Annotated in this window: 98 protein-coding genes and 1 rRNA gene (1 of these 99 running past the window's edge); 36 read left to right on the top strand and 63 right to left on the bottom strand. The window is 67.2% G+C overall.

Annotated elements, in window-relative coordinates; all coding sequences use genetic code 11:
* Window positions 1–2,372: the 5' portion of an ATP-dependent helicase gene (locus tag DZG09_RS15550; RefSeq protein WP_119698668.1), read on the bottom strand. It extends 37 nt beyond the left edge of the window; the window shows 2,372 of its 2,409 coding nt (coding positions 1–2,372); it begins with the start codon at window positions 2,370–2,372; its stop codon lies beyond the left edge, outside the window.
* Between the two features lie 266 nt (window positions 2,373–2,638).
* Here DZG09_RS15550 and DZG09_RS15545 point away from each other — a divergent pair, with 266 nt between their 5' ends.
* Window positions 2,639–3,301: a GntR family transcriptional regulator gene (locus DZG09_RS15545; protein ID WP_119698667.1), complete on the top strand. Its 663-nt coding sequence runs from the start codon at window positions 2,639–2,641 to the stop codon at window positions 3,299–3,301.
* A 24-nt stretch (window positions 3,302–3,325) separates the two neighbouring features.
* Here the strand turns inward: DZG09_RS15545 and DZG09_RS15540 are convergent, their stop codons facing one another.
* Window positions 3,326–4,330, bottom strand: coding sequence for a glycerophosphodiester phosphodiesterase family protein (locus DZG09_RS15540; RefSeq protein ID WP_119698802.1), 1,005 nt, complete (start codon window positions 4,328–4,330; stop codon window positions 3,326–3,328).
* 138 nt (window positions 4,331–4,468) lie between these two features.
* On the opposite strand from DZG09_RS15540, the gene DZG09_RS15535 reads away from it, so the two are divergent.
* On the top strand, window positions 4,469–5,407 hold the full coding sequence (locus DZG09_RS15535) for a Bax inhibitor-1/YccA family protein (RefSeq protein ID WP_119698666.1): 939 nt from the start codon (window positions 4,469–4,471) through the stop codon (window positions 5,405–5,407).
* Window positions 5,408–5,504: 97 nt separating this feature from the next.
* Here the strand turns inward: DZG09_RS15535 and DZG09_RS15530 are convergent, their stop codons facing one another.
* Window positions 5,505–6,893, bottom strand: coding sequence for a glycosyltransferase (locus tag DZG09_RS15530; protein WP_119698665.1), 1,389 nt, complete (start codon window positions 6,891–6,893; stop codon window positions 5,505–5,507).
* A 447-nt stretch (window positions 6,894–7,340) separates the two neighbouring features.
* Between DZG09_RS15530 and DZG09_RS15525 the strand changes: the two genes are divergently transcribed.
* Entirely contained in the window at window positions 7,341–9,941 is a 2,601-nt protein-coding gene (locus DZG09_RS15525; RefSeq protein ID WP_119698664.1) for a helix-turn-helix transcriptional regulator, read from the top strand.
* Between the two features lie 3 nt (window positions 9,942–9,944).
* Here DZG09_RS15525 and DZG09_RS17010 read toward each other — a convergent pair whose 3' ends face one another.
* The 11 genes from DZG09_RS17010 to DZG09_RS15470 form a co-directional block, all read right to left on the bottom strand.
* Complete coding sequence (locus tag DZG09_RS17010; protein ID WP_119698663.1) at window positions 9,945–13,157, bottom strand: Ig-like domain-containing protein; 3,213 nt, start codon at window positions 13,155–13,157, stop codon at window positions 9,945–9,947.
* A gap of 194 nt (window positions 13,158–13,351) precedes the next feature.
* Entirely contained in the window at window positions 13,352–14,929 is a 1,578-nt protein-coding gene (gene guaA, locus DZG09_RS15515) for a glutamine-hydrolyzing GMP synthase (protein WP_119698662.1), read from the bottom strand.
* Window positions 14,926–15,462, bottom strand: a complete 537-nt coding sequence (locus DZG09_RS15510; protein ID WP_119698661.1) for a DUF3817 domain-containing protein — start codon at window positions 15,460–15,462, stop codon at window positions 14,926–14,928. Before DZG09_RS15510 ends, guaA begins: the two co-directional genes overlap by 4 nt.
* 167 nt (window positions 15,463–15,629) lie before the next feature.
* Window positions 15,630–16,454, bottom strand: coding sequence for an SURF1 family protein (locus DZG09_RS15505; RefSeq protein WP_420845912.1), 825 nt, complete (start codon window positions 16,452–16,454; stop codon window positions 15,630–15,632).
* 9 nt (window positions 16,455–16,463) lie between these two features.
* The gene (locus tag DZG09_RS15500) at window positions 16,464–17,579 is read right to left on the bottom strand and encodes a GuaB3 family IMP dehydrogenase-related protein (RefSeq protein WP_119698660.1); all 1,116 of its coding nucleotides are present in this window, start codon (window positions 17,577–17,579) and stop codon (window positions 16,464–16,466) included.
* Window positions 17,580–17,750: 171 nt separating this feature from the next.
* Window positions 17,751–19,253: an IMP dehydrogenase gene (gene guaB / locus DZG09_RS15495; protein ID WP_119698659.1), complete on the bottom strand. Its 1,503-nt coding sequence runs from the start codon at window positions 19,251–19,253 to the stop codon at window positions 17,751–17,753.
* Window positions 19,254–19,378: 125 nt separating this feature from the next.
* On the bottom strand, window positions 19,379–20,305 hold the full coding sequence (gene rarD, locus DZG09_RS15490; protein WP_119698658.1) for an EamA family transporter RarD: 927 nt from the start codon (window positions 20,303–20,305) through the stop codon (window positions 19,379–19,381).
* Between the two features lie 254 nt (window positions 20,306–20,559).
* Window positions 20,560–20,856, bottom strand: a complete 297-nt coding sequence (groES, locus tag DZG09_RS15485) for a co-chaperone GroES (protein WP_067242196.1) — start codon at window positions 20,854–20,856, stop codon at window positions 20,560–20,562.
* Between the two features lie 295 nt (window positions 20,857–21,151).
* A complete protein-coding gene (locus DZG09_RS15480; RefSeq protein ID WP_119698657.1) occupies window positions 21,152–22,351 on the bottom strand; it encodes an alanine racemase in 1,200 nt (399 codons plus the stop codon).
* A 31-nt stretch (window positions 22,352–22,382) separates the two neighbouring features.
* Window positions 22,383–23,549 carry an alanine racemase gene (locus DZG09_RS15475; protein ID WP_240424116.1) on the bottom strand — a complete coding sequence of 389 codons (1,167 nt, stop codon included), beginning with the start codon at window positions 23,547–23,549 and terminating at the stop codon, window positions 22,383–22,385.
* A gap of 255 nt (window positions 23,550–23,804) precedes the next feature.
* Complete coding sequence (locus tag DZG09_RS15470) at window positions 23,805–24,995, bottom strand: ROK family transcriptional regulator (protein ID WP_276116313.1); 1,191 nt, start codon at window positions 24,993–24,995, stop codon at window positions 23,805–23,807.
* 292 nt (window positions 24,996–25,287) lie between these two features.
* On the opposite strand from DZG09_RS15470, the gene DZG09_RS15465 reads away from it, so the two are divergent.
* The 7 genes from DZG09_RS15465 to DZG09_RS15435 all read left to right on the top strand — a co-directional run bounded on the left by DZG09_RS15465 (window position 25,288) and on the right by DZG09_RS15435 (window position 32,581).
* Window positions 25,288–26,412 carry a substrate-binding domain-containing protein gene (locus tag DZG09_RS15465; RefSeq protein WP_119698654.1) on the top strand — a complete coding sequence of 375 codons (1,125 nt, stop codon included), beginning with the start codon at window positions 25,288–25,290 and terminating at the stop codon, window positions 26,410–26,412.
* Between the two features lie 41 nt (window positions 26,413–26,453).
* A complete protein-coding gene (locus tag DZG09_RS15460) occupies window positions 26,454–27,404 on the top strand; it encodes an ROK family protein (protein ID WP_162893355.1) in 951 nt (316 codons plus the stop codon).
* A complete protein-coding gene (locus tag DZG09_RS15455; protein WP_119698652.1) occupies window positions 27,401–28,375 on the top strand; it encodes an ABC transporter permease in 975 nt (324 codons plus the stop codon). The genes DZG09_RS15460 and DZG09_RS15455 overlap by 4 nt, the downstream gene beginning before the upstream one ends.
* A 16-nt stretch (window positions 28,376–28,391) precedes the next feature.
* Window positions 28,392–29,147, top strand: a complete 756-nt coding sequence (locus DZG09_RS15450; RefSeq protein ID WP_119698651.1) for an ATP-binding cassette domain-containing protein — start codon at window positions 28,392–28,394, stop codon at window positions 29,145–29,147.
* A gap of 2 nt (window positions 29,148–29,149) precedes the next feature.
* A complete protein-coding gene (locus DZG09_RS15445) occupies window positions 29,150–30,205 on the top strand; it encodes an SIS domain-containing protein (protein WP_162893354.1) in 1,056 nt (351 codons plus the stop codon).
* Window positions 30,206–30,311: 106 nt separating this feature from the next.
* A complete protein-coding gene (locus DZG09_RS15440) occupies window positions 30,312–31,376 on the top strand; it encodes a phosphotriesterase family protein (RefSeq protein WP_205529205.1) in 1,065 nt (354 codons plus the stop codon).
* Between the two features lie 137 nt (window positions 31,377–31,513).
* Window positions 31,514–32,581: a hypothetical protein gene (locus DZG09_RS15435; RefSeq protein WP_162893353.1), complete on the top strand. Its 1,068-nt coding sequence runs from the start codon at window positions 31,514–31,516 to the stop codon at window positions 32,579–32,581.
* A gap of 135 nt (window positions 32,582–32,716) precedes the next feature.
* On the opposite strand, the gene DZG09_RS15430 is transcribed toward DZG09_RS15435, so the two are convergent.
* The 7 genes from DZG09_RS15430 to DZG09_RS17115 all read right to left on the bottom strand — a co-directional run bounded on the left by DZG09_RS15430 (window position 32,717) and on the right by DZG09_RS17115 (window position 39,873).
* Window positions 32,717–33,481, bottom strand: coding sequence for an HpcH/HpaI aldolase family protein (locus tag DZG09_RS15430; protein WP_119698647.1), 765 nt, complete (start codon window positions 33,479–33,481; stop codon window positions 32,717–32,719).
* The gene (locus DZG09_RS15425; protein ID WP_119698646.1) at window positions 33,474–34,301 is read right to left on the bottom strand and encodes a carbon-nitrogen hydrolase family protein; all 828 of its coding nucleotides are present in this window, start codon (window positions 34,299–34,301) and stop codon (window positions 33,474–33,476) included. Before DZG09_RS15425 ends, DZG09_RS15430 begins: the two co-directional genes overlap by 8 nt.
* Window positions 34,298–36,040, bottom strand: coding sequence for an ABC transporter ATP-binding protein (locus DZG09_RS15420; RefSeq protein WP_119698645.1), 1,743 nt, complete (start codon window positions 36,038–36,040; stop codon window positions 34,298–34,300). The genes DZG09_RS15425 and DZG09_RS15420 overlap by 4 nt, the downstream gene beginning before the upstream one ends.
* Window positions 36,037–36,831 (bottom strand): ABC transporter permease, encoded by a 795-nt coding sequence (locus tag DZG09_RS15415; RefSeq protein ID WP_162893352.1) that lies wholly within the window; start codon window positions 36,829–36,831, stop codon window positions 36,037–36,039. The genes DZG09_RS15420 and DZG09_RS15415 overlap by 4 nt, the downstream gene beginning before the upstream one ends.
* A gap of 137 nt (window positions 36,832–36,968) precedes the next feature.
* Window positions 36,969–37,922, bottom strand: coding sequence for an ABC transporter permease (locus tag DZG09_RS15410; protein WP_205529204.1), 954 nt, complete (start codon window positions 37,920–37,922; stop codon window positions 36,969–36,971).
* Window positions 37,923–37,932: 10 nt separating this feature from the next.
* The gene (locus DZG09_RS15405; protein WP_119698642.1) at window positions 37,933–39,510 is read right to left on the bottom strand and encodes an ABC transporter substrate-binding protein; all 1,578 of its coding nucleotides are present in this window, start codon (window positions 39,508–39,510) and stop codon (window positions 37,933–37,935) included.
* Window positions 39,511–39,633: 123 nt separating this feature from the next.
* The gene (locus DZG09_RS17115) at window positions 39,634–39,873 is read right to left on the bottom strand and encodes a helix-turn-helix domain-containing protein (protein ID WP_119698641.1); all 240 of its coding nucleotides are present in this window, start codon (window positions 39,871–39,873) and stop codon (window positions 39,634–39,636) included.
* Window positions 39,874–39,969: 96 nt separating this feature from the next.
* Here DZG09_RS17115 and DZG09_RS15395 point away from each other — a divergent pair, with 96 nt between their 5' ends.
* The 5 genes from DZG09_RS15395 to DZG09_RS15375 all read left to right on the top strand — a co-directional run bounded on the left by DZG09_RS15395 (window position 39,970) and on the right by DZG09_RS15375 (window position 43,481).
* Complete coding sequence (locus tag DZG09_RS15395; RefSeq protein WP_119698640.1) at window positions 39,970–40,332, top strand: helix-turn-helix domain-containing protein; 363 nt, start codon at window positions 39,970–39,972, stop codon at window positions 40,330–40,332.
* A gap of 156 nt (window positions 40,333–40,488) precedes the next feature.
* Window positions 40,489–40,851 (top strand): helix-turn-helix domain-containing protein, encoded by a 363-nt coding sequence (locus DZG09_RS15390; RefSeq protein ID WP_119698639.1) that lies wholly within the window; start codon window positions 40,489–40,491, stop codon window positions 40,849–40,851.
* A 9-nt stretch (window positions 40,852–40,860) separates the two neighbouring features.
* Entirely contained in the window at window positions 40,861–41,313 is a 453-nt protein-coding gene (locus tag DZG09_RS15385) for an ImmA/IrrE family metallo-endopeptidase (protein WP_119698638.1), read from the top strand.
* A gap of 36 nt (window positions 41,314–41,349) precedes the next feature.
* Window positions 41,350–42,543 carry a class I SAM-dependent methyltransferase gene (locus DZG09_RS15380; protein ID WP_119698637.1) on the top strand — a complete coding sequence of 398 codons (1,194 nt, stop codon included), beginning with the start codon at window positions 41,350–41,352 and terminating at the stop codon, window positions 42,541–42,543.
* Between the two features lie 5 nt (window positions 42,544–42,548).
* On the top strand, window positions 42,549–43,481 hold the full coding sequence (locus DZG09_RS15375; protein ID WP_119698636.1) for an LLM class F420-dependent oxidoreductase: 933 nt from the start codon (window positions 42,549–42,551) through the stop codon (window positions 43,479–43,481).
* Window positions 43,482–43,764: 283 nt separating this feature from the next.
* On the opposite strand, the gene DZG09_RS16935 is transcribed toward DZG09_RS15375, so the two are convergent.
* The gene (locus DZG09_RS16935; RefSeq protein ID WP_240424099.1) at window positions 43,765–44,226 is read right to left on the bottom strand and encodes a hypothetical protein; all 462 of its coding nucleotides are present in this window, start codon (window positions 44,224–44,226) and stop codon (window positions 43,765–43,767) included.
* A gap of 651 nt (window positions 44,227–44,877) precedes the next feature.
* Between DZG09_RS16935 and DZG09_RS15365 the strand changes: the two genes are divergently transcribed.
* Window positions 44,878–45,402, top strand: a complete 525-nt coding sequence (locus tag DZG09_RS15365; protein ID WP_119698635.1) for a GNAT family N-acetyltransferase — start codon at window positions 44,878–44,880, stop codon at window positions 45,400–45,402.
* Window positions 45,403–45,553: 151 nt separating this feature from the next.
* Here DZG09_RS15365 and DZG09_RS15360 read toward each other — a convergent pair whose 3' ends face one another.
* Complete coding sequence (locus DZG09_RS15360) at window positions 45,554–46,063, bottom strand: VOC family protein (protein ID WP_119698634.1); 510 nt, start codon at window positions 46,061–46,063, stop codon at window positions 45,554–45,556.
* 62 nt (window positions 46,064–46,125) lie between these two features.
* Here DZG09_RS15360 and DZG09_RS15355 point away from each other — a divergent pair, with 62 nt between their 5' ends.
* The gene (locus DZG09_RS15355) at window positions 46,126–46,911 is read left to right on the top strand and encodes an AraC family transcriptional regulator (protein ID WP_119698633.1); all 786 of its coding nucleotides are present in this window, start codon (window positions 46,126–46,128) and stop codon (window positions 46,909–46,911) included.
* On the opposite strand, the gene DZG09_RS15350 is transcribed toward DZG09_RS15355, so the two are convergent.
* Complete coding sequence (locus DZG09_RS15350; protein WP_119698632.1) at window positions 46,893–47,900, bottom strand: epimerase; 1,008 nt, start codon at window positions 47,898–47,900, stop codon at window positions 46,893–46,895. The genes DZG09_RS15355 and DZG09_RS15350 overlap by 19 nt on opposite strands.
* The gene (locus DZG09_RS15345) at window positions 47,897–48,358 is read right to left on the bottom strand and encodes a nucleoside deaminase (RefSeq protein WP_119698631.1); all 462 of its coding nucleotides are present in this window, start codon (window positions 48,356–48,358) and stop codon (window positions 47,897–47,899) included. Before DZG09_RS15345 ends, DZG09_RS15350 begins: the two co-directional genes overlap by 4 nt.
* A 96-nt stretch (window positions 48,359–48,454) precedes the next feature.
* On the opposite strand from DZG09_RS15345, the gene upp reads away from it, so the two are divergent.
* On the top strand, window positions 48,455–49,087 hold the full coding sequence (upp, locus tag DZG09_RS15340) for a uracil phosphoribosyltransferase (protein WP_119698630.1): 633 nt from the start codon (window positions 48,455–48,457) through the stop codon (window positions 49,085–49,087).
* A gap of 60 nt (window positions 49,088–49,147) precedes the next feature.
* Here upp and DZG09_RS15335 read toward each other — a convergent pair whose 3' ends face one another.
* Window positions 49,148–52,759, bottom strand: coding sequence for a TM0106 family RecB-like putative nuclease (locus DZG09_RS15335; RefSeq protein WP_240424096.1), 3,612 nt, complete (start codon window positions 52,757–52,759; stop codon window positions 49,148–49,150).
* A 171-nt stretch (window positions 52,760–52,930) separates the two neighbouring features.
* Here DZG09_RS15335 and DZG09_RS15330 point away from each other — a divergent pair, with 171 nt between their 5' ends.
* Window positions 52,931–54,985, top strand: a complete 2,055-nt coding sequence (locus DZG09_RS15330; protein WP_119698629.1) for an NAD(+) synthase — start codon at window positions 52,931–52,933, stop codon at window positions 54,983–54,985.
* A 125-nt stretch (window positions 54,986–55,110) separates the two neighbouring features.
* Here the strand turns inward: DZG09_RS15330 and DZG09_RS15325 are convergent, their stop codons facing one another.
* The 3 genes from DZG09_RS15325 to DZG09_RS15315 all read right to left on the bottom strand — a co-directional run bounded on the left by DZG09_RS15325 (window position 55,111) and on the right by DZG09_RS15315 (window position 57,680).
* Entirely contained in the window at window positions 55,111–55,617 is a 507-nt protein-coding gene (locus DZG09_RS15325) for a superantigen-like protein SSL4 (RefSeq protein WP_162893351.1), read from the bottom strand.
* 338 nt (window positions 55,618–55,955) lie between these two features.
* Window positions 55,956–56,387 carry a hypothetical protein gene (locus DZG09_RS15320; protein WP_119698627.1) on the bottom strand — a complete coding sequence of 144 codons (432 nt, stop codon included), beginning with the start codon at window positions 56,385–56,387 and terminating at the stop codon, window positions 55,956–55,958.
* Between the two features lie 111 nt (window positions 56,388–56,498).
* Complete coding sequence (locus DZG09_RS15315; protein WP_162893350.1) at window positions 56,499–57,680, bottom strand: phosphotransferase family protein; 1,182 nt, start codon at window positions 57,678–57,680, stop codon at window positions 56,499–56,501.
* Between the two features lie 124 nt (window positions 57,681–57,804).
* Here DZG09_RS15315 and DZG09_RS15310 point away from each other — a divergent pair, with 124 nt between their 5' ends.
* On the top strand, window positions 57,805–59,277 hold the full coding sequence (locus DZG09_RS15310; protein WP_119698625.1) for a sensor histidine kinase: 1,473 nt from the start codon (window positions 57,805–57,807) through the stop codon (window positions 59,275–59,277).
* Window positions 59,262–59,930, top strand: a complete 669-nt coding sequence (locus tag DZG09_RS15305) for a response regulator transcription factor (protein ID WP_119698624.1) — start codon at window positions 59,262–59,264, stop codon at window positions 59,928–59,930. Before DZG09_RS15310 ends, DZG09_RS15305 begins: the two co-directional genes overlap by 16 nt.
* A 117-nt stretch (window positions 59,931–60,047) precedes the next feature.
* Here the strand turns inward: DZG09_RS15305 and DZG09_RS15300 are convergent, their stop codons facing one another.
* The 3 genes from DZG09_RS15300 to DZG09_RS15290 form a co-directional block, all read right to left on the bottom strand.
* Window positions 60,048–60,236: a hypothetical protein gene (locus DZG09_RS15300; RefSeq protein ID WP_119698623.1), complete on the bottom strand. Its 189-nt coding sequence runs from the start codon at window positions 60,234–60,236 to the stop codon at window positions 60,048–60,050.
* Window positions 60,237–60,299: 63 nt separating this feature from the next.
* Window positions 60,300–63,647, bottom strand: a complete 3,348-nt coding sequence (locus DZG09_RS15295) for an AAA family ATPase (protein ID WP_119698622.1) — start codon at window positions 63,645–63,647, stop codon at window positions 60,300–60,302.
* On the bottom strand, window positions 63,644–64,813 hold the full coding sequence (locus tag DZG09_RS15290) for an exonuclease SbcCD subunit D (protein ID WP_119698621.1): 1,170 nt from the start codon (window positions 64,811–64,813) through the stop codon (window positions 63,644–63,646). Before DZG09_RS15290 ends, DZG09_RS15295 begins: the two co-directional genes overlap by 4 nt.
* Window positions 64,814–64,958: 145 nt before the next feature.
* On the opposite strand from DZG09_RS15290, the gene DZG09_RS15285 reads away from it, so the two are divergent.
* Window positions 64,959–65,366 (top strand): hypothetical protein, encoded by a 408-nt coding sequence (locus DZG09_RS15285; RefSeq protein WP_119698620.1) that lies wholly within the window; start codon window positions 64,959–64,961, stop codon window positions 65,364–65,366.
* 19 nt (window positions 65,367–65,385) lie between these two features.
* Window positions 65,386–65,775 (top strand): (deoxy)nucleoside triphosphate pyrophosphohydrolase, encoded by a 390-nt coding sequence (locus DZG09_RS15280; RefSeq protein WP_119698619.1) that lies wholly within the window; start codon window positions 65,386–65,388, stop codon window positions 65,773–65,775.
* A 61-nt stretch (window positions 65,776–65,836) separates the two neighbouring features.
* On the opposite strand, the gene DZG09_RS16685 is transcribed toward DZG09_RS15280, so the two are convergent.
* On the bottom strand, window positions 65,837–66,787 hold the full coding sequence (locus tag DZG09_RS16685; protein ID WP_162893348.1) for an SRA domain-containing endonuclease: 951 nt from the start codon (window positions 66,785–66,787) through the stop codon (window positions 65,837–65,839).
* A 105-nt stretch (window positions 66,788–66,892) separates the two neighbouring features.
* On the opposite strand from DZG09_RS16685, the gene DZG09_RS15275 reads away from it, so the two are divergent.
* Window positions 66,893–67,711, top strand: a complete 819-nt coding sequence (locus tag DZG09_RS15275) for an SseB family protein (protein WP_162893347.1) — start codon at window positions 66,893–66,895, stop codon at window positions 67,709–67,711.
* Window positions 67,712–67,842: 131 nt separating this feature from the next.
* On the opposite strand, the gene DZG09_RS15270 is transcribed toward DZG09_RS15275, so the two are convergent.
* The 6 genes from DZG09_RS15270 to DZG09_RS15245 form a co-directional block, all read right to left on the bottom strand.
* Complete coding sequence (locus DZG09_RS15270) at window positions 67,843–68,814, bottom strand: NAD(P)-dependent alcohol dehydrogenase (RefSeq protein WP_119698617.1); 972 nt, start codon at window positions 68,812–68,814, stop codon at window positions 67,843–67,845.
* 1 nt (window position 68,815) lies between these two features.
* The gene (locus DZG09_RS15265) at window positions 68,816–69,037 is read right to left on the bottom strand and encodes a helix-turn-helix transcriptional regulator (protein WP_119698616.1); all 222 of its coding nucleotides are present in this window, start codon (window positions 69,035–69,037) and stop codon (window positions 68,816–68,818) included.
* On the bottom strand, window positions 69,031–69,462 hold the full coding sequence (locus tag DZG09_RS16680; protein ID WP_162893346.1) for a hypothetical protein: 432 nt from the start codon (window positions 69,460–69,462) through the stop codon (window positions 69,031–69,033). The genes DZG09_RS15265 and DZG09_RS16680 overlap by 7 nt, the downstream gene beginning before the upstream one ends.
* Window positions 69,463–69,586: 124 nt before the next feature.
* Window positions 69,587–69,868 carry a GNAT family N-acetyltransferase gene (locus tag DZG09_RS15255; RefSeq protein ID WP_119698798.1) on the bottom strand — a complete coding sequence of 94 codons (282 nt, stop codon included), beginning with the start codon at window positions 69,866–69,868 and terminating at the stop codon, window positions 69,587–69,589.
* An 89-nt stretch (window positions 69,869–69,957) separates the two neighbouring features.
* Window positions 69,958–71,163: a type II toxin-antitoxin system HipA family toxin gene (locus tag DZG09_RS15250; RefSeq protein ID WP_119698615.1), complete on the bottom strand. Its 1,206-nt coding sequence runs from the start codon at window positions 71,161–71,163 to the stop codon at window positions 69,958–69,960.
* On the bottom strand, window positions 71,163–71,462 hold the full coding sequence (locus DZG09_RS15245) for a helix-turn-helix domain-containing protein (protein WP_119698614.1): 300 nt from the start codon (window positions 71,460–71,462) through the stop codon (window positions 71,163–71,165). The genes DZG09_RS15250 and DZG09_RS15245 overlap by 1 nt, the downstream gene beginning before the upstream one ends.
* Before the next feature lie 614 nt (window positions 71,463–72,076).
* Between DZG09_RS15245 and DZG09_RS15240 the strand changes: the two genes are divergently transcribed.
* The 9 genes from DZG09_RS15240 (at window position 72,077) to bcp (ending at window position 79,937) form a co-directional block, all read left to right on the top strand.
* Entirely contained in the window at window positions 72,077–72,796 is a 720-nt protein-coding gene (locus DZG09_RS15240; RefSeq protein ID WP_119698797.1) for a winged helix-turn-helix domain-containing protein, read from the top strand.
* 161 nt (window positions 72,797–72,957) lie between these two features.
* Entirely contained in the window at window positions 72,958–73,932 is a 975-nt protein-coding gene (locus tag DZG09_RS15235; protein ID WP_119698613.1) for a DNA-3-methyladenine glycosylase family protein, read from the top strand.
* Window positions 73,933–73,977: 45 nt separating this feature from the next.
* Complete coding sequence (locus tag DZG09_RS15230; protein ID WP_162893345.1) at window positions 73,978–74,172, top strand: hypothetical protein; 195 nt, start codon at window positions 73,978–73,980, stop codon at window positions 74,170–74,172.
* Window positions 74,173–74,558: 386 nt separating this feature from the next.
* Window positions 74,559–75,392, top strand: a complete 834-nt coding sequence (locus DZG09_RS15225) for an aggregation-promoting factor C-terminal-like domain-containing protein (RefSeq protein WP_119698611.1) — start codon at window positions 74,559–74,561, stop codon at window positions 75,390–75,392.
* A gap of 111 nt (window positions 75,393–75,503) precedes the next feature.
* On the top strand, window positions 75,504–76,493 hold the full coding sequence (locus tag DZG09_RS15220; protein WP_119698610.1) for an ABC transporter substrate-binding protein: 990 nt from the start codon (window positions 75,504–75,506) through the stop codon (window positions 76,491–76,493).
* A 132-nt stretch (window positions 76,494–76,625) separates the two neighbouring features.
* Window positions 76,626–77,630 (top strand): ABC transporter permease, encoded by a 1,005-nt coding sequence (locus tag DZG09_RS15215; protein WP_240424094.1) that lies wholly within the window; start codon window positions 76,626–76,628, stop codon window positions 77,628–77,630.
* Complete coding sequence (locus tag DZG09_RS15210) at window positions 77,620–78,669, top strand: iron chelate uptake ABC transporter family permease subunit (protein WP_119698608.1); 1,050 nt, start codon at window positions 77,620–77,622, stop codon at window positions 78,667–78,669. Before DZG09_RS15215 ends, DZG09_RS15210 begins: the two co-directional genes overlap by 11 nt.
* Window positions 78,666–79,427 (top strand): iron ABC transporter ATP-binding protein, encoded by a 762-nt coding sequence (locus DZG09_RS15205; RefSeq protein WP_119698607.1) that lies wholly within the window; start codon window positions 78,666–78,668, stop codon window positions 79,425–79,427. The genes DZG09_RS15210 and DZG09_RS15205 overlap by 4 nt, the downstream gene beginning before the upstream one ends.
* Window positions 79,428–79,463: 36 nt before the next feature.
* Window positions 79,464–79,937, top strand: a complete 474-nt coding sequence (gene bcp / locus DZG09_RS15200) for a thioredoxin-dependent thiol peroxidase (protein ID WP_119698606.1) — start codon at window positions 79,464–79,466, stop codon at window positions 79,935–79,937.
* A 61-nt stretch (window positions 79,938–79,998) separates the two neighbouring features.
* Here bcp and DZG09_RS15195 read toward each other — a convergent pair whose 3' ends face one another.
* The 3 genes from DZG09_RS15195 to DZG09_RS15185 form a co-directional block, all read right to left on the bottom strand.
* Window positions 79,999–80,424: a pyridoxamine 5'-phosphate oxidase family protein gene (locus DZG09_RS15195; RefSeq protein WP_119698796.1), complete on the bottom strand. Its 426-nt coding sequence runs from the start codon at window positions 80,422–80,424 to the stop codon at window positions 79,999–80,001.
* 31 nt (window positions 80,425–80,455) lie between these two features.
* On the bottom strand, window positions 80,456–81,379 hold the full coding sequence (locus DZG09_RS15190; protein WP_119698605.1) for a universal stress protein: 924 nt from the start codon (window positions 81,377–81,379) through the stop codon (window positions 80,456–80,458).
* A 175-nt stretch (window positions 81,380–81,554) separates the two neighbouring features.
* A complete protein-coding gene (locus tag DZG09_RS15185; protein ID WP_119698604.1) occupies window positions 81,555–82,346 on the bottom strand; it encodes an alpha/beta fold hydrolase in 792 nt (263 codons plus the stop codon).
* Between the two features lie 124 nt (window positions 82,347–82,470).
* Between DZG09_RS15185 and DZG09_RS15180 the strand changes: the two genes are divergently transcribed.
* Window positions 82,471–83,592: a serine hydrolase domain-containing protein gene (locus tag DZG09_RS15180; protein WP_240424092.1), complete on the top strand. Its 1,122-nt coding sequence runs from the start codon at window positions 82,471–82,473 to the stop codon at window positions 83,590–83,592.
* A 78-nt stretch (window positions 83,593–83,670) separates the two neighbouring features.
* Here DZG09_RS15180 and DZG09_RS15175 read toward each other — a convergent pair whose 3' ends face one another.
* From DZG09_RS15175 to DZG09_RS15105, 15 genes are all read right to left on the bottom strand, one after another.
* Complete coding sequence (locus DZG09_RS15175; RefSeq protein WP_119698603.1) at window positions 83,671–85,449, bottom strand: ABC transporter ATP-binding protein; 1,779 nt, start codon at window positions 85,447–85,449, stop codon at window positions 83,671–83,673.
* A 2-nt stretch (window positions 85,450–85,451) separates the two neighbouring features.
* The gene (locus DZG09_RS15170; protein ID WP_119698794.1) at window positions 85,452–86,318 is read right to left on the bottom strand and encodes an ABC transporter permease; all 867 of its coding nucleotides are present in this window, start codon (window positions 86,316–86,318) and stop codon (window positions 85,452–85,454) included.
* Window positions 86,319–86,386: 68 nt separating this feature from the next.
* Window positions 86,387–87,343 (bottom strand): ABC transporter permease, encoded by a 957-nt coding sequence (locus tag DZG09_RS15165; RefSeq protein ID WP_119698793.1) that lies wholly within the window; start codon window positions 87,341–87,343, stop codon window positions 86,387–86,389.
* On the bottom strand, window positions 87,343–88,911 hold the full coding sequence (locus DZG09_RS15160; RefSeq protein WP_240424091.1) for an ABC transporter substrate-binding protein: 1,569 nt from the start codon (window positions 88,909–88,911) through the stop codon (window positions 87,343–87,345). The genes DZG09_RS15165 and DZG09_RS15160 overlap by 1 nt, the downstream gene beginning before the upstream one ends.
* 141 nt (window positions 88,912–89,052) lie before the next feature.
* Window positions 89,053–90,129 (bottom strand): alpha/beta hydrolase fold domain-containing protein, encoded by a 1,077-nt coding sequence (locus tag DZG09_RS15155; RefSeq protein ID WP_240424090.1) that lies wholly within the window; start codon window positions 90,127–90,129, stop codon window positions 89,053–89,055.
* A gap of 38 nt (window positions 90,130–90,167) precedes the next feature.
* Complete coding sequence (locus DZG09_RS15150) at window positions 90,168–90,608, bottom strand: thioesterase family protein (protein WP_119698600.1); 441 nt, start codon at window positions 90,606–90,608, stop codon at window positions 90,168–90,170.
* Window positions 90,605–91,597 (bottom strand): 3-hydroxyacyl-CoA dehydrogenase NAD-binding domain-containing protein, encoded by a 993-nt coding sequence (locus DZG09_RS15145; RefSeq protein WP_119698792.1) that lies wholly within the window; start codon window positions 91,595–91,597, stop codon window positions 90,605–90,607. Before DZG09_RS15145 ends, DZG09_RS15150 begins: the two co-directional genes overlap by 4 nt.
* Before the next feature lie 52 nt (window positions 91,598–91,649).
* Window positions 91,650–92,534, bottom strand: coding sequence for a beta-keto acid cleavage family enzyme (locus DZG09_RS15140; protein WP_119698599.1), 885 nt, complete (start codon window positions 92,532–92,534; stop codon window positions 91,650–91,652).
* Complete coding sequence (locus tag DZG09_RS15135) at window positions 92,531–93,424, bottom strand: TetR family transcriptional regulator C-terminal domain-containing protein (protein WP_119698598.1); 894 nt, start codon at window positions 93,422–93,424, stop codon at window positions 92,531–92,533. The genes DZG09_RS15140 and DZG09_RS15135 overlap by 4 nt, the downstream gene beginning before the upstream one ends.
* A gap of 263 nt (window positions 93,425–93,687) precedes the next feature.
* A complete protein-coding gene (locus tag DZG09_RS15130; protein ID WP_119698597.1) occupies window positions 93,688–96,567 on the bottom strand; it encodes an ABC transporter permease in 2,880 nt (959 codons plus the stop codon).
* Window positions 96,567–97,292, bottom strand: coding sequence for an ABC transporter ATP-binding protein (locus DZG09_RS15125; protein WP_119698596.1), 726 nt, complete (start codon window positions 97,290–97,292; stop codon window positions 96,567–96,569). Before DZG09_RS15125 ends, DZG09_RS15130 begins: the two co-directional genes overlap by 1 nt.
* Window positions 97,289–97,873, bottom strand: coding sequence for a PadR family transcriptional regulator (locus DZG09_RS15120; RefSeq protein ID WP_119698595.1), 585 nt, complete (start codon window positions 97,871–97,873; stop codon window positions 97,289–97,291). Before DZG09_RS15120 ends, DZG09_RS15125 begins: the two co-directional genes overlap by 4 nt.
* Window positions 97,874–98,089: 216 nt before the next feature.
* A complete protein-coding gene (locus tag DZG09_RS15115) occupies window positions 98,090–98,878 on the bottom strand; it encodes an ABC transporter ATP-binding protein (RefSeq protein ID WP_119698594.1) in 789 nt (262 codons plus the stop codon).
* Window positions 98,875–99,846, bottom strand: coding sequence for a FecCD family ABC transporter permease (locus DZG09_RS15110; protein ID WP_119698791.1), 972 nt, complete (start codon window positions 99,844–99,846; stop codon window positions 98,875–98,877). Before DZG09_RS15110 ends, DZG09_RS15115 begins: the two co-directional genes overlap by 4 nt.
* A gap of 100 nt (window positions 99,847–99,946) precedes the next feature.
* Complete coding sequence (locus DZG09_RS15105; protein ID WP_119698593.1) at window positions 99,947–101,017, bottom strand: ABC transporter substrate-binding protein; 1,071 nt, start codon at window positions 101,015–101,017, stop codon at window positions 99,947–99,949.
* Window positions 101,018–101,769: 752 nt separating this feature from the next.
* On the opposite strand from DZG09_RS15105, the gene DZG09_RS15100 reads away from it, so the two are divergent.
* Entirely contained in the window at window positions 101,770–109,017 is a 7,248-nt protein-coding gene (locus DZG09_RS15100) for a DUF2341 domain-containing protein (RefSeq protein ID WP_162893344.1), read from the top strand.
* Between the two features lie 274 nt (window positions 109,018–109,291).
* Here DZG09_RS15100 and nrdF read toward each other — a convergent pair whose 3' ends face one another.
* The 4 genes from nrdF to nrdH are packed head-to-tail and all read right to left on the bottom strand — an operon-like array spanning window position 109,292 to window position 113,146.
* A complete protein-coding gene (nrdF, locus tag DZG09_RS15095) occupies window positions 109,292–110,266 on the bottom strand; it encodes a class 1b ribonucleoside-diphosphate reductase subunit beta (RefSeq protein WP_119698591.1) in 975 nt (324 codons plus the stop codon).
* Between the two features lie 36 nt (window positions 110,267–110,302).
* On the bottom strand, window positions 110,303–112,468 hold the full coding sequence (nrdE, locus tag DZG09_RS15090) for a class 1b ribonucleoside-diphosphate reductase subunit alpha (protein WP_119698590.1): 2,166 nt from the start codon (window positions 112,466–112,468) through the stop codon (window positions 110,303–110,305).
* Complete coding sequence (gene nrdI, locus DZG09_RS15085) at window positions 112,447–112,878, bottom strand: class Ib ribonucleoside-diphosphate reductase assembly flavoprotein NrdI (RefSeq protein ID WP_119698589.1); 432 nt, start codon at window positions 112,876–112,878, stop codon at window positions 112,447–112,449. Before nrdI ends, nrdE begins: the two co-directional genes overlap by 22 nt.
* A 34-nt stretch (window positions 112,879–112,912) precedes the next feature.
* On the bottom strand, window positions 112,913–113,146 hold the full coding sequence (gene nrdH, locus DZG09_RS15080) for a glutaredoxin-like protein NrdH (RefSeq protein ID WP_087055964.1): 234 nt from the start codon (window positions 113,144–113,146) through the stop codon (window positions 112,913–112,915).
* A 372-nt stretch (window positions 113,147–113,518) separates the two neighbouring features.
* Here nrdH and DZG09_RS15075 point away from each other — a divergent pair, with 372 nt between their 5' ends.
* Complete coding sequence (locus tag DZG09_RS15075) at window positions 113,519–114,682, top strand: acyl-CoA dehydrogenase family protein (protein WP_119698588.1); 1,164 nt, start codon at window positions 113,519–113,521, stop codon at window positions 114,680–114,682.
* Between the two features lie 147 nt (window positions 114,683–114,829).
* On the opposite strand, the gene DZG09_RS15070 is transcribed toward DZG09_RS15075, so the two are convergent.
* Both DZG09_RS15070 and rrf read right to left on the bottom strand, forming a co-directional pair.
* The gene (locus DZG09_RS15070) at window positions 114,830–115,102 is read right to left on the bottom strand and encodes a metal-sensing transcriptional repressor (protein WP_119698587.1); all 273 of its coding nucleotides are present in this window, start codon (window positions 115,100–115,102) and stop codon (window positions 114,830–114,832) included.
* A 102-nt stretch (window positions 115,103–115,204) separates the two neighbouring features.
* Window positions 115,205–115,321, bottom strand: a 5S ribosomal RNA gene (rrf, locus tag DZG09_RS15065).
* Window positions 115,322–115,343 lie beyond the last annotated feature (22 nt).

The following is a 115,343-nucleotide window of genomic DNA, read 5'->3' as shown; positions in this document are numbered from 1 at the left end:
TTCTTGGCACCCGCCTCGTCGAAGCGCACGTGCGCGACTCGCTTGGCGCCCTGGCCCGTGACGACGTCGACCGTGCCCTCGCCGAAGTCGTCGTGGCGCACCCTGTCGCCTGCGGCGAGCTCCATGTCGCCGTTGTCGCGCACCTTGCCCGTGACGCGGTTGGGGAACTTGTCGAGCGAGGTCGACTTCGGCTTCAGCCCGCCGCCGGGACCGAGCGGCGTGACGCCGAACCGGTCGCCGCCATTCGGCCGCCGCGCGTTCAGCGCTCGAGACTGCGTTCCGCCGCGGGAGTTGACGTCGCCAGGCGATTGGCGCCAGTCGATCAGACCGGCAGGGATCTCCTGCAGGAAACGGCTGGGCATCGCGACCGTCACCTCGCCGAACTGCGCGCGCGTCATCGCGAGGGAGAGGTACAGCGACCTGCGCGCACGGGTGATGCCGACGTAGAACAGACGCCTCTCTTCCTGCGGCCCCCCGGGTTCGCCTGCGGAGATCCGGTGCGGGATGAGATCCTCTTCGACGCCGGTGAGGAACACCGTGTCGAACTCGAGACCCTTCGCGGTATGCAGCGTCATCAGCGACACGGCTCCGGACTCGTCGTCGAGGTCATCGGTGTCTGCGACGAGGGCGACCTCCGTGAGGAAGTCGATGAGCGTGCCCTCCGGATTGTTGCGCGCGAACTCCCGTGTGACGGCGACGAACTCGTCGAGGTTCTCGACCCGTGCTTCGTCCTGCGGGTCGCGCGACGCGCGCAGCGCGTCGAGGTAGCCGCTGCTGTTCAGCAGCAGCTGCAGCCCCTCCGTCACGGAGGCAGGCGGCGGCGTCTCGCCCGACGACGGCAGCATGATCTCGCGTGCAGAGTTCAGCACATCGTCGAGGCGCGCTATCGCCTTGCGCAGCTTCGGGCCGACGCCGAGCTGCTCGGCGTGCGCGAGCGCCTCGCGGAAGGAGATGTCGTTGTCGGCTGCGAACCGGGCGATCTGCGTCTCTGTCACCGCCCCGATGCCGCGCTTGGGCTTGTTCAGGATGCGCCTGACCGCCATCTCGTCTGCCGGGTTGGCCACCGCGACGATGTAGGCCAGCGCGTCCTTGATCTCGGCACGGTCGTAGAACTTCGTACCGCCCATGATCTTGTACGGCACGGCGGAGCGGATGAAGATCTCCTCGAGGGCGCGCGACTGCGAGTTGGTGCGGTAGAACACCGCCATCTCGCTGTACTGGCGCCCCTTCAGATGCAGCGCCTCGATCTCATCCGCGACGAACTGCGCCTCGTCGTGCTGTGAGTAGCCGGTGAAGCCGACGACGGCGTCCCCCGAGCCCTCCGCGGTCCACAGCTTCTTCTCTTTGCGATCGAAGTTGTTCGAGATCACAGCGTTGGCTGCGTCGAGGATGTTCTGACTCGACCGGTAGTTCTGCTCGAGCAGAACGACCTTGGCGCCTGGGAAGTCGCGCTCGAACTCGCTGATGTTCCGGATATCCGCACCCCGGAACGCATAGATCGACTGGTCGGAGTCGCCGACGACGGTCAGCGCCGCGCCGTCGCGCTCCGGAATCAGCGCGACCGCGCCGCCCGCATCGACCTCGCTCTGCACGGGGCGGGTGAGCTCGTGGATGAGTGCGTACTGCGCGTGATTCGTGTCCTGATACTCGTCGACCAGAATGTGCCTGAACCTCCTGCGGTACACATCGGCCACATGCGGGAAGGCACGGAACAGGAACACCGTCTGCCCGATCAGATCGTCGAAGTCGAACGCGTTCGCCTTCCGCAGCTGACGCTGATAGTCGGCGAACAGCTCGACGAACACCCGCTCGGCCGGGTCTTCGCGACTCACGGTGCGGGCGTACGATTCCGCGTCGTGCAGTTCGTTCTTCAGCTTCGAGATCTTCGACTGCACGCCGGCCGGGGTGAGGCCCAGCGCGTCCGCCTCGTGCTCCTTCACGATGCGCTTGATCAGCGCGCGCGAGTCGCCCGAGTCGTAGATGGTGAAAGACTTCGTGAACCCGAACTGCTCGGCCTCACGCCGCAGGATCCGCACACACGCCGAGTGGAACGTCGAGATCCACATGCCGCGAGCGCTGTCGCCGACGAGCTGCGCCACGCGCTCGCGCATCTCCTGCGCCGCCTTGTTCGTGAACGTGATCGCGAGGATCTGGCTGGGCCAGGCCTCCCGTGCACGCAGCAGCGATGCGATGCGATGCGTGAGCACACGGGTCTTCCCCGAGCCGGCCCCCGCGACGATCAGCAGCGCGGGGCCGCGGTACTCCACCGCCTCGCGCTGCGGCGGATTGAGCCCGTCGAGCAGGAGGTCAGCCCCGGCCGGCGCACGGTCGGAGTCGGCGGGCAGGATGAGCGGCGGGGAAGCGTCTGACATGGCTCCCCAAGTCTAGATGCGGCCACGGACATCGCGACTGGGCTATTGTGCCCGCACGGCAGAAGTGTCAATATCACAGCTACCCAGAGGGTGCCCGGGGAGAATAACCACTGAACAGTGTTCACAGCTTTTTCGTAATCAAATCGAGATATGTTCAGCCCCGTGGAATACATCTCCTCGCCGGATCATCGTGTGAAATGACGCATCGGCACCACGAGGGACGAACGAATAACGTCGTGGGCGAACGCCCACGCAAGGGAACCAGCATGTCGAACAAGACCGGACCACTAGAGCAGGACAACCAGCGCCTCGCCGATGCCGTGTACGAACGCATCGGAGAGGCCATTATCGATGGTGCTCTGGAGCCTGGCTCCCGCATCCGGGATCAGGAGATCGCCGCCGACCTCGGTGTCTCACGCATGCCGGTTCGAGAGGCACTGCAGCGGCTCGAACGGATCGGCCTCGTCGAGATGTCCGCCAGCAGGTTCACTCGGATCACCGAGGTGTCCGAGCAGGACATCGAGGACTCGGTCGAGTTCCTCGGCTACCAGGCCGCCGCCGCGACGCGCATGGCGACGCGGAGGATGACCGAGGCTCAGCGCGAGCGAGCCGCGATGCTCGCACGAGGCGTCGTCGCGTCGTGCGACGGGACGAACCCGGATGACCCCGAAACCCTGCAGCCGCTGTTCCAGGCGTTCAACGCTCTCTGGTCGCACCTGGCGGTCTCCAGCGGCAATATGATGTTCTCGCGCACGTACGGCGAGGCCGGGTTCGCGCTCGAGCGCGCCTACCGCGGCCGCCGTCGGCTGACGCAGGCGCTCGATGCGATCCGGCGCGACTTCGGGAAGCTCGCCGTGGCGATCGAGGACCAGGACGTCGACGAGGCCGAGCGCCTCGTCCGCTCGCAGTTCAGGATCACCGAGAGCTGACGCACTGCTGTCGCCGCCCAGCGGTCACCGCAGGAAGAACGCCGCGCCGAGGTCGGTGTGGTCGACGAACACGCCGTCGACTCCCGCATCGCGGATGAGCGACCATTCGCCCTCGTAGTCGCCGAATGCCGCCTTGCCTCCCCCGGTCCGGAACCGCTTGGCGAGGAACGCGTTCTCCGGTCGGCACGTCCACGTGTAGACGACGAGACCGCGCGCGTGGACTGCGTCGACCAGCGCGGCTCCCGCCTGACCTGTGGCGTCCGCGCCGAGGACCATCGATTTGGCGACGCTGATGCCGTCGAATCCGGCGGCCCAGCGGTCGAGCCCCGCGGGCGCGGCGATCTCGGCGTAGGTGGGCGCGTCCGTGCCGCGTTCGATCATCATGTCGACCGGTGAGCCCGTCGCCTCGAGCAGGAACACGTACTGCGCGTCGGTCTCCTGTGCGCGCATCCGCTCGAGGACCGACGACTCGAAGGACTCGATCGTGACCGGCCGCCCCGGCCCAGGCCATCCGGATGCGCTCAGCACCGTCGCGACCAGCTCGCCCAGGTCGGTGCCGATCGAGCGGAAGTACGCGTCGTGCTTGATCTCGACGACGACGCCGATCTCCCGACCGGTGCGGCGCGCACCGTCGGCGGCGATGTCGAGCACGTCGCTCAGCCGGAGCATGGGTTCGTACCCGTCGTGTTGCGCGCTCTCCGACCGCAGCGTCGGAATCCGTTCGCGCAGGCGCAGGGTCTGCAGCTCCGCCCAGGTGAAGTCCTCGGTGAACCAGCCCGTCATGGTCTGTCCGAGGAACGACTTCGTCGTGCGGCGGTCCGCGAACTCCGGATGGCTCGCCACGTCGGTCGTGCCGGAGATCTCGTTCTCATGCCGCACGACGAGCACACCGTCTCGGGTGGCGACGACATCCGGTTCGACGGCGTCGCACCCCATGTCGATGGCGAGCTCGTAAGCGGAGCGGGAGTGCTCCGGACGGTAGCCAGAGGCGCCGCGGTGGGCGATGAGGAGCGGGCGTGCTGCTGGCATGCACACCAGAGTAGTTCTCTGCTCGCGAACGGACGCACGTTCCCCGGGATGACAGGCCACACATAGCGAAATCCGGCTATCCTGGGTATACGTCGGCGGGACGCCGCCGTCACCGACCCTTGGAGTGTGACCACAACCATGGCCAGACCCGGTTTCAACAATCCTGTCTTCCAGCCGCAGGGCGCATACGGCACGTCCCTGCAGCCGCCGGCGCAGGCCGGCTACGGGCAGCAGTCGGGCCAGTTCCCGCAGCAGGCCCAGGGCCAGCAGGCCTATCCCGGATATGCCCAGCCCGGCATGACCCCCGCACAGCAGGCCGGCATCGAAGGCGCCTACGCCGCTCCCCCGGCCGACGCCGTCGACATGGGCCGGATGACCGTCGAGGACAGCGTCATCAAGACCGTGATGCTGTTCGCCGCGATGCTCGTCACCGCAGTGATCGGCTGGATGTGGACGCTCGGCGGCGCCCTCAGCACCGCCGACGCGACGAGCATCTCGATGGTGCCGTGGATCATCGGCGCGCTAGGCGGCTTCGTGCTCGCGATGGTGAACATCTTCAAGAAGAGCCCGTCCGCGCCGCTCATCTTCGCGTACGCGCTGTTCGAGGGGCTGTTCGTCGGAGGCGTCTCCGCCTACTTCGAGTTCATCTTCCCCGGCGTCGTCATGCAGGCGACGCTCGCCACCGTCGCCGTGTTCGCCGTGACCCTCGCGCTGTTCGCCAGCGGCAAGGTGCGCGCGACGAAGAAGGCCACGAAGGTCTTCATGATCGCGATGTTCGGCTACCTCGCCTTCTCGCTGCTGAACGTCGTCCTGATGTGGACGGGTGTGAACGACAATGCGTTCGGCCTTCGCTCGATGGAGATCTTCGGAATTCCGCTCGGCGTCATCATCGGCGTGTTCGTGGTGATCATGGCGGCGTACTCGCTCGTGCTCGACTTCGACCAGATCCAGCAGGGCGTGCGCAACGGCGCCCCGCGCAAGTACGGCTGGCAGGGTGCCTTCGGCATCATGGTCACCGTCGTCTGGCTCTACGTCGAGATCCTGCGCATCGCCGCGATCTTCTCGTCCAGCGACTGACGTCATCCACCGCACGAAGGCCGCTCCCGTTTCCGGGGGCGGCCTTCGTCGTTTCCCACGAGGCGGCCGACACAATGCAGTCGATGCGGCCGTGCGATCAGCGGCGGGGCGGCGAGGCGACCGCGTGCCGGATGGCAGAGGCCAGCGCGTCCATCGCGGCATCAGTCGACCAGCGCCTCGCGGCATCCGGCGCCTCGCGCGCGAGCTTCACGCGCAGCTGCTCGTCACCCATCACGCTCCGGATGGCGCCGGCCAGCGCCCGCTCATCTCCTGACGGCACCAGCGCCCCCCCGCCTGCGGCGAGCGCGTCGGCCGGACCATACCGGATGTCGTACGTCACCACCGGGCAGCCGTGCGCGAGCGCCTCGACGATCGCCAGCCCCTGCCCCTCGAACTCGGTCGAGGTGACGAACAGCTCTGCCGCCTCGAGCACCGCACCAGGGGCGGTGGTCGCACCGCGCAGGGCGACGCGGTCACCCGCACCCGCCTCGTCGATCAGCGCCTGCAGCCGCGCGCGCTCCGGGCCGTCGCCGTAGATGTCCAGGCGCGTGCCCGGCACGTCAGCGGCGACGAAGGCCCTGATGGTGTGGTCGATCCGCTTTCCCGGTGCGAGCCGGTTCATCATCACGACCAGGCCGCTGGCGCGTTCGACCGGCGGCTCATCCGGGATCTCCACACCGTTCGGCACCGCGAGGTGGTTGTCCCCGCCGAACCGCGCGACAACGTCGTCGCGCTGCGCCGCGGTGGGCCATGCGATCGCATCGAAGCGGTGAGCCAGCGCGAACCAGCGCTCCCAGAGCGGGTTCAGCGGTGCGTCCGGCGTGAACGGCGGCTCGACGTGCATCGTATGGATCGTGTGCACGATCCGGATGCCGGGATCGCCCCAGTCCGCGATGAGCTCGCCGAGCTGGCGCGACTCGCAGATCACCACCACCGGCAGATCGGCGCCCTCACGCAGCCCGGCGACGACATGCTCGAGCCACGCGCGATACAGCCCGCCGAAGCCTGTGACGACGCCGTGCTCGCGCCCGTCGGCCTCATAGACGACGACGGGCGCGGTCGACAGATGCCATCCGGAAGGATCCGGCACGTTCGGCAGCGCCAGGAGAGGACGACCGACGGCATCCGGGATCTCGCGGTATTCCAGCTCCGTGTCGCGCTCGCCCGGCACGACGGCGGCGAGCAGCCAGGATCTGTCCGCCCCGGCATCGTCGAACAGGTTAATCAGCGCATCAGTGCCCTCGACGTCGCCGTTCCCGATCCGGGCGTCCGGAATCACGAGCTGCCCCCGCCGGGAGAACTCCGCCCGGTGTGCGGCGTGGTCGGCGGCCGTTCCGGGGTCGAAGGTCAGCAGTCGCACGCTCTGCACTCCCGCTGCGGCCATCTGCGCCGCGCGCGCCAGCGTCGCAATCGTGTAGCCGCCGTCGAGACCGGGGATCAGCCTGCTCGACAGGATCAGGTAGTGCGCATCGGGGAAGGTCGCCATCGTCAGTGCCGTCGCTTCCTTCCGCGTCTCCGCTCGTTCCGAGAAAAGGACATTCGCCCGAGAAGAGACCGGATCGGGGCGCAACGTCCTTGCCTCACTGAATCGTACCCACCTCCGGACGATGTCCTTGAATGGACTGGCAGCCCTCCTACGGTCGCGGAGGGGCTTCACGGGGCGCAGCTCACATGAGGACGACACCCCGGGCTTCCCCGTATCCGTGATGAGAACCCCGCCTCCTCATCGAGGTCGAACACAGGATTCCGGTTCCCGAGAACCGCTCAACATGCCGGAGCGTCTGTACGTACAGTGTCTGCCTCGCAATCCGGCCACGGCGCGAACGGCGTCGCCTGCGCGCTCGGCGCACCCCTATACTGACAAAATGTCCACTTCCGCGACCCAGCTCGCTGTGCGGAGGCCAACAGCGTCTCACCAGCGCCGGTCACTGCGATGACGGACCAGCGCTCGTGGGCGATCGTCGCGCGACTCGAGTTGCGCGAACGCGTGGTCGCCGCACTGCGCGCGGGGAGCAGCGCCCTGATCATCGGCGATCCCGGGGTGGGGAAGTCCGTCCTGACAGCGTCCGTCCGAGACGACCTCGACGATGGCGACTCCGGAATGGTGGTGCTGCGTGCGCCCTCGCCGATCGCGGCGACGCCTTGGCAGATCTTCGCGCCGCTGATCGGCACGCCCGCCGATCCTGGCGGCAACGCGGTGGGGCGGATCTCTGCGCTGGCCAAGGCGGCATTGGCGGAGCACTGCGGCCCTTCGACGATCCACATCGAGGACGTGCATGATCTCGATGGACCCAGTGCGGTGATCCTCGCCGAGCTCGTTCAGAACGGCGATGCCCGGCTCCTCGCCACCTGCCGGCGGATGCCGGGCCCGCCGTCCCCGCTTCGCACACTGCTCCGCGAGGATCGCCTGGCGCAGATCGACGTGCACGGCCTCGAACTCGAGGAAGTCGAGCAGCTGCTCATTCGGGTTCTCGGCGGGCCGGTGTCGCGGGACACCTCGCAGCATCTCGCGGGCGCCACTCAGGGCAATCCGCTCTACCTGCGCGAACTGGTGCGCGCGCTTCGCGAGACCGGGGCGCTCGCGTTCGCCGATGGCGCGTGGCTCTGGCGAGATCCCGAGGTCGCAGGCACGCGGGTCGTGGATCTGATCCGCGCTGAGCTCTCCGGGCTCGGGGAGGCGGAGAGGGACATCGTCGATCTGCTCGCGCTGGCCGGGCCGACGACGATCGACGTGCTCGGCGAGGTCACCACTGATGACGCCCTCGAGGCAGCGGTTCTTCGCGGCCTCGTCGTCATCGAGCCGTCGCTCCACGCGGGCGCTCCGGAGGCCAGGCTCGTCCACCCGATCCACACCGACGTGATCCGCGGGACCCTGCTCCCCGGCAGGCGGCGGGAGCTGTTCCATCGCCTTCCCGCAGCGGCCCAGGGCACGACGAATCCCGCGACGCTCTTCTCGACGGTGGACTGGGCGCTCACCTGCGGGGTGAGACCGCAGCTCGAGCCTCTGCTGGCGGCGGTGCGCGCGGCGACGATGCTCACGGACCCGAAGCTCGTCGAGCGCCTGGCCGCGGCCGCGTTGGAGCAGCTGCCGCGCGAGGACCCTCGCGTGATCGACGTGCTGCTCGCCCGCGCCGCGTCGCGACGCTATGCAGGGAAACCGGGGCGTGCACGACGGGACCTCGCGCACGCCGGCGAGATGCTCGAGCACAGGAACGGGGACGACTCGCGGCGTTCAGCGCACGCGAGGATCCTCGCCGACCTCGCACAGTACGGCGATGACGACCTGGACGGCGCTCTGAGGATCCTCGCTTCTGCAGACCTGTCGGATCGGGTCTGGGACGAGCGCCGCCGGGTCGACGTGCTCACCAGGCTCGCCTATGCCGGACGGTTCGCCGAGTGCCTCGACGAACTCGACGAGCGGGTGCGCACCACCGATGATGCGACGATGCGCGCGATCATGACGGGCTCGCTGGTCCTGGGGCTCGGGCAGTCAGGACACCTGGAGCGCGCAGTGGCTCTCGCGGACGAGTCGCTCGGCAGCTGGCGGGTGGACGCGTTCACGGCGCCATGGCTGCTCGGCGAGGTGACGGCGGCACGCTTCTTCGTGGGGATCTGGCTGGGCGACATCGAGCCGCCGCGTCGTCGGCGCATCGCGGAGCTGGACCCGTACGCGCAGCTCGACCCTGCTGTCGCGCAGCTCGGGGAAGGACGCTACAGTCTCGCTCGCGGCCGGTGGTCGAGCGCCGCCGCTCACTTCCGCGGCGCTCTCGCGCGGTACGCGGTGCGGGATCCCTCCGGCTTCACGGCGACGGCCTGGGCTGGCCTTGCCGCGGCGGCCGCGGCGCTCGGCGACGCCGCTGATGCACGGGAGGCCCTGACGCAGTTCGAACGCACCCATTCGCGGGCGTCGAAGGTCGTCACGGCCGACAACGAGGTGAACATCCTGGTCGCAGCGCTCGCGCTCGGCGAGGCTGACACCGCTGAGCGCGCCGAGGCCCTGGCGGAGCGAAGCGAGCGGGAGGGTCTGTGGTGGGGCGTCGTGCGAGCTCGCCATCTGCGGCTCGTCGCGCTTGCACGCCGAGGCTCGGATGCCGCAGGCGAGCTCCACAGCCTCGAAGCCGCCGCCCGCCGTGTGGACGGCCCCGTTCCCGCACTGCTGCTCGATCACGCTCGCGCGCTCATCGCGAGGGATCCGCTGCTCGTCGCTCGAGCCTCGGGGCGGCTGTTGGAACGTGGCGTGTGGGTGCCTGCCGAGGCCACCGCCCCTGTCGAGCTCACGAGCAGGCAACGCGAGGTCGTGGGGCTCGTCGCCGCCGGACTGACGAATCGGGAGATCGCGGACAGACTGATGCTGTCGACCCGCACCGTCGATGCGCACGTGCGGCAGGTCTTCGAGCGCGTCGGCGTGAACTCACGCGCGGCGCTGTCGGAGTGGTGGGCCGGTTCCGGACGCGGCAGCATCGGTAGTGCGGAGTCGCCGCGACGAGGTCCGGATCCGCGGCAGCTCCGGTCGCCCGCGGGCTCCATTCCATAGCCACTAGTGGATCCGCGTCCGTCGTGCCACCCCGAAGATCCCCGCGCCGATGAGGAGGAGGACTGCGGCGACGCCGCCGACTGCGGTCAGTGCGGCGCCGGTCGCCGCGAGTTCCGTGCCGCCCGGTCCCGTGCCGCCCGAACCGGCGTCATCCGAGTCGGCGCCGCCCGAGTCAGCGTCACCCGAGTCGGTGCCATTCGAGCCGTCACCGTCCGGATCCGTGTCATCTGCGGGTGGTGCCGCGACGGTGATCGTCAAGGTCTCCGATTCGGAGCCCATGATGTTCTCATCTCCGAGGTAGAGCGCCTGCACCTCGTGGCTGCCCGCGGCGAGCTCCGTCGTGGAGAGCGCGGCCGTGCCGTCTTCGAGTTCGACGGGCGTCTGCCAGTCGTCCCCGTCGACAGCGAACTGCACCTCGCCTTGAGGGACGAGCGCGCTGTTGCCGTCGACGGCGACGAGCGCCAGGAACCGGACCTCTTCGCCGTGATCCACGGTGGTCGTGGCGCCGAGCCCCGTCGTGGAACCGGCCTGTTCGATGCCGAAGGCGACGGGCTCGGATTCCGCGCCGGCGATGGTCGGGTCGACACCCGTGTAGACGGCACGCAACTCACGCTCGCCGGCCTCGAGATCATCGATCGTCAGCGTGGCCGTGCCCGTGTCGGGAACCGCGGTGTCGTCGGCCGAGGTCTCACCGTCTCCCGCCGTGTCAGGGTCGTCGATGGGCAGCGGTTCGACGGCGGCGGCGCCGAGGAGCTCGTCGTCCGCGTAGAACTCGACCTCGCCGCCGATCTCAGTGACGGCGGGATCGACGATCGCGACGTCCGTCTTCAGCGTGACGGGCTGGCCGTACACCCCGCCTTCCTCAGGGACCGTGAGGTCGAGTTCGACCTCGGCTGGCAGCGTCTCCACCGTGAACGGCTCACTGACGGACTCGTTCTGATAACCGTTGCCGGAGTACTCGGCCGTGACGACGCGCTCACCGACCGCGGGCTGGGTCAGCTCGAACGTCGCCGTGCCGTCGTCGGCGACGGCGACCGGGTCGCCCGTTTCGACGCCGTCGACGGAGAACTGCACCGTGCCGGTGTCAGGGGCGTCGCCAGGTGCGACGGTCTCCACCGTCGCCGTGACGGTCGCGTCTTGGCCGATCGAGATCACCGCATCGCCATCGAGCGTCGTACTCGAATCGGCGGGGCGCACGGTGACCCGGACGGCGTCGGTCTCGGAGTTGAAGAAGGTGCGGCCGTCGTCGATGCCTTCGTTCTCCACGACAGAAACCTCGCCCCCTGGCCCATAGATGTAGCACACCAACGGAAGCAGGCACCCCACGCGTTCGGCGAATGTGACGCTGTAGTCGGCGACACCGATCTCGTCGGCAGGGATCGAGATCTCGGCGGCGCCGTCGGTGACCTCATCCCATGCGCGTATGCTGAACGTGCCGATGAGCACCGGCTCGTCGTTGCGATACAGCAGAGCGGATCCCGCGGGTGTCACCGGCAGGTGAGGGAAGATCGTCGCAACATCGACGTGGAAGTCGATCATCTGCCCGTACACCGCCGTGGTCGATTCGACCGTCAACTCGGTCGTCGTCGACAGCGGCGTGATCTCCACGATTCCCGTCACCTCCGCGCGGTCCAGGAACTGCCCTTCGTCGGGGATGAAGGTCATGGTGTAGTCGTATCCCGTCGCCAGCATGCCGGAGAGGCCTTCGAAGGTCGCCGTGCCGTCGACGATCTCCTTCTCGACGTCGACGGTTTCACCGTCGTGCTCCGCGGACAGCTGCACGACTCCCTTCGGGTCGTCTCCCTCTCGTGTCACCGTCGCGATCAGGTCGAACGACTCCCCCGGATGTCTCGGAGATGTCGGTCCGCGCACGGAGAAGTCGACCTGGTACAGGCTGACTCCCGCTTCCCCGTGGACCCGGTCCGCCCCGGGCATCGCCGGATCGGAGGGAAGGTACTCCACCGTATAGGAGTAGACTTCGTCGTCTGCCCCTATCAGCGGGTCGATCTGAACGACCGCCCTTCCGTTCTCATCCAGTGGTGCCGTGTATTCCTCGTACGCACCTACCGACGGCATCTGCAAGATCCGGACCTTGACCGACCCGGCCGGGGTGCGCAGGTCGTTGGTCACCGCGATCGGCAGCTCGATGTCCTCGCCGAACTCCGGCCAGCGTTCCGGCTCGGTCACGATGATCTGCGACCGCGGCGGCGTCGCGTACGTGATCTCCACCCAGCCGTTGCCGCCGTCGGCGCTGTAGCTCTTCGTCCACCCCACCGGGATGAACGACCCTCCTCCGCCGCCGCCCTGGCCGGGGCCGCCGCTGGAGCCGTCGTCACCGCCGTGGCCGGGGTGCGCATAGCCTCCGCCACCGCCACCGCCTGCGGCGTTGCCCGACCACTCGTCAACGTCCGGAGACGTGCCGAAAGACCCTCTGCCGCCGGCATCGCCTGGGTCACCGGTACGCGGCTGCTCCGGCACGGCGTCAGCGATGTCCGATCCGCCACCACCATGAGAGCCTCCGGAGCCCGACCCGCTGCCGGTGCGCCCGCCGCCGCCTGCGCGCCCGCCGTGGCCGCCGGCGGTGGTCTCAGAACCCACGGTCCCTTCGCCGCCGCCACCACCACCGCCACCGGCGGCGGCGATCACCTCGCCGTTGATCAGGATGGCTGCGGCGCCGCCGCCGCCTCCGCCTCCCGCGCCATACTTGTCGCAGAACAGGTCCCCGATGCTGTCGCCGCAGTCCTCGTCCCAGTCCTCCGGGAAGCCGGCGCCATCGCCACCGGCCCCTCCGTTGCGGAAGCCGAGCCCGCCGATCCCGCCGTACTTCTCATGCTGTGCGGCCTCGCCGGCTTGCGCCGGATAGATCTTCACCTGGTCTCCGGGTTCGACCGCGATCGACCCACTGATGACGGCTCCTGCGCCGCCCCATCCGCTGCCCGCCTGCGGAAGCCCGCTGTCGTCGTCCGCGCGAACGCCCGCGTCGTTGCCGCCGCCTGCGCCGCCGACGAGCGTCACGTCGAGCTTCGACACCCCATAGGGAACCAACCAGTCGATGCCGTTCTGCCACCCGATGATGCTCCCGTCGGGAGCGTACCGGTCGGTCGTCTCCAGAATCCACGGAGGAAGGTCGATGTCGTCGTTGAGGTCAGCGGATGCCGGAGCCGATGCGATGACGAGGCTCGCGGCCGCGAGCAGGGCCGCCGTGGTCGTGGCCACCAGCTTCCTGCTGAAGGATCGTCCCGACGGACTCTGACGTGGCATAGCGCTCCCGATCACCGACTCGCGCCACGGCTGTGGCACGCTTCGACGAATGTATGCCCGGTCAACAGCACCCGCATCGGCAATCGTTGCCTAGTTTGAGTGCGTTCCTCGGGAGCCGCGCATCGAGACGAGCGCGCCGAACTGCGGAATCACTCCCACTCGATGGTCGCCGGGGGCTTGCTCGTCACGTCGAGGGTGACGCGATTGACCTCGGGCACCTCGTTCGTGATGCGGTTCGAGATCTTCGCCAGCACCTCGTACGGCAGGCGGGTCCAGTCGGCCGTCATGGCGTCCTCGCTGGAGACCGGGCGCAGCACGACGGGGTGACCGTAGGTGCGGCCGTCGCCCTGCACGCCGACGCTGCGCACGTCGGCAAGCAGCACCACGGGGCACTGCCAGATCTCCTGGTCGAGGCCCGCGGCAGTGAGCTCCTCGCGGGCGATCGCGTCGGCCTCGCGCAGCGTCTCGAGGCGGTCGCGAGTGACCTCGCCGATGATCCGGATGCCCAGGCCGGGGCCGGGGAACGGCTGGCGACCGACGATCGCCTCGGGAAGTCCCAGGTCGCGGCCGATCTGGCGCACCTCGTCCTTGAACAGCGTGCGCAGCGGCTCGATCAGTCCGAAGTCGAGGTCGTCCGGCAGGCCCCCGACGTTGTGGTGGCTCTTGATGTTCGCCGTGCCGGAACCGCCGCCGGACTCCACGACATCCGGGTACAGCGTGCCCTGCACGAGGAACTTGATCGGCTCGCCTTCGGCCTTCGCCTCATCGACCAGCTCGCGCTGGACCTTCTCGAAGGCCCGGATGAACTCGCGGCCGATGATCTTGCGCTTGGTCTCCGGGTCGGTGACGCCGGCGAGGTGACCGAGGAAGGTGTCCTCTGCGTCGACAGTGATCAGCCGCACGCCGGTGGAGGCGACGTAGTCCTGCTCCACCTGCTCGCGCTCGCCCTTGCGGAGCAGCCCGTGGTCGACGAACACGGCAGTGAGCTGGTCGCCGATGGCGCGGTGCACCAGCGCGGTGGAGACCGCGGAGTCGACGCCGCCGGACAGAGCGGAGATGACGCGAGCCGAGCTGACCTGCTCGCGGATACGGGCGACCTGCTCGTCGATGACGCTGCCGGTGTTCCAGTCGGCTGGCAGCCCGGCGACTGTGTGCAGGAAGTTCTCGATGACGCGCTGGCCGTGGTCGGAGTGCTTCACCTCGGGGTGCCACTGCACGCCGTAGAGGCACGCGTCGGCGTTGGCGAATGCGGCGACCGGGGCGCCCGCGCTCGAGGCGAGCACCTCGAAGCCCTCCGGCGCGCGCGAGACGGCGTCGCCGTGGCTCATCCACACGTTCTGCTGAGCGGGCGTGCCCGCGAGCAGCGGGTGATCGACGCCGCGGAGCGTCGCCTGGGTGGCGCCGTACTCCCGGTCACCGGTGTGCGCGACCTCGCCGCCGAGCGCCTGCGCCATCACCTGGAAGCCGTAGCAGATGCCGAGCGTCGGGATGCCGAGCTCGAAGATCGATGAGTCGAAGCTCGGGGCACCTTCGGCGTACACCGAGCTGGGACCGCCGGAGAGGATCATCGCGACCGGGTTCTTCGCTTCCACCTCGGCACGCGTGACGGTGTGCGGCACCAACTCGCTGAACACGCCGGCCTCCCGCACGCGGCGTGCGATCAGCTGCGCGTACTGCGCTCCGAAGTCGACGACCAGAACCGGTCGCTGGGCGGTGTCGGCGCTCATCCGGCGACCTCCTGGTTGGATCCGTTGCTCTTCGCCGCAAGCTTCTCCGCGACGTTCCTCTCACGCTCGGCGAGATAGGCCTTGACCTCGCGTGCGACGCGCGTCTCCATCACGAAGGACAGGAACGGCACGACGCCGCCGCCGGCGAGGGCGATGAACCGGACGAAGCCCCAGCGCATCAGGCTCCACAGCCGGAAGCACGCGAAAAGGTACACGACATAGAACCAGCCGTGCACGACGAGGATCGCGAGCGAGAGGTTCACGCCGTCGCCTGCCGACTCCATCACGCAGGCGCTTCCCGCGCCCATCGCGAGCTTCGAGTACCACTCGCAGTCGGCGCCGACCGCGACGTCGGCGAGCCAGAGGAACCCGCCGGATCCACCGGCGAACAGCTCGACGTGCAGCGGCGAGTACTTCAGCACCATCTCGGCCACGAGCAGGAGCAGGCCGACACCCGTGATGACGGAGCAGATCTGGTAGAAGCGCAGTGCCCCTCGAATCTTCGGGAAGGAAGAGAGCTTGGGTTGCGCCATGCGTCCAGTCTAATCGGCCGCTTGCTGTGCCCTCGCCGTGCTCGCTGCGCTTCTTGAGCGCTCCAGATGAGCGGCGTCCAGGTGCGTGCACTCCCAGACCGAGGAGGGAAGGCGCACCTCGAGCGCCGACCGACGAGAACGCCGGAGGGCGCGCGCCTGGGCGCCGCTCAGGCCTCGTCGGGGTCGAGGCCTTCGATCTCCTCGATCTCGCGCTGCTGGGCATCTTTGGCGAGGCGGTACCAGAGGTAGAACGCGAAGCCGGCGAAGACTGCCCACTCGACCGCGTAGAAGATGTTCAGCCAGTTGACGGGGCTCGCCACTTCGGGGGCGGGCGAGACGATCGGGTCGAGCCCGACATCGGCGATGCCGGCCTCCGGGTCGAGCGTCGCCAGGAAGGCCCGATAGGTCTGACCGGGCACCTCGCCCCACTGCCCAAGGAGAGCGGCAGGCGACATCCGAGGCATCTCGTACGGGTCGTCGCCGGTCGGCGGGGTCGGGCCCTCGTCGGAGATGATGCGGCCGGTCAGGTCGACGACGGCAGATGAGTCCGCCTCCGCCTCCAGCGCCGCGACTGCGGCATCCGCCTGTTCGCGCGATTCGGAGAAACCGATGGCGACGGCGAGTGACGAGTCGTCGGCGAGCTGCAGACGCCCGGTCACCCAGAAGCCGTCGACGTCGTCGTTGCTGCGCGAGGAGACGACGAGGAAGTCATCCGGGCTCCATGCGCCCGACACGTCGACCCTCTGGCCGACGAACTCCTCCGACAGGTACTGCGCGGGAGCCACCACGTCGCCGAGCGGCACGATCTCCTCGGTCGCGCCTGCCGCAGGCGGATCCAAGTCGACCGCGCGGGCGAGCTGCCACTGTCCGAGCCAGGCGAAGATGCCTGCGACGATGAGGCAGAAGCACAGCATCGCCAGCCAGCGCGGGCGGAGCATGACTTCCCGCAGCGTCGGCGGGAAGACGAGCTCCGGTTCGTCAGGCGTGCTCACGTCGGTTGATCAGACTCCGTACGGCGCGACGACGACCTCGACGCGCTGGAATTCCTTGAGATCGGAATAGCCCGTCGTCGCCATCGACTTGCGCAGGGCGCCGATGAGGTTCGCCGTGCCGTCCGACACGGCGGCCGGTCCGTACAGCAGCTCCTCGAGAGAGCCGCGCACGTCGACCTTGATCCGGCGGCCCCGCGGCAGCTTCTTGTGGTGAGCCTCAGGGCCCCAGTGGAAGCCCTGACCAGGCGCGTCCGTGGCGCGGGCGAGTGCGACGCCGAGCATCACGGCGTCCGCCCCCATGGCAAGCGCTTTGACGATGTCACCGGACGTCCCCACGCCGCCGTCGGCGATGACGTGCACGTAGCGCCCGCCCGACTCGTCGAGGTAGTCGCGGCGCGCGGCGGCGACGTCGGCGATCGCGGTCGCCATCGGCGCGTGGATTCCGAGCGTGGCGCGCGTGGTCGAGGCCGCTCCCCCGCCGAAGCCGACGAGCACGCCGGCCGCGCCGGTGCGCATCAGGTGCAGGGCGGCGGTGTACGTGCTGACGCCGCCGACGATCACCGGCACGTCGAGGTCGTAGATGAACTTCTTCAGGTTCAGCGGCTCGAGGTCGCTGGAGACGTGCTCGGCCGAGACGGTGGTGCCCCGGATGACGAACAGATCGACACCCGCGGCGACGACGGTCTCGTAGAACTCCTGGGTGCGCTGCGGCGTGAGCGAACCGGCGACGGTGACACCGGCAGCCCGGATCTCTTCGAGGCGCGTCGAGATGAGCTCCGCCTTGATGGGCTCCGCGTACAGCTGCTGCATGCGCGAGGTGGCCACCTCATCCGGGAGCGAAGCGATCTCGTCGAGCAGCGGCTGCGGGTCGGCGTAGCGGGTCCACAGGCCCTCGAGGTCGAGCACGCCGAGGCCGCCGATCTCGCCGAGCCGGATGGCCGTCTGCGGGCTCATCACGGAGTCCATCGGCGCACCGATCACCGGGGTGTCGAACTGGAAGGCGTCGATCGACCAGCTGGTCGAGACGTCCTCGGGGTTGCGGGTGCGCCGGGAGGGAACCACCGCGATGTCGTCGAGTGCGTACGCTCGCCGCGCCCGCTTGGCGCTGCCCAGTTCAATCTCCATGCTCACGTTCTCACCCTATCTTCTCGCCCCGAACACCACCCCGCTGCCGAGATGCGCACTTCTCGTCGAGATGCGCACATTCCGACGCCCGGATGTCGAAAAGGTGCGCATCTCGCGGACCCGACTTCGGACATCCGGACGCTCCGCACGGGGCGGGAGGATGTCGCCGGATCAGCTCCTGTAGTTCGGCGCCTCGACCATCATGGCGAGGTCGTGCGGGTGCGACTCCTTCAGGCCGGCTGGCGTGATGCGCACGAACTTGCCGCGCGCCTTCAGCTCCGACACCGAGCCGCCGCCGACGTAGAACATCGTCTGGCGCAAGCCGCCGACCAGCTGGTGCACAACCGACGAAAGCGGGCCGCGGTAGGCGACCTGCCCCTCGATGCCCTCGGCGATCAGCTTCTCGTCGCTGGGCACATCCGCCTGGAAGTAGCGGTCCTTCGAGTAGGAGGTGTTCTTGCCGCGCGTCTGCATGGCGCCCATCGAGCCCATGCCGCGGTACGCCTTGAACTGGCGGCCGTTGGCGAAGATCAGGTCGCCTGGCGACTCCTTGGTTCCGGCCAGGAGCGATCCGAGCATCACCGAGTCAGCACCGGCGACGAGCGCCTTGCCGATGTCGCCGGAGTGCTGCAGCCCGCCGTCGGCGATCACGGGAACGCCGGCGGGGATGGCGGCCTTGGCCGACTCGTAGATCGCGGTGATCTGCGGAACACCGACGCCCGCGACGATGCGCGTGGTGCAGATCGATCCCGGCCCGACGCCGACCTTGATGGCGTCGGCACCCGCATCGATGAGCGCCTGCGCACCCTCGCGGGTCGCTGCCTGCCCGCCGATCACATCGACGTGCGCCGCAGCCGGGTCCTTCTTGAGGCGCGAGATCATGTCGAGGACACCCTGGCTGTGCCCGTTCGCGGTGTCGACGACGAGCACGTCGACGCCCGCGTCGACGAGCGCCATCGCCCGCTCGTAGCCCTCGCCGAAGAAGCCGACAGCGGCTCCGGCGCGCAGCCTGCCCTCATCGTCCTTCGCGGCGAGCGGATAGTCCTCCGCCTTGTCGAAGTCCTTGACGGTGATGAGACCCTGCAGCGTGTCCGCGTCGTCGACCAGCGGGAGCTTCTCGATGCGGTGCTTCGCCAGCAGCTCCAGCACCTGCTCGCGGGAGGTGCCCACCGGCGCCGTCACGAGCGGCATCGGCGTCATCTTCTCGTGCACCTTCATGGTCGCCCACTCTGCGCGGGGCACGAATCGGGTGTCACGGTTGGTGATGATGCCGAGCAGCCTGCGGTTCTCATCGACGACGGGAAGACCGGAGACGCGGAAGTGCGCGCACAGCGCGTCGAGCTCGGCAAGCGTCGCCTCTGGCGTGACCGTGACGGGGTCGGTGATCATGCCCGACTCCGAGCGCTTGACCTGATCGACCTGCTTCGCCTGATCCTCGATGGAGATGTTGCGGTGGATGATGCCGATGCCGCCCTGGCGCGCAAGGGCGATCGCCATCGGAGCCTCCGTGACGGTATCCATCGCGGCGGAGACCACGGGGATGTTCAACGAGATCCGCTTGGTCAATCGGGTCGAGGCGTCCGCCTCAGACGGAATCACGTCAGTGTGCCCAGGCAGGAGCAGCACATCGTCATACGTCAGCCCGACGAAGCCGAAGGGATCGTGGTCAGTCATGGGCAGCACCTCTCCTGTGGAACTCGGCTCGCGTGGCTTGTGACCCGCGCCTGTTCCACATTCTAAGTCGCGCCAGCGTGCAGATATTCCGTGCGCCGAGCCGAGCTGCGGATGATCGCCTCGGCTCACACCGGTGCGACGGTCTCGTCCGTGATGTGCCGAGCCGCACGCCTCGCCCGGCGACCGCGACGGGAAGAGCGCAGGATGTCGACGATGAGCAGCGCGCACGCGACCCACACGAGCGCGAAGCCGGTGAGCCGCTCTGGCGGCATCGCCTCGCCGAGGAGGAAGACGCCGGTGATGAACTGCAGGATCGGGGCGATGAACTGCAGCATGCCCATCGCCGAGAGGGACACGCGACGTGACCCTGCGGCGAACAGCAGCAGCGGCACGGTCGTGACGGCACCAGCGCAGGTGAGGGCGATGGCGTGCCAGAGGCCGCTCACGCCGAAGGTGAGGCCCGTGGTCGCAGCGACCAGCACGAGCTGAGCGATCGCGATCGGAGTGAGCCACAGCGTCTCGAGCGCGAGCCCGCCGACGGCGTCGACCGCGGGACCGATGCGGTTCTTCACGAGGCCGTAGAACCCGAAGGACAGCGCCATCGCCAGCGAAAGCCACGGCACAGATCCGTATCCGACGACGATCACACCGACCGCGACGGCGACGACGGCGATGGCCGCCCACTGCAGCGGGCGAGGGCGCTCCCGCAGGAAGATCACCGCGAGCAGCACTGTCACGATCGGATTGATGAAGTACCCGAGGCTCGCCTGCAGCACCTGCCCACTCTGCGCCGCGATCAGGAACGCCTGCCAATTCGCATAGATGAGCAGTCCGGCCAGCACGGTCCACCAGACCAGCCGAGGGTTGCGCAGCACGACGACCAACCGGCGCCATCCGCGCGTGAAGGTGAGCAGCACGGCGCACAGTGCGAGTGACAGGATCACCCGCCAGGCGACGACCTCCCATGGGCCCGTCGGCGCGAGCAGCACGAAGTAGAGCGGAAGGAAGCCCCACAGCAGGTACGCGCTGAAGCCGTACCCAGTTCCGACCATGCGCGTACGCGCATCATCCGGGTCGCTGCTCACCGGACAAGCCTAGTCCCGCGAGGCGAGGCGGCGGTCGCAGAGGACTGCTCGCGCGCAGGACAACAGATCGCGCATTCACGAACATGTTCCGCGGGGATCGGTGTTGCTCTGCGCGCATTCTGTTCGCGAACGCGCTCAGCCCGCCGCACCGGGGCGCGGCGTCTCCCCGGAACGCGCAGAGCCCCGGACCACCAAGGCCCGGGGCTCTGAGGAACGCGGTGTCAGCGGACGACGACGGCGAGGACGTCGCGCGCCGAGAGCACCAGGTACTCGTCAGCGCCGAACTTCACCTCGGTGCCGCCGTACTTGCTGTACAGCACGCGGTCGCCGACTGCGACGTCGAGCGGAACGCGATTGCCGTTGTCGTCGATGCGGCCGGGACCGACGGCCACGACTTCGCCCTCCTGGGGCTTCTCCTTGGCGGTGTCGGGGATGACCAGACCGCTGGCGGTGGTCTGCTCTGCCTCGACCTGCTGAATGACGATGCGGTCCTCGAGCGGCTTGATGGAAACCGACACGGTGTACCTCTTCCCTGTGGTGTCAGAAGACTATAGGTTCGCACTCTCGGTGTGAGAGTGCTAACGGCAGTTTAGGACGCTCTCTGGCACTCTCGCAACGCGAGTGCCAATTTTGTTTCGCTCGACGCGGGTCGGGGGTGGCTCGTCGAGGGCTCGCGCGAGGCGGTCGTGCGCCGTATGTGCGCGCACGACCGCGCCCTCGGCAGGGTGACCGCACAGCGAGTCGGTTCGCTCATCCGTTCGACGCTGTCAAGGCGCCGAACGCGCTTGTCCATCCCCACGACGCAGCGCGTGCTCAGAGAGGGCGTCCTGACGACGTGTAGATACCCTCGACCTTGGCTTTGCCCGTGTGGATGCCCGACACGCCAGCGATGTGGCTGCGTACGTAGAAGGCTTGAGCTCGGAAACAGAACAAGGCGCTGTCACCCGGCGCAAGCGAGCGACGTTCGGTTTGCGCAAGACGACCGTAGAAGTCGATCACCTGATGGTTCTGAGCCAACGTCGCGTTGACCTTCTGAGTGACGGCGGTATCGAAATCACGGCCGACGATGGCCTGCGGCTGGTACTCGATCGACCCGATGCAGAGATACAAGCCGCCGCCGAAGCAGAAACCGAAGTCACCGTCGAGATGCGAGACCTCGGAGAGATAGAGCATCGCAGGGCGCTCAGGGAGATTCCCGAAGGCGTGATACCCACCGGTGGCGGTGAAGCCGTGCCCAGGCTCGACCTGAGTCACGCCGTGGCTTGCGAGCGTTGACATGACATTGGTCGATGTCTCGCCAGGCCCGTTGATCACGACATCAGCACGGCCCGCCTTGCGCAGCGTCTCCGCCGCCTGCTGGAGCGTGCGCAGGTTGGGCGTGGGGTGAACGGTGTGCTTCACCTTGTCGAACATCAAGGCCGGATAGCTCGTCACTCCGTTGAAATGAGCAGTTCCCAGCCCGTCGAATCGGTCGGCGATCTTCAGGATCTCGGTGACGTCGTAGCCCCCGGCATGACTTTCGACGACTTCGTCGTCCGGCCCGAATATCCGAGCAAGGAGGCCCTGGCTGTGTCCGTGGCCTCCGAACTGTGCCAGCGTCGCGTCGGCGACCTCTTGTGCTTTCCCATCGCTGAAGACAGTCCAGCTCTGAGGTTCCATCGCAGCGACTTCCTCGGCAGCGTGCTTGGGGATCTGCACCAGATGCCCGACGTTGCCCAGCGGTTGTCGCACACGATGGATCGCTCTCGCGCCTTCGAGATCGACGGCGACGAACGAGTCGACGCCGTTGTTCTTCAGGGTGCGGATCGCATCCGGGTTGCGTCCGAACTGCTTCGTCATCGCAACGACATCGAGCCCGAGTCGGTGCGCTTCTGTCGTCATCATCTTGGCGTTCTCAGCAAGGGTGTCCAAGTCGATGACATAGGTGTCAGGCGGGAGTTCTCCTGACTGATGGAGCTCGATCGCCGCACGAGCGAACGCGGGGTTCTGGGAGATCAGATTGTTGAGAAACATGGCCTCACACTGTCGTCGAGGTGGGGATGGATCAGAGTGAGAGGCCAGTAGCGGGGACGCGCGCGGCCAGGGAGGGATTGTTCGTCGAGAGCCCGGAGATCCCCATCGTGTGAGAGCGAGTCACGAACGCCTGAACACGGAACCCGAAGAGAACCGTGTCGCCGGTGGCGATACGGTTCCCCTCGAGCGGGATGGTGGCGTAATAGTCGATCGCTTCGGGTGCTGGCATCTCGACCGGGAGCTCGACGGCGTCTGCGAGCTCCCCTCCTGACGGCACGACCAACGCGTGCGTCGCAGTGCTTCCGAGCACCGGATCAACGTACAGACCACCACCGAACACATAGGCACGGTCATTGTGGATGTGGGACACCTCGCTGACATAGGTGACCGCAGGAACCTCGATCTGGTCCTCGGCCGCATGCAGCGGAGTGGTGCCGGTCAGACCATGGCCGGGTTCGACCTGCGTGGCCCCTGCCTCGGCGAGCGTCGACAGAACAGACGTCGACGTCGTTCCCGGCGCATTCACCTGCACGTCCTTGCGACCTGCGGCTCTCAGGTCTTCGAGGGCACGAGTCAGAGTGGCGAGGTTGGGCGTCGACTTCGCCTTCCCCGCCTCGGAATCGAACAGCGTTGCAGGAAACGTCACGACCCCGCCGAATTCGACACCCGCAACGGCATCCAACTGATCCGCGACCTGCTTGATACCCGAGGCCTCGAACCCTCCTTCGTGCCCGGGGTAGAAGCGGTCACCCGGGGCATGGATCCGCGCGAGCACCTTCTGCACCCTTCCCTGCTTCAGAGCCGCTCGCCCGGCTTCGACGGCTTTGTCGATGCTGAACACCGTCCAGTACTCGGGATGAAGCTCCGCGGCACGTTCCGCGCTGTGGCTGGGGATCTGAACCAGGTGCCCGACATGCCCGGCTTCAAGGCCAGCGGCATGCGCGGCGAGACAGTCATCGAGATCCACACCGACGAACCGGGTGATCCCACCCGCCGCGATCGCCAGCGCCGCATCCGGGTTCCGTCCGATCTGCTTCGTCATCGCGAACGGCGTCAGCCCCAGACGCGAGGCTTCTGCATTGAATGCGCGTGCATTCAGTGTGATCGCGTCAAGATCCAGGACGTTGGTGTTCGGCGGCACTCGCCCGTCTTGGTGGAAGGCGATTGCTTGTTGAAGAAGTGCCGGATTGCGACGCATGAGGAGATTCAGGAACATTGCAGTTCTTTCAGCTTTGTACGGTCAGGGACGGCCTTCGCGCGCGCTCGTATCGACGAAGAGCACTTCACGTTTTGATTGCAGCTTGGAACTAAATGGTGACCCACGACCCCTCTGAAGTCAACCGGCAATCTGACCCGGCTCCTCGGCACACCCCTTCGAAGCGACCGACTGGAGCCGCCTCCTCGCCCCCTGTCGCCTCTGGGCGACAGGGGGCGAGGCACTGAGATCCGTGCGCTAGGCGACTGCGTGAGGCGCCCTCGCCACAGCGACCAGACTGTCAAGATCAAGCGGTTGCGCCGTCGGCAGATCCACGAGCGCACTCTCATGGACACCGAGCTCGCGATACATTGTTCGAAGGCTCGTCACAGCAGCACCGACCGCACCCGAGAAGTTGCCCAGTTCGACAGCACGGAGCTTCGGCGCATATCGGAGACTCTGCTCGAGCGCGTCCTGATACGCGCTCAATCGAGACTCCAGTGATCTTGAGATGCCTCCACCGAGGACGATGACCTCGGGCTCGCAGGAGACCGCGATCGCGGTGAGCACCACGCGCAGAGCATGGTCGAACTCTTCCCTCAGCGACTTCGCCGAAGTCGGTTGAGCATCCGAGAAGAGGTCTGCTGGGCTCTCCAACACCACCCCAGTTTCACGAGCGCGACGCAGGAGACCCGGCCCGGTCACGAAGTGCTCGAGGTGCAAGCCGTGCGCACCGATCGGAAGCTGTCCGAACTCGCCGATGAGACCGTGCCTCCCCTGCAAGATCCATCCATCGATGGCGAGCCCTGCGCCAAGGCCCGTACCGAGAGTCAGCATGGCGGCGGTCGGCGCATCGCGAGCCGAGCCGAATCGCTGCTCCCCGAGCAACGCGAAGTTCGCGTCGTTGTCGACCTCCAACGTCATCCCGAGCTCGCGCTCGAGGACCTCCAGGAAGCGAACGTCCTCAACGTGCGGAAGGTTCGGGGCATTCGACACCACGCGGTCACCCTGCCCTACTGCACCAGGGAGCCCCAGCGAGATGTGCGCAACAGCACTCCACACACCTGCCGCCGCAGCGGCATCGATGACCTCACGCGCCAGCCATGAGGCCATCTCCTGCGAAGACAGCTGCGACGGCGTCTTCGTCTCGACCGCGATCTGCGGGGCGCCGACGAGGTCCGTCATCACGAGACGAGTATTCGACGCCCCCAGATCGATCCCCACCGCATAGGAACGTTCCGCCACCAGGTCAAGCGCCCTGGCTCGCCGCCCGCGGTTCTCCACGACGATCTCGTCGCCCTCCCGAACAATGCCCTCGTGGATCAGCTGATCTGTTGCTCGGGTCACGGTCGCGGGCGAGACTCCGGTGCGCGAAGCGATCTGCTTCCGGCTCGCAGGGCGACTGCGCAACAACTCAGCCAGAACCGCAGCACGATTCAGCTCTCGCATGTCGTGGACCATCGGACACCTCTTTCGACTCACGTTGACACCAAATGTAGTCGAGTCCATCGGGGACGCAGGGACCACCTCCACCAACCTCGCCCGATTCCCTCTTGACAGCCGGTTGATGCTTTGCTTGCATGTTGCAAACAAAGCATCATGCTGTTGCTGACGAACAGATCGCCGTCAGCGCGACGGAGAGCTTCACCATCTGCCTGGTGCGGCCCATGCCCCACCCCGAGTCATCCGATTCACCCTCCCGGTGAAGAGAATCCCCAACAAGAGAACAGGAAAACGGATCATGAGAAGCTCTCGAGCACTGGCTGTCTCCGCAACGATGGCCGCCGCCTTGGCGTTGGCGTCGTGCGACGCCGGAGGCGCGCCTTCCGACGACGTGCCGACCGACACGGTCATCGATCAGTTCGGAACCGTCACGGCGACGGAAGGCCCGAACGGCGAGCAGCCGACCCCCGCATCCGACTTGGAACTGACCGAGGAGCAGATCGCCGAGCTGGAGAACGGCGGCTACCGAGCCGCCATCGCCTGGCACGAACTCTCCAGCTGGTCGAACGCCATCCAGGCCGGCATCGAAGACGAGCTGGACCGCCTCGGGGTCGAGATCGTCTCGACGACCGATGCGAAGTTCGACGCCGCAACCCAGGCGAACCAAGTACAGACCGCCCTCTCACTGAAGCCCGACGTCATCCTCGGGCAGGCCGTCGACCCGGTCACGGCAAACGCCGTCTACCAGGACGCGGTCGATCAGAACGTGAAGCTCGTCTTCGCCGATCAGGCGCCCGACGACTACTCGTACGGGAAGGAGTATCAGTCCGTCCTCACGGATGATCTCTTCCAGATCGGCCAGCGCGCAGGCAACGCCATGTGCGATGCCGTCCCAGACGGAGGCGAGATAGCAGTCCTCTACTACGACGCGGACTTCCACGTCACCAACTTCCGCGACGCCTCGTTCCTCTCCACGATCGCAGCAGAATGCCCCGACGTGAAGATCGTCGCAAAAGAAGGGTTCAGCGACCCGAACAAGGCCGAAGAGATCGCCAATCCGCTCCTCACCAGGCACCCCGACCTCGCCGGTGTTTACACGAGCTGGGCCGTCCCCGCTCAGGGCGTCCTCTCCGCCTTGAAGAACGCGGGAAACTCGACCACCAAGATCGTCACCGTAGACCTGGACGACACCATCGCGGCAGACATGGCGGCCGACGGAAACGTCGCAGCAATCGTCGCGGACGAAGCCTACGACTACGGGCGAGCAATGGCCACCGCCGCCGCACTCGCCATCCTCGAAGAGCCGGCACCAGAATTCGCCGTCTCAGACTCAGTGTCCATCACCAAGGACAACGTGGCCGATGGATACGAGGCGTGGAACCAGGAGGTGCCTTCGGCAGTCCTCGACGCGTCGAAGCAGTGAAGAAGCCCATGACGGCCGCATATGCCCAGAATGGAGGAAGCATGCTCGATGATCATGCGCGCCTGCCGAGTTCCTCGGGATTCGTCGTCGGAATCGATCTCGGCGGCACGAAGCTCCGAGCGGGAATCGCAGACATGTCGGGAGAGATTCTTGCCGATCATGTGACCCCGACGGAACACCAGGAAGCAGGTCTCCTGGCACAGATCGTTCAGACCGTCCAAGACCTTGCCGACGCCGTCGGCGCGAACCCGTCGAGGATCGTCGCGACGGGAATCGGCGGCGCCGGTGTCCCCACCGGCGATGGGACGAGCCTGACTCTCGCTCCCAACCTCTCAGGGATCGGCATCCGACCTTTTGCCACGCGGCTTTCGGAATCGCTGTCGCATCCGGTTGTGCTCGACAACGACGTGAATGTGGCCGCGCTCGGTGAGCTCCATCACGGCGTCGGGCTGACCGCCCGCGACTTCGTCTTCGTCTCCATCGGCACCGGTATCGGCATGGGCATCATCGCCGACGGTCGGATCATCCGAGGTTCCAAGAGAGCAGCGGGCGAGATCGGCTTCCTCCCGTTCGGAACGGACCCCTTCGCGGTCGAGAATCATCGCAAGGGCCCGTTGGAAGAGGCTGTCGCCGGGGATGCGCTTGCCCGTCGATACCGCAGGGCGACGGAGCAGACCGTCGCACCTGAGGAGATCTTCGCCCGGTCCGCGGCTGGCGAAGACGCCGCGATCGAGGCGGTGGACGTCGAAGCGCGTTGGATCTCAACAGCTCTCGTGGCCGTCGCGGCAGTCCTGGATCCCGAGGTCTTCGTCCTCGGCGGCGGCATCGGATCGCGGAAGGACCTCCTCGCCCGCATCGTGAGCTGGGTGGACCGCCTCGGAGGCCGCCCACTCGATATCCGACACAGCATGCTCGGAGACCGAGCCCCTGTCGCGGGTGCGGTGCGCCTTGCACTGGACTCAATCAGCCTTTCCGAAGGAACCCCATCATGACAACCGCATCCTCATCGGCCGGTGTCCTCGCGCGTCTTCGAGGCGTGACCTGGACCAACTATGTCGTCTACATCGGATTCGCTCTCGTCTTTCTCTACTTCGCGATCACTCAGACGCAGTACTTCCTGAACCCGGCCAACCTGACGAACATCGTCATTCAGGCAGCACCGATCACCATCATGGCGATCGGGACAGTGTTCGTGCTGTCCACCGGTCAGATCGACCTCTCGATCGGGTCGACCGTTGCGCTTTCGGCTCTCTCCGCGGCCGTCGCTCTGGAAGCGACCCAGCAGTGGTGGATCGGAGCGGCCGCAGGACTCGGGGTCGGAGCCCTCGTCGGCTTCGTGAACGGTGTGTTCGTGACATGGGTGCGACTTCCGTCATTCCTCGTGACGCTTGCGACTATGGGGTTGGTCGCGGGCATCGCTCGCCAGTTGACGGATCTCCAGGCAGTGCCTGTCTCGAACGGGCCGTTCGTCTGGCTCTTCGGAGGCGGGAGTCTGCTCGGCATCCCCATCCTGCTGTGGTGGACCATCGCCGCCCTTGCTGTCGGCTGGCATCTGCTTCGCCAGCGCCGCTACGGCGCGCACGTGCTGGCCGTGGGCAATGATGCATCGGCTGCCCGAGTCAGCGGCATCAAGGTCACCAGAGTCAGGATGATGGTGCTCATCGGGAGCTCGATGACCGCAGCGCTTGCCGGGCTGCTCTACGCCGGTCGCCTCGAAAGCGCCAGATACACCCTTGGCGAGACCGATCTGATGACAGTCATCGCGGCGGCCATCGTCGGTGGCACAAGTCTCTTCGGTGGCAAGGGAACAGTCCTCGGGGCGCTCATCGGGTCTCTGCTGATGAGCATGATCAACAATGGTCTCATCCTCGCCGGTCTGAACGTGTCGCAGCAGATGATCGTGCGCGGGGTCATCATCCTGCTCGCGGTCTCCTTCTCCCTTCGCGGCAAGAAGAACAACTAGGAACGAGCGCAGAACCATGAGCATCATCACCGCAGAACCCGCCACTCCCCTCCGACTCACGGGGATCCGCAAGAAGTTCGGAGGGATCGTCGCGATCGAACAGTTCGATCTCGACGTCGGAGCAGGAGAGATCGTCGCGCTCGTGGGCGACAACGGCGCAGGCAAGTCGACCCTCATCAAGATCATCTCGGGGCTCTACCAGCCCTCGGAAGGGGAGATCTCACTCAACGGAGAGCCTGTTGTCTTCCGGGACGCGTCCGACGCCAGAGAGAAAGGCGTTGAGGTCGTGTATCAGGACCTCGCGCTGGTCCCAGAGCAGCCCGTGTACATGAACATGTTCTTGGGCAGGGAACTCACAAAAGGCCCCATCGGGATCCTCGATCGGAAGGGCATGGCGAAGCAGACCCAGGAACTGGTGGACACCCTCGACGTGCGCATTCCGTCTGCCAGGGCCACGCTCAGCGATCTCTCCGGCGGACAGCGGCAGGGCATTGCGATCTGCCGCGCGACGCACTGGGCATCCGGCATCGTGCTCCTCGATGAGCCCACTGCCGCACTCGGTGTGGCGGAGACGGCCAAGGTCGAAGAGCTCATCGTCAAGCTCAAAGAACGCGGCATGGCGGTCCTGATCGTCAGCCACAACATGGATCAGGTGTTCCGGATCGCGGATCGCGTCTCGGTGCTCCGGCGCGGCACCCAGGTCGCCACGAAGAAGCTGAGCGACACCAGCCACAACGAGGTCGTCGCGATGATCACCGGGCTCGTCTCATGACCGTGACGAAGACACCCGGTTCGCTCATGCGCGCGGAGATCGCAGAGCAGCCGGATCGATGGCTCGATCTCATCCGCACCCAGAAGGACGCCATCGACGAGGCCGCGGCTCTCATCACGGTCGAACGCCCCGAGATGCTGGTGATGATAGCCAGGGGGTCAAGTGATCACGCCGCGCGGTACGCACAGTATCTGGCCCAGCAGATGCTGGAGATTCCGGTGCAGCTATCGACTCCTGCCACGGTGACCGTCCACGGTGCCGCTCTCCGATACCCCGCCGCGGTGGCGTTGGCGATCTCTCAGTCGGGCGAATCTCCCGACCTCATCGAGACGGCCAGGTCGTGCCAGCGAGCAGGTGTATCGCTCATCACCTTCACGAACAATCCTCAGAGCGCTCTCGCGAGGCTCGGCGATGTGCAGGTCGATCTGTCTGCTGGGGTCGAGCGCTCTGTCGCAGCGACGAAGACCTACACGGCTGAGCTTCTCGCACTTCTGCTCACGCTCGCCCGAGTCGTGGGGCGCAGTTGGGAGAGCCTCACTGCCGAGGTGGACAAGGCGGTGGCGGTCGCCCGCGGCCTCGTCCGGGGCGAATGCGACGGCGGTTTGGTCGAAGGTCTGGCGACTACCAGGCGCGCGCTCATCGTCGGCCGCGGCTATTCGATGTCGAGTGCGCAGGAGAGTGCGCTCAAGCTGATGGAGACGAGCGCAATCGCCGCTTCCGGCTGGTCCGCGTCCGACGCCACGCACGGGCCGCTCGGGCAGATCGAGCCGCGAGTGCCGGTGATCGCCCTCACCTCTGTGCCAGAGGGTCGTGAGTCAGTCCAGGCGTTCGCGCTTGCCGCACACCAGCTCGGAGGCGCGGTCCACACGTTCGGGCCGGCGGTCGAGGGCCTGTCCGCGGTGGAGCCGGTGCTGACCGAGTCGCACGACGTGTGGAGTCCGCTCATCCCGCTGCTCGAGATCATCCCCATCCAGCGACTGGCTCTCAGCCTGTCGCTGTGGCTGGGTCGCGACCCGGATTCTCCGGCAGGGCTCAACAAGCTCACGAAGACGACCTAGAGGACGACTCATCAGATATGTCGAAGCAATGCCGACCTCCACCACCCAGTAGAAGGGGCACACGATGTCACATATCCAGACAGTCCGAGGGCCGATCGATCCCTCGGTGATCACTCGAATAATGCACCATGAGCATCTCCTCTCGTTGACGCCGGGGCCCTGGCTCTCAGGTGGTCGCCCTGGTGCGCACGTCGCGACAGACGAGCTGGACTTCACGGCGAACCCGGGCGACCACGACTATGCACGGGACCAGGTGAACGTCGCCGTTCGGGCGCTTTCGTCGATGCGTGAGCTCGGCGTCAACCTCGTCGTCGACTTGAGCCCGTACGGGGTCGTCGGTCGAGACGAACAGGGCGACAACGTCTCGCTGCTCGCTGAGATCTCCGAAAGGTCCGGCGTTCACATCGTTGCGGGAACCGCGGTGTACCTCGAGAAGTTCAGTCCCCAGTGGACTCGCGAGTTCACCGTCGAACAGATGACCGCGCGGTTCATCAACGACGCGAGAACAGGAATCGGGAGCACTCGCATCACCGCGGGAATCTTCGGCGAGCAGGCGACGAGCCTCGGCGAGATCACTGCGCACGAGGAGAAGTGCCTGCGTGCAGCGGCTCGTGCCGCGAAAGAGACAGGCCTCGCGCTGACGACTCACACCACACACGGCACGATGGCGCTGGAGCAGATCGCGATCATTCGGGCCGAGGGACTCCCGCTGAATCGCGTGGTGGTCGGGCATCAGGACACCCATCAGGAGACGACGAAGGGGAGCCATCTCGACTACGTGCTCTCTGTGGCCGACACGGGCGCCAATCTCGCTATCGACACCATCGGGAAGCAGACCTGGGACATCTTCACCCAGCCGGCGGAAGCTCATCCGAAGGACGGACACTTCCCGAAGGATGCGTATCACAAGTCGGATTCGACCCGAGTGGAACTGCTCCTCGAGCTGCTTCGACGGGGACATGAGGATCAGATCCTGCTCTCGCAGGATCTGACAGGCGCCGAGGTCTACATGAACCCCCGGACGCATGGTCAATGGGGACTCGGATACCTGGCTGCGTCATTCCTCAAGCTCGCGTCGGAGGCGAAGAGCGGAGGAGTCATCAGCTCGACACAGGTCACAAAGATGCTCCGCACCAACCCTCTGAGGCTTCTGACCATCGCCTCTTCGTAGGCGCTATCGCACGCGCACTGAAGGTAGTCACCGGCCTGAACGGACTGACCGGCCCTACAGGGCCAGGCGTCGGGTGGGAGAAGAAGATCGAGAAGCTGCGCACGAAGGACGTGCAGCAGCGAGTCATCCGAGCCGTGATGGAGGCGAACCTCGAAACCCTGGTGAAGCGGATGGCGACCGCTGGCGAATCACGTCGAGGAACACTGGCTCGGATCCTGAGCACCCCGTTCTACAAGCAGGAGCGGGATGAAGGTGTGAAGATCACGCCGACGATCTCCGGGCTCCTTGGAGGTGCACATCTGCGCGGAGCGTCCGGCCTTGCGCAGGATCTCAAGGCGGGCCACCCCACGGGCTCCGACGAGACGGGAACCACATCGTTCGACTACGTCAGGCGTTTCAACGGCTACGAGACGCCATTCGATGCCCCGGTGGACCGGGTCTTCCACTTCACCCGGAACTATCCCGAAGTGCTCAACGCGGGTCAGGGCAATCTCAAGGTGGCATTCACTCCGAGCCATTCGCACCACGAGCCGCTCCATATCCAGGTCGACCTCGATCATGATGAGCCGACGACGCTCCAGCTCAACGGCTTCGATCCCAAGGCCGGAGACACGCTGCGCTTCCTGCATCGTCTCTCGGTGGAGAAGATCAAGGAGCTGACCAAGACGGACAACACGATCGCCTCGGTTCCCGACGTCGCTCGCGAGCGCTCTGGTTCGATCCCGAAGGGCACGCCGGTCGTCGAGACTCACGACGGAGCGACCATCGACGGAGTGACCATCAAGGTCAAGAATGTGACGGTGTTCATCGTCGGGTCGACGAAAAGCGAGGTCGAGACTTGGGTGCAAGAGGGGATGTTCTCGCTTTCTACCGGCTACCCGCTCGGCTGGGGTGAGGTCGGGTACGATCCCAACAAGGCGGTGACCATCGCGGAGGATGTTTTCAACGTCCACGCCGGCGACTTCTTCTACCCGGATCCGCACAACTCCGGGGGCCTGAGTCTTGGTGAATTTGGCGTGTACTCGTTCCCGGCGAAGTCATCCCAGGAAAACGAGGAATCTCTTAAGGCCAGGGCGCATACGAAGATCTTCGGCTCTGGAACGTACTACGTGATTTTCTTTGGACCGAACAGCGACCGAAAGCTCAGCGAGCGAAACTTCGTCGGGTTCGCAGGTGCTGCGGACTATTTCACGCACAATGACTAGCGATCACTCGACGACTCGCCCTCGACGGAGGAACGAAGCGCATCACGTTCGAGCAGTCGGATTCTGATGATGCGCAGTGAGGCTGCCCCGGACTCAGCGTTCAGGCGTTGAGGCCGGGGCAGTGCCCCGTGCGTTTCACCCACTGCATGTGCCGGCGCGCACCGCCTCCATCTCTTTCAGACCCTCCTCATATCCGCGGACCACGGCTACGTGTTGCATCGTCAACAGTGCGTAATCCGCATCTTCCGACACCGCGAACTCCTTCTCAACCGTCGACCACGCCGGGAACACCCACTGTTTGCGGTTCGCTCGTACCGCCGAGACGACAGCCCGGAAGTCGTCGAAGTCCTCCTCCGTCCGCGTATACGCTCCCCTCCCACCCGTCTGAGAGAGATCGCCCGGCCCGATGAAGATGCCGTCCACAGTCGGGAGGGCTGCGATCTTCTCGACGTCGCGAAGCGCGCCGGGGTCCTCGACCATCGGAAATACCTTGACGTCCCGATTCTGCTGCTCTACCCAGTCGTCGTCGTAGCCGCCGTACCCCATCGTGCGCCCGCCTGCGAGACTGCGACTGCCCAGCGGCGGGAACTTCCCGTACGACGTGACGAACTCCGCGTGTTCGGCGCTCTCGATATGAGGAATGATCACACCGTCCGATCCGAAGTCGAGCGCCTGCTGAACCGCGCCGCGCTCAGGGACCAGGACCTTCGAGAAGACTTCGAGACCGAGTCCCTTGAGAAGCGGGATGAACCTCTCGAGCGTGGTCAGGTCGAACGCACCGTGCTCCACGTCGAGCACGACGAAGTCGAAGCCGAGCGACGCGACGATCTCTCCGACGGCCGTGCTTCCATCCGAGAGCCACGCTCCCGTCTTCGGGGTCCGCGATGAAGTGTCAGACATGTTCTTCCTCCTTGGTCGTGTGGGAATCGAGTGGTACGACGGCGAACCGGCGATTCGCCAGGCTCGGGTTCTTCGCCCGGACGTCGGCGATGCGCGCATGGTGGACGTCGGCCGTGGCGACCCCGGGGTGCTCGCCGAGCTCGGCCATCGTCACTCCCATCGGATCGGCGATCAAGCTGCCGCCGATGCCGATGTCCGGCGGGGACTGGGACACTCCCGCGACGAAGACGGTGTTCTCGATGGCTCGTGCCCGCAGGAGCGTGCTCCAGTGGTCCTCTTTGCGGGCGCCAGGCATCCACGCAGACGGGTACAGCAGCAGGTCGGTGCCGGCGTCCGCGTGCTGCCGCGCCGCCTCGGGGAAGCGGAGGTCGTAGCAGGTGAGCACGCCGACCGTGACACCGTCGACCTCGAACGTCACAGGCCCTTCGAGCTCGCCAGGCCGGATGGTGTCCGATTCGCGATATCCGAATGCGTCGTAGAGGTGCGCCTTGCGGTACCGAGCGGTGAGGCCGTCCGAGGGCGAGACGACGACGGCCGTGTTGTACGCGCGCTCGCCGTCGATCCGCTCCGTCATTCCGGCGACCAGGAACAGCCCTGTCCTCCGTGCGATCGTCGCCAGCCCGGTGACGAAGGGCCCGTCCAGAGCTTCGGCGTGTTCGACGGCGCTTAGGCCGAGCGTCGGTTCGTCATACATCGCGAGCTCGGGGAACAGCGCGAGCTTCGCTCCGCTCGCCTCGGCTTCTGCCGCCAGACCCGCGATCGTCGCGAGATTCCGTTCTTTGTCCGTGCCCGAGTGGAACTGGCAGATGGCGATTCTCATGAACGATGACCTTCTTCTGTGTCGTGGATGTGCTCGACCGACTCGGTTCCGACGCGCAGCCCCGCGTGGCCGGTGCGCTTCTCACGCCGCCTGCGCTGCACGATCGGATCGGGAACGGGCGCCGCCGCGATGAGGTGCTTCGTGTAGTCGGCTCGGGGCCGGCGCAGCACCTGCTCCGCCGGGCCCTGCTCGACCACTTCACCCCGGCGGAGCACAACGACGCGATTCGCAAGCGTCTCGACCACCGACAGATCGTGGCTGATGAACAGGCAGGAGAACCCGATCTCCCGTTGCAGGTCGCGGAAGAGGTTCAGCACCTCGGCCTGCACCGATACGTCGAGCGCGCTGGTCGGCTCGTCCGCGATCATCAGCACCGGGTCGGTGGCGATCGCCCTCGCGATCCCGATGCGCTGCCGCTGACCTCCGGAGAGTTCGTGCGGGAAGCGGTCGACCCAGTCTGGATCTATCCTCACCTGTTCCAGCAGCTCCTGCGATCGTGTCCTCCGCCGATGCGCGTCGCGCAGCGTCCCGTGCCAGAGGAGCGGGTCGGAGATCGCCTGCCCGATGGTGCGCCGCGGGTTCAATGAGGAGGCCGGATCCTGGAACACCATCGAGACGTTCCGGCGCAGCTCCTTCAGCGCGCGCCTCCCCCGACCGGTGATCTCGTGATCGCGCACCCGAAGCCTGCCCTCCGAGATGGGAAGCAGCCCGACTGCCGCGCGGCCGATGGTCGACTTGCCCGAGCCCGATTCCCCCACCAGACCGACGATCTCGCCGTGCGAGACCGACAAGTCGATGCCGTTGATCGCTTGGTAGCCCGGGCGGCGCCACCGGCCCGGGTACCGGATCACCGTATCGTCCATGCGCAGCACGGCATCGGGCTGCGCCGTCTCAACCGTGACCCCCTCGGCGCGCGGTCGTTCGGATGACGAGGTCAGGACCGTGCTCACCTGTCCGAGATGCGGCACCGCGGCAAGCAGTTCGCGCGTGTACTCCTCGGCGGGCGCTCGGAAGAGCTGCTCCGTCTCGCAGCTCTCCACCACTCGGCCGTCCTTCATCACGACGACACGGTCGGCGACGTCGGCGACCACGCCCATGTCGTGGGTGATGATCAGAACGCCCATGCCCAACCTGCCCTGCAACTCGATGATCAGGTCGAGTATCTCGGCCTGCACCGTGACGTCGAGCGCTGTGGTCGGCTCATCCGCGATCAGCAGGGCAGGCTCGCTGGAGATCGCCATCGCGATCATCGCGCGCTGTCGCTGCCCGCCGGAGAGCTGATGCGGGTAGTGGTCGATCATCTCCTCGGGTGCAGGCATGTGCACGTCGCCCAACAGCTCGATGGCGCGCGTGCGCGCCTCGGCAGCGCTGAGCTCGCGATGGCTGCGCAGCGCCGCGATGAGCTGGCTGCCGATCGTGTAGACGGGGTTCAGCGCCGTCATCGGCTCCTGGAAGATGGTCGCGATCCGGGCACCCCGCAGCCGCCTGATCTCCCGCTCCGGCAGATCGAGGACATCGCCGCCGTCGAAACGGATGGTCCCCACGCGACGCGTGCCGGATGGCAGCAGATCGAGGATGGACATCGCCGTCACCGATTTTCCTGAACCGGATTCCCCTACCAGGGCGACGGTCTCCCGGGGCGCGACGTCGAACGAGACGTCGTGAGTGATGCGTTTCCACCCGTCCCCCGTGCGGAACTCGACGGAGAGGCGATCGATCTCGAGAAGTGGATGGGTCATGAGCGTTTCTTCGCTTTCGGATCGAGGAGATCGCGGAGCGCATCGCCGAGGATGCCGAAGGCGAGGATCGTCACAACCACGACGGCTCCCGGTACCAGCAGTGCGTGCGGATCGGTGCTGAGATAGCGCTGCCCCTGAGCGACCATGGATCCCCAGGAGGGCGCGGGCGGGACGACCCCGAGTCCGAGGTAGCTCAGCCCCGACTCAAGCAGGATCGCGGCCGCGATCGTCAGTGAGAACTGCACGATGATCGGCGCGGAGATGTTCGGAAGGATCGTGCGGAAGATCACCACGGGAGTCGGCGCTCCGAAGGCCCTCGCCGCGTCCACATACTCCTCGCGTTTGACGGAGAGGGTCTGCCCGTAGGCGATACGCGCGAACAGCGGCGCCGACAGCACGCCGATCGCGAGGATCAGGGTCGTCGCGCCCTGGCCGTACAGCGTGACGGCCAGCAGCGCGAGCACGATCGGCGGGAACGCGAGGATCACGTCGACGATCAACCGCATCGTGATGGTCTCGACGATGCCGGCGAAATAGCCGCCGACGATTCCCAGCAACGTTCCGAGGACCAAGGCCAGCAGCGTAGCGCCCAGCGCGATGAACAGCTCGACCTGTGCACCGTGCATGACCCGGGACAGGATGTCGCGGCCCAGCTCGTCGGTGCCGAGCAGATGTCCGGGAGACAGCGGGGGGACGAGCCGAGCGTCGATGTTCTGCTCGATCGGGTCGTACGGCGCCAGCACGGGGGCGAACGCGGTGACCAACAGCATGACGAGCACATAGACCGCCATGATCGCTCGGAACGGCGTGAGTGCGCGCCGCAGTCGCGACGTCGAGCGACGTGGCCGAAGTGCGGACTGGACGGTTGTCCGAGGAGGGGCCTTACGGGACGCAGCTGCGCGGGGGCTCTCCAGGGTGGGCCTGTTCGTCATGATCGCCTCACTCTCGGGTCGAGCACGCCGTAGACGAGGTCGACGACGATGTTGATACCGATGAACATCAGTGCGATCACGATGACGATGCCCTGCACGACCGGATAGTCGCGGTTCGTCACTCCGTCGATCAGCAGGCTGGACAGTCCCGGATAGTTGAAGACTCGTTCGACCAGCACGGTCGAGCCGAGCAGCACGCCGAACCCGACGCCGACGACCGTGACCACGGGAGTCAGCGCGTTGCGCAGCACGTGCTTGCGGAACACGACGAGCGGTGCGAGCCCGATCGAGCGTGCCGTACGCACCCAGTCCTGCCCCCGCATCTCGAGGACCGACGACCGGGTCATCCGGGCGATCTGTGCGGAGAATCCGACAGCCAGGGTTGTGGCCGGGAGGATCATGCTCGCCAGCGCCCCCACCGGGTCGTGCAACGGGTTCACGTAGCCGCCGGCGGGGAACCAGCCCAGGGCGATCGCGAACACGAGGATCAGCACAGCGCCGAAGACGAACACAGGCAGCGCCATGCCGATGGAGCTGAGCGCCGTCACGGCCGTGTCCGCCCAGCCGCCGCGCACGGCGGCGACGGCCCCCAGTGGCACACCGATGCAGATCGACAGCACCGTGCCGAGCAGCACCAGCTGCAGCGTTCGCGGCAGCCGCTCCGAGATCGCCTGCAGCACGGACTGCTGGGTTCGAAACGATTCGCCGAGATCACCGGTGACGACGCCGCCGAGGAACTGCGCGTACTGCGCGAACAGCGGCTGGTTCAGACCGAGCTGCTCACGCACCCTCTCGACCGCCTCGGGGGACGGTGCGCCGCCGGTGCCGGTGCTCAGCAGCAATACGGCGGGGTCACCCGGAACAAACTGAAGCGCCGCGAAGATGAGCGTGAGAACGAGGAGCACCAGCCCCGCGGCCATCGTCAAGCGCCTGACAATGAATGAAGCCATCAGATGAGCCTCACTCCACCGAAGTGTCGGCGATCGAGTATCCGCTGTAGAACACGAGCATCCCGGGGAGCGTGGCGAAGCCTTCGACGCCGTCGCGGTATGCATACGCCTGCGAGCGGGTGTCGATGGCTGCGATAGGCACCTCCTCGACCCAGATTTCGGCGAGCCGCTGATAGATGTCGTGCTTCGCCGCGTCGTCGGTGGCACGCAGGCCCTCGTCTATCAGGTCGGTGAGCTCCGCGTTCTCGTACCCCCAGCTCACGTTGAAGGTCTTCTCACCGGTCACCCAGCTCAACAGGTAGGAGGCATCCGCGACGACTCCGGTGTCGCCCGACACCGCGAGATCGTACTCACCGCCGTTGCCCTTGCTCACCCGCGTGGACCAGTCGGGGGCGTCGAGGGTGACGTCGATGCCGATCGCTTCGAGATCCTGCTGCACCGACAGCGCCGTGTCTTGGAGGAACGCATACTGTGAGGTCGTCAGCATCGTCGCCGAGAATCCGTCGGGATACCCGGCCTCGGCCAGCAGGTCCTTCGCATGCTCGACGTCCTGCTCCCACATCGCGGACAGGTTCGGGTCGTACGCAGGGTCGTTCTCCGCGATCGCGAGTCCGGCGAGCGGCTCGCCATTGCTCTGGAAGGCGGCCTTCACCGCGTTGTCCCGATCGAGCGCGAACGCCACAGCCTGCCGAACGAGCGGGTCGGCGAACGGGCGATCTTCGGTCACGTTGAACTGCACGTATTGGAAGGGCCCCTGCTGCGCGTCCAAGGTGAACCCATCGGCCTGCTCGATGCGCTCGAAGTTCTCCCAGGGAACGTACTCGATGAGGTCGACATCGCCGCTCAGCAGCGCGTTCGTGCGCGCCTCGCCGTCCGGATAGAACGTGACCTCGATCGTCTCGAGATCGACGGCGCCCGCATCGTAGTAGTCGTCGTTCTTCTTCAGCGTGGCACCCACCCCCGATTGGAAGTCGGTGAGCTCGAACGGTCCGGCACCGACCCAGCTCTCCGCTCCGGGAGTGAGCGCTTCGTCCGGCAGGATCCCCGCGAAGGGAATCGCGAGATAGTGCAGGAAGGCCGAGTCGGGCTCCGAGAGCTCCACCGTCACCGTGCGATCGCCGTCGTCGCTGATCGACTCGATACCAGCCAAGCCCGTGCCGACCTTGGTTCCGTTGGCAGGATCGCGGTAGTACTCGAGCGTCTTGGTGACGTTCCCCACCGTGAGCGGGCTGCCGTCGCTGAACACGAGCCCCTCCCGCAGCATGAAGACGTAGGTCGTGTCGTCGGGCTGCTCCAAGGACTCGGCGAGCGCGGGTTGAAGGTTCCCCTTCGCGTCGTACGCCATCAGTCCGCTGCTTAGCATCGCCTGCATCTGATAGACGGCGCCGCCTTGGCTCATGCCGGCGATCGGCACGGCCGGCTCGGCGGAGAGGCCGAAGCGAAGGGTCTGCTCGCTGTCGTTCGTCGCGGCTTCACCGCCGCACGCGGACAGGACGAGAGCGGCGGCGACCACGCTGGCGGCAGCTGCCGCACGGCGCACGCCTCTCCCCTTCGGCATCGTCGGATTGGTGCTGTGTGAATCGAACATGCGTCTCTCTTCATCAGGGGGGGGGGTGGGACAGGACACTTCTTCGCGCCGACCGCAGCGACGGTTCCGGTCAGCTGATTCCCGCGCAGTCAACGGCGCACGTGGCACCGTGCGCCGTTCGGCTCAGCAGTGGGACTCCGTGGGCAAGCGCGGCGGGACGAACCGTGACGGGCGAACCCCGAGCACTTCCGAGATCAGGAAGAGCTCGCTGAACGTGAACTCCGATCTCCCTGCCAGCTTGCGGTTGAGAGTCGCGTACGGAATTCCCGTCTCGTTCGAGATCGCCCGACGCGATCGACCTGATCGCTCGATGGCAGCTTCCACTGCGCTCGCACTCCCATCGATCGCGTGACGATTACTCATATGAAGAATCTACGTAGTTCGCTGAGTAACTGTCAAGAGGTCTGGATGATCGTTTTCGACATTGCTAATGCTCATATTGCGCTTTAGAGTGTCCGCATGAACATTCGCGGCAGGGCCGGCATCTTCTCAAGACTCGTCGGCTGGGAGCTGAAGGGCAGGATCGTCGCCCGTGGTTTCACGGCGAAAGCTGTCGCCGAGAGGGCTCGGAGATCCCCGTCGGCGCTGAGCAACTGGCTCAACGGCCACGTCGAGCTTCCGCTCGCCGCGCTGTTCGAGGCCTGCGAGATCATCGGCATCGAACCGGGTGATGTCGTCGACGCCGCGTACGATCGACTGCGTGCCGACCTCGACTGCAGAAGCTCCGCCTTAGACGAGGGCGTCGGCGCTCGTGGCACCGCGACCCCTCTCACGTCGGACGGCGGAGAGCGTCATAGCACCGAGATGGACTCCGCCGAGTAGCGGCTTCGACGACCGCTCGCCCAACGAGAGCGCCGCGCACTCCGTCAGCCCCGACAGAAGCGAGCTTTCGGAGCCGACGGCCCGAGCGCTGAGGCGATCCGCCGGATGACCCCTGCCGACATTGCCCTTGCTCATTCCGGACCTTAGAGTGTCGACATGGATATCCGCGAGAGAGCCGCTGTCTTCTCCCAGTATGTGGGCCTCGAGCTCAAGGGGAAGATCACCGCCCGTGGGTTCACGGCGAAGCACGTCGCCGCGCAGGCGGGTCGCTCGGCTTCGGCTCTGAACAAGTGGCTCAACGGCAAGACTGAGCTGCCGATGACGGTGCTCTGCGAGGCATGCGAGATCATCGGGGCCGATCCTGGTGCGATAATCGACGCCGCATACGATCGACTGCGCGATGAGCTCGGCGGGCCGGACACTCGGCCCGCCGATGTCGGAGGCCTCCCCGAGAATGGCCCCATGCCCCTCGCAGCGAAGAAGGGGCGCCGCAAGAGCGAGGTCGAATCGGCTGAATAGGAGGGCTCGGTGAAGGAACTGCTCAGGCTCGCAGCCGACCACGGCGTCGCCGTCACCTCAGCAACGCTCCCCGACGATCTCCTGGGCTGCTATGTGCCGGATCTGCGTCGCATCTACCTCGATTCCCGTCTCACCCCCTCCGAGGAGCGCAGCGTGCTCGCGCACGAACTCGGTCACGTGCACTACGCGCATCCGTGCGGCGATGACGCGCCGAGCGACACGGCTCGCGCCCGCGAGCGACAGGCCGACGTCTTCGCTGCGCGACTCCTGATCGACACCGACGCGTATGCTCGGCTGGAACGTGTCGATGCCGACGCCCATGCCATCGCCGACGATCTCGGCGTCACGGTCGAACTGGTCGAGATCTACCGCACCCACTGCCTGCAGCGCGTCGGGAACTCTGCGCGCGCCCTCCCCCGCCCTGGCCGACCACAGCGTTCCCGCGTCGGCGCGGCCGCTTAGCGCGTCCGATTCGGATCGCGCCCGTAGAATTCTCGAATGGAACAGGCGGAGCTCGATGCTCTCCTCACGCGCGAGGGGCTCAATCTCCTCGATTCGCTCGACCCGGTGGAGACGGCGTCCGACGTGGCGCGCTCGGTCTCCCGACTCCGCGCGGCAGGGCACTCCCCCGGCCTCGTCTCTGCCGTCGTCGGCCAGGCGCGACTGCGCGTGCGGGCGGGCGCGAAGTTCGGAGACATGGCGAACCGGATGCTGTTCACACGTGCTGGGCTCGAACAGGCCACGCGCCTGAGCGTCGCAATGCGGCACGCGGAACGGATGCGGCGTGCCGGGATCGTATCGGTCGCAGATCTCGGCTGCGGCATCGGCGGCGACTCGCTCGCATTCGCCGGCCTCGGCATGCGCGTGCACTCGGTCGACGCCGACGAGGTGACGGCGGCCATCGCCGCGTTCAACCTGGCGGCGTTCCGTCCGGAGTGCGCCGTCTCGCACGGCACGGCGGAGGGCGCAGACCTCGCAGGGGTCGACGCCGTGTGGCTCGATCCTGCGCGCCGAACCGGTGGCCGCACCGAGACGCAGCGCGTGGGCGCCGACGCGTACTCGCCGCCGCTGGATTGGACCTTCGACCTCGCCTCGCGCATGCCTGCCGGCGTGAAGCTCGGCCCCGCACATGATCGGGACGCGCTTCCCGAAGACTGCGAGGCCCAGTGGATCAGCGTCGACGGTTCGACTGTCGAGCTCGTCGTCTGGACCGGAGCGCTCGCACGGGAGGGCGTCGGCAGGTCCGCACTCGTGCTGCGCGGCGACAGCGCCCACGAGCTCACCGCCCAGACAGACACCGAGGACGAGCCTGTTCGCGAACTGGGAGCGTACGTGCACGAGCCGGAGGGCGCCGTCATCCGGGCCCGCCTCATCGGCGACGTGGCGCGCGCGCTGAAGGCCGGCCCTGTGGCATCCGGAATCGCCTATCTCACCGGCGATGCTGCCGCGACGAGCCCGTTCGTGTCGTCGTTCCGCGTGCGCGAAACGCTGCCAGCCGACGTCAAGCACCTCGGCAAGGCGCTGCGCTCCCGCGGCATCGGCACGCTCGAGATCAAGAAGCGCGGGGTCGACATCGATCCCGCCGTGCTGCGGCGGAAGCTCGGTCTGCGAGGCGACGAGGCGGCGACCCTCATTCTGACCCGCATCGACGGGAAGCGCGTGGCCGTGCTGGCCGATCGGGTGCAAGACTGAGCACCATGGAGTACTGCGTTTTCACCGAGCCCCAGCAGGGCGCCACGTACGACACCCAGCTCGCCTTCGCTCAGGCCGCTGAGCGGCACGGCTTCACCGGATTCTTCCGCTCCGATCATTTTCTGAAGATGGGTGACTTCTTCGACGGCCTGCCCGGCCCGACCGATGCCTGGACGACGCTCGCCGGCCTGGCGCGCGAGACCAGCACCATCCGACTCGGCACGCTGGTGTCGTCGGTGACCTATCGCCTGCCTGGGCTGCTCGCGCTGCAGGTCGCGCAGGTCGATCAGATGTCGGGCGGTCGCGTCGAACTCGGTCTGGGCACCGGATGGTTCGAAGCGGAGCACGCGGCGTACGGCATCCCGTTCCCCGCCAAGCGATTCTCGCACCTGGAAGAGCAGCTGGAGATCGTCACGGGCCTGTGGGGCACGCCGCACGGTGAGACGTACTCCTTCGAGGGACGCCACTACCGGCTCGACGACTCCCCCGCGCTGCCGAAGCCGGTGCAGCAGCCGATCCCGCTGATCGTGGGCGGTCCCGGCCCCAAGCGCACACCCGCGCTGGCGGCGAAGTACGCCAGCGAGTTCAACATCGTGTTCCAGACGGAGGACGTGACCGCCGAGCGACTGCAGAACGTGGTCCGCGCATGCGAGGAGATCGACCGCGACCCCGCCACCCTCAAGCGCACCGTCGGCCTGACCACCCTCGCCGGCGCCACAGAGCAGGATGTGCGCCGCCGCGCTGAGAACACCGGCGTCGATCTCGACGACTTCCGCGCCGACTACACGTTCTGCGGCTCCGCGAGCGAGATCGTCGACCGCGTCGGCACGCTGATCGAGTACGGAGCCGAGCGCATCTACTTCCAGATGATCGACATGACCGATCTCGACCACCTCGCCTACCTCGGCGAGGAGATCCTGCCGCAGCTCCCACGCTGACCGGCAAGAACCGCGACGCAACGCAGTCAATCTCCTGCCCTCACGTCAACCATCCGGACGATGGCGGCCTTCTCCTTCGTCCGCGGCTCAGAACGACTGCGTTGTGTCGCGACGGCCCGTTCTCGGCATCATCCGTGGTCAACCTGTCCGAGCACCTCTGCCTTCGACGACGGGATCTCGCTCCCCTTGGCACGCAGACACAACGCAGTCGATCCGAGCGTTGCCGCCGTCGTTGCCATGCGGCTACAGGCCAGCAGCCAATCCGCGCTCGGGATCAACTGCGTTATGCACGGCCTCGTCGTAGCAGGCCGGCCAGCGCACCCCGGAAGATGTCCGGCCGGGTGCAGAGCAGATTGGCCGTGGGACGGATAGGCGTGTAGCCGTGCGCCGCGTACCCCATGTCACGGCTACGATCACGTTCCTGCTGCTCCCAGCCACCGTGGAACTGTCTGCTATCGCACTCTACGATGATCCACCCGTCGACGAGGAGATCGGCGCGGCCTACACCGTCCACGGTGACCTGGAGCTCGACGGGCACCCCGAACGAGCGCGCGATCAACCTCGCCAGCGTCTCCGGGCCCGATTCCGCCCGCCCGTCGACGAGGTTCCGCAACTTGTGCAGGCGCAAAGGTACGATGTCGAACACTCTGTCCAACTCATGCTCCGCGATCAGCCCTGAGTGGAGCGCGCTGTCGATCGTCGCGATGGCAGCGCGCGGCGGTTGGTCGACGATCGCCTGTGCCAAGGCGGGGACGCGTCCTGCGTGCAGGGCGTTCTTCTGGACGTCGTCGTCGCGCCAATGCACGACAACGCGGTGCGTGCGCCCGTCCAGCCGAACCGCCCGAGACATCGGCGAACGCAGGCGCGACCTGTGCGTGGGAACCTGAACGTGCAGATCAGCACCTCGATCGAGTACGAATATCCCCAGTTCGTGCATGAGCGAGATACTGTCGAGCCTTCCGCCGACCCGTGCCGCGCTCACCACCGCCTTGGATGCCGCGCTGCTGACATACACATCGCGGCGTGCCCGGATCAGGAGACCTGCCCGAATCGCCAGAGTGATGTCGGCGCGCGTGACCCCGCGCGCACGCAGGTCTCTGTACGAGGCACTGCTGACGGTCTCCTGGTCGTTCGACATACGTCCACGATTTCGCCGACGGCCCTGACACGGAACGATCGAGTGCCTACTGTGGACGGAATCCGCGGAAAGTCCGGGCTGTGAGTGAAACGGCGAAGGCGACTCACCGCTGCACCGCCGACACAACGCAGTCAATTCGCACCGAACGAACGTAGGTTCCGGGTGTTGCAGGAGTCTCTCTGTTCGGATTGACTGCGTTGTGTTCGACCGACACCGGGACATACCTCCGTCCCACGGCGGGACGGCTAAAGTCGGGGCATGTCTTCGACACGGCCGCTCCCTGCAGACACGCGGCGGCTCCGATTCCGCGAGATGACGCAAGCGGATGCCCCCAGCCTTCTGCGGATCTGGGGCGACGACGAGGCGATGCGGTACTACCCGGCACCGAAGACACGAGCCGAACTGGCGACCTGGATCGAGCTAATGCACGAGCGCTACGAACGCGACGGCATCGGCTTGTGGATCATCGAGACGCAAGACGGCGAGTTCATCGGCGATTGCGGGCTGACGTGGCAGCGTGTGAACGGCCGCGACATGCTCGAGGTCGGCTTTCACACGCTTCCGGCCGAACAAGGGAACGGGTTCGCCACAGAAGCAGCCGAGGCCTGCGTCGCCGAGGCGCGTCGGCGGTTCGCGCCGATCGAGCTGACGGCGATCATTCATCCTGACAACGTCGCGTCTCGCCGTGTCGCGGAGAAGCTGGGAATGACATACACAGAGGACGATCACGACCACCCGTGGATCGTCAGAACCGTGATGTCGATGTCACTCACAGCACCGTAGAGGCGACACAACGCAGTCGATGCGTGTTCCAAACTCGGAACTTGCCGTAGTTTCCGGGGCCCCTCCAACCGCGCCGCGCGGATTGACTGCGTTGTGTCGCGGTGCACGGCCCGAGCCGCACGGAACGGATGAGTTCCCGCACGGCAGCTGCCTAGCCCTGCGCCGCGGCCCACTCCGCGACGCGTGCGGCCGACTCCTCGTCGCTGAGATCCTCGACACGGGTCATGATCGACCAGCGCACGCCGAACGGGTCGAGCACGGACGAATACCGGTCGCCGGAGACGAAGGTGCTCGGCTCCTCGCGAAGCGTCGCCCCGTGCGCCACGAGGTCGGAGGTGACGGCGTCGACATCGCGCACGTAGAGCCCGAGCGAGCAGCTCGCCGTTCCGTCGTTCGACGGTGGGACGGTCGCGAAGCCTGCGTTCGCCTCGCCGACCTGGAGGCGCCCCGCCCCGTCGAAATCCAGCTCGGCGTGTACGACGATCGGGCCGTCCGGCCCCGGGAACTCGGTGCTGCCGAGGAGGCTCGCGCCGAGATGGGCGACGTAGAAGTCGACCGCGGCTCGCGCGTCCCGCAGCGCGAGGAACGGTGTGAGTGCCGTGAACGAGTTCGGGCGTCCGTCCGTGGTGTGCGTGCCGGTGACCGGCGTGATGTTGTCCATGCCGACGACGCTATGCCGCAGCGCACCCCAAGGCCTTGAATATTCGCGCCATACTCGTTCGCATGCAGCTATCGCACGCGAACGCCGGCGGCGGTGCGGCCGAGCCTTTCGCCGCCCGCACCGCCGGACGACTGACCCCGCGCCAGGGCGTGAGGATGACCAGGCTCGCTCCGGAACCGGATGTGCACGGCATCGTGCACCAGTGGTGGATCCCGTCATGGAGCCTGCCCGACGGCGAGCACGCCGACGAGGTGGTGCTCGGCTATCCGGTGTGCAACCTCGTCGCGGAGCACGGCGCGGCGCGGCTGCACGGGCCGACAACTCGCGCCTCGGTCAAGACGCTCACAGACACCGGCTGGGCGGTGGGCGCCCTGCTCACGCCGGCGGCGGCGCGACACCTCAGTGCGGTGCCGCTGAGGCGGCTGGTCGACGCCGATGCACCGGTCGGCGTGGCCGGCGATCTCGGCTCGGTGGCCGCCGCGCATCGCACGCTGCGAGAGCGGCTCGCATCCGTCGCGGCGGAGCTCGACGACGACGATCACGACGCCGTGCGGCTGATGGAGATCGTGGAGTCGGGAACGGCCACCCACGTTCCCGATCTCGCGAACGCGATGCATCGCTCCATCCGCTCGCTGCAGCGCCTCTGCGCGCGCAACTTCGGCGTGACGCCGGCGGCGCTGATCCGCAGACGTCGGCTTCAGGATGCCGCCGCACGAGTGCGCGAAGGGCCGGATGTCTCACTGCGCGACGTCGCCGCGGAGTTCGGATTCGCCGACCACGCCCACCTCACGCGAGAGTTCGCCGCAGTGCTCGGGTTCACGCCATCGCGCTACCGCGGAGAGGGATGACGGCGCTTCGCCCTCATCCGGCTCCGGATGTCGCGCAGCGCCGGCTCGAGCTCCGGATGCCGGAACTCGTAGCCCGCGTCGACGAGGCGCCTCGGCTCGACCCACCGGCTCTTCAGTACGAGCTCCGACTCGGTGCGCAGCGCCCACATCGCCGGCTCGATCATCCAGCGCCATGCCGGCAGTCCGATCGGCATGCCGACCGTGCGGCGCAGGGCGCCCATCAGGGAGCGGTTGTCCGGCGTGGCGGGGGCGGCGAGGTTGATCGGGCCAGACATGTCGCCTCGGTCGCGCAGGAACCGGATGGCCCCGATCACATCGTCGATGTGGATCCAGCTGAACTTCTGACGTCCGCCGGTGTGCTCGGAGTGGAATCCGTCGCGGCTCGGATCCGGGCCGATGCCCCGGTAGCGATTGTGGCGGAACCACCAGCCGCCGGACTGCCAGCCGCCGAGCCCGACGCGCGCAAGCCGGAAGAACAGCGCTGTCGCTGGACCGTCGCCCAGGCAGATCGAAGTGCGCAGCGCGATGCGACGCGTGCGCGGCAACGTGCCCGAGAAGAACTCCTTCTCCCAGTTTCGGGCGACGTCGCAGGAGAAGCCCCAGCCGATGTCGCCCGATTCCTCGCTCTGCGGCCGGTCCATCGCGTCGCGGTAGATGGTCGCGGTGCTGGCGTTGAACCACACCTTCGGCGGGTTCTCGCTGGCTGAGACAGCCTCGTGCAGCTCCCGCGTGGTGTCGACTCGCGAGCGCAGGATCTCGTTGCGATTGGCGTCGCTGTATCGGCAGTTGACCGACTTGCCCGCCAGGTTGATGAGCAGTTCGGCTCCGGTGACGGCGTCGAGGATCGCATCGGCCTCGCCCCAGCGCACCGCCTCGCTCCGCCCGATCGAGCGGACCTCGTATCCTTCGTCGACGAGCGCTTCGCGCAGGGCCGACCCCATGAAGCCGCTTGCGCCGGCGATCACGGCGACCCGATCCGGATGTGTCATCGTCGCTCCTCGAAGAAGGTTTCCAACGGCGCCCGCGTCTCCTGCTCCATCACACCACCGATGACCTCGGCGCGGTAGGGCAGGCGCCGATCGCGCACCACGTCGTACATCGACCCGGCGGCGCCCGCCTTGTCGTCCCATGCGCCGAAGACCAGACGCGAGATGTGCGCCTGGAGCAGCGCGCCTGCGCACATCAGGCACGGCTCGAGCGTGACGACGAGCGTGCATCCGGAGAGGTTCCAATGACCACGCCGGGAGGCGGCCTCGCGCAGTGCCACGATCTCGGCGTGCGCGCTCGGATCCCCCGCCGCCTCCCGACGGTTCCGCCCTCTGCCGATGATGGTGCCGGTCGGATCGGTCACGACCGCACCGACCGGCACCTCACCCGCCGCCGCGGCCTCCTCGGCGAGCGCGAGCGCGCCGCGCATGAGGTCGACGTCGGCGGGGTCAGGAGTCATGCCCTCAGATTACGGCGTGACCACGGAAGGCGCGGGCGGCGACGCAGACCACGTCGGGGCGCGCGGGAACCGGATGACGCCGAGTAGCCTGTTCTCATGCGCCTGCACGTCGCGGATCACCCGCTCATCACGCACAAACTGACCGTTCTCCGCGACAAGAGGACTCCGTCGCCCGTCTTCCGGCAGCTGACGCACGAGCTCGTCACGCTGCTCGCCTATGAGGCCACGCGCGATGTGCGCGTGACGCCGCGCGAGATCGAGACGCCGGTGACGACGACGGTGGGCGTCGAGATCAGCAGCCCGCGGCCGCTGGTGGTGCCCATCCTGCGCGCGGGGCTCGGCATGCTCGAGGGCATGACGACGCTGATCCCCACCGCCGAGGTGGGTTTCCTCGGCATGGTGCGCGACGACGAGACGCTCCAGCCGACGACCTACGCCGAGCGGCTCCCGGATGATCTGAGCGGCCGACAGTGCTTCGTGGTCGATCCGATGCTCGCGACGGGCGGTTCGCTGGGCGCCGCCATCGAGTTCCTGTTCGCGCGCGGCGCGGACGATGTCACCGCCGTGTGCCTGCTGGGCACTCCGGAGGGTGTGAAGATGATCGAGGACATGGTCGGCGATCGCAACGTGCACCTCGTGCTCGGCGCGCTCGACGAGGGCCTCAACGACAGGGCCTACATCGTTCCCGGGCTCGGCGACGCCGGCGACCGTCTCTACGGCACGGTCTGAGCGACCTCTCCCCGCGCGGCGCTTCCGCATCCGGTCCGTCGCGAAGTACGCGCGTTCGACTCAGACACGCTCGGGCGCGGCGCTGAGGGTGGTCGCGCCCGATTCCTCACGGTTCGTGCCGCTGTCCGGTACGGCACCGACGAGTCTCGCGAAGGCGCTCATCCGCGACACTCCCTCCGGCGTGTGCGGCAGGTCATCGAGCAGCGCCGGGCTGTGCACGACGTAGGCGACGACCTTCGCTCGGCTGATCGCGACGTTGAGGCGGTTCTCGAGCAGCAGGAACTCCGGACCTCGGGGCGCATCGCGACCGGATGAGGCAGCCAGCGTCAGGATCGCCACGGCGGCTTCCTGGCCCTGGAACTTGTCGACCGTGCCCACGCGCACGTCACCGAATCCTGCATCGGACAGTACGCGTTCGACGAGCTGCTGCTGTGCGTTGTACGGGGCGACGACGATCACGTCTGCCTGCGTCAGCGCACGGGCCGGCTCGCTGGCGGCCTGCTGTTCGTCGTCGATCGAGATGTCGACGAATTCTCGCCCGATCGTCTCGCGCACGATCCTGAGCACCTCTGCGGCTTCCTCGGGCGAGTCCGTGACGTTGCCGCGGTGCGAGACTGCGACCGGCTGCACGCCGGGGTCGATGCCGGAGATGGAGCGCCGTTCGGCTCCGGCACGGGAACGCAGCTGCCCGCTGTAGGAGAGGTCGGAGACCGGCCGCGCCACGTCGGGGTGCAGGCGCCAGGTCTGCGCCAGGAAGTAGCCGTGCCCGGCGGGGAGCACGGCTTCACCGCGCATCAACCAGCCGAGCGCTGAGGTGTCGATCGGCGCGGGGTGAGTTCCCTGACTGACCTGAGGAAGCTGCTGCGGGTCGCCGAGCAGGAGCAGTCGGCGCGACGCCATCGACACCGCGATCGTCGACGCCAGCGAGAACTGGCCGGCCTCGTCGACCACCAGCAGGTCGAGCGAGCGGCGGTCGACGCGCGTGGTGTTCGCGAAGTCCCACGCCGTTCCGCCGATGACGTACCCCTTGGACGTCGAGCGACCCTGCTGGAACGCGGCCAGACCGTTCTTCGGCACGACCGTGAACGTCTCGCCGTTCGCGCGTGCCCCGCCCTTGAGCGTCTTGCCGACCTGATCGGCGGGGACTCCGGCGGCCACCACGCGGCCGAGCATGTTCTCGACGACGGCGTGCGACTGGGCGACGACGCCGACCTTCCAGCCGTGGTCATTCACCAGCCGCGCGATCACGTGCGAGCCGACGTACGTCTTTCCGGTTCCGGGCGGGCCCTGCACCGCGAGGTAGGTGGGAACGCTCAGCAGCGAGAAGACGATCGCGTCGACGTCGTTGCCGACCGAAGACGACATCACACGCCCCGCGTGGTGGTCGGCGCGCAGCGAGCGCAGGATGTCGGTGGCCGGATCGACCGGGTAGGCGCCGTCGCTGGCTCCGACGTTCTTCTCGCCCAGAAGCAGCTGGTCGGCCCATTCGTCGATCGCACCCTGCTGCGCCCCCGCTGGCGGCGGCTTCGGCGGCGTCATCGCGACGGGCAGCTCGTGCCACGTGCTGCCCGCGACGGCGTACTCCTCGACGATCGCACCGTCGTCGAGCGTCTCGACGACCCTCGCCTCCCGCGGCACGTGGATCCAGCGGTTCGACGCACCGTCGGCTGGGAACGGCGCGGGCGCGGGATAGAGCAGGTACGGGCTCGCGCCCTCACGCAGCCTGGTGCCCGGGGCGACGTCGCCGCGCAGCTCGATGAGTCGGCGTTCGGCGCGCCGACCCTCTGGGACGTGCCAGTCCTGCATGACGTCGGAGCGACGCAGATCGACGATGACGACGTCACGTGTCTCCCCCCACAGCGACATGGGTTCGCGGAGCCGTTCGAAGTGCCCCTGCCAGAACGCCTTCTGCTCGCGCGGGTAGTAGTCGATGGCTGCCGCGGCGAGGCGGAGCGCGTTCTCGTCGGCCCCTGCGGGCTCGACGGGGTCGCGCGCTTCGCGCAGCTCTTCAGCGCGCGCGTTCAGAGCCGTGGCACGGGGCGACGGCTCGTACGAGTCGGAAGGGCGATCCTCGGGTGCGGCCGGGAGCACCTGGGATTCGCGTGCGCGCTCGACGAGCCAGTCGCGCAGCCGCCGGGTGGAGACGCAGTCGTAGCGGTTGTACTGGGCGAGGTCGTCGAAGATCTGCTGCGCTTCGTCGGCGCGGCCCGACTCCAGCATTCCGCGCGCCTCGACGTATCGGCCGATCGAATCGTCGCCCTTCTGCACATCCTGCGTGCGCACTTCTGCGCCCATGTACAGGGGCTCGAGCTTCTTGATCGAATACGACCTGGAACCGACGCGGAGGGCGTTCTTCACGATCGGATACAGGTCGACGAACACCTCGTCGCGCAGCATGCGGTCGACATCGGCCTCGCGCACACCGTGCCGTGCGGCCATCGCCGCGAGGTGGCTCGGCTCGTACGGCGCGTAGTGGTAGATGTGCATAGCAGGCGATGCGCGCCTGCGCGTGGCGACGAAGTCGCAGAACCGCTCGAGCGCCCGACGTTCGGCATCCAGGTCGTGCGCCCACAGCGGCGTGTACTGCTCGTCGAGGTCGACCCAGCCGAACAGGTAGTCGATGCCCCAGGCGAGCCGACCGTCCGAGAGCGGCTCACTGTGCAGCGGGTCGCCCTCGAAGTCGAAGAAGATGTCGCCGCGGTCGGGGCGCGGCATCGCGCTCAGCGCAGCGGGGTTGACGGCCTCGTACAGCGGAGCCCCCGTACCGTCGCGCTCGGTCTCCACCTGCAGGCGCGCCTGCGTGCGCAGCGCCTGGAATGCGTCGTCGCCCATCCGGGCCGGCTTCTCGGTCGCCTCGGCGAGCGCGTCGATCGTGTCGATGCCGACCTCGCGCAGCCGGTCGCGCTGGGTGACGCGCATGCCGGCCACGAGCAGCACATCGCGGTGGAGCTCGACCTGCCGCTGGCACGTCGCGCACCTGCCGCACGCGCGCACGTCGAGCTCACCTCGTCTGTCGCCCCACGCGATCGGCTCGTGCGCCGCGCCCTGCTCGACCCTGCGGTCGGCGATCAGCGCCCTGATCCGGTCGCGCCGCACGAAGAACAGCGGCAGCACGTCGTCGACACGGTGCGTCGACGTGGTGCCGTCTCCGAGCAGCAGATCGACCTCACTCGATCTGGCGACGCCGAGCCGATCGAGCTGGTCGACGTACGCGCCGAGCTGCATCAGAGCGGTCGACTTCGCGCGGCGGGCGAGCTTGGTGTCCTGCACGCGCCACGCGCCGGTCTCTTCCCGCACGATGAAGTCGGCGAACCCGACGAACTCCTCCGTCTGGAACGCGGCCTGGAAGACGACCTCGGCGTGAGGATTCGCCAGTGCCGCAGTCGTCTCTTCCGTGGCGCGCGCCATGCCTTCGGCATCGCCCGATCGTGCCGAGGCGATCTCGATCACCGCATCCCCGCGTTCGGAGCGATAGCGCTCGAGCACCCGCGCCTCGTGCGCGTCGCCCATACGCGCCGCGCGCTCGAGCATCTCGTCGTCTGGCTCCTCCACCGTCTCGACACGGCCCAGCTTCGCGTCGAGCGCCCACAGCCACTCGAACTCGCAGTTCGCGCTCACGGTCATGTCGCTCGCGCTGAACACGACCCGCTGCTCGGAAGGAATGTATCTCACGCTTCGAGGCTACGCGGGGCCTCGGACATTCCCGCCCCGGCGCTGGACTGTCTGCTCAGGTCCCCCGAACTGCACCACCGCCGATCCGGAACCGCACTTCCGGGAACCCGAGCGCCCGCTCCGCCCAGGAACCACCCGCACACCCGCGGCCCGGCGTGCCAGACTTGGGGCGTGAACGACTTCGACTTCGCCAGCGCATATCGGCACGGCTTCGCGCGCGTCGCGGCCTGCACCGTCCCGGTTGCCGTCGCCGATCCGTCCGCCAACGCCGAAGCCGTCCTCGACAGCGCCCGCGAGCTCGACGAGGCGTCCGTCGCCGTCGCCGTGTTCCCCGAACTGGCGCTGTCCGGCTACGCGATCGACGATCTGGTTATGCAGGATGCCCTGCTCGACGCGGTCGAGACCGCCGTCGAGCGCATCCGCGCGGCATCGATCGACATCATGCCGCTCATGTTCGTCGGCGCCCCGCTGCGCCACGGCAACCGCATCTACAACTGCGCCGTCGCCATCCACCGCGGCGAGATCCTCGGCGCCGTGCCGAAATCGTATCTGCCCACCTACCGGGAGTTCTACGAGCGCCGCTGGTACGCAGACGGCGCAGGCGCGACCGGGTTCATCCGGTTGAACCGCGGCGATGTGCCGTTCGGCCCCGACCTGCTCTTCCGCGCGGCGGACGTTCCGGATCTCACGGTGCACGCCGAGGTCTGCGAGGACCTCTGGGTGCCCGTCCCGCCGTCGTCGCTTGCGTCCCTGGCCGGCGCGACCGTGCAGGTGAACCTGTCCGGCAGCCCGATCACGATCGCGCGCGCCGACGAGCGCCGGATGCTCGTGCAGTCGTCGTCCGCACGGAACCTGTCGGCCTATGTATATGCCGCTGCCGGCATGGGCGAATCGACGAACGACGTCTCGTGGGACGGCCAGACGATGATCTACGAGTCGGGTGCCCTGCTCGCCGAGACCGAGCGCTTCCCCGATGGGCCGCGCAGCGCCGTCGCCGATGTCGACCTCGATCTGCTGCGGCAGAGCCGGATGCGTCAGGGCACCTTCGACGACAACGCACGCGCGATGCTTCCGGACGACAGCGGCTTCCGTACGGTCGAGTTCGAGCTGAATCCTCCGGTCGGCGACATCGGCCTGCGCCGCACCGTCGACCGGTTCCCGTTCGTTCCGGATGATCCAGAACGGCTCGCGCAGGACTGCTACGAGGCGTTCAACATCCAGGTCGCGGGCCTCATGCAGCGCATGCGCCAGATCGGCGATCCGCGCCCCGTGATCGGTGTCTCCGGCGGACTCGACTCGACACATGCCCTTTTGGTCATCGCCAGGGCGATGGACCGGATGGGCCGCGATCGCAGCGAGATCCTCGCCTACACGATGCCCGGCTTCGCCACCAGCGAGCACACCAAGTCGAACGCCCTCGCCCTGGCCGAGTCGATCGGCGCCACCACCGAGACCATCGACATCCGGCCCGCCGCCCGCGAGATGCTCGGGCAGATGGATCACCCCTTCGCGCGCGGCGAAGAGGTCTACGACACGACCTTCGAGAACGTGCAGGCGGGGCTGCGCACCGACTACCTGTTCCGACTCGCGAACCACCGCGGCGGCATCGTGGTCGGCACGGGCGACCTCTCGGAGATCGCCCTCGGCTGGTCGACTTACGGCGTCGGCGACCAGATGAGCCACTACGCAGTGAACTCCGGTGTGCCGAAGACGCTGATCCAACATCTGATCCGCTGGGTGATCGCCGACGGCCAGGGCGTCACCGAAGAGGAAGCTCGGGTGCTGCAGTCGGTGCTCGACACCGAGATCTCACCGGAGCTCGTCCCCGCAGGCCAGGACGGCGCGGTGCAGTCGACAGAAGACACGATCGGCACGTACGCACTGCACGACTTCGCCCTCGCTCACGTGCTGCGCTCCGGTACGAGGCCGTCGAAGATCGCATTCCTCGCCGAGCATGCATGGGCGGACCCGCAGTCGGGCGCATGGCCTGCGGGGTTCCCGGATGATGAGCGCTTCGGCTACGACCGGGAGACGATCCTGCGCTGGCTGCGAATGTTCATCAGGCGCTTCTTCGGCTTCGCACAGTTCAAGCGCACTGCGATCCCGAACGGTCCGAAGGTCTCCGCGATCGGATCCCTCTCGCCGCGCGGCGACTGGCGCGCCCCGTCGGACGGCAACGCCCGCGCCTGGCTCGCAGAGCTCGACGCGGCCGTCAGCGAGGGCTGAGCCTGGCGCTGCTCCCCCGCGGCCGCTTCTCCGGCCCGTTCCGGACGTCTGCGCCAGCCGACGAGGCGGGTGCCCCCGACACGCAGAAGCGCCCCGAGCGGAACTCGGGGCGCTGCGGGCGACGGTCAGTTCGACGCGGCGGAGTCCACCGAACCCGAGCTGGCCGGCGACTCGGGGCTGTCCGGGCTGGCGGCGCTCGGCGGCGTCGCCGGTGACGGCGGGGTCACCGGCGAGGGCTCCGACTGCGGGCTCAGGGCGGAGTCGGGGCTCTGCGGAGTGGCGGCGCTCGGGGGCGTCTGCACGCTGGGCGGTGTCTGCGCGCTCGGAGCGGACTGCGCGCTCGGCGGCGTCTGGGTGCTCTGCACGCTCGGCGCCGACGGCTCGCTCTGCGCGCTGGTCGCCGACGCCGCGGTGACCACCGACGCGGACGTGCCGTTCTCCGAGACCCGGAGCGCCACGCCGTCCGCACGGTCGAGCACGGCCTTGGCGGTGATCGCATCGCCCACGGGCGCGGCGTCGTTCGTGCCGTCGGTGCGCAGGTCCATGCTCGCGGCGGTCGCTGCTGCCCCGCCCGCGATGATCCCGACGCCGACGAGGCTGGTCACGCCGTAGGCGATCCACTTCTTGTTCATGATGTCTCCTTCTTCTGTGCCGCTGTGCACGGCGATCGATCTGTGTTCGCGGGGCGAGCGCCGGTTCCGCCGGCGATGGTTCCACTCTGACGACCGCTGCTAAGGTGCCTCGTAAACCGCGGTGAGACGCGCCTTATATTCGCGAGCGCGCCCTCGGTCGAATCGTGCGGATGTCGCCGCCCCGCCGCATCGTCCGCCCGGCGAACCGGCAGCGGCGCCGTGGCTGCGCCGATCATGGCCCGGATGAGCGGCGTGCGACATCCGATCCGGCTCGCTGATGCACACACGCCGCACGAGAAAGGACCCCGCCGCAGCGAGGCCCTGATTCGGTTCGCGCGTCAGTCGGAGTCGGCGCTCTGCACCGAGTCGGGCGAATGGGGTGTGGCCGGCGACGCGGGCTCGACCGGCGACGGCGCCGATCCTGCGGGCGGCTGCGGCGCCGTGGTCTGGGTCTGGGAAGCCTCAGGGGAGGACACCGCCGAGACCTGCCCTGCCGGCGTCTTCGTCGACTGCACGCTCTGCCCGCTCGTCGAGTTCGGCGTCGCCGGCGAGACCTGCTCCCCCGCCGTCGGCGCCGTCAGGGCGACCGACCCTGATTCGATGTCACCGGCCGGCCTTGCACCGTCGGCGCCGGTGATCGCCCCGTCAGCGATGACCTCACCGGATGCGGTGCGCAGGTCGAGCGCGTTCGCCGCCGCGACGGCGCCGCCGCCCAGCACGGCGACCCCGAGCGCGCCCGTGACGCCGTATGCGATCCACTTCCTGCTCATATGCCCAGTCTGACTCGCGAGCATAAGCCGAGACACCTCGCCGCATGAGAGAGCTCTTATGTTCGCCGCACAGTCAGCGCTCCTTTCGCCGGATCTGCGCCGCCGAGCCGGTTACACCGGTTCCCGCACCGGTTCTCCTGCCGAGACGGCCTCCGCCTGGTCGAGAAGAGCGCGAGCACGAGAGGTGTCGCCGGCCGTGGCTGCGGCGAGCGCGTGACCGAGCAGGTGGATGCCGGTCAGGGCGTCCACTCGCTCGCCGCGCCACCTCTGGCTCGCTGCCTCGGCGAGTGCCCACATCCGCCGCGCTCCCCGTTCGTCCACGGTGAGCAGTGCGCTGGCGATCGCATGCGACAAGAATGCCCCCGCATCCTCCGCCGGATCGCCCTGGCCCGCCGTGTCGACGTCGATGATGCCCGTGATACGCGCGCTGTCCTGCTCGAGGAAGAGCTGCCCGATGTGCAGATCCCCGTGGATCGTGCGCCGAGGCTCCGGCTGCGCGGTCAGCCCGAGCGCGCATGCGGCGCGCACCCTCGCGATCTGTGCTGTCAGCTGCGGCATCACGTCATCGGCACGCTCCGCGTACCAGGCGAGGCGTTCCGGCACACCCGTGCGTGCCGTCCATCCGGTCTCCGCCGCAGCGAACCGCTCGCGCAGCCTCTCCACATCGTCGAGCAGCGCATCGGGCTCCCAACCGGCCTGCGGCGCGGGCACACCGTCAGCCTGCGCGATGACGAGCAGGCCTTCCTGCGACCAGCCCCGCACACGAGGCAACGGCAGGCCGGCGGCTTCCAGAGCCCGATGCGCCTCGACGATGCGCTCGATGCGACGAGGACGGACGACCTTCACCCACGCGGGCCCTTCCGCCGTGTCGACCCGCAGCACGGCGCGGCGCCCTGGCCGGTACGCGACGAATTCGGGTGCTCCCACGGCCTCGACGCCGAGCCTGGCGAGCAGGACGCCGAGTGCTTCACCGAACGCGGCCGGAACGAGCGCAGGCAGGTGCGGATCCGCCGGGTGCATCCAGACCCGCGCGACGCCGTCGAGCACGAGCCCCGTCTCGCGGGCGACCGCCGTTGCGGATGTGTCGACGTACGCGATCGACGTGGCCGGATGTCCCTCGCTCCTGCCCCGCCCATCCGGATCTGCCTGCTCGTCGTCCGTATGAGTCACCCGGAACCCTGCCACCGTGCCGGACCCGAGCGGCTCTCTGCTGATCAGACGCAGCGCGTCGCGCGGAACGCCGAGAGCCGATGACAGGAGCTCTTCGTCATCGGGCCGATCGGGTTCTTCCATGCCGTGATTCCACCACGCGGCGATCGATGCATGCCACTTCCGCGTGGTGAGACTGCTCTTATATTCCCGTCGGCGCACGCGGATTCGCGCGCCCCGCGACGATACTGGAACGGTGAGGAGCGCAATGAGACGACGCCTGCGGCTGCCGGTCGTGTCGGTGCGCACGCGGCTGATGACGGTGATCGCCGCCGCGGTCGCCGTCGGGCTCGCCGGCGTGGGCGGCGCGGTGTACCTCGTGGAGCGCCAGCGCATCCTCGCATCGACCGATGTGCTGCTGCAGAACAACCTCGAAGCGGCACAGGTGCTCGTCGATTCCTTCGTGGAGGAGGATCCGACCGCCACAGCGCGCGATGCGCTGCGCGTGGTGGTGCAGCGCGTCGGGCCGGACGACAACATGGGCGTGCTGGGCATCGTGAACGGGAAGGGCGTACTGGTGCCTGGCGTGCAGCTCGACGTGCAGCTCGAGTCGCAGCCGGGCTTCGTCGACCACGTCACAGCCGAGGCGAACGGTTCGGATGCGGTTCTCGGCCGCTACGCCGCCGACGATGTGGCGTGGCAGTATCTGGCGGCGCCCATCCGGCTCAGCGACGATCAGAGCGACGATGTGCTGTTCGTGATGGGTTACGATCTCGAAGCCGAACTCGCCGAGATCAACGAGCCCGGCAGGGCGTATCTTGCGGCGTCTGCCGTCGCGATCCTGCTCGTGATCGCGGTCGGTGCGCTGGCCGCCGGGCGGCTGCTCCGGCCGCTGCGGCAGATGAGGGAGACCGCCGAGCGCGTCTCGGGTCAGGAGCTCGACGAGCGGCTGCCGGTGGAGGGCCGCGACGACGTCTCCGAGCTGGCCCGCACGATGAACGACATGCTCGACAGACTCGATCAGGCGCTCGACTCTCAGCGGCAGCTGCTCAGCGACGTGCGCCACGAGCTGCGCACGCCCATCACGATCGTGCGCGGGCACCTCGAACTGCTGAACCCCGACGACCCGGACGAGGTGCGCGAGACCCAGGAGCTGGCCGTCGACGAGCTCGACCGGATGAACGCGCTCGTGCAGGACCTGTCGGAGTCCGCTTCCCTGCACGGGAGGGCGGCGATCCGTGCCGAGCCGACCGACGTCCGCGAGCTGCTGGTGCAGATCGTGCGCAAGGCAGATGCCATCGACGGGGCCCAGGTGAGCGCCGGCCCGGGTGTGGCCGTGGTGGCGCCTCTCGACGAGTCGCGGATCACCCAGGCGGTGCTGCAGCTCGCGCAGAACGCGGTGACGCACGGCGGCGGGCAGATCGTGATCGGCAGCCGCCTCGCCGGCGACATGCTCGAAGTGTGGGTGCGCGACCACGGCGCAGGCGTGCCGGACGAGGAGAAGACGCACATCTTCGAACGGTTCCGCCGCGGCACGGGGGCCGCCAGGGGCAGCGGGCTCGGGCTGAGCATCGTGCAGATGATCGCAAGGGCACACGGCGGATCGGCACGCGTTGTCGACCCGCACGATGGGACGGGGGCCGTGTTCGTGCTGTCGCTGCCGCTGCAGACCCCGGATGTGCCGACCGCACCCGTCCCACCAACCGACGAGGAGAAGGAGGACCCATGGCGTCGATCCTGATCGCCGACGACGAGGCCCGCATCGCGGGATTCATCGAGAAGGGCCTGCGCGCGGCCGGTTTCGCGACGCGAGTGGCGGGCAACGGCACGGAGGCGCTCGCATTCGCGCTCACGGGCGAGTTCGACCTGCTCGTGCTCGATGTGAACATGCCGGGGCTCGATGGGTTCGAGGTGCTGGAGCAGCTGCGCGGCTCCGGCTCGACGATGCCCGTGATCATGCTGACCGCGCGCACCGATCTGAACGACACGGTGGCCGGGCTGGAGGGCGGCGCCGATGACTACCTCGGCAAGCCGTTCCGGTTCGACGAGCTAATGGCGCGCATCCGGCTGCGCATGCGCCAGGCAGACGCCGACCAGATGCCGACGGCGCACGAGCTGCGTCACCGCGATCTCGTGCTCGACGTGCGCACGCGGCGCGCCAGGCTCGACAGCGGAACCGTCGTCGACCTCTCGGCGCGGGAGTTCGCCCTCGCCGAGGAGCTCGTGCGCCATGCGGGCCAGGTGCTCAGCAGGGAGCAGCTGCTCAGCCGCGTGTGGGGGTTCGACTTCGACCCCGGCTCGAACGTCGCCGACGTGTACGTCGGGTACCTGCGCCAGAAGCTCGGCGCCGATCGCATCGTCACGGTGCGCGGCGCCGGCTACCGCATGGTGTGACGCGTGAGGGCGCGCTGCGCCCAGCTGCCGAGATGCGCACTTTTCGCCGAGATGCGCCGGTTCTGACGGGTTTCCGTCGAAGAAGTGCGCATCTCGCGAGCCGCGTGTCGCTTCCGATCAGTTCTCACTGCGTGAGCCGCGTGAGACCATGCCGCGCAGCACGAAGAAGATGATCACGCCCACGATGAGCACGGCGATGAGCTTGAACGCGAACCACATCACCGACAGCAGCGCGTTGACGACGAACCACGCGATGACGACGGCGATGATCGCGCCGATGACGGTCCACACGGTGCCCCAGTTCATGCCTTCAGCCTACGTGGTTCGCCTCTGCATCGACGCCGTGCAGCACGCGCCCGACGACGTGCGTCACTCCTGTCGGACGACGCTCCATCCCTGCGGGGTCTGTTCGACATGGAGCTGGGCGGGGATCTGCTCCTTCATCTGCTCGACGTGACTGATCAGGCCGACGGTGCGGCCGCCCTGGCGCAGGTCGTCGAGGGTGCGCATCGCGACTTCGAGCGTCTCCCCGTCGAGCGAGCCGAAGCCCTCGTCGATGAACAGCGTGTCGAGCCGGATGCCGCCGGCACGACTCGTGACGACCTCGGCCAGACCCAGCGCCAGGGCGAGGGAAGCCAGGAACGTCTCGCCTCCCGAGAGGGACTGCGGCGGGCGTGCTCTGCCCGTGTGCGCGTCGAACACCTCGATGCCCAGACCAGCGGCGGCGTTGCGGTACGCCCTGGCATCCGAGTGGCGCAGCGTGTACTGGTTGTTGCTCATCGCGGCGAGCCGCAGGTTCGCGGCCTGCACGATCTCTTCGAGCTCGGCGGCGAGCACGAACGTCTCGAGGTTCATGCGGCGCTCGTTCGGCGGCCGACCTGCGACGGTGTCGGCGAGGCGGGTGATGACGGCGGCGGTCTCCGCCTTCTCCGCGATCCGCTCATGCGCAGTGCGGGCGCGTTCGAGCGCGTCGGCGAGGGCGTCGGCGAGCTGCGCGGCAGCGCTGCGAGCGTCGAGCGCCCTGGTGAAGGCGTCGCGGGCGGAGGCGAGTGCGCGCTGCGTCTCGTCACGGTCGACCGGTGCCTCGGGGAGCTCGAACGCGGCGAGTTCGGCAAGGGTGCGCTCCGCGGCCGCACGCTCGGTGTCGGCCTCGCGCACGCGCCTGTCGAGACCGGCCACAACCGCGGCGTCGCGCATCGCGTTGCGGGCGGCCTCGGTCGTGTCGAACTCCGCATCGCCGAGTGCCCGGTCGAGTGCCGCGCGGGCGACTCGGGCGGTTCCGGATGCGCGTGAGGCGTCGCGAACCGCTGCGGCGCACGCGCGGGCACGGGATGCAAGGCGCTGCGCTGCCCCGATCCGCTCGGCAACCGATGAGAAGCTCCCCCGAGCCGCCGCGACGGCGCGGCTGTCGTCGGCCAGGCGCTTCTGAGCGGCGTCGATCTCGCCGGCGAGCTCCGCGCGACGAGCGGCGGTCGTGGTGCGTTCCTCTCCCAGGCTCTCGCGTTCGCGCTCCAGCTCCGCGATCTGCCCGTCGAGGGCGTCGCGCTCGCGCTGCGCCGTCTGCGCCTCGTCGCGTCGTTCGCGCGCGGCGAGCAGATCGCCGTTCACCTCGGTCTCGCTGCGACCGCCGGAGCGCTGCTGCGCGTCGGCGAGGGCGGCGCTGGCTCGCTGTCGCTCGTCGTTGGCGCTTTCGTGCGCAGCGGAGGCCGCGGAACGTACTTCTTCCGCCTGTTCGATCTGCTCCGGAGTGACGTGGTCGTCTGCCATCTCGGCTGGGGCCGGATGCTCGGTCGAGCCGCACACCGTGCACGGTTCACCGTCGGTGAGCTGCTGGGCGAGCTCGCTCGAGTATCCGGCGAGCCTGCGGCGGTGCAGCTCGTCGACCGCCTTGCCTGTGGCATCGAGCCGCTGCTTCGCGCCGCGGACCGCCTCATCTGCAGCGGCGTACGTCTTCGCCAGCTCATCGGCCTGGCGCGCCGCAGCGAACTGGCTCTCCAGAGCGCTGATGTGCTCGTCGACAGCGGCCGCCTGATCCGCGCGCTTGTTCGCGGCGTCTCGGCTCTCCCGTGCCGCGGTTATGTGATTCGGCAGGCTGAGGAACCGCTTCTCGAGCTCGGCGATCTGCGCGTCCTGCGCCTTCAGCTCCTCCCGCTTCGCCTCGATGTCGGCCGCATCGCGCGCCAGCTCGCTCTCGCGTTCGCGCAGCGGATTCCACGCTCCGATGCGACCACGTAGCTCGTCCGAGAAGGCATCCAGCACTTCTGGTTCTGCTTCATCGGTGGGAAGAACGGACTCGTCCGCATCCGCTCCGGGAGTCGCCTCATCGGCTTCGTCCGGCTCCGGCGCATCGTCCGGCGAACCGCCCTCGCGCGAGTGCACCTCGACTCGCGCATTCGTCCACTCGGAGCGCGCCGCACGCGCCGCCTCTTCCGCGGTCTTCTCCTCGGCGTCGGCGTGTGCGACGGCGTCGATCGCGGTGCGCACACCGTCCGCGCGCCGCGCGGCAGCCAGCTCTGCACGTGCGGCTTCGATGTCGCCACGTTCTGCGTCGAGCTGCGCCAGGCGCGAGCGCGCCGCCTCGCGCCGCTGCTGCCGCTCGGCCGTCACCCTGCGTTCGTCATCGACCTGCTCGGCGTGCGTGCTGACGTCTCTGGTCCGCTCGACATGAGCGTCGCGCACCGCACGCCGCTCCGCCGCGCGCTCGGCAGCACGGTCGAGCAGATCGATCCGCCCGCTCCAGTCATCGGGGCCGAGCACATCCTGCTCCGATGACTCATCCGGTGCTCTGGTCCCTGTCGCGCCATCAGCATCGGCGCCATCCGCGTCCGCCGCCCCGCCACGGTCGCCGTCGCTGTTGGGCGCCTCGCCGTTGGCGGCTTCGGACTCCATGTCGAGCACCAACGCGTCACCGGCATCCCCGCGGCCCGCGCCATCGACTCCGTCCCCGCGCTGCTCGCCGTCAGGATCCGAACCGTCGAGGTCATCGAGCCGCGACCCGCCTTCCGCAGCCGCGTCGCCGGCATCCGGCTCATCCTCTACAGCGAGTGCGCGCTCCACCTGCTCTGCAACCTGGTCGAGCAGGGCACGCAGGTCGGCGGTCTGCGCGCCGACGCCGGCTTCGGCATCGCGGCGGCGTTCGTCGAGCGCCTGCTCGTAGTTCTCGAATCGGCGCGTGCCGAACAGCGACCGCAGCAGTGTGCGGCGCTCGTCGTTCTTGGCGAGCAGGAACCGGGCGAACCGCCCCTGCGCGAGCAGGATCACCTGCTGGAACTGGTCGGAGTTCATGCCGACGATCTCGCGGATGTGCTCGGCGACCTGCCGCTCCTTGCTCGCGATGCCACGCCAGCCGTCGTCCGTGTGCTCGAACAGGTGCACGCTGGCGCGCTCGGTCGTCGTGCCGCCGCCGCGCTTGGCCGGGCGCTCGTACTCCGGGCTGCGCTCGATGCGCCACGCGCCATCACCGACCTCGAACTCAAGCACCACGTGCGACGGCTCCCCGACCTCCGAGTAGTCGCTGCGCAGACGCTTCTCACCTTCGCTGTAGCGCGGCGTCGAACCGTAGAGCGCGAAGCAGATCGCGTCGAGGATGCTCGACTTCCCCGCCCCGGTCCGGCCCGAGATCAGGAAGATCCCGTCGCCGGCGAAGCGGTCGAGGTCGACCGTCTGCGCGTCGCGGAACGGACCGAAGCCCTCGATCTCGATCATCCGGATTCTCATGCGTTCGACTCCGCCCGCAGCTGCGAGACGACGTCGGCCACGATGCGTCTCTCGTCATCGCTCGCCCGTTCGCCGCCGCGCACATGGTCGAGGAAATCGTCGACGATCTGCGGGTCAGGCGTGCCCCGCCCGACCCGATCGCGGTAGCTGCGCGCACGGCGCTCCGTCTCATCGCGCTCCGGCTGGTGCTCGATCGTGGCGCAGAACGGGAACCGTTCGCGGAGCCTGCGCATCGGTTCGGTCTGCGGCAGACGGTCGGTGAGCACGGCGCAGACCCAGTCATCGCGATGTGCGTCGTGCGCAGGATCGGCGAGGAGCTCGTCGAGCGCGCCGCGCAGCGTGACCAACCGGCGCGGCACCGGCAGGTCGACCCACTCCGTCGCGGCGACGCCTGCGGCGTCGAAGTCGACCAGCCATGCGCCGCGCGGCTTGTCGGCCTCACCGAAGCTGTAGTGCAGGGGTGCGCCGGAGTACCGGATGCCGTCGGCCAGCACCGCCCGCCCGTGGATATGACCGAGAGCGACGTAGTCGGGCCCCGCGAAGTCTGCGAGCGGCACCACATCGAGCGACCCCTGTGTGAGGCTCTGGCGCACTTCGCGCTCGAGCTGCGGAGTCGCCTCGACACCGGCGGCGAAGCAGTGCGCGATCGCGACCGAGCGACCGCCGCGCTCGTCGCGGTCGGCGTTCACCAGGCGCATCGCGTGGCGCATGACCTGCTCCTGGGTGCGCAGCGTGTCATCCGGCCACAGGTGCCGTACGAGCGCCGGCTCGAGATACGGAATGCCGTAGAAGTGCACGGGCCCGTGCGCGTCGTCGATTGTGACGGGCTCGCCGATCGAAGTCGGTTCGGTGATGACGTGCACGCCTGCCTCACCGAGGAACGGCGCCTGGAACCCCAGCCGTGCAGCGGAATCGTGATTGCCGCTCGTGATGACGACGCGCGCGCCCGCGCTCCGGATGCCCGTGAGCGCCTCGGTCAGCACGCGATAGCAGCCGGCCGCGGGCATCGCCGAGTCGAACACGTCGCCGGCCATGATGACGACATCGACGTCCAGCTCGCGGACCCGCTCGACCAGCGCCTCGAGCACCTCGACCAGCGCCTCAAGCGTCGAGCTGCCATGAAATGAGCGCCCGATGTGCCAGTCGGAGGTGTGAAGGATCCGCATACCCCAACCGTATGCGGGAGTTCCGACATCATCCTTCCTGCCCCGCTTCATCCGGATACCGCACCCCTGGAACCGATCACCTTGTCGCCGTACGGCGACAAGATGGCACTGCCGCCGCGTCTCGCCTGCTGGCTATGCTGAGCGCATGGCCACGAACGACGGTGTCGACACCGAACTCGCCTGGTTGCGCGCGAAGGCCGAAGCGGCGCAGGCTGCGCTCGATCTCGCCGAGAAGAAGGCGGCGCTCGCGGCGGCGGCACGTGTCACTCAAATCCGAGCAGACGACGGCACCGGATGGCACGATCGCGGCGGTCGTGACGGCGTCGCCGCTGTGGGAGAAATACTCGGACGCGCTCGACCCCGAGTCGGCACGAGAGATCCTCGCCGCGAATACAAGAAGGCGCTGCGCGAGGCTGCTCGTCTGCGCAACCGCACCACGTCGCGCCGCCGCTCGCCCTCCCACTCACCGCTCGAGCAGGTGCTGGGCTCGTCGCTGACCAAGCAGGTCGTGTCTGGGGCCGTGCGCGGGCTGTTCGGGAACGCGCGACGGTAAGAGCGCGGCGAGAACTCTCGTGAAAAGACAGATCAACGTCGTAGGTGCCGTCATCTTCCAGAACGGGCTCATTTTGTGCGCTCAACGGGGATCGGGACCGCTAACCGGACTCTGGGAGTTCCCCGGCGGGAAGGTTGAACCGCACGAGACAGCTCGTGAAGCTCTCAGGCGCGAAATCACTGAAGAACTGACGTGCGCCGTGGACGTCGGAGACGAAATCACGACTACGACGCACGAATACGACTTTGGGATCGTTAGTCTCACGACCTTCGTTTGCGCTCTTGTCAGCGGATCACCGCAGCTTACCGAGCACTCGGAGATCCGATGGCTTACTCCATTTCAGCTAGCCGAGATTCAATGGGCACCCGCGGACATCCCAACGGTTCAGCTGCTCGAAACAAACCGATAATATTCGAGACGCAAAGCACGTGCTCAGAATCTACGAAGTAGATACGATATCGAGGCCACAACTAGTTAGAGGTGACCGGATTGGCGAGGTCGAAATTGAAACGCTCTCCCTCTTTGAATACCAGGCCAAGTCCTGCCGATCTAACGAAATCCCGTAGATCTGCTGACGGCCGTTCAGGAAGCAGGATCGAGCAATGAAGATCATCAACGGGAACGTGTCTCTTGTAGTCGTACAGCTGCCCCACAGCCAAACGCAGATCCGCCCGATTTGACCTAGCTTTCGCTTCGTACAGTGCAAAGTCGGTCTTGTCGTAGACATCTGTAAGGAGCGGGGCGCGCTCATCCGGCAGGTTGATCGACCATCGCATAAACTCATGCCCTCGCCTGTTGGCGACAAACTCATCGACAAGTTGAGACTCACGCCGCACTACAGAACCGCCCCCTTGCCCCGCAGTTTCAAAGAAGTAGTCTGAGCTGATCTCGATGGGGACTTCACGCGAGTCGACACCATGCTTGATGTCAGTAAACCCGACCTTCGATAACAAAAACTCCGACACACTGCTCACCGGGAGCAATCGAAATACAATCACCGTACGCGTCGAACCGTCACGAGCAGGCGCTGGCCGACGCTCGAAGGGTTTCGTAACGTCCAAGATAAACTCGCCAAGGTATCTCTGACGCTTAGTTTGCGTACCACGCACAACTCCGTCCGCCACAAACGCATGTACCGCGCGCCCTTTCTTGGCGTGAGTGAGAACCGATGAATTCTGCCCTGTCTCACTTTGATCACCATCCTGGCCAGCGCCAGTGTAGTACAGTACGGATCCATCCTTGCTAAATCCGTCATATAAGTAACCAAATTGATCCTTCTCACCGTGGTCGGTGAAAATAAATACTCGGTTGGATCGATTACTGGCGATGATACCGCCCTGTGTCGCGCAACCATAAGCTGCCGCGAGCTCACTACGAGTCGTATAAGCGCCCACCTGGAGATGAAATGGGGGCTGCGACATAGCCATACTGTAGCCGGAAGGCTGACGCTCTCGAAAGTCATCGACGAGAGTGACCTCGCCACGCCCTCATTCGCGAACGTCCCCACCCCCACGTACCGTGGAAGCATGACGTCAGACGAGCAGCCGAAGAACCTCGTGCAGAACTCCCGTGTGCAGGAGGCGCTGACCGCGTGGGGTGAGCGGAAGGATGCGCAGTCGCACAGCGACGTGCTGCGCCGGGTCGCTTCCGGCGAGCTTCTGCTCGACATCTCGAACTCCGAGTTCGCCGACCCTGAGAGCCCGATGCAGGAGGGCGACAAGCTCGCGGTCACCAGCGTGACCGACAACGACGGCAAGGATCTCCTGCTCGCCTTCACCGACAACCCGCGCCTCGAGGCCTTCGCGTCCGGCGCGTCGGGGCACTCGCTCGCACAGCCCGCCGCCGCAACGCTCAGGATGGCGGCCGACCGCCACGACGGCATCGCGATCGACGCGGGAACGGACGGCGCCTTCATCGCCTACGGCGACGAGATCACGCGCGCGTTCGGCGACAACATCGACGACGCCGTGCGGCTCGCGTCCGCCATCGTCGACGGCGATGTCGAGATCGACGACTTCGTCACGATGCTCGGTGAATCCGTCGTCTACATCGGCGGCATCCCGGTCGCCGATGACGACGGCGACACCATCGGGTATAACATCGCCACGGCGACGCGGCCCGACGGCGACACCCTGCACGCCGTGTTCACCAGCCCGGCCGAGCTCTGGGCGTGGCAGCCCACCGCCGTCGCGCAGCCGACCACCCTCGACCGGATCGTCGCCTCGGCTCGTGAGGGCGACATGGCCGGTCTCGTCGTGAACCCGGTCGGTCCTGCCGCCGAGCTGCGCATCGACCTGTTCGACGCAGACGCGTCGAACGATGCGGGTTCCGCTTCCGAGGCATAGCCACCGAGCCCCGGATGATCGGAGCGGGCCGACCGACCATCCGCCGGAGCCGCGGCCGCGCCATGGGGTGACGACAGGGTCCGGATGTCCGTCGCGGTGCAACGGCACCCGCACCGGACGCGCAACGCAAGTCAGGCCACACTCACGACCGTCTTCGCCGCTCCTTCTCCGCGCCCCAGCGTGGCGAGCGCGTCCGCCGTGTCCGCCAGCACGTACTCGCGATGCACGATCGGGCGCAGCCGTCCGGTGCGAACCAGCTCCGTCAGGTCGCGCAGATCCTGCGCCGACTCCGACGAGCTCAGCATCACGAGCCGTTGTGACGTGAACGGGTTCAGCAGTGCGGCTCCCAGCGAGCGTGAGAGACCACCCAGCGGCGCGTGCTCCGGCTCGGAGCCGACGATCACCAGCGCGCCCGATCGCCTCAGCGCCGCACGCAGCGCCTTCACCGGCCGGTGACCACCCGTGTCGATGATCGCGTCGAACGGCCCGCGGCCGAGCGGATCCTCTGCCCGGTAGTCGACCACCTCGTCCGCTCCCGCCTCGCGCGCGATCTCTGCCTTGCCCGCACTGCACGCCGCCACCACGACCGCCCCGGTTGCCTTCGCGATCTGCACCGCGAAGTGCCCGACGCCTCCGCCCGCACCCAGCACGAGCACCCGGCCCCCCGGCGAGACCCCCGCGGCATCGCGCACCGCATGCAGCGCGGTCGCGCCCGAGATCGGCATCGCCGCGGCCTCGACGAACGACAGCTCTTCCGGCTTCGGCGCCAACTGCGCCGCCTCCACCCGACAGAACTCCGCGAGCGCCCCATCCGGTGCAGCTGCGACGCCGAACACCTCGTCACCCACCGCGACCCCGTCGACGCCGGCGCCGACCTCGTGCACGATGCCCGCGACGTCACCGCCCGGCACGCGCGGGCGGCGGATCGGAAAGAACCACCGGATGAACACCGGCCGTCCCTCGAGCAGGTGCACCGTGCCGGCGTCCACGGCCGCCGCACGCACACGCACGACCACCTCGCCGCCGCCGGCGACCGGCACCTCCCGCTCGACCTCGTTCAGAACATCCGGGCCACCGTAGCGGACCTGTTCGATCGCACGCATGTCACTCCCTCTCCGGGTATGCGAATACCTCATCGATGCCCACGCCGAGCGCCCGAGCGATTCGGAACGCCACCTCGAGCGACGGCGAGTACTTGCCCTGCTCGATCGCGATCAGGGTCTGCCGCGTCACGCCGACCCGCTCGGCCAGCTGCGCCTGCGTCATCTCATCCGTCTCGGCCCTGAGATTCCGGATGCGGTTGGTCACGTTGGTCGGCTTCACCATGTCGGGTCGAACCCCTTCCGATACGCCCAGATGCGCGCGACCGACGCGAACACGAGTGAGGCGACCAGCCCGATCGTGATCGCGTTCGCGATCCAGAAGTGCGCCGCCTCAGCCAGCGCGAGCGAGAGTGCCGCAACAGCACCGAGCACGGCGAATGCGTGCCCGATCCGCTCCGCCCACTTCTCGATCAGCAGATCCCGCTCATCACGCGTGCCGCCGAAGGCCCCCAGCGCCGCATGCAGCGCGAGGGACACCACGATCACCGCCGCTGCCGTCACCAGCAGCGGCACCGCATACGCCGCCTCCGCCAGCGGCGCACTCCCCCGCCCGATCAGCACCACCGTGGCGTAGACCAGCCAGCCGATCACTGCGACGATCAGCTGTATCCAGGCGCTGCGCTCGCCCGGAGCGATATCGTTCGACATCCCAGCCTCCGATGTAAAGAAAACCCGACACAAGCAAGCTACGGCTTCCACTCAAGACATGTCAAGGATTTTTTACATATCGAACTGTGCCGATGATCGATCGGCTCTCCCGCTCGGCAGCCGCTCAGCGCGCGGCGAGCAGCTCCTGCCGATCCGGATGGTCGCGGAACCAGTCGGCCACGTACCAGCACACGGGAGAAACCGTACGATCGCCACGCGCGACGATCTCTTCGACGGCGCGCTCAGTCACGACCGCCGCATACCCGTGCCCGCGATGCGCCGGATGGGTGAATGCGCGCACCAGTGCGACATCCGTTCCGTTGTCGCGATAGTCGAGCACGCTGAGCAGTTCATCGCCGCGGCGCAGCTCGTAGCGCGAAGCGGCGGCATCGTTGGCGAACGTCATCTCTTCCACCCCGTCAGCGTACGCCGACACGCATCCAGCGGCGTCGCTCTCGTGGGGATCGCCGCTCCGCGCGGATTCGGGCGCCGCGCTCATCCACGGAGCAGACGCTGCCGGTTGATCATCACGCGCTTCGTCTTCTGGAGAACTCCGGGATCGAACGGGAGAGCGCCCACCCCCTCGACCCACGCGTCCGCGGCGTCGGCGACGCTGTCGAGAACCCTCACCGCCGCGGGTTCGCGAATGCCCACCGCCGCGGCGAGCGCCAGAAACCGACTTCGGCTGATGTTGCCATCGCGGCGCCCGTCCACGCGCAGCGCCATCGTCGAGTCGCCGTAGATGAGGGTGCACGGGATGTCGTACGCCGGCGATGGGCGGTATCCGGCTCCGGTGTCAACGACCGAGAAGTTCTTCGCGTGCGCATCTCCGTTGCCCATCGCATACGCGAACACGATCTGCCGGTACAGCTCCAGCGCCGCCGGAGCCGGAGCCGCACAGATCCGGGCAAGCGCAGTGATGAGGTCTTCGGTCGACACGCGATACTTCGCCTCCGGATGCAGGCCCAGCACCTGACAGCCGTCTTCAACGGCAAGGGCCTGCGCTCCCGCACGCGACACGACCCTGTCGAATCTCTGCACCGCGAGCCCGTGCGCACCCTCGGCATCCGTCACGATCTCCGCGCGCACCGCCTGCACACGCGCGAGTTTCGCCGCCCCGAGGAAGTAGGCCTCGTTGGCGACGACATTCGCATACTCCGGCGGATCGAGCTTGAGGATGAACTCCCCCGACGCCGCGCGCACCGGCAGCGACAGCATGGTGAGACTGACCTTGTCCTGCACCCCGGCGAGCGCCCGCTGGTCGACCTCGATGTCGTAGCTGCGCATCACATCGGCGAAACTCACCCGCCCGAAGTCCCTGCCGTCCGTCTCCACCCGCGCGGGCGCACGCTCGGGTTGATTGCCTGCGGCAACTACCTGCACGTCACCCACCGGATCGCTGCCCACCGCCATGAGCAGACCGAGCTCATCATCGGCCGACGTCTTCACTGCCCGGCGCAGTGCACTCAGTCGCCACCCTTCGGGAAGCAGCCCGGCGAAGAATGCGGGAACGGCACCGCCTGTGCTCACAACGGGCTCCGATGTCACCGGCAGAGTCGAGGCGATCGCACGCCCACGAGCGCGCACCCACTCGTCGGTGTATCGGAGCTCCACCCCGCGCTCGGTGCGCTCGAGCACGGCAGCAAGCGCACCCGCCTTGTACACATCGGCGCGCACCACGTCGGCGGCCTCGGAGATCATCACGCTCCCTGCGCGAATCGCCGCAGCAGCTCTTCGTCGACGACGACTCCGTCGCGCAAACCGGACGTGATCTGCAGGTGCAGACCGAGCGCGTCGAGAACCGCTTCGACCTTGGCGAGCTGCACCGTGCGCTTGCCTTCTTCGAGCTGCCGAACGAACCCGACAGAGCACCCCGCCAGCTCCGCAAGTTCTTCCTGACGCAGACCGAGTTCTTCCCGCGCCCCGAACACGGCGGCGGCGAGCCAGCCTCGCTCGTCGGCGCGGCGCGTGACACTGGCTCGGCTCTTGCGCAGCTTCATGTGCCCTCCATAATCACCATGATCATCGCGACTGATCCAGAATTGCATCGAACGATGCATCCGTCAACCTTTAATCACCATGCTGATATCTATTAGTATCCGGACGAAGCCGACAGAGCCATCACCACCAACTAATCGCTTCGATCGCAGTGATCAGTAACGTCCGCAGACGACGCCGCGCACCGACGCTGACCACCCGCGCATCGGATGCAGAACGCCCGCTCACGTCGTCACATCCGGTCAGAATGCGACATGTTTCGTCACATGACAGAGCGATGTCCGTCACATTTGACACGCCGCGACACGCCAGGCAATAATCATCGGCATGTCTAGCAGCGCAACGACCCTGTCCGCCTGGGAGGCGAACGGAGTTGCCGGGATGATGATGCCCGGCCGCGTTGTCATGTGTTGTCGAATGCGCAGCTGATCTCCTCCAGTTGCCCCACCTGCTCACCGGCCGAGAGGCCGTGAGTTCGAGCGTCGGCCGATCGGCCCGCTCCTCCCGCCCTCCTGACTCGCAGGGCACGCCGAACGACATCGGCACCGCTCGACCCCACCGGTCGACGCACACAGACACACGCCCGCACAGGGCAGACACCGAAAGCATCATCATCATGTCGAACGCAGCCGTTCTCAACCAGCAGTCCGCCGACCGCCGCCATCTCCGCGCCGTCCCCCCTCTCGAAGAGCAGGCGCAGGACGCCCCGGCCGCCTCCTCCGCCTCACACCTTCCCGCCGGCACCGCACCGCGCGGCTTCGCGCTCTACGTCGGGCTCGACGAGGTCAAGGCCGCCATCGACGGCGTCAGCCTTCCGGTGCTCGTCGACGCCCTGCGCCGCACGATCGCCGACCTCGCGCCCAGCGCCGACACGTACGCAGCCGTCGCGCTCGCCCCCGAGCAGGCGGGCGGCCGCGATGTCGACGTCGTGCGTCTCGCCCTCAAGGAGCCGGGCGCCGTCCGCCGCCGCGAGCAGGAGGCCCAGAAGACGCAGGCCGCGCTGGGCGTCGTCATCGACCTCTCCCGCAAGCGCATCGTGATCGACGGCGAGACCGCGACCCTCACGTACAAGGAGTTCGAGCTGCTGCAGTACCTCGTGCTCCGCGAGGGCCACACGATCGAACGCTCCGAGCTGGTGACCTCGCTGTGGCAGGCGGGCGAAGAGGAGTCCCCGGGCGTGCGCACCATCGACGTACACGTGCGCAGGCTGCGCGCCAAGCTCGGCGCCTACGAGGACATCGTGCGCACCGTGCGCGGCGTCGGCTACCGCTTCGACCGCCACGCCGACGTCGCCGTCCGCTACGGCGCAGGCGCCCCGTCGCCCGACGCCGTCTGAGCCTCGCCTGCTCGGGACCGACGTCGACTGACAGGGCACACGACGCTCGGAGCCCCACACGGCGGCCGACGGCGAACTCAACGCGCCCACAATGGCAGCTGCTCTGACAGAGCAAGGCCTGTGCACCCCCGAATGTCGTAGGCAGCGCGTAGCGTTGACGCATGATCGCCGCATCTGCTCTCGCTCTGCGGTTCCGGCCGCGCGCGGAGCAGACGGCACCGGATGCCGGTCAGCGGCTGGAGAGCGAGTATCGCCCGAGCGGGCCGCTCGACCTGTTCGCGACGGTCGCCTGTCTCCAGCGGGGTCCAGGCGATCCGACTCAGACGATCGATCGATCCGTCCGCGTCATCTGGCGAGCGACGCGGACGCCGCTGGGCGTCGCGACGCTCGCCCTGCGGCAGCGCGGTGACGGCACAGTGCGACTTGCCGCGTGGGGGCCGGGGCGCGAGTGGGCGATCGCACAGGCTCCCGCACTGTGCGGAGCGCACGACAACGCTGACGGGTTCGACCCGCGGCACCCGCTGATCGTCGAGGCGCACCGCCGCAACCCCGGCCTCCGCCTGAGCCGGACGGATCTGCTCCTCGATGCGCTCGCGCAGGTCATCACCGAACAGAAGGTCACGCTGCACCAGGCGTTCGGCGCATGGCGGCAGATCGTGTCACGCTTCGGCGAGCGCGCACCAGGACCGACGCCCGTGCCGCTGCACGCACCGCCGACGCCCGAGGGCTGGCGGCGCGTTCCCTCATGGGCGTGGCATCGCGCGGGGCTCGAGCCGCCCCAGTCGCGCACGATCGTCGCAGTCGCCGCTCGCGCACCCGGCCTGGAGCGCGCCGCGGCCCTCGGCCGCCTCGACTCGGCGATGAGGAGCCTGCACGGCATCGGAGAGTGGACGATCGCGGAGACTCGCATCAGGGCACTGGGCGACTCCGACGCCGTGAGCGTCGGCGACTATCACCTCGCACACCACGTCGGCCATGCCCTCACAGGTCACCGCGTCGACGATGCCGGCATGCTCGAACTGCTCGCACCGTGGGCGGGGCAGCGGCAGCGGATCATCCGACTGATCGGCGCCTCGGGCATCACCGAACCCCGGCACGGGGCGCGCGTGCACATGGAAGACCACCGTGACCGCTGACCCCGCCGTTCGCGCCCACGCGCCTGCGCACGGCAGAATGGGCCCATGAGCCGATTGCGCACCCTCGCCTTCGCCCTGGCGGCACTCGCGCTCGGTGCGCTCGTCGGCGTCATCATGAGCAATATCTGGCTCGGTCTGACGATCGGCGTCATCATCGCGATCGTGCTGCTGATCAGCGGGCAGAGCAAGCGCGGCGGCAACCAGGGCGTGAACGACGAGGACCACGGCATCGAGCTGTAGGCACACAACGCCGTAGGCGTGAACGCGGAGAGGACGCCGCCTCAGCCTCTCCCAGCACTCACGCCCATACCTGCGGCGACTGACGCGCTTCCCACTCCCGCCGACTGTTCCCGACATCCGGAGCGACTCCCAGCGGATTCTGAGAGCCACTCTCACACGCCTCCGTTATCGGTTCGTTATCAAGGTCGGTCAATGCCGCATGATCCCTGCCGTGACGCGGATCATGACCCAACCTGCGAGGCAAGCGCGCCCATAACGGCTCTTGACACGCACAGCGGCTTTCATATCATTCCTCCAGCATCGAGGCAGGCGGCACTCAGGAAACGGATGAGAGGGTCGACGGATCCCAAAAGTAACGACACGGTAACGTCGACCCGAAAGCCGCCATGCCCCACGAATCGCCCCTTCCCAAGACCGCTCCCGTCGCGCCCGAGCGCGTCCAGAAGCCCCGCCGCACCCTTCGCTTCGCCGCCTTCGGCGCGCTCGTGGCGGGAATCGTCGTCAGCGGCGCGATCGTCGTCTCCGCGCAGACCGCCGCTCACCCCGAGGCGACCGCCAGCGTTTCCACGGAAGCCGCGGATGAGTCGATCGAACTGTCGATCGGCGCCGAGGAGCTCGGCGATGCCGAATCAGCGCTGAAGAAGGCGAATACCGCGCTCAGCGGTGCCGCCGCCAGCGTCGACACGGACGACCTCGAGGCGTACGTGAGCGAGCTCTCCGACTACGAGGAGCTCCCCCGCGACCAGGTCGTCGGGCTCACCGCGAGCGCGGCCAGCGAGGCACAGGCCGTCGTCACTGCGACGGCGCAGCTGCGCGAGCAGGAGGCGCTCGAGAAGCAGCGCAGAGAAGAGGAGCGCAGGGCCGCGAAGGAGGCTGAGCGCAAGGCCGCCGAGGCGATCGCGAGCGCACAGTCGCCCGCCGGCGCGCAGGCGGCTGCACAGGAGATCGCCGCGAACGAGTTCGGCTGGGGCTCCGACCAGTTCGGATGCCTGTCGAACCTGTGGCAGAAGGAATCGGGCTGGAACTACCAGGCCTCCAACCCCTCGAGCGGCGCGTACGGCATTCCGCAGTCGCTCCCCGGCGCGAAGATGTCCACGGTCGCCGGCGACTGGCAGACCAACCCGCTCACGCAGATCCGGTGGGGCCTGACCTACATCCAGGCGACCTATGGCGCCCCGTGCACGGCGTGGGGGCACTCCCAGTCCGTCAACTGGTACTGAGCACGGCGCTGAGTTTGCGCTTCATGGTGACGATCCTTCATGATTAAGGTTAGGCAAACCTAATTCTCTATAGGCAGCCCTGCACCCTTCATCACTCAGAGGAACCTCACCATGATCAGACGCCGGCTCGCTGCATCCGCTTCTCTCGCCCTCGGCGCCGTTCTCGCACTCGCGGCATGCGCAGGAACGTCCGACGAGGGCGACCCCGGAATCGGCTCGGCCGCGGCCGACGGGATCTACCCCGTCACCGTGACCGACATGGCCGGCAACGAGGTGACGATCGACAGCGCCGACAGCGTCGTGGTCACCGACAATCGGCTGTTCCAGCTCGTCTCCGACTGGGGCATCGAGCTCTCGGCCGCCCCGCGCACGCTGATGAGCGACAACAACCCGATGGTCGACGACGAGTCGATCCTCGACACCGGATCGCACGGCGAGCCCGACTTCGAGCAGGTCGTCGCGGCAGCTCCGGATCTCATCGTGAACGGCTACCGCTACCAGGACCACGCATCCGACATGCAGGCCGCCGCCCCCGATGCCGCTTTCGTCGACATGACGAACGACGATCTCAGCGTGGACGAGTACCTCATCGAGAGCGTCACGCTGCTCGGCGAGATCTTCGGCAAGGAGGATCAGGCGCAGTCTGCCATCGACGACTTCCACGCCGCCATCGAGGACGCGAAGTCGGCGTACGACCCCGAGGTCAGCGTGATGGGCCTGGTCACCAGCGGCAACGAGATCCGCTATGCCTCCCCCGCCGACGGTCGCGGCGCGAGCATCTTCTTCGAGCTCGTCGGGCTGACCCCCGCGCTGGAGGCCGAAGGCTCGTCGAACGATCAGGGCGACGACATCTCCATCGAGGCCATCGCCCAGGCGAACGCCGACTTCCTGCTCGTGCTCGACCGCGACGCCGCTTTCGCCGCTGACCAGGAGGTGACGCCGGCCATGGAGCTGATCAACGGCTCGGCAGCGCTCGAGTCGGTTCCCGCCGTGCAGAACGAGGCGATCTACGTGATGCCGGGCGACTTCTACCTCACCGAGGACATCATCGCCTACACGACCGTGCTGGAGGGCCTGGCGGACTCGTTCGGCTCCCTGTGACCGTGTGACCCTTCGGTGCCGGTGCGTGATCTGAGTCTTGTACCGGCGCCGACGGGTCGCTTCCGCGAAGACCGATCGGCGGCCGCGAACTCCCTCCTCACCATGCATGCATCCCCTTCCATCTCGCATCGCGTGACGAATGTCGATGCGCTGACCTCCCACGCCCATCGGAGCCGCTCCCGCACGCGAAGCGCATGGGTGCTCGCCGTTGCGATCGTCCTGACACTCGGCCTGCTCACCGCGTCGATCTTCACCGGCGTCGCCGACATCACGGACGCCACAGGCATGGGCCACGAGTTCACGTGGATCACGCGCATCCCCCGCACCGCGGCGCTGGTGCTCGCCGGTGCGAGCATGGCGATGGCCGGCCTCGTGATGCAGCTCATGACGCAGAACCGCTTCGTCGAACCCACCACGGTCGGCACCACGGAGTGGGCCGGGCTCGGCCTGCTGCTGACCTACATCGTGCTGCCGGATCCGGGAGTGCTCAGCCGGATGATCATCGCGATCGTGTTCGGCTTCGGCGGCACACTCGTCTTCTTCGCCTTCCTGCGCCGCGTGCGGCTGAAGTCGTCGCTCATCGTCCCGATCGTCGGCATGATGCTGGGCGCCGTGGTCAGCGCCGTCTCGACGTTCATCGCCATCCGGTTCGACCTGCTGCAGACGCTCGGCAGCTGGTTCGCCGGCAGCTTCACCAGCGTTCAGGTCGGTCGGTACGAGCCGCTGTGGGTCGTCGCCGCCGCGGCAGTTGTGGTCGTGATCGTCGCCGACCGCTTCACGGTCGCAGGTCTCGGCAAGGAGATCGCCACCAACGTCGGGCTGAACTACGAGCGCATCGTCCTGCTCGGCGTCGCGCTGGTCGCAGTCGTCTCGGGAGTGGTGACCGTGGTGATCGGCGCGCTGCCGTTCCTCGGACTGATCGTGCCCAACCTGGTGTCGCTGGTGCGCGGCGATGATCTGCGCAGCAACATCCCCTGGGTGTTCCTCGTCGGCATCTGGGTCGTCACCGTGTGCGACCTCATCGGCCGCATCGTGATCATGCCGTTCGAGATCCCCGTCTCGCTCGTGCTCGCCGCCGTCGGCGCCATCGTCTTCCTGTTCCTGCTGCTGCGCACGAGGAGGACCGTTGCCCGCTGACGCCGCAACCATCACCGCGACGGCGCCCGCCGAGCGCCGCGTCGGCCCTTGCCCGAGCCGCAGGCATCAAGTGCGCCATCGCGTCGTGCTCGCTGCCCTGATCGCCGTCGCCGTCGCCGTCGCCGTCACGATCGGCATGCTGACCTGGGACAACCCCTACACACTGTTCGGCGAACGTTGGTGGCTGATCTCGAACATGCGCCTGTCGGCGATCGTCGTGATCGCCCTGGTGACGTTCTGCCAGTCCCTCGCCACAGTCACCTTCCAGACGGTGACCAACAACCGCATCATCACCCCGTCGATCATGGGGTTCGAGTCGCTGTTCGTCCTGGTGCAGACCGCGATCGTGTACTTCTTCGGTGCGACCGGGCTGCTCGTCGTCGACGAGTTCGGCCGTTTCCTGCTGCAAGCGGGCCTGATGGTGCTGTTCGCCGTGCTCCTCTACTCGTGGCTGCTATCCGGACGGCTCGGCAACCTGCACGTGATGCTGCTGGTCGGCATCGTGATCGGATCAGGCCTGGGCGCACTGTCCACCTTCATGCAGCGCATGCTCGACCCGAACGAGTTCGACATTCTGCGCGCCCGCCTGTTCGGCAACGTCGGGAACGCGAACACTGACTTCCTGTGGTTCGTCGCGCCGGTGTGCGCACTGGCAGGCGTCACCATCTGGCTGCTGGCGCGCCGGCTGAACGTCGTCGCGCTAGGCAGCGACATCAGCACCAACCTCGGCCTCAACCACAAGCGCCAGCTCATGCTGCTGCTGACGCTGATCGCCGTGCTGATGGCGATGAGCACCTCGCTGGTCGGGCCGATGACCTTCCTCGGATTCCTCGTCGCCACCCTGGCGTACTCGGTCACCGACACCTACGACCATCGTCGCATCCTGCCCGTCGCGTGGCTGCTCGGCTACGTCATCCTGGGTGGGGCGTACTTCCTGCTCAAGCACGTGCTGACCATGGTCGACACCGTCACCATCATCGTGGAGCTCGTCGGCGGCCTCGTCTTCCTGGCCGTCATCCTCAGAAAGGGGCGACTGTGATCCGCCTGACCGATGTCGTCAAGCGCTACGGCGATGACGTCCAGATCGGCCCCGTATCGATCGATCTTCCCGCGGGCGGCATCATCGCCCTCGTCGGCCCCAACGGTGCGGGCAAATCGACGGTGCTGACCATGATGGGACGTCTGCTCGCCCCCGACGAGGGCACCGTCGAGGTCGGCGGACTGAACGTGCACACGACGCCATCGAAGCAGGTCGCTCGCACGGTGTCGATCCTGCGCCAGGAGAACCACTTCGTGACCCGGCTCACCGTGCGTCAGCTCGTCGGGTTCGGGCGCTACCCGCACAGCGCCGGTCGGCTCACCCAGAACGACGAGGACAAGATCTCCGAGGCGATCGATTTCCTCGATCTCACTGCGCTGGAGCAGCGGTACATCGATCAGCTCTCGGGAGGACAGCGGCAGCGGGCGTATGTCGCGATGGTGCTGGCGCAGGACACCGAGTATCTCCTCCTCGACGAACCGCTGAACAACCTCGATGCGCAGCACTCCGTGCAGATGATGCAGCAGCTGCGGCGTGCGGCGGACGAGCTCGGCCGCACGATCGTGATCGTGCTGCACGACATCAACTTCGCCGCTGCCTACAGCGATCGCATCGTCGCGATGGAGGAAGGACGAGTCGCCCTGCACGGCACACCGGACGAGATCATCCGGGATGACGTGCTCACGAGGGTGTTCCGCACACCCGTGACGGTGGTGGACGGACCGACCGGCCCTTTCGCCGTCTATCACCGCACATAGGGCATGTCGCTGCACCGGAGCGCTTACCCTGGGGGTATGGCAGATCGACTCATTCCCGGCAACCCCGCACCCGAGTTCACGCTGAACGACCAGGACGGCAACGCCGTCTCGCTCGCCGACTATCGCGGCAAGAGAGTCGTGCTGTACTTCTATCCCGCGGCGATGACGCCGGGCTGCACCACACAGGCGTGCGATTTCCGCGACTCGATCTCCTCGCTCACCGGCGCCGGCTACACGGTGCTCGGCGTCTCGCGCGACGAGCCGGCGAAGCTGAAGCAGTTCGCCGAGCGCGACGAGCTGCCCTTCCCGCTGCTGAGCGACCCCGATCACAGCGTGCACGAGGCGTACGCCACGTGGGGCGAGAAGATGAACTACGGCAAGAAGATCGAGGGCGTCATCCGCTCGACCTTCGTGATCGACGAGAACGGCACCGTCACCCACGCGCAGTACAACGTCAAGGCCACCGGCCACGTGGCGCGCCTGCGCAAGCAGCTCGCCATCGACGCATAACCCGCCTCGCGCGGCTCACGCCCCGCACTTGTGCTCCGCGGGCGCGCCGAACTGCCGGATGCTACGGCAGATTGTGGTCGGGCTCCTCTGACCTCCGGAACCATCGCCCGGTGATCCGGTCGGGCTCGATGCGCACATAGTTGCGCTTCATCGTCGGCACCCAGGGGCGCAGTTCCAAAGCGTCGGCCGCTTCGATCTCGGCAGACGTCTCGAGGCGCCGGGCATGCCCTCTGACGACCACGCTCCACGCTGCGTCATCGCTGTGACCGTCCGATTCGAACAGCACCGCGTCATCGATCGTGAGCTCGACCAGTTTCGACCCTTCCGCCGTGCGGAAGACAAGACTGCGGTCGTCGACAACGTAGTTGACCGGGAAGATGTCGATCACGTCGCGCACGTGCGTCACGATGCGGCCGATGTCAGCGTCGCGCAACAGCGCCCATGACTGATCTTCGGTGAGGTCGTGCAGTGGACCATTCGGATTCATGCGCGTCATCCCTTCGTCTCGACCGTACGCATCACGCGGGAACGACCATGATCGGCGCGTGGGAATGGTGCAGAACCGACCGCGAGACCGAGCCGAGCAACGTGCTCATCACGGCGCCTCGGCCGTGCGTTCCCATCACGGTAAGCTGCGATCCTGCGGTGCGGTCGGCGAGCAGCGGTCGCGGAGGCCCCATCGCGACGGTCGTCTCGATCGTCAGATCCGGGAAGTCCTTTCGAAGAGGAGCGACGCGGTCACGCAACCGCTCCTCGAGTCCCATCCGCCGAGCCTCGATCACGTCCGAATCCACTGCCGCCTCGGGATACCAGACGAACACGTAGTCCGAGGGCGGCAGCACCATGACGACATCGAGAACGGCACCGCGCGAGGAGGCGACATCGGCGGCTTCAGCCAGCACACCCTGACTCGCATCGGAGCCGTCCACCGCAGCAGTCACCGGCCCGACGGGAACCGGCTGGTCCCCCACGACAATCGTGGGACAGGACGCGTGAGCCGGGATGGCCACGGCTACGGACCCCAGCACATGACCAAGGAAGCCGCCTCGTCCGCGCATACCGACGACCAGCACGCGGGCCGATTCCGTGAGCTCCGCGAGAACGCCGACGGGATGACCGGCCTCGGCACGGTAGGCGATCTCACCCGCGTAGTCGGCGAGACGTCCGCGAGCGGCGTTCAGGATCTCGAGGGCCTCCTCACGAGCCGTCGCTGCGTCGGGATGTGCCGGCATCGACGCGAGGTTCGCATAGAACCTCACCGGAATCGTGTACACGGTGACGACCGTGAGGACGACATTGCGTCGGTGGGCTTCATCCGCCGCATAGTCGAGCGCCAGAGCGGCGTTCTCTGAGCCGTCGAATCCGACGAGCACGCCGAGGTCTTGTGCAGAAGGGTCAGCGGCCAAAGGGCCGGTTGACGCGGAGGAGGACTTACCGTTCATGGTGGGCTCCATTCAAGGCCTTCACGAGAAGGCGGGAGCACCGACCTCGAGCACTTGCGCCCTGCGTCGAGATCAGCGTACCACCACTCTTCTACGGCACGTAGAAGATCCCCGACGCGGCCCCTCCCATCCGGATCCACGGGATACGCGCGATCACAGGGGGGGTGCCCGCGGGTCAGCGGATGTTCAGGAACTCCAGTCCGGCCGCGCGGAAATCGCGCGAGCCGGGGGCGTTGAAGTGCTGTCTGCCGGGGATCTCGTAGAAGTAGCCCTGGGGCGAGGCCTCGGCGAGGAGGCGCGACTGCTCCACGATCGAGTCCTTCGCCCCCGTCGCGAACAGGATCCGCTGCTGGGGCGGGTCGCCGAGATCCGGATCGTCGTCATCGAAGCGCATGCCCTCGGCGAGCGCGATCAGCGAACGCAGATCGTTGCCAGGCACGCGCTCGGCGAGGCGGACGTAGTTGATCGTGTCCGGATCGGTGACCTCGGTCTCGTTCTCGAGGTACGCGTGCGCCTGCGCGAGATCGATGCGGCCCAGCGGCTTGCCATCCGGAATGCCCCCGAGCACGGCACGCTCGAGAACGTGCGGCAGCGCGACCGCCGCGTGCCAGCCGACACGGGCTCCGAGGGAGTAGCCGAGGTAGGAGAACTCCTCGACGAGGTAGGTGTCGAGCACGTTCTCGAGGTCGCTGACGAGGTGCTCCATCGAGAACTCGTCCGGCTCGTGCGGCTTCTCACTCGCCCCGTGACCGCGCTGGTCGATACCGAGCACGCGGAACCCGGCGCGGGTGAGGTCGCGCACCCATCCGGTCGCCGCCCAGTTGTCGCGGCAGCTCGACGCGAACCCGTGCACGCACAGCACGACAGGGCCATCCGGATCACCCCACGAGTATGTGGCGATGCGGAAGCCGTCTCCGCTCATCACGAACTTCGGCTCGGGCATCTCAGTGATCAGCGGAAGTGCCATGCCCTTCATTGTGCTCTTCCAGCACCACCCCACGAAATTCCAGTGCACAGGTCGGATGCACTTCCCAGGCACACGTCGGGGTATCCCCCTATCCGCACATTACGAACCTCACTAGCGTGGACGTGTGGACACGCCGAAACAGGATGACCCGCGCGCACCGCGCGCCGCGATGGACGACCATATCGCGCGGGGCACCGCTGCGGGGATCGTGGTCGCCACAGGAGCACCGGATGGCGGTCTCGAGACGATCGCGGCGGGCGACCTCACCGAGGACGCGATCGTGCGGATCCAGTCGATGACCAAGCCCGTGACCGCCGTGGCCGCGCTGCGCTTGGTGCAGGACGGGCGGCTGGGCCTCGATGATGCCGTGGAGCTCTGGCTCCCCGAACTCGCCGAGCGCCGCGTGCTGCGCACGCCGACGTCGCCGCTCGACGACACGGTGCCGACCGAACGGCCGATCACGCTGCGCCACCTGCTCACGAACATGTCGGGGTACGGCATGATGACCGCCCCGTGCCCGCTGCAGGACGAGATGATCGCGAACCGCACCCAGGCGAGCCAGGACCCCGTCGAGCTCGGCGCGCAGGAGTGGCTGGACGCGCTGGCGTCGCTGCCGCTCGCGTTCCAGCCGGGAACCGCGTGGCGCTATCACCACTCGTTCGGCCTGCTCGGCATCCTGCTCTCGCGCGTGAGCGGTGCGCCGCTCGAGGAGCACCTGCGCGAATCCCTGTTCGACCCGCTCGGCATGGTCGACACGGGGTTCGTCGTGCCGCAGGAGAAGGCGCACCGGCTTCCCGCCGCGCACCGCCACGACGGCTCAGGCGGGCTGACGCAGGCTGAGCCCGCCGGCGCCGGCTTCTACGTCGCACCGGCCGCCTTCGATCTCAGCCACGCCGAGCTCGTCTCCACCGCCACGGACTACGCGGCCTTCGCGCGCCTGCTGGCAGACGACGGGCGGCACCAGGGCCGCGCTCTGCTCGATCCGGATCTGCTCGCCCAATTGCGTACGGACCAGGTACCGGATGCCGCCAAAGCCGACGACAGCTTCTTCCCCGGTTTCTGGGACGGGGCCGGATGGGGATGGGGCGTGTCCGTGCAGACCGCCGGAGAGCACGCAGGCCGGTACGGCTGGTCCGGCGGCCTGGGCACCGACGTCCACATCGACCCCGACGGATCGTTCCGCGTCATCATGACCCAGGTCGAGATGGGAGCCGAGGTGATGGGGCTGTTCGCCGACCTGCAGTGATCGCACCCCGTGCACGCGTCCGCCCGTTCCGACGGCCGGCCGAGTCACGGCGACCATCGGTGCGACGGGGCATCGCGTCTACAGCGTCGGCACGTTCGCGAGGAGCTCCTTCGTGTAGGCGTGCCGGGGGTTGTCGAGCACGTCATCGACCGGACCGTCATCGACGATCGCACCGCGGTTGAGAACCGCGACGCGAGACGCGATGTGCCGAGCCAGCGCGATGTTGTGCGTCACGAACAGCATCGCCAGACCGCGCTCGGCCTGCAGCGTGTGCAGCAGCGAGATGATGCTCGCCTGCACCGACACGTCGAGCGCTGACGTGATCTCATCGCAGACGAGGACCGAAGGCATGTTCACGAGCGCTCGTGCGATGGCCGCGCGCTGACGTTCGCCTCCGGAGAGATCCCCCGGGCGCCTGTCGTAGAACTGGCGGCCCAGCTGAACCGCGTCGAGGGCGTCTCTGACCCGCTCTCGCCGACCGTGCGCGCTCAGATCCCCCGACATCTCGAGCGGAACCGTCAGCGACTGCCCGAGGGTGCGACGCGGGTTAAGCGACGAGAACGGCGACTGGAAGATGTACTGGATCTGCTTGCGCTGCTCCGGGGTACGGTCGCGCGTGGACTTCGCGAGTTCCTCTCCTCGATACTTCACCGAGCCGGTGTAGCTGCTGAGGATTCCCGAGATCGAGCGGGCGAGAGTCGTCTTGCCCGAGCCCGACTGACCGAGGAGCAGGGTGCACTCCCCCGCGTTCACCTCGAGGTCGATGCCCCGCAGCACCTGGGTCTCCCCGTAGGTGAGACCCAGGTCGCGCACGGTGAGCGCAACCGCCGGCGCATCGGCTGCAGCCGGAGACGCGGGGCGCGAGATCACGTCTGCTGCGTCCGTCGGTGTCACCACGGGGAGCTCGCCGGTCAAGAACTCGGACGTGCGCGCATCCGTTGTCGTCAGCCTGCCGATCTGGTTCCTGCCTGCCAGGTCGGGAACAGCGGAGAGCAGTCGCCGCGTGTAGTCGTGCTGGGGCTGCCGCAGCAGTTCTGCGGTCGCTCCGACTTCGACGATCTCGCCGCGCAGCATCACGGCGACGCGATCGGCGATCTCCGAGACGACGGCGAGATCGTGCGTGATGTACAGGCCGGCGACTCGGTTGTTCACCGTCATCTCCCGGATCGTCTCGAGCACCTGCTCCTGCGTCGTCACGTCGAGACCCGTCGTCGGCTCGTCGAGCACGATCACATCCGGATACATCGCGAACGCCATCGCGATGCCGATGCGCTGCTGCTGCCCGCCGGAGAGCTGATGCGGCCACCGCTTCAGGTAGGCATCGTCATCGGGAAGGCCGACCTCTCGCAGCACCGATCGCACCCGTTCGACGCGCTCCGCCTCGGAGGAGCCGTATCCGTGGATATCGAGCACCTCCCGGATCTGCTTGCCGACCCGGATGCCGGGGTTGAGCGAAAGCGCGGGATCCTGCGGGATGTAGCTCACACGCGTACCGCGCAGTCGGCGCCTGGACGATTCATCGAGCGTCATCATCTCTGCGGGTTCTTCGCTGTGCGACGCGTGCAGGGCGACCGTCCCGCCGGTGTGCGTGAGGCCGCGCCGGATGTGCCCGAGGATCGCGAGCCCCACCGTCGTCTTCCCCGAGCCCGATTCCCCGACCAGAGCGAGGATCTCCGCCGCCTTCAGATCGAGGTTCACACCGTCGACGACGACGGTCTCCGCCGCTGTCGTCGCGATCGTGAGGTCATCTACCTCGAGAATGTGCTCGTCGGCGGCCACACGTATGTGCCAGGCCGTGCCTTCGCTGCGGCTGCTGACCGTCTGCCGCTGTGCCGGTCGCCGTTTCTGTTTCGCCATCATCACTTCTCACCCGCATTCGTGCTCGCGGACGCATGAGCGATCGAGTCCGCGATGAGGTTGGTACCGATTGTGAGCACCGCGATCGCCAGCACCGGCAGGAGCACACCAGCCGGTTCGAGCGACAGGGCGATGCGGTTCTCGTTGATCATGAGCCCCCAGTCGGCGGCAGGCGGCTGCATGCCGAGCCCCAGGAACGACAGTGACGAGATCGCCCCGATCGAGTAGGTCACACGCAGACCGGCCTCGACCGCCATCGGGCCGGTGATGTTCGGCATGATCTCGCGCAGGATGATCTGACTGCGCGGCACGGCATACATCTCTGCGGCCCGGATGTAGTCCTCGTTGATCACGTTCAGCGCTGCCGAACGCGCCACCCGGGCGATGCGCGGCGCGTGCGTCACGCCGATCACGGTGACCAGCACCCAGCCCTGCGGCCCGAGCACCGTCACCGCCAGCAGCGCGAAGACGAGCTGAGGCACGGCGAGCAGCACATCGTTGGCCCGCATGATGAGCGAGTCGAGCCATCCGCCGGTGTACGCGGCGATCATGCCGAGCACGGCTCCGAGGAGCAGCCCGAGCAGCGTGGCGAGGACGGAGAAGACGATCAGGTTGAGGCCGCCCGCGAGGAACCTCGACCACACGTCGCGCCCGAGATTGTCGGTGCCGAACAGGCCGTCCGACTGGAACGGCCGCCCTGCGAACTCGGTCGCGGAGTGCCCGGTCGCCCACGGCAGCAGCAACGGGCCGGCGAAGGCGAGGACGACGATCACCGCGGTGAGCACGACGCCCACCTTCGCCTGCCGCTGGCTCCAGAACCGAGTGAGCACCGTGTTGCGGCGCCCCGTGCCCGCTTCCTTGCTGCGCATCAGCTCCTGAGAGGAGAGGCCTGACGTGTTCGGTCCGATCGGATCGGACACCTGCTGCGGGTTCGACATCACTTACCCCCTTCGGTGCGCAGTTTCGGATTCGCCAGGATGCCGACGATGTCGGCGAGCAGGTTCACCACGACGTAGATCGCGGCGACGATCATCGTGATCGCCACCACAACCATCACGTCGCGGTAGTTCACCGCCTCGATGAGCGCCTGCCCGACGCCGGGGTAGCGGAACAGGAACTCGACGACGACCACGCCTCCTGCCATCCACGCCAGTTGAATGGCGACCACCTGAGCGACCGGTCCGATCGCATGCGGCAGCGCATGGCGCAGGATCACCCGACGCTCGGGCACGCCTTTCAAACGCGCCATCTCGACGTACCCCGAATCGAGCACCTCGAGCATCGTGGCCCGCATCATGCGTGCGATGTACGGCGTGACGACGAGCACGAGCACCATCACGGGCAGAATCAGCTGCTCGGGGAAGTCCCACACCTGCATCCCGGGCGGCTGCATCGTCACCGCCGGCAGCACGGTGAAGACCGTCGTCGACAGCAGCGAGACCAGAGCGATGCCGATCACGAACTCGGGCAGGGCTGCGAGCACCAGCGAGATGCCGGTGATGGCGGCGTCCGTCGGCCGCCCGCGGCGAAGCGCCGACCAGATGCCGACGAGGATGCCCACGGGGATCGAGATGATCGCGGCAGCGACCATGAGGAACAACGATGCTCCCACCCGCTGGCCGATCAGCGCCGAGACCGGCTGTGATGTCGCCGCGGACACGCCGAAGTCCCCGGTGAACAGGCCGCCGAGCCAGAACAGGTAGCGCTTCCACGCCGGCTCGTCGAGATTCATCTGCTCGTGGATCGCAGCGATCCGTTCCGGCGTCGCCTGCTGCCCGAGAATGGCCTGCGCCGGGTCTCCCGGCAGCAGCAGCGTGGCGAAGAAGATCACCATCGAGACGACGAGCAGGATGACGACGCTGATGGCCAGTCGTCGAACGATCAGTCGGAGGATCACGACAGGTCTCCGATCCACACGCGGTGCAGTTGAAAGCCCGACAGCGGCAGTCCGGTCGCGTTCGGGACGAGGCCTCCGACGTAGGACTGGTGGGCATCGAGCTGATCCGAGAAGCCCCAGATGATGAGCGATCCGCGTTCGTACATGATCCGCTGAGCCTCCTCGATCAGCGCGCCGCGCGCGTCGTCATCTGTCTCGCCGCGCGCCTGCTCGACGAGCTGGACGAACTCTTCATCAGCCCAGTGCGTCTCGTTGAACGGTGCGTCGGGCATGGAACCCGAGTTCGACTGCGGGAGGAAATTGCGGGTGTACCAGAAGCTCTGCGAGAACGGGTACTCGAGATAACCGCCCCAGTACGTGGTGAGATCCATCCGGTTGATCGTGACTCTGATCCCGGCCTCGGCCGCCTGTTCCGCGTACACCTGCGCCGCTTCGACGACGCCGGCCTGGATCGGGGCGGTCGCGAGCTCGATGTCGATCCCGTCGGGGTAGCCGGCCTCGGCGAGCAGTCGCTTCGCTTCCGCGATGTCCTGAGTGCGCTGCGGAAACTCCGGATACGCGGGATCGTACGGCGCGAACATGTCATTGCCGACTCGCCCGTGCCCTGACAGCACCTGCTCGATCATCTGCTCGCGGTCGACGACGAGACGGAACGCCTGGCGCACCCTCTCGTCGTCGAAGGGCTCGACGTCGGTGCGCATGGTGAACGGGAGCCACATGCCGGTATCGGAATCGAGCACGCGCATGCGCGCATCCGACTCGATCACCTCGGACAGTGCAGCAGGAATCTGCGCGACCACGTCGACCTGGCTCGACAGCAGAGCATTGATCAATGCGTCCGTGTCGTTGAAGTTCAGCAGCTCGATCGTGTCGAGATACGGTCCTTCCTCGCCCCAGTAGTGCGGATTCGCCTTCAGAACGGTCGACCTCGCCGGAACGAAGCTCTCGAGCATATACGGACCGGTGCCGACCGGATTCTCCACGTCGAAGTCTTCCGGCACGATCGTCATGCTGTACTGGCCGAGGCCGTCGTCGAGCGCCGAGTCGGGCGAACTCAGCCGGAACTCGACCGTGTGATCGTCGAGGGCGACGACGTCCGCGAGATGAGCGAGACCCGCGGCTCCGCTCTTCGGGTCGTCGGGGTCGATGATCCGCTTCACGCTCGCGACCACGTCCTTCGCGGTCATGCCACGGCCGTCGCAGAACTTCACGTCCCTGCGGAGCTCAGCGGTCCACACCGTCGCGTCGGAGTTCGGCCGGAGCGATGCGGCGAGCATGGGCTGCAACGCGTAGTCGTCGTCGCGGTACAGCAGTGAGTCGTACATGTTGATGGCGCGCGCGATGTCGCCGAGGTTCGTTGCGATGGCCCCGTCGACGGTGTCGGCGGCTCCTCCGCCCACGAATCCGACTCGCAGCCTCCCGCCCTGCTTCGGCGGACCGGTGAGTGCTGGCGCCTGTCCTACGAGCGCTCCCCCGCTGCACGCGGCGAGCAGACCGGAGAGCCCGATCACCACCGCGCCGCCCAGAACCGCGCGACGCGACGGCTCCCATCGTTCTCGAGACAAGCGCGATGCGCCTTCCATTCGATTTCCCTTCACATTCTTCGTCGAGGATCTCGACGGCTTCCCTCGGCCCGTGCTGCCGTGCCGGGCTGTGTCTGGTGCTTCCCCGGCTGCGGCGCCGGGCGCTGTGGATTCAGCAGCCTCCTAGGAGAAGAATCGGCTGCGTGCGAACATCGCACCGCCGGCGATGGCCTCGTTCGCCTCGTCCAGCATCCGGCCGAAATGCAGGAACGAGTGCAGCACGCCGGGCACCACCCGCCGCTGCACGTCGTGGCCTGCGGTCTCCAGCCGTTGGGCGAGCGCAAACGAGTCGTCACGCAGCGGATCGAGATCGGCACCGATCACGTACGCGGGCGGCAATGGAGCCTCGAGGTCGGCGGACAGGAGGTTCGTATATCTGCTGGTGCGGTCCTCCTGGCGTGTGAGGAAGACATCGTCGATGATGCGGAGATCCTCTGCCGCCATGCCGTCCCAGAATCCGCCGTAGAGGCGTGCCGAGACGGAGTCTGCGAGCCCGTAGCCGCCGTAGTACAGCAGCATCGAGCTGAGCGAGGCGAACGCCCGCTCCGCGTCGTCCGCCTCGTCACCGAGCCGCCCCGGCTCGTCGCGCAGGAGCAGTGTCGCACCGAGTGCGAGCATGGCACCCGCCGAGTCGCCGGCCACGGCGAGTCGGCTGCCATCGATGCCGTACCGGCCGCCGTGCGCGGCGAGATGGGCGAGCACACCAGCACTCTCGTGCAGCGAGACCGGATACGCCCCCTCCGGTGCGAGCGTGTAGTCGACGGCGACGACGGCCGCGCCGCTGACGGCGGCGAGCACACGGGTGATGCGATCGTGGGTGTCGAGATCGCCGACGATGAAGCCGCCGCCGTGGAAGTAGACGATCGCCGGCAGCGTCTCGTCCGCGCTCGGCCGGTGCATCCGCACCGGGACGTCCTTGCCGGATGTGCGAATGGACAGATCATTCGTCTCGTGCATCGTCGGACCGCCGACGTTCCAGAACGCGCGCTCCTCACGGTACTCGGCGCGTGCCGCGGCGAGTGCGCCTTCCGCTTCGGCCGCGCGGCTGCCCGCGTCGTCCCCTGTCGCTTCACCCGCCGAGCCCGCACCCTGTCGAGCGCTCCGCCGCGCTGCATGCTCGAGCTGATGCTCGACGACTCGTCGCATCTGCGGCGTGAAGGCGTCCCTGACGTGTGCGGGGATGTCGGAGAGCGCTGGCACGGTGTTCCTTTCGCTGGGTGCGGACGGTCGATCGGTGATCATGCGAGAACGCGGCGGCCGGCCCACGCAGGGGCGTCGCAGAGCGCGGCCTGCACCCGCTGCTGAACGTCGTCGGGAAGCGGTTCGCTGCGTCCCTCCCGCTGCCCGACGTGCAGGGCGAGGATCTCCTCGGTCGCTACCAGGGTGCCGCCGGAAGACATGGTGTGCGCGATGTGCAGCTTCTTCGCCGCGCCCCCGATGATCTCCGTGCTCACGCGAAGTTCGGCTCCCAGGCCGACCTCGTCGAGGTATCGGACGTGCGCCTCGACCGTGTACAGCGAACATCCTGTCGCCGCACGGTAATCCTCGTCGAGGCCTATCGCAGCCATGGCTTCATCGGTGGCGAACCCGAAGACGAGCACGTAGAACGCCTCAGACATGTGCCCGTTGTAGTCGATCCACTCCCGCTTGACCGCGGTGTCGTAGGTCGTCAGGCTCATGCGGCCGCGCTCCCGTCGGCTGCACCGGGGAAGGTTTCGCGGACCGCGGCGACCGCCTTGCGCACCGCGATCACCGACGCGTCCCGCGCGCGAACCAGCTCGTCGATGCTGCGCTCACCGGCCTCTGCTTCGCTTCCGGCGACCACCGCGTCGCGGAGTTCAGGGGTCAGCTCCGGGGCGTCCAGACGCGTCCACGGCGAGAGCAGCGACGGCCCGAAGTGGTCGAGCATGTGCGCCATACCGCCTTCACCGCCGGCGAGATGGAAGGTGAGCATCGGGCCCTGAAGCGGCCAGCGAAGACCTGGGCCTTCCGTGATCGAACGATCGATCTGCTCGACGGTCGCTTCGCCGTTCTCGACCATGTGCAGCGCCTCGCGCCACAGCGCCTCCTGCAGTCGATTCGCGATGAAGCCCGGCACCTCTCGGTCCATCCGGATCACCGATTTGCCGATCGCGTCGTACCACTCGGCCGCCCATTCGGTCGCCGACTCAGCCGTGCGCTCGCCGCCGACGACTTCGACCAGCGGGATCAGATAGGGCGGGTTGAACGGGTGGCCGACGACGAGGCGCGCCGCCTGCTCTTCATCCGCCACGTTCGCGGCCATCTCGGTCATTCCGTAGCCGGACGTCGAGGAGCCGACGACGACATCCGCGGGAGCCGCCTGCATGATGTCGGCAAGAAGCTGCTGCTTCATCTCAAGGTTCTCGGGCGCAGATTCCTGCACGAACCCGACGCCGTCCAGCGCCTCGGTGAGATCGGCGTGCACCGTCCACGCGTCGGGGTCGGCGCCGGCGGCGAGACCGAGCTCGGTGAGCGCCGGCCATGCGTTGTCGATGAGGCGTCGGAGCCGGTCCTGTGCGTCGGTACTCGGGTCCCAGACCCGCACGGTCAGGCCGCGGGAGAGGAAGTACGCCGCCCAGCCGCCGCCGATCGTGCCGGCGCCGACGCATGCGACGGTGCCGATGGTCGTCATGTCGCGAAGCTGCATGCTGCTCTTCTCAGGCGTGTCCGGCAGATTCCGGGGCGGCGTCTCGCCGCGGTCAGTGCGCATCGAGCGCCAGGATCTCGCGGGCTTCGTCAGGGCTCGCGACCGTCGCGCCGAGCGATTCGATGATGTCGCGCGCTCGGGTCACGAGCTGTGCATTGGTCGCTTTGACGCCCTTGGACAGGTAGAGGTTGTCTTCGAGGCCGACTCGTGCGTGGCCGCCCGCGAGCACCGACTGACCGACCCACTCGAGCTGATTGCGTCCGATCGCGAATGCCGTGAACTGCGCGCGCTCGGGCAGCAGGGCGACCTGCGCGTGCAGCAGGCGCGCATCAGCCGGCGCTCCGTACGGGATGCCCTGGCAGATCTGGTAGAGCGGCGGATCGTCGAGCAGCCCCTCCTGGTGCATCACGTTGGCGAACCAGATGTTGCCGGTGTCGAAGCACTCCAGCTCCGGCTTGACTCCCAGATCGCGGATGCGCGCCGCGCCCGCGCGCATCATGTCGGGCGTGGAGATGTACATCTGACTGCCCTCACCGAAGTTCAGGGTGCCGCAGTCGAGGGTGCAGATCTCGGGGCGCAGCTCTGCCACATGCTGCAGCCGTGTCTCCTGGTTCACCAGGTCGGTGCCGGCGACCGAGCGCAGCGGGTCGGCCGGGTCGATCACGTAGTCGCCGCCCATACCCGCTGTCATGTTGACGACCGGGTCGACTTCCGATTCCCGGATGAGGCGCTGCACCTCGGCGTAGTAGGCGGTCTCGCGCGACCCCAGGGTCGTCTCCGGGTCGCGCACATGGATGTGCACGACCGACGCACCGGCCCTGGCGGCCTCGATCGCAGAAGTCGCGATCTCCTCTGGCGTCACGGGCACGTGCTCCGACTTGCCTGCGGTGTCTCCGGCACCGGTGACGGCACAGGTGAGAATGACGTTGCGCTTCACTGAGCGTTCCTTTCTGCGAGCAGAACCCGGTTGATGAACTTGTCGACCTGTTTGGTCATGTCGTCTGTGGTGATCAGTCCGGTGAGCACACGGATGCCGAGACCGTCGACGAATGCCGTCAGCGCATCGGCGAGATCGTCGAGCGGCTCATCGACGATCGCGCCGCTGGTCTGCCCCGCGGCGATGACATCGCGAACTGTGCGCCACCAGCGGTGATAGCTGCCCGAGTGCTCTGCCTGCTGGTCACCGGTCAGCACGATCGCGACCCAGGTCTGCATCCAGATCGACCACTCCGCACGCACCAGCTCATCGACGGGCAGCTGCAGGCCGATCAGCGTGCGCAGGCGCTCGACGGGGTCGGCGATCTCGGTGAGTTCGGCGCTCTGCCGGTCGTATGCGAGTTTGACCGAGTACGGCAGCGCTTCGGAGAAGAGCTCCTGCTTCGAGGAGAAGTAGTAGTGCACCGAGGCGTTCGAGATCCCGGCGGCCTCGGCGATATCGCTGATCCGGACCCCGGCGAAGCCTCGTGCGGCGAAGAGCCGCCAGGCATGTTCGACGATGGTTCTCCTGCGCAGCGCGTGCTCGTCGGACTCGTCGCGAGTGCCGGGCAGCAGGTTCTCGTCCGGAGCCGCGACGCCTGTCTCGACTCCTTCGTCCGTGAGGAGCCAATCGACGGTGACGCCGGTCACACGTGCGAGCTGGAGCAGCTCCTCTGCCGTGAAACGGCGGGTCTGGCCGAGGGACTTGGAGAGCTTGGTCGCATCGATGCCCATCCGTGCGGCGACTTCTCGCTGCGCAAGACCCGAATCCCGCATGGCGGTCCGCGCACGTGCGGCGATGCCTCGCTCCGTTGCCGACTGCCTGGGCCGGTCGCGTTCTGTATACCCCATCGAGCACTGACTCTAGACAAAGTTTGCTTTAATCGCAAGATTCTGACTCAGAGTCAGTCTTGCGATCAAGGAAAGCTCACATTGCGTCGCACGCCGTCGAGGACGTTGATGGGCCGAAGAGTCCCCGGAACGGCGCAGCAGTGGTGTGCAGGTTCCCTGCGATGCTCGTCACAAGTGCCGCTGCAGGTCCCGTTGAGGCACGACTCGGTGGATACCGCGTGCTGTGCCCACGCGCCAGATGACAGCTGCCGGTTTGATACCGGCTATCGCCGCGTGCTCTCGCGGAGCCATGTGAGTGCGGCTGTGATGAGCGGCACACCGATGCCGACTCCGACCACGGGCCACCAGGGGATGGTGAGCGCCCATGCGCCGCTGTCGATGTCGAGATCGCCGGCGATTGCGGCTGCGGTGCCGATTCCGAGGGCGATGCCGCAGAGGGTTCCTGCGGCGGTGCCGAGCAGCCCGATGACGAGGGTCAGTGAGGCTGCGATCCGCCTGCGGGTGCGGGGGCTGGTGCCGATGTTGTGCAGCAGCCTCAGATCGGGGCGCATGTCGGTGATTCCGAGTTGTGCGGTGCCCCAGGTCGCGGCCAACGCGATCAGTGCTGCGACGCCCGTCACGCTCGTCAGCGTGGTCGCCAAGCCTGTGTTCGCATAGTCTCGAGCCTGGGTGGCTTCGTGGACGCCGAGGCTCAGCAGCTCGTTGCGCAGTTCGTCGAGCGCCTCGACCTCCATCAGACCGTTCCCGGTCGCGACCAGACCAACCCGCTCCGCCACTGGAGCGTGTTCTCCCAGCGGCGCCCCTGCGAGCAGTGACTCGGGGATGAACGCCTGCCATTGGGCCGTTGGCCAGTCCATCACGACGGCGTCGGCGATGACGGTGTCGACCTCGACCGGGTCGGGTGGGTTCTCGTAGACGCCCTGCGAACCGGCGTCTTCCAAGAGCTGTTCCCACCGAGCCATCTCGACGGGATCGTCGCCCATGATGCCCAGGTGTGCGGTCCCGTCCTCCCACAGGTCGAGGGGCCTGGTGAGCACGATCTTGCCGTCGGCGATGGCTTGTGCTGCTCGGTCGGCGCCGGGCAGCCCGAGTGCGGTGATGAGGGTGCCGTCGTCGACCGCGATGTTGCCGCCGTCATCGGTCGACCAGAGCGGTTGCCGGTTCAGGTCGGTGATGCCCTTGTCTATCCAGCAGTTCTGACTCGATGCCGGCGCCGGGCGGCCGGTGCCAGGTGACCGGCCGGTCAGACGGTTGTACTCCTCGGTGTAGTCCGCCCAGGCTGGGCACGGCTTCCCCTGAGGGATGAGGATACGAGGGTAGGGGTCACCTTCGAGGGCGAGCATCCGCACGTCATACAGATCCGAGCCAGGGATGTATCGGTCGATGGTGTCATGCAGCCGTTGCCGTGCGGCCTCACCCTCTGTCGTGGACTCCTCACCCGCACCTGCGACTTGTGAGCTGTCGACGAAAGGATTCTCGCTGCCGCTGGCGGCGGTGTAGAAGCCGTCATAGATCAGCAACGTGCCGGGGTCGGCGCGCAGCGCCCATCGAGACCCGGCCGTCGCGTACTGGGTGGCGGTGACGATGCTGATGCAGATGGCCAGTGCGAGCGCTGCGGCCACGCCGGTCACCGCCGGGACGGTGCGGCTAGGGCGTCGCGCCGCCTCCCGCACCCCGGCTCGCGACGCCACCGGCAGCCGCGCCGAGAGCCGACTCAACGGGATCAGTGCGGCCGGCAGCGCAACGATCACGGCGACAGCTGCCAGGGCCCCGCCGATCAGCAGCAGCCACCGCTGTCCCGTGAACGCTGCCACCGCTGCGGCCGCGACGCCACCTGCCACCAGCAGCAGGAAGATCAGCAACGTGCGACGCCATGGTACGGCCGCCGTGGGCTCGCTGTTGCGCATCGCGTGCAGTGGATCCTCGCGCATCGCCCGGCGCGCAGGTGCCCACGCGGCCAGCAAGGCGATGCCAGCACCCGCGAGCACGAACACCAGAGCGTCGAGCCAAGGCAGTCGCAGGTCGGGGAAGGCCGTGCTCCCCGAAAGCTGGGCGACCATCACGATGCCGGCAGCGATCAGCAGACCGGCACCCGTGCCGATGACCGCGGCGATGACGCCGGTGAGGCCGCTGGAGCGCAGCATCACGTCGCGGATGTGTCGTCTGGAAGCGCCATGGGATCGCAGCAGCGCGTAGTCCCGGCGCGACCGACGCGCGCCGATCGCGAAGACGGGGGCGATCAGCAGCACGACGAGCGTGCCGCCCACGATCACCGCCGCGAGCACCAGCACCGCGATGCCACCGAGCGTGACGCTCTCGGGCGGCGCGCCGTCGAAGATCGGGACCTGCGATGACGCAGGCGGGTCGAGCACGACGTCCCGGCTCACCGTGATGAACCCGAGCTCGTTGCCCGCCAGCACCCAGTCCCAAGACAGATCCGCGCCGGTGACGAACCAGATCGTGGCGGCATCGGCCAAAGCGGTCGCAGAGGTCTGCAGCAGACTGCCGGCGGCCATGACGACTTCGCTGCCGCGAGGATTGTTCTCGTGAACGCCGACAACGGTCAGCGAAGCGAAGTCCTCATCGTGCCCTGCCCGGCCGTCCACCGCATCACCCACAGTCAGGTTCAGCCGCTGCGCGAGATCCCGGCTCAACGACACCTCATCATGAGCAGTGGGCAGCTCTCCCTCCCACGGGGAGACGAGCCCCGCCGCCGCGGGATCTGTCACCTCGCCCTGCAGAGCACTGACCCAATCGGTCAGCACTCCCCCTGAGCGCAATGTCACCGTGCCGCCCAGCATCGGCAGCGTCGCAGCGCCTGGCGGCAGCAGCTCCTCCAGCCGGTCCTCCACATCCGCGATGGGCAAGTCGTCGCCGCCCATGAACGCGAGATCGGCGCGCGGGCTCTGCTGTGCGCTATCGGCGCCGAACCACTGCACACGGGCGTTGGCGACCTCGCCCAGGCTCCGCTCCGCAAAACGCGCGTCGGTCTCCTCAGAGGATCTCACCAGCGCGTCCACCGCGATGCCGCCCGCGACCGTGACGCCGATGACCAGGACCGCCAACAACGCTCGTGCGCGGCCATGCCAAAGATCGCGGACCGCGAGGCGCCACACCACGCCCGCCATGCGCAGATCGGCCATCAGCCCTCCTGCGCCGGGTCGAGCAGATCGGTCACGCGCTCCAACACACCCGTCTGCGAGGCGATGCGCCCATCGGCGAGGAACACCGTGCGATCAGCCCACGCCGCATACCGAGGATCGTGAGTCACCAACAGCCCACCGCTCCGAGGGCCGATCTGAGCGCGCAGCAACGCGATGACATCCTCACCGAGAATCGAGTCCAGCGCACCGGTGGGCTCATCCGCCAGCAGCAACGTCCTGGCCCCAGACACCGCGCGTGCGATCGCCACCCGTTGCCGCTCGCCGCCCGAAAGCTTGTCAGGAAAGTCATCTGCGCGCTCGGTGAGCCCGACGCGTTCCAGCAGGCCGCGAGCCTCGGCCTGCGCCTCCCGCGCTGGGGTGCCGTCAAGTTCGAGCGGGAGAGCGACGTTCTCCAACGCGGTCAGCGAGGAGACCAGGTTGTACTCCTGGAACACCAGACCCACCTGACGGCGACGCAGCGCCGCCCGCTCCTCCGCCGACGCCGACGAGATCTCCTGCCCGCCCACCAGCACCCGCCCCGAGGTCGGCGTGTCCAACGCAGCGGCGAGATTCAGCAGCGTGGTCTTACCCGACCCACTCGGCCCCATCACCGCGACCAGCTCACCGTAGGAGATGCGCAGGCTGACGCCGTCAAGGGCACGCACCTCGGACTCGCCTTCACGATGAATGCGAGTGACGTCCACCAGCTCCAGCAGCGCACTCACCGCGCGCTCCTCTTGGCCTCGGTCGTTGTCGCCTCCACGGGTGCAGGGTCGACCGGTGCACCGCTTGCGACCTCACGCTGCTCGCGAAGGACACTCGCCTCGACATGGTCCAGCCATCGGATCTCCGCCTCCATCTGGAACACCATCGACTCCAGCAGCAACCGCCACGACAGGTCAGCGGCATCCGCAGCGGCATCGGCCTTCAACCGCGTATATGAGTGCAGCACTCGCATCGACTCAGCACGCTGCGCTCTGACCACCGCACGGACATCGACACCCGGCACCTCCACCGCCAGCGTCAGCTTGATCGCCAACTCGTCACGCCCCGGACGTGACCGCTCCACCGGCGAGTTCCACCACTGCTCGACATCGCGCGCGCCGCTCTCGGTAAGCGTGTACAGACCGCCATCTGCCCCTACAGCGACCAGCCCGTCGCGCTCGAGCCGCTGCAGCGTGGTGTACGCCTGCCCAACGTTCAGCGGCCACGTCGCCCCCGTGCAAGCCTCGAACTCGGACCTCAGCTGGTTGCCGTTCATCGACCGCTCGCCCAACAGCACCAGGAACGCCTTCGCTATCGACATCGCCACTCCTTACTCAGTAAGCGCTCATTAGAACTTACCGAGTAAGTACGGGTGGTTGCAACCCGAGCGTTCCGCCGATGTCACTGCCGCAGCCAACGACCTTGCCATCACCATCGCAGCCAGACATGCATGGCTGGTCCACGAAGCACTGCCCCGACTGTCCGAACGGCTTGATGGACGCAGCAACACGCCCGAACGCGCACCGTCGTCTTCGCCTCAGCCGGCACCCGTCGCTCTGAATCGCGTCGGGATCGCGAACGTGATCGACATCCGGCCGCTTCGGTCGCGCGCCACGTCGGCGTCCACCTCGTACACGTCTTTGATCAGGGCGGGCGTGAGGACGTCGGCCGGGGTTCCTGCGGCGACGGCGCGCCCCTGCTTCAGGACGACGACTGTGTCGCAGAACATCGCGGCGAGGTTCAGATCATGGATCGCAACGATGCTCGTCACCTCCAGCTGCGAGACCAGGTGCAGCAGATCGAGCTGGTGCCGGATGTCGAGGTGATTCGTCGGCTCATCCAGCAGCAGCTCCCTCGGCTCCTGGGCGAGAGCCCGCGCGATGTGCGCCCGCTGGCGCTCGCCGCCGGACAAGGATCTCCACAGGCGGTCGGCCTTCTCACTGAGCTCGACGCGCTCCAACGCCTCCAGGATCGCGTGCTCGTCGGCATGCGTGCTCCCGCCCCACAGAGAGCGATGCGGTGTACGACCGAGCCGAACGACGTCGTACACGGTGATGTCGGTGTCCGTCTCGGCATGCTGGCTGACCGCGGCGATGCGCCGGGCTACGGTGCGACGGCCCAACGTGCCGATGTCATCGCCGTCGAGCGTGACGATGCCCGAGTCAGGCCGAGACACCGCATGGAGCAGGCGCAGGAGGGACGACTTCCCGGATCCATTCGGCCCGAGAAGCCCGACCAGATCCCCGGCCTGCGGTGCGAGCGTGATCTCATCGACGACGAGCGCACCCCCTCTGCGCCACGATACGCGGTCAGCACCGAGCGTCATGCGCGGGCCCCTCTGCGCACCAGGAGGAGCACGAAGACCGGCACGCCGACCAGCGCCGTGCCGACACCCACGGGCAGCGGCGTCGGAGCGAACGCCACGCGGGACCCCGCATCCACCCACACCATGAAGATGGCGCCGAGGAACGCGGTCGCCGGGACGACTCGCGTGTGACGCTGGCCGAACATCATTCGGGCGGCGTGAGGCAGCACGAGGCCGACGAACCCGATCGCCCCGGCGACGCTCACGAAAGTCGCCGTCAGCAGTGCCGTCAGCACGAGCAGGATCGTGCGCGTGCGCGCGACGTGGATGCCGAGCGAGGCGGCGACGTCGTCGCCGAATGCGAATGCGTCGAGCGAGCGCGTGTGGAGCAGGACGATCACCGCTCCCGCAGTCGCGACGGCCGCGGTGAGCGCCACGTCGTGCCAACGCATCCCCTCGAGGGATCCGAGCAGCCAGAACATCACGCCTCGCGTCGCATCGGAGTCGGCGAAGGCGAAGACCATCAGCGACGTCAGCGCGGAGAACAGCTGCGTGCTCGCGACCCCGGCGAGCACGATGCTGCCCGTGCCTCCGGTGGAGTACCGGGCGAGCAGAAGCACCAGACCGAATGCGACGAGCGCTCCGATGAAGGCGCCGCCCGACAGCCCGACGACGGTTCCTCCGAGCCCGAGGATGCCCACCGCGACCGCGCCCGTCGATGCGCCCGAGGACACGCCGAGGATGAACGGATCCGCGAGAGGGTTCCGCAGCAGCGACTGCAGGATCGCTCCGCAGAGGCCGAGCCCCGCCCCGCATGCGGCGGCGACGAGCGCGCGCGGCAGGCGCTCCTGCCACACGATCGCGTCTTCAGAGGCTCGCACGACGATGCTTGTGAGGCCCAGGTGGTTCGTGACGACGTCTCGCACGTTCACGAGCGACACGTCAGCTGGCCCCAGCGTCACGGCGACCCCCACCGAGACGAGGAACATCGCGACTCCTGCGGCGGCGAGCAGCCCCGCGATGGCCGGGCGCGGGAACGGCTTCCGCCGCACGCGGCGCGCAGCGGCGGCCGGGGCGCCCTCGACTGCGTCAGCGCTCACCGGCCGCGCATCCGCCGGGAGCCTGCGCCCACGCTCGGATCTTCTCCAGACCGTCGACGTATCGGATGGACGGATTCATCTCAGCCCCGTGCAGAACGATGAAGCACTCGTCCCGCACCGCATCGAGAGTGCTGGTGAGCGGGTCGTCCTGCAGGAACGCGATCTTCTCGTCGAGCCGGTCGCCCGGGAACCGATCACGCTGCAGGTCGCCGAGCACGATGATCTGCGGCTCCTGCTCGACGAGGGATTCCCAGCCGACGGCCGGCCAGTCGTCGTCGACGTCCGCGTAGACGTTCTCCATCCCCGTCAGCCTCGCCAGCAGCGACGCGGATCCGAGACCTCCGGCGATGTACGGCGTTCGGGTGTCCGCGAACCAGAACGCGACAGTCCTCCCGTCGAGGTCCACGCCGTCCAGGGCCGCCGCGCTCCGCGCCTCGAGGTCCGCGACCAGGCCCTCCCCGCGATCCTGCACATCGAAGATCTCCGCGAGCTCGCGGATCTCCTGGTAGAGGGAGTCGAGCGTCAGCGGCGTCGTGCGTGTTCCTCCCCCGTTGATGCTCAGGTCGCCCTCGCAGTCGGTGGGAGACAGGTAGGACCCGATGCCGGTCTCGCCCAGCCGATCGCGGGAGGCTACGCCGCCCTCCGGCTTGTAGTGACGCCCGAAGGAAGCCGTCACGAAGTCGGGATCCGCCGCGAGCAGCACCTCGTATGTCGGCGCATCGTCGGCGAGACGAGGAGCCTGCTCGTTCGCCTTCGCAAGAGAATCGAGCACGGGATCCGTCCACGACGCCGTGCCGACGATCCGACCCTCCAGTCCCAGCGAGAGCAGGATCTCGGTCGAGTTCTGGTCGAGGGACACGACCCGCTGCGGAGCGTTCTCGACAACGACCTCTCGCCCGCAGTTGTCCAGCGTCAGCGGATAGTCGGTCTGGCCTTCGCCGGCAACCTGCGCCGGCGGCTCCTCTACGACCTCGGATGCGCCGCACCCGGCGAGCGCGACAAGAAGGAGCGCCCCGGCTGTGAAGCCGAAAGCGCGCCGCAGAGACTGCGAAGGTGACATCTGATCCCGTTTCATTCAGAAGACATCGAACCTATAAAGGGTAGCCTTACCTCAGCCTGTCTCCCAATCCGCGAGGCCGACGGATCCGCTGAGAATGCGCGAGCGCGCAGTCGCCCCCGATGGAGTCGTGCGGACCGTCGCGGGCTTCGGCACCCCTCACCGCACGCAAACGCAGGCCGGCATCCCCGCGCACCTCGATAGGCAAGCCGTTGACGCGCAGGTGGTCCGCACACTCGATGATCCTGACTTCGTGCCCAGCGCGCGTCAGACCGATGCCCGCACAAAGTCCTGCCGCTCCTGCACCACTGATCAGAATCTTCACTGTCTCCCTCTCGTTCGCTCTGATGGTCCAGCAACCAACTGGAGCACCTATTCGTTGCTTTGGTGGCGCCAGGGCAGCATGTCGGACGACAGTCGAAGGACCAGGACTCAGCACACGCACAGTTCTCATCGCCACCGACATATCGGCTCGGGCGGCGCGGCTCTTTCCAGGAAGACGCCCCGTGCCGCTTCACATGCTTCTCGATGTCCGGTTCCGGCCTCCTGTGTTCGCTGGGAAGGGCCAGGAGGCTGGTGCACCGTGCGCAGAACCTGCTAACCCGCTGGCCATTCGGGCGCCAGCTTCTCGTCATCGTCCCGGTACTCGCTGGCCAACTGTCATTGCTCGACTGGGCGCGGCCCTCGACCGGCAGCTACTTCCTCGGCGCCGGAGGCTTCCGCCCCCAAGAAAAGACCGGGAGACGACTCGCCTGATGCCTCGCACTGTGCAACAAAAGAAAAGACACGAACTCGGCGCCTTCGCGCTCGCGGCAGCCGTCGTCGGTGCCCTCGTGGCACCGATGATTCCGACGGCAGCAGTCGCTGCGGCACCAGATGGTATCGAAGGCGAGGGCATCGCATCAGACCCTTACCAGATCGACAGCCCAGAAGATCTGCGTTCACTCACCGAGTGGATCAACGCCGACCTGGGAGCACGCAGCGCCTCACACATCGACGTCGTCGACGACATCGACATGGCCGACGAAGCGCCGCTGCGCGGCTTCGACACCTTCACGGGCGTACTGGACGGACAGGGACACACCATCTCCGATCTCGTCTATGGCGGACGGCCGCCCGGCAACGGGCGTCTCGCCCTCATCCAGAACCTCAAGGGCGGCACGGTCGCCAACCTGACGCTCGACGGCCTGTCAGCGGACAACGGCACGAGCACGGGCTGGGTCGGCGGCATCGCAGCGCTGCTCAGCGGCGGCACCGTCCGCGGAAACAGCGTCATCAACGCCGAGTTGACGGGTACTTCGTCGGACAAGGTCGCCGGCCTCGTCGCCCAGGCCGAGGGCGGCACGATCATCGACAACTACGTGGATGCGACGGTTACAGCCGCCAAGATGCCCGGAGGCGTCTCTGCGTACTCCAAGAACGCCACGATGATCTCCCGCAACCTGGTCGTCGCCGACCTGACTGTGCTGAACCCGGGAGGGCCGAACGGCACGAGGGGCAACGTCGCGGGCTTCGTCGTCTGCTATCCAGGCACCCCCAACAGCAGCGTGTACAGCAACAACGTCGCACTGTCGGGCTCGATCGACTACGACGGCAAGGCGGATGGATTCGTCGGTCGCATCGCGGGCTACACTGCCTACGATGGCTGGACAGCGACTGACAACCTCGCCAGCACGGACATCACGATCGGCGGCGCTCCGGTCACCGGCCCAGGCACCAAGAACCAGAACGGCACCGACGCCGCTCCCGCCGACCTCGCCCAGCAGAGCACCTACGAGAGCCTCGGATGGGACTTCTCGAATGTGTGGAGTTGGGACGCCGCACTCGGCCACCCGGTGCCGAAGTACACGTACACGCTCAATGGCGCGGGGACAGAGGATGCTCCGTTCGAGGTCGCCACCGCATCCGATCTCGAGTTCCTAGCCGAGCAGCTCAACGCCGACAACGCCCGCTACACCGACGCGACCCACTTCGCTCTCGCTGCGGATCTCGATTTCTCCGACCGCGCGCCGTTCGCCGGAATCGATCAGTTCACCGCGGTTCTCGAGGGCCAGGGCCACACCATCTCGAATATCGTCTACGCTCCCAGCGCCTCGTCGCCACGGCTCGGGCTCATCCGCGAACTCCGCGGCGGCAGCATCCGTGATCTCGTACTTGATGGCGTCGCAGCACACAGCGACAGCACCTCCGAATCCGACTACATCGCCGGCCTCGCCGTCATCGCGACCGACGCCCGGATCGAGGGCGTCAGCATCATCGACGCTGATCTGCGCGCTGCGGGCGCGGAGAAAGCCGCGGGGCTGGCGGCCGAGCTGCGCGGTGCCAGCCGCGTGCAGCACAACTGGGTCGACGGCTCGGTCACCGCGAAGAAGATGCCGGCCGGAATCACTTCCTACGCACACGACTCCACCGTCATCCACCAGAACCTGCTCTCGGTGACAGTCGCTGGCACCGCAGACGGCGGCTCCGGAACCCGCGGCATCAATGCGGCGCTCGTCGTCGCCTATCCCGGCAGTGGCAACAACATCGAGATCAGCGGCAACGTCGCCTTCTCCGGCGAAGTCGATTTCCGCGGAACGGCCCCTGGCTTCGCCGGTCGCATCCTCGGCTATTACCAGACCAGCGGCGCGTACCGCGTGCCCACGCTCTCGAAAAACCTCGCGAACGCAGAGATCACCGTCGGCGGCTCCCCTGTCACCGGCACCGCAACCGATCAGCATGGCGCCGACATGACCGGGGCTGCCCTCGGCGAGCAGGCGACGTATGAAGAGAACGGCTGGGACTTCGCGCAGGACTGGACGTTCGACGCCGCTCTCGGCCACCCGATTCCGAAGTTCGTGCACCCGAGTGACCTCCCAGATCGCATCACCACCACGTTCTTCGGTGACCCCGGTACTCAGCGCGCCTTCACCTGGTACTCCAAACTCGGCGAGACCGGATCCGTCCAGCTCTCACTCTCGCGCGACCTCTCCGACCCCGTCACGATCGACGCTGAGCGCAAGACCAGCCAGGACGGCGAGACCTTCTACCAAGCGGTCGCCACAGACCTGACGGCCGGAGAGCGCTACTTCTACCGGGTGGGCGATCCCGATTCGCAGAACTGGAGCAACATCGGCACGTTCGTCACAAGCGACGGCGAGTCGGACTTCACATTCATCGACCTGACCGACAGCCAGTCGCAGAACATCTCCGAGGCTGAGCTCTCGGCGGCGACGATGAGCAAAGCGCTGGCGACGATCCCGTCCGCAGAGTTCCTCATGCACAACGGCGACGTCGTCGAGCACGGCGAACGCGAACAGGACTGGAGCGATCTGCTGAACTCCGCGCAGTCCAGCCTGCTCGCGACCACCATCGCCCCGGTTGCTGGTAACCACGACCAGGCCACGAACGCATTCGTCGACCACTTCGCACTGGAAGCGCCGAACGGCCAGAACACCGCCAAGGGCGCCTACTACTCGTTCGACTACAACGACGCACACTTCGCGATGCTCAACACGAACGAGGACGGCGCGCAGTCGGTCTCCGACGCGCAGATCGAGTGGCTCCGCGAGGATGTCACTCAGGCACGCGAACGCGGCGCGCAGTGGATCATCGTGACGATGCACAAGGGTATGTACACGACGGCGAACCACCTGGATGACGGAGACATCATCGCCATGCGTGATGCGCTCGTCCCACTGATCGACGAGCTCGACATCGACCTCGTCCTGCAGGGCCACGACCATGTGATGAGCCGTTCCAAGCAGCTCATCTCCGATCCCAACGGCGTGGAGAACGCCGCAGTCGTCGAAACCGACGTAATCACCGAGATCGTCGGCGGCAAGCGCACCGAATACACCGTCGACCCCGAGGGCACGATCTACTTTCTGCCGAACACCTCCGGCGCCAAGCACTACCGTCAGGCGACGTCAGCCTCGAGCGGCATCGACCTGGAGGCGTACCTGCAGCTGTTCGACCGCACCGGCGAGCAGAGCACCGAGAACTTCGTCGCCGTCAACGTCACGGAGGGACGGCTGACAGTCGATGTGTACGATATCCGGGACAAGGGGCAGCCGCGTCTGTTCGAGAGCTTCGGCATCGATCGCGAGATCACGCCTGTCGACGCGCAGATCGATGCTCTTCCCGGCGTGGATGAGCTCACTGCGTCAGATGCGGATGCCGTCGCCACCGTGCGTACAAGCATCGACGCGCTTTCTTCCGCCCAGCAGAGCGGACTCACGCAGCTGGAGGACTTCCTGGCGCGTGAGGCGCGGATGCGGGAGCTGACGGGCGCCGTCGCCACCGATGGGTCCGAGATCGCGTGGGCTGCCACCGACGCGGAACGTCGTCAGGCCATCACGGTCGGCAACAGCACCCGCAGCACATTCTCCGATGTGCCAGTGCGGCTGGAGCTGACCGGCGTCGGCGAAGACGACCCGTCACGCATCGCATTCACCACCAACGACGGTGTTCCGATGCCGTTCGAAGTGGAGACTTGGAACCCCAACGGCACGAGCGTCGTCTGGGTCCGCGTTCCCGAGGCCCGCTCCGGCGCGACCACGATCTGGGCATACTACGGCACCGACGATATCGAGAACGATCCGGCCGCGGTCTGGGCGGAGGACTATGCTCTCGTTGAGCACTTCGGCACTGCGCCGGTCGAGGGCGAAGCGCTGGTGGATTCAACCGGCACCCGCCGCGGCGAACTCGTCGGTGGCGAGATCACCGTGAACGCCGACGACGGTGACGGCACAGCGCTGCTGGGCGAAGGCCGCCTGCAGTACACCGGCGATGTCGGCGGACAGCAGGACCGGATCGCGATCAGCTCAGTCGTCTCGCTCACCGCCGAACAGTTGACGGCGCTGGACGGCAACGCGCCGATCGTCGCCAAGGAGCCGAAGGGCGCGAGCGGTCTGACCACGTTCTCTCAGGAGATGGTCGCCGGCTCCGGTCAGCTGTCCACGCGTCTGGCGGGCAACGCCTTCCAGATGGCCGACGTCGATCTGAAGCACCGCTTCGACTTCCCTGTCGACGGCGAGAAGCATCTGGTCACGCAGGTGTACGACGGCATGACGTACTCAGTGTTCGTCGACGGCGAGGAAGTGCATTCTGAGCTGATCGAATACCGCTCCACCTACGGAGACCCGAGCGTACCTACCACCATCGGCGACTACTACACCGCCGACGGCGCCCTGTCCTCCCCGTTCAGCGGTGAGATCTCCGAGGTGCAGATCGCCGGAGTCGCTTTCCGGCCGGATCTCGAGCGGTTCCGCTACGAGCACTACCTCGGCGACGCCGTCTCCTACAGCGACGTCGTAGCACGCTCCGATGAGAAGGTCACCCTCGTCGTCGAATCGCCGAGCGAGGGCGATTCTTTGGAGGCAGGGCTCGTCGAGGTCGTCGGCACTGTCTCCCAGCGGTCCGAGATGGTCGCAATCGTCGCCGGTGAGGAAGTGCTGCGCACTCCGGTGGATTCCGGCACCTTCACTGTCGAAGTCCCGCTGAACGCGCTGGGCGAGCAGTCGCTCGAACTGCGTGCCGAAGCGGCCGGCTCGTCCGCGACCGCGCAGGTGCAGCTGGACGTGTCAGATACCACGGCGCCGAAGCGACCCGAGGTGTCCGATGACGCGTCGAGCGCACGCGGGGAGGACGCCGAGGTGACCTTGACGGTCTCCCCCGACTCCGACGACCGCGAGCAGCTGACGACAACGCTGTTCGCGAACGCGACCGTCCCGCTCACGGCGGAGAACACCGTCGTGCGCACCGGCACGAGCACCGACCGCACCCCCGAGGCGATCACCCCGGACAGCGGGACCGCCACGGCCAGCCTTCTGCCCACGACCGTTGGCGACGATGCGAACCCGTATCAGATCTACACGATCACGCTCACCGAGGAACAGGCCGTCCAGGACCAGCTGCACTTCGCGTGGAAGGGCAGGGGCGATCAGCGGCGGGTCTCCGCGCACATATGGGATGCCACGGCATCCGCATGGACGCTGTCCGGCGCCGGCTCGTCGAACGCGGGCGAGGAGTTCTCACTCGACATCACGGCGGGCGCCGAGGCGATCTCGGCCGAGCGCACCGTGACGCTGCTGATCTGGCGTGGTCTTGCTTCCTCGCCGTGGGCCGATGGAACCGATTACACGGCCGAACCGGACGTCGCGGATTACGACTGGGGACTGGACCACGTTCCGGACACGCAGCTGTACGCGCAGGCCTATCCCGATCTCATGGCCGACCAGTTTCAGTACATGGTCGACCGCTCCGAGGAGCGCGACACCCGGCTGATCGTGCACGCTGGCGACCTGGTCAACCGGGAGTTTCTCTCGCAGGAGTACCAGTGGCACAACGCCGAGAAGTCGGTTCGCCTGTGGGAGGATGCGGCGATCCCGTATCTCGTCTCGTGGGGAAACCACGACTACTCCGACTCGCGAAACAACCGCGTGATGCTGCCGAAGTACTACCCGATGGATCGCTTCGCCGCAGCCATCAAGGGCAGTGAGTGGTCGTTCGGCGGCAGCCACAGCATCGACAACTACTACTACACAGGTGAGGTCGACGGAGCGAACCTGCTCGTTCTCACACTCGGCTTCTTCTCCTCGAACAACGCTGGAGATGCCGGCTTGGGATGGGCGGCGGACGTCATCGCCTCGCACCCAGATCACACTGTCATCCTGGCGATGCACGACTCCGTGAAAGCCGGTGCAAACAGATGGGCGAACAAAAACATCACCGATCGACTGATCGCTCCGTACTCCAACGTGCAGTTGGTGCTCGGCGGCCATATCCGAGGGACAGGCGTGGCCTCCTACTCGCGCGATGACGGATCGATGGCATACGGCATCCTCACCGACTACCAGGGCCGCGTCTACGGCGGCCAGGAGTACTTGCGCCACCTGAGCTTCGACGCGGAGAACGGACTGCTCTACGCGAACACCTACTCGCCGCTGCTGGACAAGACCACATCCGACGGTATCTGGCATCGGAAGATCGACGAGACGAAGATCCCGGGCTTCCATGGAACCGATTCCGAGAACTTCGTGCTGGAGCTGGACCTGGGCGGCACCACCACCCGCTCGGTGAGCACGTCCGGCCTGTCGCTGGCCGTCGGCGATCCGGTGCAGGTCGGTGCGCCCGTCACGAGCATTGGTGATGAACAGGTCGAGATGGTGCTGACCGGCGCCACCGCGGGCGTCGAGTACGAGTGGTACGCCGACCTGGAGGATGCCGCGGGCAATATCACGCGCAGCCCCGTCTCGGTGTTCACCGTCGCGACCAGCGACGCCGAACGTCCGAGCGTGCCGCAGGACGTCAACGCGTCAGCGGCGGGCGCCGACACCGTGCGAGTGAGCTGGGCTCCCCCGGCACAAGACGGCGGATCGATGATCGTGCGCTATGAGGTCGCCGTCGGAGCGCAGACGACGACCGTCGACGGCTCCACACTCTCGACCGATGTCAGCGGGCTCGCCGCAGGCACCCACGAAGTGACGGTTCGCGCCGAGAACGTGGCCGGATGGTCAGAGCTTTCCGCACCGGTGGAGGTCGAACTCACCGGCGACGAAACCCCGACGCCGAGCATCTCGGTGACTGGATCGTTCGTTCCCGGCGGCACGATCCAAGTGAACGGATCCGGCTTCAGCGCCGACACCGAGTACGCGCTCGAGCTGCACTCCGATCCGGTGGCGCTGGGCACTGTCACGACCGACGCAGCGGGCACGCTCGACGGGGCGGCGACGATTCCGGCATCCGTCACTGCTGGCGTCCACGACGTCGCCGTGATGCAGGACGACGCCATCATCGCCTCCGCGCAGATTCTCATCAGCGCAGACTCCGGTAGCCACGGAGATGACGGAACGGGCGAGACCGACGTTCCGAACGAGGGACTCGGCGGTCACCTGCCGGAAACCGGTGACGATCTCGCCTGGCTCGGCTGGGTCGCAGGCGGCGCGGTGCTCCTGCTCGCCCTGGGCGGCGTGTTCGTGATTCGCCGCCGCAGGCTGACGCTCGAAGTCTCAGTGCGTTGAGTGTGGAACGCCTCCTCTGCCCGGCTTCCGGGCGGAGGAGGCGTTCTCGCGTCAGCGACAGCCGCGTCAGGCGAAATGCTCGCCGCGGCGAGCGCCGTGCAGGCGACATCATCGAGGCGTCGCCTGCGACATTCACGTGACCGACCTTGCGCCCGGGGCGTGCCGTCTTGCATAGGTGCGGATCTTTAGGCACGAAAAAAGGCCCGGACCTGCAGAAACCTGCAGGTCCGGGCCTCCCATCAGCCCTTTCGGGCCTCACGCAAGCGCCGAGGTCTCAGAAGTCCCAGTCGTCGTCCTCAGTCGCGACGGCCTTGCCGATCACGTAGCTGGAACCCGACCCCGAGAAGAAGTCGTGGTTCTCGTCGGCGTTCGGTGAGAGCGACGACAGGATCGCCGGGTTCACGTCGGTGACGCTCGAGGGGAACATCCCCTCGTAGCCGAGGTTCATCAGCGCCTTGTTGGCGTTGTAGTGCAGGAACTTCTTGACGTCCTCCGTGAGACCGACGGCGTCGTAGAGGTCCTGCGTGTACTGCACCTCGTTGTCGTAGAGCTCGTACAGCAGCGAGAACGTGTAGTCCTTGATCTCGTCGCGCGTGGCCTGGTCGACCTTCTCGAGCCCCTTCTGGAACTTGTAGCCGATGTAGTACCCGTGCACGGCCTCGTCGCGGATGATGAGCCGGATGAGGTCAGCCGTGTTCGTGAGCTTCGCGTGCGCCGACCAGTACATCGGCAGGTAGAAGCCCGAGTAGAACAGGAAGCTCTCGAGCAGGGTCGAGGCGACCTTGCGCTTGAGCGGGTCGTCGCCGCGGTAGTAGTCCATCACGATCTGCGCCTTGCGCTGCAGGTTCTCGTTCTCGACCGACCAGCGGAACGCCTTGTCGATCTCCTCCGTCGAGCACAGCGTCGAGAAGATCGACGAGTAGCTCTTGGCGTGCACCGACTCCATGAACGCGATGTTCGTGTAGACGGCCTCCTCGTGCGGAGTCACCGCATCCGGGATCAGCGAGACCGCACCGACGGTGCCCTGGATCGTGTCGAGCAGCGTCAGGCCCGTGAACACACGCATCGTGAGCTGCTGCTCATCCGGTGTCAGTGTGTTCCATGACTGGATGTCGTTAGACAGCGGCACCTTCTCCGGCAGCCAGAAGTTGTTCACGAGGCGGTTCCACACCTCGACGTCCTTATCGTCCTGGATGCGGTTCCAGTTGATCGCCTGAACATCGTTCAGGAGCTTGAGCGTTTCAGCCATGCTCTTCGTTTTCTCCTAAAATCCCTGGTCAGACCGTCAAAGTGTGCACGAGACGCAACCCTCGACTTCAGTGCCCTCGAGGGCCATCTGCCGGAGACGGATGTAGTAGATCGTCTTGATGCCCTTGCGCCATGCGTAGATCTGAGCCCTGTTGATGTCGCGCGTGGTGGCGGTGTCCTTGAAGAACAGCGTCAGCGACAGGCCCTGGTCGACGTGCTGCGTGGCGGCGGCGTAGGTGTCGATGACCTTCTCGTAGCCGATCTCGTACGCGTCCTGGTAGTACTCCAGGTTGTCGTTCTGCATGAACGGCGCCGGGTAGTAGACGCGACCGAGCTTGCCTTCCTTGCGGATCTCGATCTTCGACGCGATCGGGTGGATCGAACTCGTCGAGTTGTTGATGTACGAGATCGAACCGGTCGGCGGCACGGCCTGCAGGTTCTGATTGTAGATGCCGTGCTTCTGGATCTCGGCCTTCAGCTCGACCCAGTCGGCCTGCGTCGGGATGTGGTGGCCGGCGAACAGCTCCTTGGCCTTCTCCGTCTGCGGCTCCCACGCCTGGTCGATGTACTTGTCGAAGAACTCACCGGAGGCGTACTTCGAGTCCTCGAAGCCCTCGAACGCGACGCCACGCTCCCTGGCGAGGTTGTTCGACGCGCGCAGCGCGTGGAACAGCACCGTGTAGAAGTAGATGTTCGTGAAGTCGATGCCCTCTTCCGAGCCGTAGAAGACGTGCTCACGAGCGAGGTAGCCGTGCAGGTTCATCTGGCCGAGGCCGATCGCGTGCGAACGATCGTTGCCGTCCTCGATCGAGCGCACCGAGGCGATGTGGCTCTGGTCGCTGACCGCGGTCAGCGCCCGGATCGACGTCTCGACCGTGCGACCGAAGTCGGGCGAATCCATCGCGAGGGCGATGTTCAGCGAACCGAGGTTGCAGCTGATGTCCTTGCCGATCTGGTCGTACGACAGATCGGTGTTCAGCGTCGTCGGGGTGTTCACCTGCAGGATCTCGCTGCAGAGGTTCGACATGTTGATCCGACCCTTGATCGGGTTCGACTCGTTGACCGTGTCTTCGAACATGACGTACGGGTAGCCCGACTCGAACTGGATCTCGGCCAGTGTCTGGAAGAACTTGCGCGCGCCGATCTTCGTCTTCTTGATGCGCGGGTCGTCGACCATCTCGCGGTACTTCTCGGTCACCGAGATGTCACCGAACGGCACGCCGTAGACGCGCTCGACGTCGTACGGCGAGAACAGGTACATGTCCTCGTCGTTCTTCGCGAGCTCGAACGTGATGTCGGGGATCACGACGCCGAGCGACAGGGTCTTGATCCGGATCTTCTCGTCGGCGTTCTCGCGCTTGGTGTCGAGGAACTTCATGATGTCGGGGTGGTGCGCCGTGAGGTACACGGCCCCCGCGCCCTGACGCGCACCGAGCTGGTTGGCATAGCTGAACGAGTCCTCGAGCAGCTTCATCACGGGGATGATGCCGCTGGACTGGTTCTCGATCTGCTTGATCGGCGCACCGGACTCACGGATGTTGCTGAGCAGGAGCGCGACGCCGCCGCCGCGTTTGGAGAGCTGCAGCGAGGAGTTGATGCCGCGCGAGATCGACTCCATGTTGTCCTCGATGCGCAGCAGGAAGCAGCTGACAAGCTCGCCGCGCTGCGCCTTGCCCGCGTTGAGGAACGTCGGCGTCGCCGGCTGGAAGCGACCCGAGAGGATCTCATCGGTCAGCTTCCACGCGAGGTCCTCGTCGCCGTCGGCGAGAGCCAGTGCCGTCATCACGACGCGGTCCTCGAAGCGCTCGAGGTAGCGCTTGCCGTCGAAGGTCTTCAGCGTGTAGCTCGTGTAGTACTTGAACGCGCCGAGGAAGGACTGGAAGCGGAACTTCTTGCCGTACGCGAAGTCGTTGAGCCGCTCGACGAACTCGAACGGGTACCGCTCGATGACGGCGCCCTCGTAGTACTCCTTCTCGACGAGGTAGTCGAGGCGCTCGCGCAGAGAGTGGAAGAACACCGTGTTCTGGTTGACGTGCTGCAGGAAGTACTCCTGCGCCGCGCGCTTGTCGGCGTCGAACTGGATGTTGCCGTCGGCGTCATACAGGTTCAGCATCGCGTTCAGGGAGTGGTAGTCCAGGCCCTCGAATGCGGGGTTGTGCTTGAAGTCGGTGACCTCACCGGTCACTGCTGTCGCTTCCACCATGATTCCAATCCGTCACTCACGCGAGCGACGTCGTCGGCCGTGCCAAAGAGTTCGAGCCGATACAGGTGCGGCACGTCGCACTTGCGGCTGATGATGTCACCGGCGATGCAGAAGCCTTCGCCGAAGTTGGTGTTGCCCGCGGAGATCACGCCGCGGATGCCGCGACGATTGCGTTCGTCGTTCAGGAACCGGATGACCTGCTTCGGGACGGCGCCGTTGCCGTCGCCGCCGCCATAGGTCGGTGTCACGAGCACATACGGCTCGTCGACCTGCAGCGGTTCCTCGCTGCGATAGAGGGGAATGCGCTCGGCACGCATCCCGAGCTTGTCGATGAAGCGCGCGGTGTTCCCCGAGATGCTCGAGAAGTACACCAGAAGCGGCACCTCGGTCGCTGTGGCTGTCGCGGTCATCACTCCCCCTCGGCTCCGACGCGACGCCCGGTCATCAGGCCAGGCGGCTGGCGAGCTCGTCGATCTTGTCGGGCCGGAAACCCGACCAGTGGCCGTCGTCGGTGACGACGACGGGCGCCTGCATGTAGCCGAGCGACTTGACCTGCTCGAGGGCCGCTGGGTCCTCCGACAGGTCGGTCACTTCGTACTCGATCCCCTTGGAATCCAGGGCGCGATAGGTGGCGTTGCACTGGACGCACGCAGGCTTCGTGTAAACGGTGATCGACATGCTCTCTCCCCTTGAGACTCGTTGATGTTCCGGCACTCTGTGGCCGGGACCTCAATACTACATATGGGTACGGCCGTTCGGGGTCACCACTAGGGCTAGTAGTTACATCCATGTGATTATCCACACCCTATCCACACTTCCCACAGGTGGGTCCACCGGTCTCTCCACACCGGACGGAGCCCGGCGAACCGCGTCGTGACGCGGCTGGCGCCCTGAGGATCGTGTCTTCTCCACAGCCCGAACGCTACGCCGGGCCCCTGACATTCGATTCCTGTGGAGAGACCGGTTCGGCGTGTCGCTGGCGTGTCGGGATCGTCCGCGCAGCGACGCGTTCCGGAGCCCGCGAGACGTCGCGACAATAGAGTGGAGTGCATGAGCGACGGGTTCGAATCCAGCGACCACCTCTCTGACGATCTGCTCGAGCGCATCCGGTCCAGGGCGGCGACGGTCGACGCGGAGAACGTCTTTCCCGACGACGATCTCGCCGAACTGCGCGATGCCGGGTATCTGAAGATCCTCGTGCCGGCTGACCTCGGCGGCGCGGGGCTCGGGCTCGCAGAGGCGACGGTGCTGCAGCAGCGGCTCGCCGAAGCGGCACCGGCCACGGCGCTCGCGATCAACATGCACCTGGTGTGGACGGCGGTGGCGAAGGTTCTGCGCGACCGCGACATCGCCGATCTCGAGTTCGTCCTCACCGGCGCAGCCGCCGACGAGGTGTTCGCATTCGGGATCAGTGAGGCGGGCAACGATCTCGTCCTGTTCGGCAGCGACACGGCCGCGGCGCCCCGCCCCGACGGCTCATACGCCTTCACGGGGACCAAGGTCTTCACGTCGCTCGCGCCCGTGTGGACCCAGCTCGGCCTGCACGGCCTCGACACGACGGATCCGGATGATCCCAGACTCGTCTACGCCTTCGTGCCGCGCAGCGACGCGGTCGTCACACGAGACGACTGGAACACGCTCGGCATGCGGGGCACGCAGAGCCGCACGACAGAGCTGCACGGCGCTGTGGCCCCCGCCGACCGGGTCGCGCGCATCGTGCCGGCTGGCCCGAGCCCCGACCCGCTCGTGTTCGGCATCTTCGCGACCTTCGAGCTGCTGCTCGCCTCCGTCTACACGGGCATCGCGCGCCGTGCGATCGAACTCGCCGTCGCGTCGGCCGCGGGTCGGAGGTCGAAGAAGACAGGCGGCGCGCAGAGCCAGGACCCGGATGTCCGCCGTCGCGTGGCAGGCATGGGGCTCGCGTACGACGCCCTGCCGCCGCAGATCGCGTCGCTGTCGCACGACGTCGACGCCGTCGTCGACCACGGCACTCGCTGGTTCTCCCTGCTGTCCGGGGTCAAGCACCGCGCCACGACCGCGGCGAAGCAGATCGTCGATGAGGCCATGCTGGTCGCCGGCGGCTCATCGTTCTTCGCGTCGCACGAGCTCTCCCGCATCTATCGAGACGTGCTCGCCGGCGCCTTCCACCCATCCGATCCGGAGTCCGCGCACTCAACGGCGGCCACGGCCTGGCTCGGCCCCCTGGAGGCCTGAGGAGGCCTCACAAGCACTCCACTGTCACGCTGCGCAGCCAGCGATGCTGAGCAGGTTCAACGGGCGGCCGGATCGCAGCGCCCCGCGCCGATGCCGGTGCGAGTGACGAGCTCGGCATACCACAGGCTGCGGCCTGACGCGCATGAATCAGCGCCCGTCGAAGTCGAACGCTCGCAGCAGCTCCTCCACTGCCTGCTCCCTGTGGTCCCCGCCCTCCTCGAACATCGTGGAGACGTGCGTGCGGAGATGGTTCTCGAGCAGCAGGCGGTTCAGGGACTCCAACGACCGCTGGATCGCGCGGGACTGCGCGATGATGTCCATGCAGTATTCTTCGCTCTCGACCATCCGTCCCACGCCGCGCATCTGGCCTTCGAGGATGCGGATGCGGTGCAGTGCGCGCTTCTGGATGTCTTCGATCACACATGTCAGGCTACCTCGTAATGCCGAGGGGCCGGCTCCGCGCCGCTGCCCATACACGCAGAAAAGCCCGCCTCAAAGGGGGCGGGCTTTTCTGTAAGGGTGTTTCGGCGGTGTCCTACTCTCCCACACCCTCCCGGGTGCAGTACCATCGGCGCTGGGAGGCTTAGCTTCCGGGTTCGGAATGTGACCGGGCGTTTCCCTCTCGCTATGACCACCGAAAATATTTCGATGTGTCCCCCCC

Source organism: Microbacterium halotolerans, assembly GCF_003569805.1.
Classification (GTDB): domain Bacteria; phylum Actinomycetota; class Actinomycetes; order Actinomycetales; family Microbacteriaceae; genus Microbacterium; species Microbacterium halotolerans.
Note: the sequence above shows the minus strand (reverse complement) of the source record. Positions and strands in the feature narration are given on the sequence as shown.

Bases quoted from the DNA above. Each gene is read 5' to 3' on its own strand.
- DZG09_RS15195 (WP_119698796.1), bottom strand. From the start codon at position 80,424: ATGAATCCGAATGGTCCACTGCACGACCTCACCGAAGATCAGTCATGG.
- DZG09_RS15225 (WP_119698611.1), top strand. From the start codon at position 74,559: ATGCCCCACGAATCGCCCCTTCCCAAGACCGCTCCCGTCGCGCCCGAG.
- DZG09_RS15365 (WP_119698635.1), top strand. From the start codon at position 44,878: ATGTCTTCGACACGGCCGCTCCCTGCAGACACGCGGCGGCTCCGATTC.
- DZG09_RS15230 (WP_162893345.1), top strand. From the start codon at position 73,978: ATGAGCCGATTGCGCACCCTCGCCTTCGCCCTGGCGGCACTCGCGCTC.
- guaA (WP_119698662.1), bottom strand. From the start codon at position 14,929: ATGAGCGCCGACACCGCCCAGCGACCGGTTCTGGTCGTCGACTTCGGA.
- DZG09_RS15310 (WP_119698625.1), top strand. From the start codon at position 57,805: ATGAGACGACGCCTGCGGCTGCCGGTCGTGTCGGTGCGCACGCGGCTG.
- DZG09_RS15475 (WP_240424116.1), bottom strand. From the start codon at position 23,549: ATGCGTCGCAATCCGGCACTTCTTCAACAAGCAATCGCCTTCCACCAA.
- DZG09_RS15350 (WP_119698632.1), bottom strand. From the start codon at position 47,900: ATGACACATCCGGATCGGGTCGCCGTGATCGCCGGCGCAAGCGGCTTC.
- DZG09_RS15325 (WP_162893351.1), bottom strand. From the start codon at position 55,617: ATGAACAAGAAGTGGATCGCCTACGGCGTGACCAGCCTCGTCGGCGTC.
- DZG09_RS15255 (WP_119698798.1), bottom strand. From the start codon at position 69,868: ATGACGTTCGCCAACGATGCCGCCGCTTCGCGCTACGAGCTGCGCCGC.
- DZG09_RS15410 (WP_205529204.1), bottom strand. From the start codon at position 37,922: ATGGCTTCATTCATTGTCAGGCGCTTGACGATGGCCGCGGGGCTGGTG.
- DZG09_RS15105 (WP_119698593.1), bottom strand. From the start codon at position 101,017: ATGTCACCTTCGCAGTCTCTGCGGCGCGCTTTCGGCTTCACAGCCGGG.
- DZG09_RS15270 (WP_119698617.1), bottom strand. From the start codon at position 68,814: ATGCGTGCGATCGAACAGGTCCGCTACGGTGGCCCGGATGTTCTGAAC.
- DZG09_RS16685 (WP_162893348.1), bottom strand. From the start codon at position 66,787: ATGTCGCAGCCCCCATTTCATCTCCAGGTGGGCGCTTATACGACTCGT.
- DZG09_RS15420 (WP_119698645.1), bottom strand. From the start codon at position 36,040: ATGACCCATCCACTTCTCGAGATCGATCGCCTCTCCGTCGAGTTCCGC.
- DZG09_RS15245 (WP_119698614.1), bottom strand. From the start codon at position 71,462: ATGAAGCTGCGCAAGAGCCGAGCCAGTGTCACGCGCCGCGCCGACGAG.
- DZG09_RS15175 (WP_119698603.1), bottom strand. From the start codon at position 85,449: ATGGCGAAACAGAAACGGCGACCGGCACAGCGGCAGACGGTCAGCAGC.
- DZG09_RS15460 (WP_162893355.1), top strand. From the start codon at position 26,454: ATGCTCGATGATCATGCGCGCCTGCCGAGTTCCTCGGGATTCGTCGTC.
- DZG09_RS15395 (WP_119698640.1), top strand. From the start codon at position 39,970: ATGAACATTCGCGGCAGGGCCGGCATCTTCTCAAGACTCGTCGGCTGG.
- DZG09_RS15120 (WP_119698595.1), bottom strand. From the start codon at position 97,873: ATGTCGATAGCGAAGGCGTTCCTGGTGCTGTTGGGCGAGCGGTCGATG.
- DZG09_RS15380 (WP_119698637.1), top strand. From the start codon at position 41,350: ATGGAACAGGCGGAGCTCGATGCTCTCCTCACGCGCGAGGGGCTCAAT.
- DZG09_RS15315 (WP_162893350.1), bottom strand. From the start codon at position 57,680: ATGGAAGAACCCGATCGGCCCGATGACGAAGAGCTCCTGTCATCGGCT.
- DZG09_RS15295 (WP_119698622.1), bottom strand. From the start codon at position 63,647: ATGAGAATCCGGATGATCGAGATCGAGGGCTTCGGTCCGTTCCGCGAC.
- nrdI (WP_119698589.1), bottom strand. From the start codon at position 112,878: ATGACCGCGACAGCCACAGCGACCGAGGTGCCGCTTCTGGTGTACTTC.
- nrdE (WP_119698590.1), bottom strand. From the start codon at position 112,468: ATGGTGGAAGCGACAGCAGTGACCGGTGAGGTCACCGACTTCAAGCAC.
- upp (WP_119698630.1), top strand. From the start codon at position 48,455: ATGCGCCTGCACGTCGCGGATCACCCGCTCATCACGCACAAACTGACC.
- rarD (WP_119698658.1), bottom strand. From the start codon at position 20,305: ATGGTCGGAACTGGGTACGGCTTCAGCGCGTACCTGCTGTGGGGCTTC.
- DZG09_RS15470 (WP_276116313.1), bottom strand. From the start codon at position 24,995: ATGCGAGAGCTGAATCGTGCTGCGGTTCTGGCTGAGTTGTTGCGCAGT.
- DZG09_RS15345 (WP_119698631.1), bottom strand. From the start codon at position 48,358: ATGACTCCTGACCCCGCCGACGTCGACCTCATGCGCGGCGCGCTCGCG.
- nrdF (WP_119698591.1), bottom strand. From the start codon at position 110,266: ATGGCTGAAACGCTCAAGCTCCTGAACGATGTTCAGGCGATCAACTGG.
- DZG09_RS15430 (WP_119698647.1), bottom strand. From the start codon at position 33,481: ATGTCTGACACTTCATCGCGGACCCCGAAGACGGGAGCGTGGCTCTCG.
- DZG09_RS15275 (WP_162893347.1), top strand. From the start codon at position 66,893: ATGACGTCAGACGAGCAGCCGAAGAACCTCGTGCAGAACTCCCGTGTG.
- DZG09_RS15190 (WP_119698605.1), bottom strand. From the start codon at position 81,379: ATGAACGGTAAGTCCTCCTCCGCGTCAACCGGCCCTTTGGCCGCTGAC.
- DZG09_RS15240 (WP_119698797.1), top strand. From the start codon at position 72,077: ATGTCGAACGCAGCCGTTCTCAACCAGCAGTCCGCCGACCGCCGCCAT.
- DZG09_RS15130 (WP_119698597.1), bottom strand. From the start codon at position 96,567: ATGGCCGATCTGCGCATGGCGGGCGTGGTGTGGCGCCTCGCGGTCCGC.
- nrdH (WP_087055964.1), bottom strand. From the start codon at position 113,146: ATGTCGATCACCGTTTACACGAAGCCTGCGTGCGTCCAGTGCAACGCC.
- DZG09_RS15435 (WP_162893353.1), top strand. From the start codon at position 31,514: ATGGAGGCGAACCTCGAAACCCTGGTGAAGCGGATGGCGACCGCTGGC.
- DZG09_RS15425 (WP_119698646.1), bottom strand. From the start codon at position 34,301: ATGAGAATCGCCATCTGCCAGTTCCACTCGGGCACGGACAAAGAACGG.
- DZG09_RS15320 (WP_119698627.1), bottom strand. From the start codon at position 56,387: ATGAGCAGGAAGTGGATCGCATACGGCGTCACGGGCGCGCTCGGGGTC.
- DZG09_RS15455 (WP_119698652.1), top strand. From the start codon at position 27,401: ATGACAACCGCATCCTCATCGGCCGGTGTCCTCGCGCGTCTTCGAGGC.
- DZG09_RS15300 (WP_119698623.1), bottom strand. From the start codon at position 60,236: ATGAACTGGGGCACCGTGTGGACCGTCATCGGCGCGATCATCGCCGTC.
- DZG09_RS15525 (WP_119698664.1), top strand. From the start codon at position 7,341: ATGACGGACCAGCGCTCGTGGGCGATCGTCGCGCGACTCGAGTTGCGC.
- DZG09_RS15390 (WP_119698639.1), top strand. From the start codon at position 40,489: ATGGATATCCGCGAGAGAGCCGCTGTCTTCTCCCAGTATGTGGGCCTC.
- DZG09_RS15265 (WP_119698616.1), bottom strand. From the start codon at position 69,037: ATGGTGAAGCCGACCAACGTGACCAACCGCATCCGGAATCTCAGGGCC.
- DZG09_RS15535 (WP_119698666.1), top strand. From the start codon at position 4,469: ATGGCCAGACCCGGTTTCAACAATCCTGTCTTCCAGCCGCAGGGCGCA.
- DZG09_RS15375 (WP_119698636.1), top strand. From the start codon at position 42,549: ATGGAGTACTGCGTTTTCACCGAGCCCCAGCAGGGCGCCACGTACGAC.
- DZG09_RS15170 (WP_119698794.1), bottom strand. From the start codon at position 86,318: ATGCGCAGCAAGGAAGCGGGCACGGGGCGCCGCAACACGGTGCTCACT.
- DZG09_RS15415 (WP_162893352.1), bottom strand. From the start codon at position 36,831: ATGGCGGTCTATGTGCTCGTCATGCTGTTGGTCACCGCGTTCGCCCCC.
- DZG09_RS15360 (WP_119698634.1), bottom strand. From the start codon at position 46,063: ATGGACAACATCACGCCGGTCACCGGCACGCACACCACGGACGGACGC.
- DZG09_RS15290 (WP_119698621.1), bottom strand. From the start codon at position 64,813: ATGCGGATCCTTCACACCTCCGACTGGCACATCGGGCGCTCATTTCAT.
- DZG09_RS15235 (WP_119698613.1), top strand. From the start codon at position 72,958: ATGATCGCCGCATCTGCTCTCGCTCTGCGGTTCCGGCCGCGCGCGGAG.
- DZG09_RS15500 (WP_119698660.1), bottom strand. From the start codon at position 17,579: ATGGAGATTGAACTGGGCAGCGCCAAGCGGGCGCGGCGAGCGTACGCA.
- DZG09_RS15110 (WP_119698791.1), bottom strand. From the start codon at position 99,846: ATGTTCCTCGTCTCGGTGGGGGTCGCCGTGACGCTGGGGCCAGCTGAC.
- bcp (WP_119698606.1), top strand. From the start codon at position 79,464: ATGGCAGATCGACTCATTCCCGGCAACCCCGCACCCGAGTTCACGCTG.
- DZG09_RS15150 (WP_119698600.1), bottom strand. From the start codon at position 90,608: ATGAGCCTGACGACCTACGACACCGCGGTCAAGCGGGAGTGGATCGAC.
- DZG09_RS15305 (WP_119698624.1), top strand. From the start codon at position 59,262: ATGGCGTCGATCCTGATCGCCGACGACGAGGCCCGCATCGCGGGATTC.
- DZG09_RS15285 (WP_119698620.1), top strand. From the start codon at position 64,959: ATGGCCACGAACGACGGTGTCGACACCGAACTCGCCTGGTTGCGCGCG.
- DZG09_RS15480 (WP_119698657.1), bottom strand. From the start codon at position 22,351: ATGTTTCTCAACAATCTGATCTCCCAGAACCCCGCGTTCGCTCGTGCG.
- DZG09_RS15185 (WP_119698604.1), bottom strand. From the start codon at position 82,346: ATGGCACTTCCGCTGATCACTGAGATGCCCGAGCCGAAGTTCGTGATG.
- DZG09_RS15545 (WP_119698667.1), top strand. From the start codon at position 2,639: ATGTCGAACAAGACCGGACCACTAGAGCAGGACAACCAGCGCCTCGCC.
- DZG09_RS15075 (WP_119698588.1), top strand. From the start codon at position 113,519: ATGAGCGACGGGTTCGAATCCAGCGACCACCTCTCTGACGATCTGCTC.
- DZG09_RS15405 (WP_119698642.1), bottom strand. From the start codon at position 39,510: ATGTTCGATTCACACAGCACCAATCCGACGATGCCGAAGGGGAGAGGC.
- DZG09_RS15465 (WP_119698654.1), top strand. From the start codon at position 25,288: ATGAGAAGCTCTCGAGCACTGGCTGTCTCCGCAACGATGGCCGCCGCC.
- DZG09_RS15135 (WP_119698598.1), bottom strand. From the start codon at position 93,424: ATGGGGTATACAGAACGCGACCGGCCCAGGCAGTCGGCAACGGAGCGA.
- DZG09_RS17115 (WP_119698641.1), bottom strand. From the start codon at position 39,873: ATGAGTAATCGTCACGCGATCGATGGGAGTGCGAGCGCAGTGGAAGCT.
- DZG09_RS15100 (WP_162893344.1), top strand. From the start codon at position 101,770: ATGCCTCGCACTGTGCAACAAAAGAAAAGACACGAACTCGGCGCCTTC.
- DZG09_RS15115 (WP_119698594.1), bottom strand. From the start codon at position 98,878: ATGACGCTCGGTGCTGACCGCGTATCGTGGCGCAGAGGGGGTGCGCTC.
- DZG09_RS15530 (WP_119698665.1), bottom strand. From the start codon at position 6,893: ATGGCGACCTTCCCCGATGCGCACTACCTGATCCTGTCGAGCAGGCTG.
- guaB (WP_119698659.1), bottom strand. From the start codon at position 19,253: ATGACTGACCACGATCCCTTCGGCTTCGTCGGGCTGACGTATGACGAT.
- DZG09_RS15450 (WP_119698651.1), top strand. From the start codon at position 28,392: ATGAGCATCATCACCGCAGAACCCGCCACTCCCCTCCGACTCACGGGG.
- DZG09_RS16680 (WP_162893346.1), bottom strand. From the start codon at position 69,462: ATGTCGAACGATATCGCTCCGGGCGAGCGCAGCGCCTGGATACAGCTG.
- DZG09_RS15540 (WP_119698802.1), bottom strand. From the start codon at position 4,330: ATGCCAGCAGCACGCCCGCTCCTCATCGCCCACCGCGGCGCCTCTGGC.
- DZG09_RS15250 (WP_119698615.1), bottom strand. From the start codon at position 71,163: ATGATCTCCGAGGCCGCCGACGTGGTGCGCGCCGATGTGTACAAGGCG.
- DZG09_RS15220 (WP_119698610.1), top strand. From the start codon at position 75,504: ATGATCAGACGCCGGCTCGCTGCATCCGCTTCTCTCGCCCTCGGCGCC.
- DZG09_RS15145 (WP_119698792.1), bottom strand. From the start codon at position 91,597: ATGCAGCTTCGCGACATGACGACCATCGGCACCGTCGCATGCGTCGGC.
- DZG09_RS15510 (WP_119698661.1), bottom strand. From the start codon at position 15,462: ATGGCGCAACCCAAGCTCTCTTCCTTCCCGAAGATTCGAGGGGCACTG.
- DZG09_RS15355 (WP_119698633.1), top strand. From the start codon at position 46,126: ATGCAGCTATCGCACGCGAACGCCGGCGGCGGTGCGGCCGAGCCTTTC.